At 71.2% G+C, this 112,169-nt stretch carries 107 protein-coding genes and 4 tRNA genes (1 of these 111 running past the window's edge); 45 read left to right on the top strand and 66 right to left on the bottom strand.

The genetic code is table 11. The features are described 5' to 3' along the window. Positions 1 to 1,283: the 5' portion of a peptide ABC transporter substrate-binding protein gene (locus ACIPEQ_RS14485; RefSeq protein WP_402715708.1), read on the bottom strand. Its footprint begins 514 nt before the window's first position; 1,283 of the gene's 1,797 nt are visible here — the first part of the coding sequence; its start codon is at positions 1,281 to 1,283; its stop codon lies off the left edge, out of view. Between the two features lie 214 nt (positions 1,284 to 1,497). On the opposite strand from ACIPEQ_RS14485, the gene ACIPEQ_RS14480 reads away from it, so the two are divergent. Genes ACIPEQ_RS14480 through ACIPEQ_RS14470 form a run of 3 tightly spaced genes read left to right on the top strand, consistent with a single transcriptional unit; the run spans position 1,498 to position 4,947 of the window. Further along, entirely contained in the window at positions 1,498 to 2,682 is a 1,185-nt protein-coding gene (locus tag ACIPEQ_RS14480; protein ID WP_126891165.1) for an ROK family protein, read from the top strand. Beyond that, positions 2,675 to 4,198, top strand: a complete 1,524-nt coding sequence (locus tag ACIPEQ_RS14475) for a M81 family metallopeptidase (RefSeq protein WP_402715707.1) — start codon at positions 2,675 to 2,677, stop codon at positions 4,196 to 4,198. Before ACIPEQ_RS14480 ends, ACIPEQ_RS14475 begins: the two co-directional genes overlap by 8 nt. Continuing rightward, positions 4,195 to 4,947 (top strand): copper homeostasis protein CutC, encoded by a 753-nt coding sequence (locus tag ACIPEQ_RS14470; protein ID WP_402715706.1) that lies wholly within the window; start codon positions 4,195 to 4,197, stop codon positions 4,945 to 4,947. Before ACIPEQ_RS14475 ends, ACIPEQ_RS14470 begins: the two co-directional genes overlap by 4 nt. A gap of 24 nt (positions 4,948 to 4,971) precedes the next feature. Here the strand turns inward: ACIPEQ_RS14470 and ACIPEQ_RS14465 are convergent, their stop codons facing one another. Beyond that, positions 4,972 to 6,030: a Fic family protein gene (locus ACIPEQ_RS14465; RefSeq protein ID WP_402715705.1), complete on the bottom strand. Its 1,059-nt coding sequence runs from the start codon at positions 6,028 to 6,030 to the stop codon at positions 4,972 to 4,974. Between the two features lie 214 nt (positions 6,031 to 6,244). Continuing rightward, positions 6,245 to 6,871: an ATP-binding cassette domain-containing protein gene (locus ACIPEQ_RS14460; RefSeq protein ID WP_402715704.1), complete on the bottom strand. Its 627-nt coding sequence runs from the start codon at positions 6,869 to 6,871 to the stop codon at positions 6,245 to 6,247. Between the two features lie 50 nt (positions 6,872 to 6,921). On the opposite strand from ACIPEQ_RS14460, the gene aztB reads away from it, so the two are divergent. From aztB to ACIPEQ_RS14440, 4 genes are read left to right on the top strand one after another with little or no spacing between them, the layout of a single operon-like run. Next, positions 6,922 to 7,797 (top strand): zinc ABC transporter permease AztB, encoded by an 876-nt coding sequence (gene aztB, locus ACIPEQ_RS14455; RefSeq protein WP_402715703.1) that lies wholly within the window; start codon positions 6,922 to 6,924, stop codon positions 7,795 to 7,797. Then, a complete protein-coding gene (locus ACIPEQ_RS14450) occupies positions 7,794 to 9,005 on the top strand; it encodes an ABC transporter (protein WP_402715702.1) in 1,212 nt (403 codons plus the stop codon). The genes aztB and ACIPEQ_RS14450 overlap by 4 nt, the downstream gene beginning before the upstream one ends. Then, positions 9,005 to 9,904, top strand: coding sequence for a metal ABC transporter solute-binding protein, Zn/Mn family (locus ACIPEQ_RS14445; protein ID WP_402715701.1), 900 nt, complete (start codon positions 9,005 to 9,007; stop codon positions 9,902 to 9,904). Before ACIPEQ_RS14450 ends, ACIPEQ_RS14445 begins: the two co-directional genes overlap by 1 nt. Positions 9,905 to 9,933: 29 nt before the next feature. Beyond that, positions 9,934 to 11,118 carry a hypothetical protein gene (locus ACIPEQ_RS14440; RefSeq protein WP_402715700.1) on the top strand — a complete coding sequence of 395 codons (1,185 nt, stop codon included), beginning with the start codon at positions 9,934 to 9,936 and terminating at the stop codon, positions 11,116 to 11,118. 79 nt (positions 11,119 to 11,197) lie between these two features. On the opposite strand, the gene ACIPEQ_RS14435 is transcribed toward ACIPEQ_RS14440, so the two are convergent. Continuing rightward, positions 11,198 to 11,812 carry a GNAT family N-acetyltransferase gene (locus ACIPEQ_RS14435; RefSeq protein WP_402715699.1) on the bottom strand — a complete coding sequence of 205 codons (615 nt, stop codon included), beginning with the start codon at positions 11,810 to 11,812 and terminating at the stop codon, positions 11,198 to 11,200. Between the two features lie 78 nt (positions 11,813 to 11,890). Between ACIPEQ_RS14435 and ACIPEQ_RS14430 the strand changes: the two genes are divergently transcribed. Further along, positions 11,891 to 12,499 (top strand): TetR family transcriptional regulator, encoded by a 609-nt coding sequence (locus ACIPEQ_RS14430; RefSeq protein ID WP_402715698.1) that lies wholly within the window; start codon positions 11,891 to 11,893, stop codon positions 12,497 to 12,499. A 46-nt stretch (positions 12,500 to 12,545) separates the two neighbouring features. Here ACIPEQ_RS14430 and ACIPEQ_RS14425 read toward each other — a convergent pair whose 3' ends face one another. Next, positions 12,546 to 12,806: a hypothetical protein gene (locus tag ACIPEQ_RS14425; protein ID WP_402715697.1), complete on the bottom strand. Its 261-nt coding sequence runs from the start codon at positions 12,804 to 12,806 to the stop codon at positions 12,546 to 12,548. A 232-nt stretch (positions 12,807 to 13,038) separates the two neighbouring features. Here ACIPEQ_RS14425 and msrA point away from each other — a divergent pair, with 232 nt between their 5' ends. Both msrA and glgX read left to right on the top strand, forming a co-directional pair. Next, the gene (msrA, locus tag ACIPEQ_RS14420) at positions 13,039 to 13,560 is read left to right on the top strand and encodes a peptide-methionine (S)-S-oxide reductase MsrA (protein WP_402715696.1); all 522 of its coding nucleotides are present in this window, start codon (positions 13,039 to 13,041) and stop codon (positions 13,558 to 13,560) included. A gap of 143 nt (positions 13,561 to 13,703) precedes the next feature. Then, on the top strand, positions 13,704 to 15,722 hold the full coding sequence (gene glgX / locus ACIPEQ_RS14415; RefSeq protein WP_402715695.1) for a glycogen debranching protein GlgX: 2,019 nt from the start codon (positions 13,704 to 13,706) through the stop codon (positions 15,720 to 15,722). 258 nt (positions 15,723 to 15,980) lie between these two features. Here the strand turns inward: glgX and ACIPEQ_RS14410 are convergent, their stop codons facing one another. After that, positions 15,981 to 16,886 carry a carbohydrate kinase gene (locus ACIPEQ_RS14410; RefSeq protein ID WP_402715694.1) on the bottom strand — a complete coding sequence of 302 codons (906 nt, stop codon included), beginning with the start codon at positions 16,884 to 16,886 and terminating at the stop codon, positions 15,981 to 15,983. A gap of 129 nt (positions 16,887 to 17,015) precedes the next feature. Between ACIPEQ_RS14410 and ACIPEQ_RS14405 the strand changes: the two genes are divergently transcribed. Beyond that, positions 17,016 to 17,435 (top strand): BLUF domain-containing protein, encoded by a 420-nt coding sequence (locus ACIPEQ_RS14405; protein ID WP_402715693.1) that lies wholly within the window; start codon positions 17,016 to 17,018, stop codon positions 17,433 to 17,435. Between the two features lie 71 nt (positions 17,436 to 17,506). On the opposite strand, the gene ACIPEQ_RS14400 is transcribed toward ACIPEQ_RS14405, so the two are convergent. The 6 genes from ACIPEQ_RS14400 to ACIPEQ_RS14375 form a co-directional block, all read right to left on the bottom strand. After that, positions 17,507 to 19,267 carry a hypothetical protein gene (locus ACIPEQ_RS14400; protein ID WP_402715692.1) on the bottom strand — a complete coding sequence of 587 codons (1,761 nt, stop codon included), beginning with the start codon at positions 19,265 to 19,267 and terminating at the stop codon, positions 17,507 to 17,509. Positions 19,268 to 19,314: 47 nt separating this feature from the next. After that, a complete protein-coding gene (locus ACIPEQ_RS14395; protein WP_402715691.1) occupies positions 19,315 to 19,536 on the bottom strand; it encodes a LacI family DNA-binding transcriptional regulator in 222 nt (73 codons plus the stop codon). A gap of 110 nt (positions 19,537 to 19,646) precedes the next feature. Continuing rightward, positions 19,647 to 21,551, bottom strand: a complete 1,905-nt coding sequence (locus ACIPEQ_RS14390; RefSeq protein WP_402715690.1) for a glycoside hydrolase family 127 protein — start codon at positions 21,549 to 21,551, stop codon at positions 19,647 to 19,649. A gap of 33 nt (positions 21,552 to 21,584) precedes the next feature. After that, positions 21,585 to 22,475 carry a carbohydrate ABC transporter permease gene (locus ACIPEQ_RS14385; protein ID WP_402715689.1) on the bottom strand — a complete coding sequence of 297 codons (891 nt, stop codon included), beginning with the start codon at positions 22,473 to 22,475 and terminating at the stop codon, positions 21,585 to 21,587. Between the two features lies 1 nt (position 22,476). Continuing rightward, entirely contained in the window at positions 22,477 to 23,448 is a 972-nt protein-coding gene (locus ACIPEQ_RS14380; RefSeq protein ID WP_402715688.1) for a carbohydrate ABC transporter permease, read from the bottom strand. Between the two features lie 59 nt (positions 23,449 to 23,507). Continuing rightward, positions 23,508 to 24,758 (bottom strand): extracellular solute-binding protein, encoded by a 1,251-nt coding sequence (locus ACIPEQ_RS14375; RefSeq protein ID WP_402715687.1) that lies wholly within the window; start codon positions 24,756 to 24,758, stop codon positions 23,508 to 23,510. 184 nt (positions 24,759 to 24,942) lie between these two features. On the opposite strand from ACIPEQ_RS14375, the gene ACIPEQ_RS14370 reads away from it, so the two are divergent. Together ACIPEQ_RS14370 and ACIPEQ_RS14365 are read left to right on the top strand one after the other, a co-directional pair. Then, complete coding sequence (locus ACIPEQ_RS14370) at positions 24,943 to 25,986, top strand: LacI family DNA-binding transcriptional regulator (protein WP_402715686.1); 1,044 nt, start codon at positions 24,943 to 24,945, stop codon at positions 25,984 to 25,986. A gap of 2,109 nt (positions 25,987 to 28,095) precedes the next feature. Continuing rightward, positions 28,096 to 28,254: a hypothetical protein gene (locus tag ACIPEQ_RS14365; RefSeq protein WP_402715685.1), complete on the top strand. Its 159-nt coding sequence runs from the start codon at positions 28,096 to 28,098 to the stop codon at positions 28,252 to 28,254. 96 nt (positions 28,255 to 28,350) lie between these two features. On the opposite strand, the gene ACIPEQ_RS14360 is transcribed toward ACIPEQ_RS14365, so the two are convergent. Both ACIPEQ_RS14360 and ACIPEQ_RS14355 read right to left on the bottom strand, forming a co-directional pair. After that, positions 28,351 to 29,466 (bottom strand): N-acetylglucosamine-6-phosphate deacetylase, encoded by a 1,116-nt coding sequence (locus ACIPEQ_RS14360; RefSeq protein WP_402715684.1) that lies wholly within the window; start codon positions 29,464 to 29,466, stop codon positions 28,351 to 28,353. After that, on the bottom strand, positions 29,463 to 30,488 hold the full coding sequence (locus ACIPEQ_RS14355; protein WP_402715683.1) for an ROK family protein: 1,026 nt from the start codon (positions 30,486 to 30,488) through the stop codon (positions 29,463 to 29,465). Before ACIPEQ_RS14355 ends, ACIPEQ_RS14360 begins: the two co-directional genes overlap by 4 nt. A gap of 131 nt (positions 30,489 to 30,619) precedes the next feature. On the opposite strand from ACIPEQ_RS14355, the gene ACIPEQ_RS14350 reads away from it, so the two are divergent. The 5 genes from ACIPEQ_RS14350 (at position 30,620) to ACIPEQ_RS14330 (ending at position 36,126) form a co-directional block, all read left to right on the top strand. Further along, positions 30,620 to 31,408 (top strand): DeoR/GlpR family DNA-binding transcription regulator, encoded by a 789-nt coding sequence (locus ACIPEQ_RS14350; protein ID WP_126890492.1) that lies wholly within the window; start codon positions 30,620 to 30,622, stop codon positions 31,406 to 31,408. Between the two features lie 203 nt (positions 31,409 to 31,611). After that, positions 31,612 to 32,853, top strand: coding sequence for a Gfo/Idh/MocA family protein (locus ACIPEQ_RS14345; RefSeq protein WP_402715682.1), 1,242 nt, complete (start codon positions 31,612 to 31,614; stop codon positions 32,851 to 32,853). After that, positions 32,850 to 34,163, top strand: a complete 1,314-nt coding sequence (locus ACIPEQ_RS14340; protein ID WP_402715681.1) for an ABC transporter substrate-binding protein — start codon at positions 32,850 to 32,852, stop codon at positions 34,161 to 34,163. Before ACIPEQ_RS14345 ends, ACIPEQ_RS14340 begins: the two co-directional genes overlap by 4 nt. A 98-nt stretch (positions 34,164 to 34,261) precedes the next feature. After that, entirely contained in the window at positions 34,262 to 35,221 is a 960-nt protein-coding gene (locus ACIPEQ_RS14335) for a carbohydrate ABC transporter permease (protein WP_402715680.1), read from the top strand. Beyond that, positions 35,218 to 36,126, top strand: a complete 909-nt coding sequence (locus ACIPEQ_RS14330) for a carbohydrate ABC transporter permease (RefSeq protein WP_250368231.1) — start codon at positions 35,218 to 35,220, stop codon at positions 36,124 to 36,126. The genes ACIPEQ_RS14335 and ACIPEQ_RS14330 overlap by 4 nt, the downstream gene beginning before the upstream one ends. Positions 36,127 to 36,311: 185 nt before the next feature. Here the strand turns inward: ACIPEQ_RS14330 and ACIPEQ_RS14325 are convergent, their stop codons facing one another. The 5 genes from ACIPEQ_RS14325 to ACIPEQ_RS14305 all read right to left on the bottom strand — a co-directional run bounded on the left by ACIPEQ_RS14325 (position 36,312) and on the right by ACIPEQ_RS14305 (position 41,893). After that, the gene (locus ACIPEQ_RS14325) at positions 36,312 to 37,214 is read right to left on the bottom strand and encodes a carbohydrate ABC transporter permease (RefSeq protein ID WP_126890489.1); all 903 of its coding nucleotides are present in this window, start codon (positions 37,212 to 37,214) and stop codon (positions 36,312 to 36,314) included. After that, entirely contained in the window at positions 37,211 to 38,161 is a 951-nt protein-coding gene (locus tag ACIPEQ_RS14320; protein WP_126890488.1) for a carbohydrate ABC transporter permease, read from the bottom strand. The genes ACIPEQ_RS14325 and ACIPEQ_RS14320 overlap by 4 nt, the downstream gene beginning before the upstream one ends. 9 nt (positions 38,162 to 38,170) lie before the next feature. Next, positions 38,171 to 39,514: an ABC transporter substrate-binding protein gene (locus tag ACIPEQ_RS14315; RefSeq protein ID WP_402715679.1), complete on the bottom strand. Its 1,344-nt coding sequence runs from the start codon at positions 39,512 to 39,514 to the stop codon at positions 38,171 to 38,173. Positions 39,515 to 39,555: 41 nt separating this feature from the next. After that, positions 39,556 to 40,872, bottom strand: a complete 1,317-nt coding sequence (gene melA, locus ACIPEQ_RS14310) for an alpha-galactosidase (protein WP_402715678.1) — start codon at positions 40,870 to 40,872, stop codon at positions 39,556 to 39,558. Between the two features lie 232 nt (positions 40,873 to 41,104). Then, positions 41,105 to 41,893: a DeoR/GlpR family DNA-binding transcription regulator gene (locus tag ACIPEQ_RS14305; RefSeq protein WP_209676039.1), complete on the bottom strand. Its 789-nt coding sequence runs from the start codon at positions 41,891 to 41,893 to the stop codon at positions 41,105 to 41,107. A gap of 158 nt (positions 41,894 to 42,051) precedes the next feature. Here ACIPEQ_RS14305 and ACIPEQ_RS14300 point away from each other — a divergent pair, with 158 nt between their 5' ends. The 4 genes from ACIPEQ_RS14300 to ACIPEQ_RS14285 are packed head-to-tail and all read left to right on the top strand — an operon-like array spanning position 42,052 to position 47,052. Beyond that, the gene (locus ACIPEQ_RS14300) at positions 42,052 to 43,383 is read left to right on the top strand and encodes a D-tagatose-bisphosphate aldolase, class II, non-catalytic subunit (RefSeq protein WP_250368228.1); all 1,332 of its coding nucleotides are present in this window, start codon (positions 42,052 to 42,054) and stop codon (positions 43,381 to 43,383) included. Beyond that, positions 43,380 to 44,513, top strand: a complete 1,134-nt coding sequence (locus ACIPEQ_RS14295) for an SIS domain-containing protein (protein WP_402715677.1) — start codon at positions 43,380 to 43,382, stop codon at positions 44,511 to 44,513. Before ACIPEQ_RS14300 ends, ACIPEQ_RS14295 begins: the two co-directional genes overlap by 4 nt. Then, entirely contained in the window at positions 44,510 to 45,499 is a 990-nt protein-coding gene (locus tag ACIPEQ_RS14290; protein WP_402715676.1) for an N-acetylglucosamine kinase, read from the top strand. Before ACIPEQ_RS14295 ends, ACIPEQ_RS14290 begins: the two co-directional genes overlap by 4 nt. A 47-nt stretch (positions 45,500 to 45,546) precedes the next feature. Beyond that, positions 45,547 to 47,052, top strand: a complete 1,506-nt coding sequence (locus ACIPEQ_RS14285; RefSeq protein WP_402715675.1) for a glycoside hydrolase family 36 protein — start codon at positions 45,547 to 45,549, stop codon at positions 47,050 to 47,052. Positions 47,053 to 47,073: 21 nt separating this feature from the next. Here the strand turns inward: ACIPEQ_RS14285 and ACIPEQ_RS14280 are convergent, their stop codons facing one another. Continuing rightward, positions 47,074 to 48,003 carry an NADP-dependent oxidoreductase gene (locus ACIPEQ_RS14280; protein ID WP_402715778.1) on the bottom strand — a complete coding sequence of 310 codons (930 nt, stop codon included), beginning with the start codon at positions 48,001 to 48,003 and terminating at the stop codon, positions 47,074 to 47,076. Positions 48,004 to 48,108: 105 nt separating this feature from the next. Here ACIPEQ_RS14280 and ACIPEQ_RS14275 point away from each other — a divergent pair, with 105 nt between their 5' ends. Next, complete coding sequence (locus ACIPEQ_RS14275; RefSeq protein WP_402715674.1) at positions 48,109 to 48,621, top strand: MarR family winged helix-turn-helix transcriptional regulator; 513 nt, start codon at positions 48,109 to 48,111, stop codon at positions 48,619 to 48,621. Between the two features lie 287 nt (positions 48,622 to 48,908). Here ACIPEQ_RS14275 and ACIPEQ_RS14270 read toward each other — a convergent pair whose 3' ends face one another. Beyond that, positions 48,909 to 49,757: a helix-turn-helix transcriptional regulator gene (locus tag ACIPEQ_RS14270; RefSeq protein WP_402715673.1), complete on the bottom strand. Its 849-nt coding sequence runs from the start codon at positions 49,755 to 49,757 to the stop codon at positions 48,909 to 48,911. Between the two features lie 86 nt (positions 49,758 to 49,843). Between ACIPEQ_RS14270 and ACIPEQ_RS14265 the strand changes: the two genes are divergently transcribed. Then, the gene (locus tag ACIPEQ_RS14265) at positions 49,844 to 50,626 is read left to right on the top strand and encodes an SDR family NAD(P)-dependent oxidoreductase (protein WP_402715672.1); all 783 of its coding nucleotides are present in this window, start codon (positions 49,844 to 49,846) and stop codon (positions 50,624 to 50,626) included. Between the two features lie 133 nt (positions 50,627 to 50,759). On the opposite strand, the gene ACIPEQ_RS14260 is transcribed toward ACIPEQ_RS14265, so the two are convergent. The 12 genes from ACIPEQ_RS14260 to ACIPEQ_RS14205 all read right to left on the bottom strand — a co-directional run bounded on the left by ACIPEQ_RS14260 (position 50,760) and on the right by ACIPEQ_RS14205 (position 62,528). Beyond that, positions 50,760 to 51,146, bottom strand: coding sequence for a transcriptional regulator (locus ACIPEQ_RS14260; RefSeq protein WP_402715671.1), 387 nt, complete (start codon positions 51,144 to 51,146; stop codon positions 50,760 to 50,762). Beyond that, positions 51,143 to 51,787, bottom strand: a complete 645-nt coding sequence (locus ACIPEQ_RS14255; protein WP_402715670.1) for a nitroreductase family protein — start codon at positions 51,785 to 51,787, stop codon at positions 51,143 to 51,145. Before ACIPEQ_RS14255 ends, ACIPEQ_RS14260 begins: the two co-directional genes overlap by 4 nt. Continuing rightward, positions 51,784 to 53,379 carry a hypothetical protein gene (locus ACIPEQ_RS14250; protein WP_209824352.1) on the bottom strand — a complete coding sequence of 532 codons (1,596 nt, stop codon included), beginning with the start codon at positions 53,377 to 53,379 and terminating at the stop codon, positions 51,784 to 51,786. Before ACIPEQ_RS14250 ends, ACIPEQ_RS14255 begins: the two co-directional genes overlap by 4 nt. Then, on the bottom strand, positions 53,376 to 54,113 hold the full coding sequence (locus ACIPEQ_RS14245; RefSeq protein WP_402715669.1) for a thiopeptide-type bacteriocin biosynthesis protein: 738 nt from the start codon (positions 54,111 to 54,113) through the stop codon (positions 53,376 to 53,378). The genes ACIPEQ_RS14250 and ACIPEQ_RS14245 overlap by 4 nt, the downstream gene beginning before the upstream one ends. Further along, positions 54,110 to 56,473, bottom strand: coding sequence for a hypothetical protein (locus ACIPEQ_RS14240; RefSeq protein ID WP_402715668.1), 2,364 nt, complete (start codon positions 56,471 to 56,473; stop codon positions 54,110 to 54,112). The genes ACIPEQ_RS14245 and ACIPEQ_RS14240 overlap by 4 nt, the downstream gene beginning before the upstream one ends. Next, positions 56,470 to 57,588: a site-2 protease family protein gene (locus ACIPEQ_RS14235; protein WP_402715667.1), complete on the bottom strand. Its 1,119-nt coding sequence runs from the start codon at positions 57,586 to 57,588 to the stop codon at positions 56,470 to 56,472. The genes ACIPEQ_RS14240 and ACIPEQ_RS14235 overlap by 4 nt, the downstream gene beginning before the upstream one ends. A 67-nt stretch (positions 57,589 to 57,655) precedes the next feature. Continuing rightward, complete coding sequence (locus tag ACIPEQ_RS14230) at positions 57,656 to 57,856, bottom strand: thiocillin family RiPP (RefSeq protein ID WP_402715666.1); 201 nt, start codon at positions 57,854 to 57,856, stop codon at positions 57,656 to 57,658. Positions 57,857 to 58,049: 193 nt separating this feature from the next. Beyond that, complete coding sequence (locus ACIPEQ_RS14225; protein WP_402715665.1) at positions 58,050 to 58,655, bottom strand: TOMM precursor leader peptide-binding protein; 606 nt, start codon at positions 58,653 to 58,655, stop codon at positions 58,050 to 58,052. Positions 58,656 to 58,668: 13 nt separating this feature from the next. Continuing rightward, positions 58,669 to 60,003, bottom strand: a complete 1,335-nt coding sequence (locus ACIPEQ_RS14220; protein ID WP_402715664.1) for a YcaO-like family protein — start codon at positions 60,001 to 60,003, stop codon at positions 58,669 to 58,671. A gap of 41 nt (positions 60,004 to 60,044) precedes the next feature. Further along, positions 60,045 to 61,079 (bottom strand): ABC transporter permease, encoded by a 1,035-nt coding sequence (locus ACIPEQ_RS14215; protein WP_402715663.1) that lies wholly within the window; start codon positions 61,077 to 61,079, stop codon positions 60,045 to 60,047. After that, complete coding sequence (locus ACIPEQ_RS14210) at positions 61,076 to 62,062, bottom strand: ABC transporter ATP-binding protein (RefSeq protein WP_402715662.1); 987 nt, start codon at positions 62,060 to 62,062, stop codon at positions 61,076 to 61,078. The genes ACIPEQ_RS14215 and ACIPEQ_RS14210 overlap by 4 nt, the downstream gene beginning before the upstream one ends. Before the next feature lie 376 nt (positions 62,063 to 62,438). Beyond that, positions 62,439 to 62,528: transfer RNA gene (locus ACIPEQ_RS14205), tRNA-Ser, on the bottom strand. Between the two features lie 141 nt (positions 62,529 to 62,669). On the opposite strand from ACIPEQ_RS14205, the gene ACIPEQ_RS14200 reads away from it, so the two are divergent. Further along, entirely contained in the window at positions 62,670 to 63,710 is a 1,041-nt protein-coding gene (locus ACIPEQ_RS14200; RefSeq protein ID WP_402715661.1) for an SGNH/GDSL hydrolase family protein, read from the top strand. Between the two features lie 9 nt (positions 63,711 to 63,719). Further along, positions 63,720 to 65,081, top strand: coding sequence for a DNA repair protein RadA (gene radA, locus ACIPEQ_RS14195; RefSeq protein WP_402715660.1), 1,362 nt, complete (start codon positions 63,720 to 63,722; stop codon positions 65,079 to 65,081). A gap of 110 nt (positions 65,082 to 65,191) precedes the next feature. Here the strand turns inward: radA and ACIPEQ_RS14190 are convergent, their stop codons facing one another. Continuing rightward, positions 65,192 to 65,575 (bottom strand): SseB family protein, encoded by a 384-nt coding sequence (locus tag ACIPEQ_RS14190; protein ID WP_126890465.1) that lies wholly within the window; start codon positions 65,573 to 65,575, stop codon positions 65,192 to 65,194. A 343-nt stretch (positions 65,576 to 65,918) separates the two neighbouring features. On the opposite strand from ACIPEQ_RS14190, the gene ACIPEQ_RS14185 reads away from it, so the two are divergent. Continuing rightward, positions 65,919 to 66,125: a cold-shock protein gene (locus ACIPEQ_RS14185; protein ID WP_022904520.1), complete on the top strand. Its 207-nt coding sequence runs from the start codon at positions 65,919 to 65,921 to the stop codon at positions 66,123 to 66,125. A gap of 302 nt (positions 66,126 to 66,427) precedes the next feature. Here ACIPEQ_RS14185 and ACIPEQ_RS14180 read toward each other — a convergent pair whose 3' ends face one another. The 3 genes from ACIPEQ_RS14180 to ACIPEQ_RS14170 all read right to left on the bottom strand — a co-directional run bounded on the left by ACIPEQ_RS14180 (position 66,428) and on the right by ACIPEQ_RS14170 (position 68,069). Continuing rightward, positions 66,428 to 66,589: a hypothetical protein gene (locus ACIPEQ_RS14180; RefSeq protein WP_153257424.1), complete on the bottom strand. Its 162-nt coding sequence runs from the start codon at positions 66,587 to 66,589 to the stop codon at positions 66,428 to 66,430. Between the two features lie 92 nt (positions 66,590 to 66,681). Next, positions 66,682 to 67,359 carry a hypothetical protein gene (locus tag ACIPEQ_RS14175; RefSeq protein ID WP_402715659.1) on the bottom strand — a complete coding sequence of 226 codons (678 nt, stop codon included), beginning with the start codon at positions 67,357 to 67,359 and terminating at the stop codon, positions 66,682 to 66,684. A 167-nt stretch (positions 67,360 to 67,526) separates the two neighbouring features. Next, on the bottom strand, positions 67,527 to 68,069 hold the full coding sequence (locus ACIPEQ_RS14170; protein ID WP_402715658.1) for an amino-acid N-acetyltransferase: 543 nt from the start codon (positions 68,067 to 68,069) through the stop codon (positions 67,527 to 67,529). 157 nt (positions 68,070 to 68,226) lie between these two features. Here ACIPEQ_RS14170 and ACIPEQ_RS14165 point away from each other — a divergent pair, with 157 nt between their 5' ends. Next, on the top strand, positions 68,227 to 68,679 hold the full coding sequence (locus ACIPEQ_RS14165) for an SRPBCC family protein (RefSeq protein WP_402715657.1): 453 nt from the start codon (positions 68,227 to 68,229) through the stop codon (positions 68,677 to 68,679). Positions 68,680 to 68,815: 136 nt separating this feature from the next. Beyond that, positions 68,816 to 69,625 (top strand): hypothetical protein, encoded by an 810-nt coding sequence (locus tag ACIPEQ_RS14160; RefSeq protein WP_402715656.1) that lies wholly within the window; start codon positions 68,816 to 68,818, stop codon positions 69,623 to 69,625. A gap of 260 nt (positions 69,626 to 69,885) precedes the next feature. On the opposite strand, the gene ACIPEQ_RS14155 is transcribed toward ACIPEQ_RS14160, so the two are convergent. After that, on the bottom strand, positions 69,886 to 72,402 hold the full coding sequence (locus tag ACIPEQ_RS14155; RefSeq protein WP_402715655.1) for an ATP-dependent Clp protease ATP-binding subunit: 2,517 nt from the start codon (positions 72,400 to 72,402) through the stop codon (positions 69,886 to 69,888). A 166-nt stretch (positions 72,403 to 72,568) separates the two neighbouring features. Between ACIPEQ_RS14155 and ACIPEQ_RS14150 the strand changes: the two genes are divergently transcribed. Beyond that, the gene (locus ACIPEQ_RS14150) at positions 72,569 to 73,501 is read left to right on the top strand and encodes an NAD(+)/NADH kinase (RefSeq protein WP_402715654.1); all 933 of its coding nucleotides are present in this window, start codon (positions 72,569 to 72,571) and stop codon (positions 73,499 to 73,501) included. 194 nt (positions 73,502 to 73,695) lie between these two features. On the opposite strand, the gene ACIPEQ_RS14145 is transcribed toward ACIPEQ_RS14150, so the two are convergent. The 15 genes from ACIPEQ_RS14145 to tilS form a co-directional block, all read right to left on the bottom strand. After that, entirely contained in the window at positions 73,696 to 74,769 is a 1,074-nt protein-coding gene (locus ACIPEQ_RS14145; protein WP_402715653.1) for a sigma-70 family RNA polymerase sigma factor, read from the bottom strand. 347 nt (positions 74,770 to 75,116) lie between these two features. After that, entirely contained in the window at positions 75,117 to 75,248 is a 132-nt protein-coding gene (locus ACIPEQ_RS14140; protein ID WP_274542761.1) for a hypothetical protein, read from the bottom strand. Between the two features lie 90 nt (positions 75,249 to 75,338). Continuing rightward, positions 75,339 to 75,512 (bottom strand): hypothetical protein, encoded by a 174-nt coding sequence (locus ACIPEQ_RS14135; RefSeq protein WP_402715652.1) that lies wholly within the window; start codon positions 75,510 to 75,512, stop codon positions 75,339 to 75,341. 69 nt (positions 75,513 to 75,581) lie between these two features. After that, positions 75,582 to 75,785: a hypothetical protein gene (locus tag ACIPEQ_RS14130; RefSeq protein WP_402715651.1), complete on the bottom strand. Its 204-nt coding sequence runs from the start codon at positions 75,783 to 75,785 to the stop codon at positions 75,582 to 75,584. A 113-nt stretch (positions 75,786 to 75,898) separates the two neighbouring features. Next, complete coding sequence (lysS, locus tag ACIPEQ_RS14125) at positions 75,899 to 77,434, bottom strand: lysine--tRNA ligase (RefSeq protein ID WP_402715650.1); 1,536 nt, start codon at positions 77,432 to 77,434, stop codon at positions 75,899 to 75,901. A 79-nt stretch (positions 77,435 to 77,513) separates the two neighbouring features. Continuing rightward, complete coding sequence (locus ACIPEQ_RS14120) at positions 77,514 to 78,206, bottom strand: Rossmann-like and DUF2520 domain-containing protein (protein WP_402715649.1); 693 nt, start codon at positions 78,204 to 78,206, stop codon at positions 77,514 to 77,516. Then, complete coding sequence (locus ACIPEQ_RS14115) at positions 78,203 to 79,966, bottom strand: PH domain-containing protein (protein WP_402715648.1); 1,764 nt, start codon at positions 79,964 to 79,966, stop codon at positions 78,203 to 78,205. Before ACIPEQ_RS14115 ends, ACIPEQ_RS14120 begins: the two co-directional genes overlap by 4 nt. Before the next feature lie 8 nt (positions 79,967 to 79,974). Continuing rightward, the gene (locus ACIPEQ_RS14110) at positions 79,975 to 80,496 is read right to left on the bottom strand and encodes a PH domain-containing protein (protein WP_126892698.1); all 522 of its coding nucleotides are present in this window, start codon (positions 80,494 to 80,496) and stop codon (positions 79,975 to 79,977) included. A 22-nt stretch (positions 80,497 to 80,518) separates the two neighbouring features. Next, positions 80,519 to 81,004: a DUF3180 domain-containing protein gene (locus ACIPEQ_RS14105; protein ID WP_402715647.1), complete on the bottom strand. Its 486-nt coding sequence runs from the start codon at positions 81,002 to 81,004 to the stop codon at positions 80,519 to 80,521. Beyond that, a complete protein-coding gene (gene folK, locus ACIPEQ_RS14100; protein ID WP_402715646.1) occupies positions 81,001 to 81,588 on the bottom strand; it encodes a 2-amino-4-hydroxy-6-hydroxymethyldihydropteridine diphosphokinase in 588 nt (195 codons plus the stop codon). The genes ACIPEQ_RS14105 and folK overlap by 4 nt, the downstream gene beginning before the upstream one ends. After that, positions 81,585 to 81,974, bottom strand: a complete 390-nt coding sequence (gene folB, locus ACIPEQ_RS14095; RefSeq protein ID WP_402715645.1) for a dihydroneopterin aldolase — start codon at positions 81,972 to 81,974, stop codon at positions 81,585 to 81,587. Before folB ends, folK begins: the two co-directional genes overlap by 4 nt. After that, a complete protein-coding gene (folP, locus tag ACIPEQ_RS14090) occupies positions 81,971 to 82,975 on the bottom strand; it encodes a dihydropteroate synthase (protein WP_402715644.1) in 1,005 nt (334 codons plus the stop codon). The genes folB and folP overlap by 4 nt, the downstream gene beginning before the upstream one ends. A gap of 6 nt (positions 82,976 to 82,981) precedes the next feature. After that, positions 82,982 to 84,970, bottom strand: a complete 1,989-nt coding sequence (ftsH, locus tag ACIPEQ_RS14085; protein ID WP_402715643.1) for an ATP-dependent zinc metalloprotease FtsH — start codon at positions 84,968 to 84,970, stop codon at positions 82,982 to 82,984. A 166-nt stretch (positions 84,971 to 85,136) separates the two neighbouring features. Then, a complete protein-coding gene (gene hpt, locus ACIPEQ_RS14080) occupies positions 85,137 to 85,688 on the bottom strand; it encodes a hypoxanthine phosphoribosyltransferase (protein WP_031272831.1) in 552 nt (183 codons plus the stop codon). A 16-nt stretch (positions 85,689 to 85,704) separates the two neighbouring features. Next, complete coding sequence (tilS, locus tag ACIPEQ_RS14075) at positions 85,705 to 86,727, bottom strand: tRNA lysidine(34) synthetase TilS (RefSeq protein WP_402715642.1); 1,023 nt, start codon at positions 86,725 to 86,727, stop codon at positions 85,705 to 85,707. A 51-nt stretch (positions 86,728 to 86,778) separates the two neighbouring features. Between tilS and ACIPEQ_RS14070 the strand changes: the two genes are divergently transcribed. After that, complete coding sequence (locus ACIPEQ_RS14070) at positions 86,779 to 87,270, top strand: inorganic diphosphatase (RefSeq protein WP_126891758.1); 492 nt, start codon at positions 86,779 to 86,781, stop codon at positions 87,268 to 87,270. Positions 87,271 to 87,409: 139 nt separating this feature from the next. Here ACIPEQ_RS14070 and ACIPEQ_RS14065 read toward each other — a convergent pair whose 3' ends face one another. Together ACIPEQ_RS14065 and ACIPEQ_RS14060 are read right to left on the bottom strand one after the other, a co-directional pair. Continuing rightward, on the bottom strand, positions 87,410 to 88,840 hold the full coding sequence (locus ACIPEQ_RS14065) for an NlpC/P60 family protein (RefSeq protein ID WP_402715641.1): 1,431 nt from the start codon (positions 88,838 to 88,840) through the stop codon (positions 87,410 to 87,412). Positions 88,841 to 88,873: 33 nt separating this feature from the next. Then, positions 88,874 to 90,151 carry a peptidoglycan DD-metalloendopeptidase family protein gene (locus ACIPEQ_RS14060; protein ID WP_402715640.1) on the bottom strand — a complete coding sequence of 426 codons (1,278 nt, stop codon included), beginning with the start codon at positions 90,149 to 90,151 and terminating at the stop codon, positions 88,874 to 88,876. A gap of 255 nt (positions 90,152 to 90,406) precedes the next feature. Between ACIPEQ_RS14060 and ACIPEQ_RS14055 the strand changes: the two genes are divergently transcribed. From ACIPEQ_RS14055 to ACIPEQ_RS14045, 3 genes are all read left to right on the top strand, one after another. Then, a tRNA-Glu gene (locus tag ACIPEQ_RS14055) sits at positions 90,407 to 90,479 on the top strand. Between the two features lie 50 nt (positions 90,480 to 90,529). Further along, a tRNA-Asp gene (locus ACIPEQ_RS14050) sits at positions 90,530 to 90,606 on the top strand. A 1-nt stretch (position 90,607) separates the two neighbouring features. Then, positions 90,608 to 90,680, top strand: a tRNA-Phe gene (locus ACIPEQ_RS14045). A gap of 209 nt (positions 90,681 to 90,889) precedes the next feature. Here ACIPEQ_RS14045 and ACIPEQ_RS14040 read toward each other — a convergent pair. Further along, complete coding sequence (locus ACIPEQ_RS14040) at positions 90,890 to 91,900, bottom strand: aldo/keto reductase family protein (protein WP_402715639.1); 1,011 nt, start codon at positions 91,898 to 91,900, stop codon at positions 90,890 to 90,892. A gap of 177 nt (positions 91,901 to 92,077) precedes the next feature. On the opposite strand from ACIPEQ_RS14040, the gene ACIPEQ_RS14035 reads away from it, so the two are divergent. Then, a complete protein-coding gene (locus ACIPEQ_RS14035) occupies positions 92,078 to 92,764 on the top strand; it encodes a hypothetical protein (protein ID WP_402715638.1) in 687 nt (228 codons plus the stop codon). Positions 92,765 to 92,822: 58 nt separating this feature from the next. Next, positions 92,823 to 93,818 (top strand): SDR family oxidoreductase, encoded by a 996-nt coding sequence (locus ACIPEQ_RS14030; protein ID WP_402715637.1) that lies wholly within the window; start codon positions 92,823 to 92,825, stop codon positions 93,816 to 93,818. Between the two features lie 227 nt (positions 93,819 to 94,045). On the opposite strand, the gene rocD is transcribed toward ACIPEQ_RS14030, so the two are convergent. Beyond that, a complete protein-coding gene (rocD, locus tag ACIPEQ_RS14025) occupies positions 94,046 to 95,323 on the bottom strand; it encodes an ornithine--oxo-acid transaminase (RefSeq protein WP_402715636.1) in 1,278 nt (425 codons plus the stop codon). A gap of 2 nt (positions 95,324 to 95,325) precedes the next feature. Continuing rightward, complete coding sequence (ddaH, locus tag ACIPEQ_RS14020; protein WP_402715635.1) at positions 95,326 to 96,213, bottom strand: dimethylargininase; 888 nt, start codon at positions 96,211 to 96,213, stop codon at positions 95,326 to 95,328. 235 nt (positions 96,214 to 96,448) lie between these two features. Between ddaH and ACIPEQ_RS14015 the strand changes: the two genes are divergently transcribed. The 8 genes from ACIPEQ_RS14015 to ACIPEQ_RS13980 all read left to right on the top strand — a co-directional run bounded on the left by ACIPEQ_RS14015 (position 96,449) and on the right by ACIPEQ_RS13980 (position 103,506). Continuing rightward, positions 96,449 to 96,886 carry an Lrp/AsnC family transcriptional regulator gene (locus tag ACIPEQ_RS14015; protein ID WP_058729711.1) on the top strand — a complete coding sequence of 146 codons (438 nt, stop codon included), beginning with the start codon at positions 96,449 to 96,451 and terminating at the stop codon, positions 96,884 to 96,886. Between the two features lie 23 nt (positions 96,887 to 96,909). Beyond that, the gene (locus ACIPEQ_RS14010; RefSeq protein WP_402715634.1) at positions 96,910 to 97,269 is read left to right on the top strand and encodes a hypothetical protein; all 360 of its coding nucleotides are present in this window, start codon (positions 96,910 to 96,912) and stop codon (positions 97,267 to 97,269) included. Positions 97,270 to 97,297: 28 nt separating this feature from the next. Beyond that, positions 97,298 to 98,128 (top strand): nitroreductase family protein, encoded by an 831-nt coding sequence (locus ACIPEQ_RS14005; RefSeq protein ID WP_402715633.1) that lies wholly within the window; start codon positions 97,298 to 97,300, stop codon positions 98,126 to 98,128. Next, positions 98,125 to 98,907: a YqjF family protein gene (locus ACIPEQ_RS14000; protein WP_402715632.1), complete on the top strand. Its 783-nt coding sequence runs from the start codon at positions 98,125 to 98,127 to the stop codon at positions 98,905 to 98,907. The genes ACIPEQ_RS14005 and ACIPEQ_RS14000 overlap by 4 nt, the downstream gene beginning before the upstream one ends. Positions 98,908 to 98,991: 84 nt before the next feature. After that, on the top strand, positions 98,992 to 100,686 hold the full coding sequence (locus ACIPEQ_RS13995; protein ID WP_402715631.1) for a hypothetical protein: 1,695 nt from the start codon (positions 98,992 to 98,994) through the stop codon (positions 100,684 to 100,686). Between the two features lie 103 nt (positions 100,687 to 100,789). Next, on the top strand, positions 100,790 to 102,061 hold the full coding sequence (locus ACIPEQ_RS13990; RefSeq protein ID WP_402715630.1) for a phosphatidylserine decarboxylase family protein: 1,272 nt from the start codon (positions 100,790 to 100,792) through the stop codon (positions 102,059 to 102,061). A gap of 87 nt (positions 102,062 to 102,148) precedes the next feature. After that, entirely contained in the window at positions 102,149 to 103,144 is a 996-nt protein-coding gene (locus ACIPEQ_RS13985; RefSeq protein WP_402715629.1) for an SDR family oxidoreductase, read from the top strand. Beyond that, positions 103,141 to 103,506: a hypothetical protein gene (locus tag ACIPEQ_RS13980; RefSeq protein WP_402715628.1), complete on the top strand. Its 366-nt coding sequence runs from the start codon at positions 103,141 to 103,143 to the stop codon at positions 103,504 to 103,506. Before ACIPEQ_RS13985 ends, ACIPEQ_RS13980 begins: the two co-directional genes overlap by 4 nt. A 10-nt stretch (positions 103,507 to 103,516) precedes the next feature. Here the strand turns inward: ACIPEQ_RS13980 and ACIPEQ_RS13975 are convergent, their stop codons facing one another. Together ACIPEQ_RS13975 and ACIPEQ_RS13970 are read right to left on the bottom strand one after the other, a co-directional pair. Further along, positions 103,517 to 103,729 carry a hypothetical protein gene (locus tag ACIPEQ_RS13975; RefSeq protein ID WP_402715627.1) on the bottom strand — a complete coding sequence of 71 codons (213 nt, stop codon included), beginning with the start codon at positions 103,727 to 103,729 and terminating at the stop codon, positions 103,517 to 103,519. Positions 103,730 to 103,764: 35 nt separating this feature from the next. Further along, positions 103,765 to 107,367, bottom strand: coding sequence for a proline dehydrogenase family protein (locus ACIPEQ_RS13970; RefSeq protein ID WP_402715626.1), 3,603 nt, complete (start codon positions 107,365 to 107,367; stop codon positions 103,765 to 103,767). Between the two features lie 118 nt (positions 107,368 to 107,485). On the opposite strand from ACIPEQ_RS13970, the gene ACIPEQ_RS13965 reads away from it, so the two are divergent. Then, positions 107,486 to 107,950, top strand: coding sequence for a MarR family winged helix-turn-helix transcriptional regulator (locus ACIPEQ_RS13965; protein ID WP_402715625.1), 465 nt, complete (start codon positions 107,486 to 107,488; stop codon positions 107,948 to 107,950). Positions 107,951 to 107,996: 46 nt separating this feature from the next. Here the strand turns inward: ACIPEQ_RS13965 and ACIPEQ_RS13960 are convergent, their stop codons facing one another. The 6 genes from ACIPEQ_RS13960 to ACIPEQ_RS13935 form a co-directional block, all read right to left on the bottom strand. Next, entirely contained in the window at positions 107,997 to 108,179 is a 183-nt protein-coding gene (locus ACIPEQ_RS13960) for a hypothetical protein (RefSeq protein WP_402715624.1), read from the bottom strand. A gap of 54 nt (positions 108,180 to 108,233) precedes the next feature. Next, a complete protein-coding gene (locus ACIPEQ_RS13955; RefSeq protein WP_402715623.1) occupies positions 108,234 to 108,974 on the bottom strand; it encodes a M23 family metallopeptidase in 741 nt (246 codons plus the stop codon). Between the two features lie 138 nt (positions 108,975 to 109,112). Then, a complete protein-coding gene (locus tag ACIPEQ_RS13950; RefSeq protein WP_402715622.1) occupies positions 109,113 to 109,988 on the bottom strand; it encodes a serine hydrolase domain-containing protein in 876 nt (291 codons plus the stop codon). Positions 109,989 to 109,995: 7 nt separating this feature from the next. Continuing rightward, positions 109,996 to 110,751, bottom strand: coding sequence for an anti-sigma factor family protein (locus ACIPEQ_RS13945; protein WP_402715621.1), 756 nt, complete (start codon positions 110,749 to 110,751; stop codon positions 109,996 to 109,998). Then, entirely contained in the window at positions 110,748 to 111,263 is a 516-nt protein-coding gene (locus ACIPEQ_RS13940; protein ID WP_402715620.1) for a sigma-70 family RNA polymerase sigma factor, read from the bottom strand. Before ACIPEQ_RS13940 ends, ACIPEQ_RS13945 begins: the two co-directional genes overlap by 4 nt. Beyond that, positions 111,260 to 111,958 carry a YceI family protein gene (locus tag ACIPEQ_RS13935; protein ID WP_402715619.1) on the bottom strand — a complete coding sequence of 233 codons (699 nt, stop codon included), beginning with the start codon at positions 111,956 to 111,958 and terminating at the stop codon, positions 111,260 to 111,262. Before ACIPEQ_RS13935 ends, ACIPEQ_RS13940 begins: the two co-directional genes overlap by 4 nt. Positions 111,959 to 112,169: the final 211 nt, after the last annotated feature.

Below are 112,169 nucleotides of genomic sequence, written 5' to 3'. Positions count from 1 at the left end.
TCGCCGCACTGGCTGTCGGAGGTGCCCGGATCCGTGCAGACCATGGTGTCGCCCTGCTTCGTCCAGCCGTGGCTGGTGAGCAGTTCCTTCGCCTTCGCGGTGCTGAACGGGTACGGATTCTCCTTCTGCACCTCGGACACGAAGTCGGACTCCTGCGCCTGCGGGACGGGACCGTAGGTCGAGGTGGCGGTGCCGTTGAAGACGACCTTCGACAGCGCGGTCTGGTCGATCGACATCTGCACGGCCTGACGGGCGTACAGCTGCTTGAAGACGGCACCCATGTCCGGGTTGTTGAAGTTGTACGGCATGTACGTGATCGCCCAACCGGTCCACGGCTCGACCTCGTAGCCCTTGCCCGTGAACGAGTCCTTCTGGTCCATGTCGGTGGCGTTGATGTAGCCGTAGTCGACCTCGCCCGACCGGACCGCGTTGACCTCGGCGTCGGCGGTCGTGAACGGCAGCAGGTTGACCGTGGCGATGTTCGCCTTCTCGCCGCCGTCGTACTTCGTGTTCGCCGTCAGGGTGACCTTGCCCGCCGTGGTGAACGACTCGACGCCGTAGGGGCCGGAGATGGTCTTCCAGGGGTCGTCGGTCGCGTAGTCGGCGATCTTGCCCGCGGCGGTGTTGAGGTACTTCCAGACCTGCTTCGCGCCGTCCGTGCTCTCGTCGGCGTCGCTCACCTCCGCGTCCGCGCTCGTCTTGTCCCAGGCGTGCTGCGGGAGCGGGATGATGTGGCTCAGCTGGTTCGCGAGCATCCAGTCCGGGTTGTACGCCTTGTCGAAGGTGATCCTGAAGTGGGTGTCGTCGATGGTCTCGAACGACGTCCAGTTGTCCGGCGCCTTGCCCGCGGAGTACGAGCCCCACTGGTCCTTGTTCGCCTTGATCAGGTTGAACCAGAACGCGACGTCGCGGCTCGTGATCGGCTTGCCGTCCGACCAGTGCCGGTCGCCGAGCGTCACGGTGACGCTCGTGCCGTCCTTCGCGAAGTCCGCCGCGGTCGCCACCGAGCCGGCCTTGTTCCAGGCGATCTTGCCCGTGGAACCGTCGTAGGCGACGAGGGGTTCGTACAGCGACTGCGCGATCGAGCCGTTGTTGGTGTTGAGGTGCGCCGCGGTGCCGATCGGCAGGATCCAGTTCGGCGTGAAGTTGGCGGGGAGCGCGTAGTTGATCTCGTCGGATCCGGAACCGGTGGAGGCGTTGCCGCCGCCGGAGCATCCGGCGAGCAGGGCGCTCACGGCGATCGCGGCTCCGGTGAGGAGCGCCCAGCGACGGGGCTTGGACATGCGGTGTCTCCTTGTGTGTGGAACGTCGGGAGGGTGGAGCACGGGTGCCGGCGGCACGGGGACAGTCAAGGTCCAGGCGCATTGGAAAAACAAACATCTCCGTGTAAATAGTGTGTTTCTGCCGAATGCACGAAAGCGTTCTGCGCATCGAGCGCCCGTATCGTCGCGGTGGACGGGGGCTGGCTGCCGCTTCCCGTCGGGATTGGAGGAAGTCGTGCCGGACCTGAGCGCTCGCGTCCTCGAGCTCGTGGCCACCGGGCAGGCGTCGAGCCGTACCGAGATCGCCGAGCTCCTCGCTGCCGCACCCTCGACGGTGTCGCACGTCGTCGGTCAACTGCTGCGGCACGGGCTCCTCGCGGAGGAGGGCACCGACGTCTCCACGGGCGGGCGCCCGCGCAAGGTGCTCCGCATCGGGGGTGCCGACGAGTACGCCGTCGCCGCGGACGTCGGCGGCGAGCACGTGCGCATCGGCGTGGTGCTGCCGGGAGGCGCACTCGAGTCCGTCGCGACGGTCCCCTTCGCACTCGCCGACGGCCCGACCGCCGGCCTCGGCCGCCTGGCCGGTCTGCTCGAGCAGCTCGCGGACGACCGCGGCCGCGACGGCCTCCGCGGCGTCGGTGTCAGCCTCCCCGGCCCGGTGGACGTCGAGGCCGGTGTCGTCGACCTGCCGAGCCGGATGCCCGGCTGGAACGGGTTCCCGGTGGTCGACTGGCTCTCCGAGCGCTTCGGTCTGGCCGCCGTCGTGGACAACGACGCGAACTGCATGGCGGCTGGCGAGCAGACCGTGCGGGACCCGGCCCGCAGGCAGACCATCACCATCAAGGCCGGGTCCGCCATCGGTGCGGGCATCGTGATCGACGGCCGCCTCTACCGCGGGTCGACCGGGTCCGCGGGGGACATCACGCACGTCCGGATCGACGCTGCCGGCGACACCCCGTGCTCGTGCGGCAACACCGGGTGCCTGGAGACCGTCGCGTCCGGCGCCGCCCTGGTCCGGGTCCTGTCGTCGGCGGGGGTCGACGTGGCCTCGACCGCGGACGTCGTCCGACTCGCCTCGGACGCGCACCCGGAGACGACCCGTGCGGTGCGGATGGCCGGCCGCCACCTGGGTGAGGTCCTGGCTGCCAACGTCAACTTCTTCAACCCGGACGCCGTGTACCTCGGCGGCATCCTGTCGACCCTCGACCCGTTCATCGCCGCCGTGCGGAGCCAGCTGTACGAGAGCTGTCACCCGCTCATGACCCAGCACCTCGCCATCGAGCCGGTGTCGCTCGGTGCGGACGCCGGACTCGTCGGGGCGGGGCAGTTCGCCCTGCAACGCGGGCTCGCGGCCTCGCTCGAGGCGCTGTCCACCCCCATCCCGCAGTCCGCCGCCAGGAACAGGAGCACCCGTGTCTGAGACCCCCGCCCGCCGTCGTCCGGTGATCGCGATCGCCGGACTCGCGATCGAGACGTCGACGTTCACACCGACCCGCACCCTCGCGCCCGCCTTCCACCCGGACCGCGGCGACGAGGTCGTGGCGCGGTACCCGTTCCTGGCGTCGTTCGGGGACTCGGCCGACTTCCGCGGGGCGCTGATCGGCCACGCGCTGCCCGGCGGGGTCGTCGCCCGGCAGGCGTACGAGGAACTCGCCGACGAGATCGTCGCGCGCCTGACGGAGATCGGACCCGTCGACGGCCTCTGGTACGACATCCACGGCGCGATGGTGGTCGAGGGGCTCGACGACGCGGAGACCGACCTGCTGCACCGCATCCGTGCGGTGGTCGGCCCGGACGTGATCGTCTCGGCATCGATGGACCTGCACGGCAACGTCACGCGGGAGCTCGCGCACCAGGTCGACCTGGTCACCTGCTACCGGATGGCCCCGCACGAGGACGCCCTCGAGACGAAGGAGCGCGCGGTCCGGAACCTGGTCGACGTGCTCACCACGAGGCCGGTCGGGTCGCAGCGCCCGGTCAAGGCGTGGATCCCGATCCCGGTCCTGCTGCCGGGCGAGCAGACGTCGACCCGCATCGAACCCGCGGCGTCGATCTACGCGCAGGTGCCGGAGGTCGAGGAGGAGCACGGCGTGCTCGACGCCGCGATCTGGGTCGGGTACGCCTGGGCCGACCAGCCCCGCGACCGGGCGGTCACCGTCGTCACGGGATGGGACGCCGACGCCGTCGCCGCCGGGGCCGAACGACTCGCCCGCGCGTTCTGGGACGCCCGCGAGGACTTCGCCTTCGTCGCACCGACGGGGACCTTCGACGAGTGCCTCGCCGCCGCGCTCGCACCCGGTGCTGCCCGTCCGTTCTTCGTGTCGGACTCCGGTGACAACCCCACCGCCGGCGGCTCCGGTGACATGACCTGGGGCCTCACGCAGGTGCTCGCGCACCCGGCGTTCGCCGCTCCCGACGGCCCCACCGTCATCTACGCGAGCGTCCCCGGCCCGGCCGCCGTCGCTGCGGCGGTCGCAGCCGGGATCGGCGCGACCGTGACGGTGACGGCCGGCGCCGAGGTCGACGACGTCCACGCCGGGTCGATCACGATGACCGGCCGGGTGCACGCGATCAAGCACGGCGACCGCGACGCCGGCACCGAGGTCGTGCTGCAGGTCGGCAGCGTCTTCGCGATCCTCACGACACTCCGCAAGCCGTACCACCACGAGCACGACTTCACCGATCTCGACCTCGACCCCCGTCGGGCCGACGTCGTCGCCGTGAAGATCGGCTACCTCGAGCCGGAGCTCTTCGACATGGCGGCCGACTGGATGCTGGCGCTCACCCCGGGAGGGGTCGACCAGGACCTGCTCCGCCTCGGGCACCACCGGATCAAGCGGCCGCTCTTCCCCTACGATCGGGAGTTCGCGACGCCGCCGGACCTGTCCGCGCGCATCGTGCCGCCGTCGGACGAGCCACTCGGAGCCACCCCGTGACCCCTGCACCTGCGATGCCCGTCGCGCTCGAGATCGCCGTGACCTCCCCGGCCGGAGCGATCGTCGCCCGTGACGCCGGGGCCGACCGCGTCGAGCTCTGCGTCGGTCTGGAGCTGGGTGGACTCACCCCCTCGCAGGCGCTCGTCGAGGCGACGCACGAGACCGGGATCCCCGCACACGCCCTGGTGCGCTGCCGTCCCGGGGGCTTCACGTACGACGACGACGAGCTCGCGCTGATGGAACGCGAGGTCCGCACCGTCCTGCGCTCCGGGGCAGCGGGCGTCGTGGTCGGTGCCCTGCGCCCGGACCGGTCCCTCGACGAGGACGCCCTGCGCCGCTTCGTGGACGCAGCCCGCTCCGTCGCCGCGCACGCCGAGGTCACCCTCCACCGCGCGGTCGACCACGCCGCCGACCCGGTCGCGACGGCCGCGCGGCTCGCCGACCTCGGCGTCACGCGGGTGCTGACCTCCGGCGGCGCCGCGAGCGCTCCGGCGGGTGCGGCGACGATCGCGCGCATGGTCGACGCCGCCGGGCCAGTGCAGGTGATGGCGGGGGCGGGGGTCACTCCCGCGGACGTCCCGGGGCTGCTCGCGACCAGGGTCGCGGCGGTGCACCTCTCCGCCAAGCGCTCGGTCGCGGGCGGTCACGCGGGTGTGTCGATGGGCAGCGGGGACGACGGCTCCGGACACACCGTCACGGACGCGGCCGTCGTGGCTGCGGCGCGGGCAGCCCTCGATCAGTCGGCTTGACCCGGCCAGACCAACGGTGAGGCGTCAGCCGCGCTTCCCCGCTCGCGCTGCAAAAGCGTCCAGCGCCTGCAGGATCTCGTCGTTCCGGTAGAGCACGCCGTGGCGGTACTCGTTCTTCGACACCAGGATGCCGGCCTCCACCAGCTTTTGGATGTGCGGGTAGGCGTTCCGCGGCTCGACACCCATCTCCGCGGCCAGCACCGTGGCGTTGAGCACCGGCTGTCGCACGACGACGTCCAGAGCGCTCCAGACTCCCGAGTCCCGGCGCGCCGTGACCCGCCCGGACCAGCCCCGCCTGATCTCCTCGATGTCGTCGACCAGTCGGCGCGCGTTGGCCACAGCGACGAAGACCGCGTCACAGACCCCACGGATGATCGGCGCGATGTCACCCCGTCGGTACGCCGTGAGTGCTGCGACGTAGCCGTCCGTGTCGGTGAGCAAGCCCGCGGACACCGGGACGGTCACGTTCTGCGTGAGTTCGTTCGAGCGGAGCATCGCCTGCAGCAGCGCCCGCCCGGTCCGGCCGTTGCCGTCCGTGAACGGGTGGACCGTCTCGAACTGCGCGTGCGCGACGGCGACCTGCGCGAGTCTCGGGATGTCCACTCGTCGCGCGAAGCTCATCACGTCCTCGACGAGCACCGGTACACGCTCCCATGCCGGGGCCACGAAGTCCGCTCCCACCGGACTCCTGGCACTCGTTCCGACCCAGACGGCCTCCTGCCGGAAGCGGCCCGCTTCGTGGTGCGGATCGTCTGCCATGAGAACACGGTGCATCGCGAGGACAGTGTCCGTCGTCAGCGCGTCCGACAACTCGACCGCGGTGCGCATCGCACGGGTGTTCGAGACGATCTCCCGTGCGTTGCGTTTCCCCGGTGCACCGATCTCCGCGGTGAACACCTGGCGCGCACTCGCCGTCAGGTGCTCGATCTGCGACGACGCTGCGGCCTCGGATCGCAGCAGCAGCGAGGAGAACGGCGCTACGCGAGCACCCAGCTCTCCGTCGAACCGGACGAGCGCTGTGGCTGCTTCGTCGACCAGGATGCCGAGTTCGTCATCCAGGACGAGCGGGAGCGCGGCGATCATCGGCGGGACTGCCGCTCTGTACCGCTCCGAGAGCGCAGCACGGCGCGCCGCGCGAACGCCGACTTCGGCGTACCGGGTGGTCCACTCCAGCTCCTCGTGACCGAGTGCAGGCCAGGTCGTCACGTGCAGTCCTCCGAACGGACGTCAGAACATCATCAGCAGATTTTCTGAGATAAGCCATCATCTCAGAAAAAGAGACTCCGGTCTTCTGAGATCACGTCAGCGTCACCACCCGGTCCGCAGCAGCGATCGCGACCGGGTCGTGTGCCGCGTGGACGACGACGACCCCTTCAGCGGCCTCCTCGGCGAGCGCCGCCGTCACGAGGGCGGCGGACGCCGCGTCGACCCCCGCCGTCGGCTCGTCGACGAGCAGCACGGGAGCACGCTGCGCGAGTCCGAGGGCCACGAACGCCCGCTGGCGCTGCCCGCCGGACAGCTCGTCGAGCGGCCGGTCCGCAAGCTCCGCGATCCGCATGCGCTCGAGCTGCTCGCTCACGACGGCACGGTCGGCGCGCCCGAGCGGGCGCCACCACGATCGGCCCCGCCAGCGCCCCATGACGACCGTCGACCGGACGGTGAGCGGGAGCGCGGTGGGCGGCACCGCCTGCGTCACGTAGGCGACACCACCGGCCGGGAGGCCCGTCACCGCCCCGCCGTGCAGGGTCACCACCCCGGCGAGCGCGTCGAGCAGCGTCGACTTGCCGGACCCGTTCGGTCCGGTGAGCGCCGTCACGACCCCGGCGGGGAAGTCCGCGTCGAACCCGTCGAGCACGGTGCGGTCGCCCCGGCGGAGGACGAGACCGGTGACCTGCAGGGCGCGCGGATCGGCGGTGGTGAGCACCTGTGCACGCTATCAGTATCGATACTCGTTTTCATGTAGCGTCTCCCAGCGTGACCTGGCTGACCGACCCGTTCTCCGTCGACTTCATGCTGCGTGCCCTCGGTGGCGGCACCCTGGCGGCGGTGCTCTGCGCGGTCGTCGGCACGTGGGTCCTCGTGCGCGGCATGGCGTTCCTGGGCGAAGCGCTCGCGCACGGCATGCTCCCCGGCGTCGCGGTCGCCACGCTCACCGGGATCCCCGCCGTGCTCGGCGCCGCGGTCAGCGCGGGCGTCATGGTGGTCGGCGTCGGAGCACTCCGCCGTCGCGCCCGGCTGTCGTACGACACCTCGATCGGGCTGCTGTTCGTCGGCATGCTCGCCCTCGGGGTCATCATCGTGTCGTCGTCCCGGTCCTTCGCGACCGACGTCACCGCGATCCTGTTCGGGGACGTCCTCGCCGTGACCCGGAGCGACCTCGTCGGGCTCACGGTCGCCGTCGTCGTCGCCCTCGCGCTCGCCGCGGCCTTCCACCGGCCCTTCACCGCCGCCGCGTTCGACGCCCGGAAGGCCGCGACGCTCGGCCTGCGCCCCCGACTGGCCGAGGTCGTGCTCGTCGGGCTCGTGACCCTCGCCGTCGTCGCCTCCTACCGGGCCGTCGGGACGCTCCTGGTCGTCGGGCTCCTGCTCGCCCCCGCCGCCGCGGCCCGGGCCTGGACCCGGCAGGTCGGCTCGACCATGCTCCTCGCCGCCGTGATCGGCAGTGCCGCCGTCACCACCGGCCTGCTCGTCTCCTGGCACGCCGGGACCGCCGCAGGAGCGAGCATCGCAGCCGTCGCCGTCGCAGGGGTCGTCGTCTCCCGCGGCCTCGCAGCCCTGCTGCCGCACCGGGGGCGGCGGACGACCACGACCACACCAGCACCAGCACCAGCACCACGAGAGGGAGCATGACGAACCCCACCACGACCACCACGACCACCACGAAGCGTCGCGCCGCGGCGCGACGCCTGACCATCGCGGCCGTGACCACCGGCCTCGCGCTCGGCCTGACCGCCTGCTCGACCGGGGACACCACCGAGCCGGCGGCCGACGACACGACCGCCACCGCGAAGCCCCACGGCTACGTCGAGGGGGCGAGCGAAGCGCAGGAGCCGCAGGTGCGCCTCCTGGCCGTGTCCGCCACCGGCGCGACGACGGTGCACGACCTGCTGAGCGGTGGGACCACCGCACTCGACGACGTCGACGCGCCGGAGCACTCCGCGACCGACGGGAGGTTCCTCGTCAGCAGCACGCAGGACCGCACCACGATCGTCGACGGCGGTTCGTGGACCGTCGACCACGGCGACCACACGCACTACTACGCAGCCGAACCGCGCGTGGTGGGCTCGATCGACGGCGGCGGACCGGTCGAGGTGCACTCGTCGGAGACGATGACGACGATCACCTGGCCGGAGCGCGGCGAGGGCGTGGTCCTCGACCGGGCCGCACTCGGACAGGGCGACGTGGAGGAGACCGCCCGGATCGACGCCACCGTGCTGCTGCCGTTCGGCGAGCAGCTCGTCGCCGGCACCGCCGACGGCGTCCGTGTGCTCGACGCCGACGGCGAGTCGACCGGTACCGAGGCCGCGTGCGCCGACCCGGCGGGCGGTATCGTCACCCGTGCCGGTGCCGTGGTCGGCTGCGCGGACGGCGCGGTCGTGGTCAGCGAGACCGGCGACACCACCGCGGTCGCCCTGCCCGACGGAGCCGAGCGCCCGACGGCGTTCTCCGCCCGGTCGGGCCGCCCGACGGTCGCCGGGCTCGCCGGGGACCGCGGTGCCTGGCTGCTCGACAGCCGCGAGGGCAGCTGGCGGCTGGTGGAGACCGAGCGCCCCCTGCGCGCCGTGACGGCCGTCGACGACGAGGCCGAGCACGTCGTCGGCGTCGACGACCAGGGACGCGTGGTCGTGATCACCGCATCGACGGGAGCGGTCGCCACGAGCGAGGCGCTGCTCGACCCCGACGAGCAGCCGCTGCTGCAGCTCGACGCCCAGCGGGCCTACGTCGCCGATGCCTCCGGGCAGCAGGTGCACGAGATCGACTTCGCGGACGGCGCGCGCGTCGCGCGGTCGATCGACCTGCCCGCAGCACCCGTCGCGTTCGCCGAGGTCGGACTGTGATGCGCCCGGCGCGGCTCGGGGTCGCACTGGCCCTCGCCGCAGGGCTCGTCGGGACCACGGCGGGGTGCTCGTCCGCCGGGTCGGACCGCCCGGTCGTCGCGGTGACGACGAACATCCTCGGCGACGTCGTCACCGAGGTGGTCGGGGACGCTGCCGACGTGATGGTCCTCATGCCGCCGGGCGCCGACCCGCACTCGTTCGAGGTCTCCGCACAGGAGGCCGCACGACTCCGGAGCGCCGACCTCGTCGTCGAGAACGGGCTCGGGCTCGAGGAGGGCGTCGCCCGGCACGTCGAGGCCGCAGCGTCGGACGGCGTCCCGGTGATCACGGCCGGCGAGCACGTCGACGCACTCGAGTGGACGACGGAGGACGACAGCGGCCCTGACCCACACCTCTGGACCGATCCCGCGCGCATGGTCGACGTCGTCGAGGCCCTGGACGACGCGCTGCGCGCGAACGGCATCGAGCCGAGCGGGACCGACGCGTACCTCGACGAGCTGACCACGCTCGACACGGAGATGTCCGAGGCGTTCGCGGGCATCCCGGACGAGCGCCGGGCCCTCGTGACGAACCACCACGTGTTCGGGTACCTGGCGGACCGGTACGACTTCCGGGTCGTCGGCGCCGTCATCCCGAGCGGGACGACCCTGGCGTCCCCGAGCGCCGCCGACCTGCGCGACCTCGCTGCGGCGATCGACGAGGCCGGGGTGCCGACGATCTTCGCCGACCTCTCCCAGCCCGCCCGCCTGGCCGAGGTGCTCGCCGACGAGGTCGACGTGCACGTGGAGATCCGTTCCCTGGCCACCGAGTCCCTGACCGACCAGGGCCCGGCGTCGACCTACCTGGGGATGATGCGGTCCAACACGGATGCGATCGTCGCGGGCCTGTCGGTTTCTTGATGAGAATGAGAATCAGTACAGTGAACGTCATGACATCCCTGCGCACCACGCTCGCGCCCGCAGCCCTGCTCGGCGCCGCAGCCCTCGTCCTCACCGGCTGCTCGACCACGCCCGCCGACGCAGAGGCCGAGGGCACCCGCACCGCGAAGGCGGCCGCCGCCGAGGGCGACCGCATCGTCCTCACCTACGACGGCGGCCTGCTGACCCTCGACCAGGACCTGCGGGTCGTGGCCGACGACGCGATCGACGGCTTCACCCGCGTGAACCCCGCCGGCGACGGCCGCCACGTCCTCGTCACCGTGCCCGAGGGCTTCCAGGTCCTCGACACCGCCGCCGACCCGGCCCTGACCGATGCGGTCTTCCCGGCCGACACCGGCGGTCACGCGGTCGTGCACGGCGACACGACCGCGCTCTTCGCCGACGGCACCGGCGACGTCACGGTCTTCGAGCACGACGACCTCGACGGCGCCGCACTGCCCGAGGTCGAGACGACGGAGTCCGAGGCCGCCCACCACGGCGTCGCGATCGTGCTCGAGGACGGCACGCTCCTCACCACGATCGGCACCGAGGAGTCGCGCTCCGGCGTCCGCGCCCTCGACGAGGACGGCAAGGAGCTCACCCGCTCCGAGGACTGCCCGAGCGTGCACGGCGAGGGCGCGGTCGAGGACGAGGTCGCCGTCTTCGGCTGCGCGGACGGCGCCCTGGTCTACCAGGACGGTGCGTTCACGAAGATCGACGCCCCGACCGAGTACGGCCGCACGGGCAACCTGTTCACCACCGAGGACTCGTCCGTGGCCGTCGGTGACTACAACGACGACCCGGACAGCGAGGGCTACCTCCTCGACCAGGTCGCGCTCATCGACGCCGCGTCGGGCGAGTACCGCGTCGCCGACATGCCCGAGGGTGTCGGCTTCACCTTCCGCGACATCGCGCGCGGCCCCGCCGACGAGGCCGTGGTCCTCGGCTCCGACGGCGCCCTGCACACGTTCGACGTCGAGACCGGCGAGCCGATCGACACGTTCGACGTCATCGACGGCTGGGAGGGCCCGGCCGAGTGGCAGGACGCCCACCCCGCGCTGAAGGTCTCCGGTGACGTCGCGTACGTGACCGACCCTGCGGAGCGGAAGATCCTCGCGGTCGACCTCACCACCGGCGAGGTCGTCGCCTCGAGCGACGAGCTGCCGGGCGTCCCGAACGAGATCGCGGTCGCCTGACCGACGACGGCACCACCTGTCGGACGGGAGGCGCGGTACCAGCTGGTACCGCGCCTCCCGTCCGTCCGTCGGTCGCGACTCAACCGACCGCCGGTCGCCACATCGAGACCGGTGCGGCCGCCCGGAAGCCGGTGATCGGCGCCCCCTCGCCGAAGCCGTGGCGACGGTAGAGCCGACGGTTCTGCGGCGTCGAGGACTCGAGGTAGGCATGCGCGCCGAGCACATCGAGCCGGCCGAGTGCGTGGTCGAGCAGGAGTCCACCGACGCCCTGACCGCGAGCCTCGGCCGCGACGCCGATCTCGGCGAGGTACCAGTGCGGCGCGTCCGGCCGAGCGCGGTCCATCCGGCGCAGGTGCCGCAGGGCGCGGACGGCACCGCCGACCCCGAGGACCCGGAGGAGCTCCGGCACCTGCCGGAGGAACGCGACCACGCCACCCGCGTGCGGTCGTGGCGCCTGCCAGAACGCCGCGCCGAGGACCCGGTCGCCGTCGACCGCGACGTCGCGCGCACGGGCGTGCTCGGGGACCGCGCGGACCAGCGCCGCGAAGAGGTCACCGAGGACGAGCACACGATCCTCGTCGGGCCGCGCCGGGCGGATCTCCTCGAGGACGGGATCGACGGCGAAGGCCTCGGCGAGCACTGCCGCGGCGGCGGGCACCTCGGATCGGGACGCGGGACGGACGGTGATCGACATCGGTACTCCTCCACTTTCGGCCAACTGGCCAGATCAGCTTGCCGACGGCTCCTGCGCACGGCCCGTACGCTTCCTGTGATGACGCAGGACCAGCAGACGCGGGCGTACCGCAGCCGCGGAGAACGGCACGACGAGCTCCTCGACGCCGCCGCCCTCGTCGTCCGCGACGCCGGACTGCCGGGCCTCACCACGCGGGCGGTCGCCGAGCGGGCCGGGGTCGCACACGGAGTCGTGCACTACGTCTTCGGTGCGCGGCGGAACCTGGTGGTCGCGCTCCTCGAACGGCAGGCTCGGGACGTCCTCCCCCGCGTGCTCGCCGCTGCGGACGCGCACGACGACCTGTACGCCGCACTCGACGCGGGAATCGGCGCCTGGCTCGACCTGGTGCGGCAGGAGCCCGAGCGGTTCCGGCTGCTCGAGGCGGTGAGCGGTACCGCCCTCGAGGGCGACGACGGACTCGTAGCGGCGGAACGCACACTCTGGCACGACGGGGTCGCAGCCGGGATCAGCCGGTGGGCCGTGCGACACGGTGTCGAGCTCGCCGAGCCGACCGCTGTGGCGGCGGACGCCGTGCTCGCCCTGGTCGACGGCCTCGGCCGGGCGGCGTGGAGCGACCCCGACGGCGGCGCGACCGAGCGCGCCCGCCGACTGCTCGTCCGTGGCCTCGCGCACGCGCTCACGCGCTGAGCCGCTCCGCATCGAACCGCCCCACCGCCCGCGACGCAGCCCACCGTCAGCGCCAGGTGCGCGCGACCACCCAGCCGTCACCCTCGGGCACGATGTCGACGACGACCGCGTCGCCCTCGTTGCTCACCTGGAAGCGCCACCCCACCGTGCGCTCCGGCGCGTGGGTCATCGCCGACGGCAGGAACTCCGCCGTCGCGGTCAGCCGCGTCGGGCTGTCGCTCACCCGCCAGCGCCGGTCACGCCACACCATCCGGTCCGGCACGCCGCGCTCCCACCACACCGTGGCGACCTCGTGCGTCAACATCATCTCGACCTCCCGATTCGAACGTGTGTTCGAATGGTAGACCACGGCCGGGACACCGGCGAGGGCCTCCGGCGTGGCGGCGGTCCGCGGACACCGACCGCTCCGGGGTCGCCTCCGGACAGGCGGCACCCGGGTCGACGCGGCACGATGGAAGCCCCGGGAACACCTGCGCCCACACGCGGGTTGCACCCGGTGATGCCGCAGCCAGCGGCGCCACGACCCCCAGGAGGCCACCATGACCACGACCGAGACCGCCATCCTCGCCGGCGGCTGCTTCTGGGGAGCGCAGCAGCTCCTCCGTCGCCGTCCGGGTGTCATCAGCACGCGCGTCGGCTACTCGGGCGGTGACACCCCGAACGCCACCTACCGCAACCACGGCGACCACGCCGAGGCCGTCGAGATCGTCTTCGACCCGTCGCAGATCTCGTACCGCGACCTGCTCGAGTTCTTCTTCCAGATCCACGACCCGTCCACGAAGGACCGGCAGGGCAACGACGTCGGCCGCAGCTACCGCTCGGCGATCTACTTCACGAACGACGAGCAGCGCCAGGTCGCGCTCGACACCATCGCCGACGTCGACGCCTCGGGCATCTGGCCGGGCAAGGTCGTCACCGAGGTCGAGCCCGCCGGCGACTTCTGGGAGGCCGAGGAGGAGCACCAGGACTACCTCGAGAAGTACCCCGCCGGGTACACCTGCCACTTCGTGCGCCCGGGCTGGAAGCTCCCGCACCGAGACGAGGCGACCGCGAACGCCTGATCGCGGCGGTCACGTGACGGCGTGACCACACGACGAACGGGAGGCTCTCCACCGGTCCGGTGGGGAGCCTCCCGTCCGCCCGTCGGGTGCCGGGGTACGCGCCCGTCCCGAGGACACAGCCACAGACCACTACAAGTGGCATCATGACCTCTTCCTCCCGCACGCCCCTCGGTGTCACCCTCGTCGAGGGCGGCGCCAACGTCGCCCTCTTCTCCAGCACCGCCGAGCGCGTGGAGTTCTGCCGCTTCGACGAGGACGGCACCGAGCACCGCACCGAGCTCCGCAACCGCACGGGCTACACGTTCCACGACGTCGTGCCGGACGTGACCGTCGGCACCCGCTACGGCTTCCGCGTGCACGGCGAGTGGGACCCGGCGAACGGTCTCCGCCACAACGCCGCGAAGCTCCTGCTCGACCCCTACGCCACCGCCGTCGACGGCTCCTACGAGTGGGGCCAGGCGCTGTTCGGGCACGACATGGAGGACCCCGAGCAGATCGACGAGACCGACTCGGCGAGCGCCATGCCGAAGTCCGTCGTCGCCGACCGCGAGTTCGACTGGGACGGGGACACCCTGCTCCGCACCCCGTACCGCGACACCGTCGTCTACGAGGTGCACGTCAAGGGCTTCACGAAGCAGCACCCGGACGTGCCCGAGGAGATCCGCGGCACGTACGCGGGCCTGGCGCACCCTGCGGCGATCAAGCACCTGACCGACCTGGGCGTCACGGCCGTCGAACTGCTGCCGACGCACCAGTTCGTGCAGGACTCGACCCTGGCCGACAAGGGCCTCCGCAACTACTGGGGCTACAACAGCATCGGCTTCTTCGCCCCGCACGACGAGTACTCGTCCTCGGGCACGGCCGGCCAGCAGGTCACCGAGTTCAAGGAGATGGTCAAGGCCCTGCACGCCGCGGGGCTCGAGGTCATCATGGACGTGGTCTACAACCACACCGCCGAGGGCAACCACATGGGCCCGACGCTGTCCTTCAAGGGCATCGACAACCAGTCGTACTACCGCCTGGTCGAGGGCGACGAGGCGAACTACTTCGACACGACCGGCACGGGCAACTCGCTCAACGTGTCGCACCCGTCCGCGCTCGGGCTCATCACGGACTCGCTCCGCTACTGGGTCGAGGAGATGCACGTCGACGGCTTCCGCTTCGACCTGGCGACGACCCTGACCCGCCAGGACGGCGAGGCCGAGAAGCACTCCGCGTTCCTCGACATCATCCACCAGGACCCGGTGCTCCGCGAGGTCAAGATGATCGCCGAGCCGTGGGACACCGCGGGCTACCAGGTCGGCGGCTTCCCGGCCGACTGGTCGGAGTGGAACGGCAAGTACCGCGACGACCTCCGCGGGTTCTGGCGCGGCGACGAGGGCACGCTCGGCGACGCGGTCCAGCGCACGCTCGGTTCCCCCGACGTGTACGAGGGCTCCCGCCGTTCGCCCCTGTGCTCGGTGAACTTCGTCACGGCGCACGACGGCTTCACCCTGGCCGACCTGACGATGTACGCCGAGAAGCACAACGAGGCGAACGGCGAGGACAACAACGACGGCGAGAGCAACAACACGTCGTTCAACGGCGGCATCGAGGGTCCGACCGACGACGGCGCGGTGAACGACTACCGCGACCGCCAGCGCCGGAACTTCCTCGGCACGCTCATGCTCTCGGCGGGCATCCCGATGATGCTCGGTGGCGACGAGATCGCCCGCTCGCAGGGCGGCAACAACAACGCGTACTGCCAGGACGACGAGATCTCGTGGTTCGACTGGCAGGCCGCCGACCGGGACCTGCTCGCCTTCACCACGGCGGCGATCGCGTTCCGCAAGGAGCACGAGGCGCTCCGCCCGGAGTGGTACCGCACGGCCCCCGGTGACTCGGAGTCGACGGTCCAGGTGCTCCGCGCCGACGCGCAGGGCTTCGAGGACGGTGACTGGGCCGACGGCGGCAACCGCGCGGTGATCCTCGTGCTGCAGCGCGGGGACGACACCGTCGCGGCGCTGCTGAACGCGTCCAACACCACGGTGGAGTTCACCCTGCCGGAGAAGCCGGGCGGCGGCAGCTGGTCGCTCGGGCTGTCGAGCGACCCGGACCAGGCCGTCGAGGGCGACGCGACGACGCTGCTCGTGCGCGACGCGTCCTTCACGGCGCTGGTCTAGCGGGGACGGTCCGCAGGACGGTCCGGACGGGAGGGACGGTGCCAGCTGGCACCGTCCCTCCCGTCCGTCGTGCGGTCGCCTGGTCCACCGGGCCGGACCGGCTCGCGGTCGACCGCCTGTGCGACGTGCTCGCGCACAGCCGCGAGCACCTCGCGCCACGCGGATCCGCGGCGCCATGTGCTCCCCGTTGTGCGGGCGATGCGACGACCTCCGGCGGTTCGCTCCGGACGCGGCTCGTCCGGGCCGGGCGACGAGCGGTCAGTCCCCCAGGACCCCGGCGGCGTCCGCGGGGAGCTCCGCCCGGGTGGGCGGGTCCGCGCCCGGCCGGGACACCGTCACCGCGGCACAGGCCAACGCGAGCGACGCCAGACGGCCGAGCTCGTCCGCGTCGAGTCCGGCTGGAGCCGATCTCCGGGCGAGCACGCCGGCGAGCAGCCCCGCCATGAACGAGTCGCCCGCGCCGATCGTGTCCGCGACCTCGACGCGCGGCGCCGGCATCGTGGTACGTGCACGAGCGGACGCGATCGCGCAGCCCGAACCGCCGAGCGTCACCGCGGCGAGCGCCGTCCCGGACGCCAGCAGGCCGTCGAGGACCTGGTCCACGCTGCGGTCCGGCCAGAGCCACGCGGCGTCCTCGTCGCTGAGCTTGACCACGTCGGCCTCGGCGAACAGCGGTTCGAGCGTGGCGAGCACGGCGTCCCGGTCGGGCGTGATCGACGGTCGGACGTTGGGGTCGACGGAGACGAGCGCGTCGGTCGGTCGGATCCGCAGTGCCTCGAGGACGGCGCGTGCCCCGGGTTCGAGGACGGCACCGATGGAGCCGACGTGCACGAGCGGCGTCACGTCCGGCACGTGCACCGGGTCGAGCCGCCAGTCGAGGTCGAACTCGTAGGACGCGCCGCCGTCGTCGCCGATCGTCGCGACCGCGGTGGAGGTCCGCTCGATCGGCGTCGCGTCGACCTCGACGTCGCTCGCGCCGACGTGGGCCCGGATCGAGGCCCCGCGGTCGTCGTCGCCGAGCGCGCAGACGAGTCGTGCCGACCGGCCGAGCCGGGCGAGTCCGACGGCGACGTTCATCGGGCTGCCGCCCGGGTGCTCGACGCGACCCTCGGGGCGGTCGACCACGTCGACCAGGGCTTCTCCGATGACGATGACGGTGTCCACGGGTCCAGGGTGGCAGACCCGGCGCCCGTGCGACGGCGCACTGTCCGGTCGTCCCCCGGTGGTCTGCGGACGCACGGGTGCGACGGAGTTGACTGACGGACCCGGCACGACCCCCACCAAGGAGACCCGATGCTGTCCCTCATCTACTCGAGCGTCGCCACCCGACCGCTCGGCGACGACGACCTCGCCGCACTGCTCGCGCAGAGCCGACGGGCGAACGCGGAGAACGACATCACCGGTGTGCTGCTCTTCCGGAACGGCTACTTCCTGCAGCTGCTCGAGGGGCCGGACCAGGCGGTGCGCACGAAGATGGCGACGATCAAGCACGACGACCGGCACACCAAGGTGACGGTGCTGACCGAGGAGCTCATCGAGGAGCGGCAGTTCCCGGAGTGGACGATGGGGTACCCGGCCGAGGACACCGACGTCGAGCAGGCTCCCGGGTACCGGACGACCTTCGACGACCTCGACGCTGCGGACGGCACGCAGATCAGCTCCCTGCCGGCGCTCCGCGAACTCATCCGCTGGTTCCGTCCCGCGTCCAGCTGACCACGGGCACCGCCGCCCGCGCCGACGACGGGCCCGCGCAGTGGTGCGCGAGCCCGTCCCGTGGGTGGCGTCTACTGCAGGCGGATGCTGTCGAGTTCGGCGTACCCGGTCCCGCCGCCGAAGTTCGGCGAGCCCTTCGCGAGTCGGATCACGTTGTACCCGGCCTTCAGCTGCACCGTGACGTCGACGCTGCCGGTGGGGTTGCCCCAGCCGGACGTGGTCGGCGGGTAGCTCACCGTCGAGAACGCGCCCCCGTTGTAGGCGAGCCCCTGCGTGGCGGTCGCACCGGTCCCGTTCGCGTACCTGACCGTCATCGTGTACGACCTCGCGGTCGGCACGTCGACGAGGAAGTCCACGAAGCTGTCGGTCCGGACGTCACCGGAGTTGTCGATGCGGCCGACGTAGCCGCCGTTCGACGCGGTGGACGAGGACAGGCGGCTGGCGTTGACGACGGTCGCGTTCTCCGCCTCGTACGTCTGCTGGTAGGTGGGTACACCGGTCGTCGGCGTGATCAGCAGCTGGTAGGCGGCGACCGCGTCCATGTTCGACACCGGGACGCTGATCGAACCGTTGACGACGCTGTAGGTCGTGGTCGAGACGAGGTTCGGCGCTGCCTGGTTCGTCTTCCGGCCCGTCGTGTTCGTCGACGAGAGCCGCACCGAGACCTGGCTGCCGAGGCCGGCGAGCCCGTTCACCCGGACGGTGTTCGTGCCGCTGTCACCGCCGAAGACGACGTTCACCTGCTTGCGGCTGGCGTCGTACGAGGCGACGCCGTCGAGGTAGGACTGCGGCACGGTCTGGACGACGTTGCCCGACTGGTCGCCGTACCACTTGTAGGCCCAGTAGGACGCGGTGGGCTGGTCGTCGTACAGCAGCCCGTCCATCGTCCCGGCCTCGTACCAGTACGCGCGCTCGGCGTCGTGGATGCCCGCCCGCTCGAACGCGGCCATGTAGTGCACGCCGATGCTCGGCTGGTCGACCTGGCCCGGCGAGGCGTACTCGTTGATCGAGATCGGGATGTGCGGCAGCCCGAGGGAGTCCTCGATGCCGCGGAAGTCGGCGACGTGTGCCTGCACGTCCTGGTAGCTGAAGTCCCCGAGCTCGTGCCAGACCGCGACCGACGGCAGCGTGTTCGTGTTCTTCGCGTTCGTCATGAACCCGACCATGAAGTCGTGGCTGTACGCGCTGGCGCCGGGTCCGATGATCGGCGTCAGGGTGTCGATCGCGCGGATGTCCCGGTACGTCCGCGTCCATGCGTTGAGGTACGTGCCGGCGTTCGGATCGTTCTTCGTGCTCTCGGCCCAGTTGGCGTCGGGCTCGTTCCAGATCTCGTACCCGGCGATGTTCGTGGTGTTCGTCGCGTTCACCCGGGCGGTGATCATCGTCCGGATCTTCGACTCCCAGTCGGGCCAGCTGACCCAGTTGTACGGGAAGGTGCTGAAGACGTCGGGGAGCCGGAGGTACTGCTGGCCGCCGGCCGCGGTGATCTTGTCGGCGACCTGCAGGCCGTCGCAGCAGGGGCTGGTCGCGCCGTTGCCGAGCTGCTGGGTACCGGGCGGCGGTTGGGTGAAGGTGTTGACGTGCAGCGGGTACAGCTGGCTGAGCGGTGGTGTGCTGCCGGTGTCGACGCCGTACAGGCCGCCGGCGGCGACGTGCGTGACCGGGCGGACGGTGGTGCCGACGTTGACCGTCAGGGTGTTGCCGGCGGCGAAGGCGGGGGTGCCGAGGCCGAGGACCGCGGTCCCGGCGACGACCGCGGCGAGGACCGCTGCGGTCCGGCGCGATCGGCTCCGAGGCTGCTCGGTCCGGACTGGTGGGCGAAGATGCGTCATTGCTTCCTCCTCGTGGCGCTCCGGGTGGTCCCGGAGCGGTGGTGTGGTCACTCCGCGGTGCCCGCGGTGTGCTTGTGGAGCCGACCGAGGCGTTCCGCCTCGGTGTTCCGCTCGTAGCCCAGGTAGGCGATGACCGCGAGGACGCGGTGCCGGTTCACCGGTCGCACCGTCTCCGGGCAGTTCAGGACGCGGGACACGGTCTGGTGGGAGACCCCGGCGACGAGCGCCACGTCGTAGATCGTCGGCTTCTCGGAGCCGTCGAGCGCCATCGCTCCTCCTCTCGTGGCCGATCCGGCCGGAACGCGTCGCGCTGGTCGCGCTGGTCGCGCTGGCGCGGGGGCGGACGGGAGGCGCGGTGCGGCTCCCGTCCGCGGCTCGCCTACCCGACGGGCAGGAAGACCCGCATCGTGGACGGACCGCGGTTGCCCCACGTCGCGTACGGCACCAGGCGCACCTCGCGGGGACCGTCGACCGACAGCAGGTCCTGCCCGGCGCCGTAGGGCAGTCCGTCGGGCTCCGGGAGCGAGCGCGTCCGGACGGGCAGACGGACGTCGTCCGCACCGTGGTCGACCGGTCCGATCCCGGCCGGCACCACGACGTCGCGCACGTCGACCCCGGCCTCGAGGGACTCGAGGGCGTAGACCAGCGGACCGCGCTCGATCGCGACGGTGCCGCGGACGGCGTCGATGCGGGGGTCGGGGACCGTGACGCGGGCCTGCACCGGCACGTCGAGCACGATGCGGTCCCCGGCGGCGAACACCCGCCGTACCGTGACGGTGTCGCCGCCCACGGGCACCGCCTGGTCCACCACGTCGAGCGTGGTGCCGGACGCCCAGGACGGCACCCGCAGGCGGAGGGCGACCGGGCCGCCGGAGTCGGCGGTCGCGACGACCTCGACCCGTCCGGAGCTCGGCCAGGCCGACCGCACGGAGAACGCCGCACGGGCGCCGTCGCCCACCACGGTGTCGACCTCGTAGTCGCCGTACTGGTGCAGCTGCAGGCCGTCGTCGCTGACGGTGGCGAACACGGTCTGCACACTCGCGAGCGTCCGGGACAGGTTCGTCGGGCAGCAGGACACCTCGAACCACGGGGCACGCAGGCTCGACAGCGCGCGACGGCTCACCTCGTCCTCGGGCGGTACGGTGCCCGCGACCCGCTGGTGCATCGTGTTGGCGTAGAAGAACGCCCGGCCGTCCTCGCGCGGGGCGACCATGACCGCGTTGTAGAGCGTCCGCTCGATCAGGTCGGCGTACTTCGACTCCCCGGTCTCGAGCAGCAGGCGCCACGACAGCATGTTCGACGCGATCGCCGCGCACGTCTCGCCGTACTCGCGGTCCGGCGGCAGCTCGTGGTCGGCGCCGAACGCCTCGTCCTGGTGGTGCGCCCCCATCGCACCGGTCAGGTAGGTGCGCTTGGCGACCGTGTTCGCCCACTGGGTCTCGACCGCGCGGAGCAGCTCGGCGTCGCCGGTCTCGACGGCGACGTCGACCGCACCCGCGGCCAGGTAGAGCGCCCGGACGGCGTGCCCCCGCAGGACCTCGGCGTCCCGGACGGGGACGTCGTCCTGGAAGTACTCCTGGCCGTACTCGATCGGCGCGAGCAGACCGTGACCGCGACGTTCGACGAACGTCCGCGCCAGCTCGACGTACCGGTGGTCGCCGGTCGCCCGGCCGAGCTCCACGAGGGCCGGCTCGATCTCCGGGTGCCCGCACACCGCCTCCCGTCCGCCCGTCCCGAACACGTCGACGAGGTGGTCGGCGAGGCGGACCGCCACGTCGACGAGCCGCCCGCCACCGGCGGTGCGCAACCGGGCGACCGCAGCCTGCAGCAGGTGCCCCATCGAGTAGAGCTCGTGGCCCCACTCCATGTCGGACCACCGGGGCCGCTGCCACGGACGACCGAAGGCGGTGTGCAGGTACCCGTCGGCGTCCTGCGCCCCGGCGACCCGCTCGACCAGGCGGTCGTACCGCTCGGCGAGGTCGTCGTCGGGCTGCGCGCCGAGCTGCCACGCCATGGCCTCGAGCAGCTTGTACACCTCGGAGTCGACGAACTCGATGCCGGCGTGGTCGAACGGCTGCCCGGTGGCGGCGGCGTCGAAGTTGCCGGTCCAGCCGATGCGCTCCATCCAGGTCTCGCAGTGCCGGATCACGGTGTCGGCGTTGCGCTGCTGCCAGTCGGCCCAGTAGCCGCCGGTCAGGCGCAGGTCACCGAGCGGCAGGGGGCGGAGCGCGCCGGTCGACGGCACGACCGGACCGGCCGCGACGGTGGTGTGGGTGATGGTCACGATGTCCTCCTGGGACGTGCGGGTACGGGTGCGTCAGTCCTTCACGGCGCCGGCGGTGACACCGGCGGCGACGTAGCGCTGGGCGAGGACGAGGAGCACCGCTGCGGGGATCGACGCGACCACGGCGGTGGCCATGATCGAGTTCCACTCCTGGTTGTTGTTGCCGATGTAGGCGTAGATGCCGAGGGTGATGGGCTTCGCGTCCCCGCCGCCGTCGAGCGTGTTGGCGAACAGGAAGTCCGACCACGCCCACAGGAAGCTGAAGAGCGAGACCGTCACCACCGAGTTGCGGCTGACGGGCATGACGACCGCGGTGAACGTGCGCCACGTGCTCGCGCCGTCGATGCGGGCCGCGTTGAGCAGCTCGTCGGGGATGCCGCGCATGAACGCCGTGAAGATGAGGACGCCGAACGGGACCGCGATCGTCGAGTCGGCGAGGATGAGTCCCCAGACCGTGTCGAGGATCCCGAGCTGCACGTAGATCGTGTAGAAGCCCATCGCCATGATGATCGCGGGGATCATCTGCGCGATGAGGAGCACGAAGCTCATCGCACCGCCGCCGCGCGGGCCCAGCTTGGCGAGCGAGTACGCGGCCGGGGCGGACAGCGCGAGCGTGAGCACCACCGTGCCGAGGCCGACGAGCAGGCTCGTGCCGAGGAACGGCAGCTGCTGGCCGAGCACCGTGGTGTAGCCGTGCAGGGTCCCGTCGATCGGGATCAGGTTCGGCGGGCTCTTCCGCATGTCCTGGTCGCGGGTCAGCGAGACGTTCACCATCCAGTAGACGGGGAACAGCATCACGGCGGTGAGGACGATCCCGAGTGCGGTCCGCCACCAGCGCTTCGCCGCGGGCGGTGTCCCGGTGGTGCGTCCTCGACCGCTCGTCGTGCGGGTCGTGACGGCTCGGGTGACGGTCGTGGTGGCCATCTCACACCTCCAGGCGGCGCTGGACGCGCGCGTAGACCAGGCCGACGACCAGGGCGATGACGATGAGCACGTTGCCCACGGTCGCGGCGGAGCTGAAGTCGGGCAGGAGCGATCCGAAGCCCAGTTGGTAGGACCAGATGGCGAGCGTGGTGGACGACCCGGAGGGGCCGCCCTTCGTCATGATCCAGATGATGTCGAAGACCTTGAGCGTGTAGACGAAGCCGAGCAGCAGGGTGATCGCGGTGACCGGGCGGAGCAGCGGGAACGTGATCCGCCAGAAGCGCTGCCAGCCGTTCGCTCCGTCCAGGGACGCCGCCTCGTAGAGCTCCCCCGGGATGCCCTGCAGGCCGGAGTACATGATCACGAGGTTGAACGGGATGCCGATCCAGATGTTCGCGACCAGGACCGCGACGAGCGACCAGTCGGGCGAGGTCAGCCAGTTGATCTGCCCGATGCCGACCGCCTCGAGGAACGCGTTCACGATGCCCGAGTCGCTGTTCATCATCCACGACCACGTGCTGGCGGACACCAGCAGCGGCAGGAGCCACGGCACGAGGAACAGTGCGCGCAGCAGCCCCGACAGCGGGAAGTGGGCGTGGAAGAACACCGCGAGGGCCAGCCCGAGGGCGAACTGCACGACGATCGACACGAGCACGAAGACCGTGGTGTGCCAGATCGCCGGGCCGAAGGTGGCGTTCGAGAACACGTCGACGAAGTTCTGCAGGCCGACGAAGGGGGCGTTGCCGGAGACGAAGGACGCCACCGTGTAGTGCTTGAGGCTCAGCTCGATGTTCTTCCAGAGCGGGTACGCGTAGAAGAGCACGAGGTACAGGGCCACCGGGGCGAGGAACGCCCAGGCCGTGAGCTGCGCTCTCCGCTGCGCGTGTGCGCGGCGGCTCCGGGCAGAAGAGGTGGTGTCCTCGGCCCGGGGACGCGCAGCCGACGGTCGCAGTGACGTCGTGTCGGTCGTCATGGTCGTGTCGGCTTCCGTTCGGTGGTGCGGGTGGTGTCGGTGCTGGACGTCGCCGTCGGCTACTTCTGCAGCTTCGAGTCGACGGCCTGCTGGGCGGCCTGCAGGGCATCGGACGTCGACGCCGAACCGGACTCGGCCTTCTGCACCGCGGTCCAGAGCTGCTCGGAGATCACCGGGTACTTCACGCCGAGGTCGTCCCCGGTCCGAGCGCGGGCGACACCGACGGCCTCGACCCAGGTCTTCAGGTCGGCGTTGCCGGACAGCTGCTGCTGCTGGAGGTCCTTCGACGCGGCGATGTAGTTGAGCGTGTTGTCGGTCTTCACCACGTCGTCACCGGACGACAGGCACTCGACGATCTTCTTCGTCGTCGCGTACCGGGCGTCGTCCTTCTGCACCGGGATGGTGAAGAACTCGCCGCCGGTCGGCACCGGAGCGGCGCCGCCGTCCTTCGCCGGGATGGTGATGACGCCGGCGCCCATCTCCTTGGCCGCGTCCTTCTGCCAGGTGCCGTTCTCGCCGAAGGCGAAGTCGCCCGACTGGAACTCCTGCCAGCTGGTCGTCTGGGTGTTCTGGATGACCGAGTTCGGCGCGTAGCCCTCGTCGATCCAGCCCTTCCAGAGGTCCAGCGCTTCTTCCGCCTTGGCGGAGTCGAGCTTGGTCAGGTCGGCGTCGGCGCCCCAGAACCACGGCAGGAACTGGAACGAGCCCTCCTCGGTGTTGATGCCCGAGAAGGTGATGCCCTTCTTCCCGGCCGCCTTCACCTTGGCGAGTGCCGCGGTCAGCGAGTCCCAGTCCTTCACGGACGCGGGGTCGACGCCGGCGGCCTCGAGCACCTTGGGGTTGTAGTAGAGCGCCAGGGTGTTCGCGCCGATCGGCACGCCGTAGGTCTTGCCGTCGATGACGCCGGCGCCGAGGATGTTCTCCGCGATGTCGCCGGTCTTCAGGCCGTTCGTGCCGGTGTCGGTGACGATCCCGGCCTGCGCCAGCGTCGAGACGACCGGGTTGTCGACGAGCAGGACGTCGGGCGACTTGCCCTGCTGCCCGGCGAGCAGTGCCTTGTTCGTCAGGTCCGACGTGTCGTACCCGGTCCGCTTGACGGTGACGCCGGCGTCCTTGCCGCACTGGGTGACGAGCTTGCCCCACGCCGACGAGGCGTCGTACTGGGGGTACGGGTCCCAGAAGGTGTAGGTGCCCTTCGCGGCGTCCGACGAACCGGAGCCGGAGGACTGGGCAGAACATCCGGTCAGACCGGCGACGACGCTGGCTGCTGCCACCAGCGCGCCGATGCGGACAACAGTCTTGGTGCGCATGATCACGGGTTCCTCTCTGAATGCGACGTGATCGCCGTTCGGGTCCGGCTGCGACCGTCCCGACGAGGGCACCTCGTGAGGAGGGACTCTTCGTCGAGCGGAACCGAAACCGGTTTCGGGAGCAATGTACGAGCACGCTTGCCGCAGTGTCAAGAACTTTCGTAAACTGGTTTCGGAGGGGCTGATGGACGACGAGGATCACCGCACCGCGACGACGGTCGAGACCGTGACGCTGGCCGACGTCGCCCGCGCCGCCGGCGTCTCGGTCGCCACCGCGTCGAAGGCACTCAACGGTCGCGCGCACGTGAGCGCCCGCTCGCGCGAGGCCGTGCTCGCCGCCGCCGCCGCCCTGTCCTTCACCCCGAACCCGTTCGCACGCGCCCTGAACCGTGCGTCGACCAACACCATCGGCATGCTCACGAGCGACCTCGACAACCGCTTCGTGCTGCCGATCCTGCTCGGGGCCGAGGACGCCTTCGGCGCCGGCTCGCTCAGCGTCCTGCTCGCCGACGCCCGCGACAGCGCGATGCGCGAGCAGCTGCAGCTGCAGTCCCTGCTCACTCGCCGGGTCGACGGCGTGCTCATCGTGGGGCGCACGACGAACCCGCGACCCCCGCTCCAGGCGAAGCCCGACGTCCCGGTCGTCTACGTGTACGCCCCGTCGACCGACGAGCAGGACCTGTCCTTCGAGCCGGACAACGAGCTCGCCGGGCGGATCGCCGTCGACCACCTGGTGGCGACCGGTCGGCAACGCATCGCGATCGTCAACGGCGAGGACACCTACGCCGCGGCGCGGGATCGTCTCCGCGGCGCCGCGACGGCACTCGACGAGCACGGGCTCGAGCTCGTCGGCAGCCCGGGCCGTGTTTTCGGCGAGTGGAACGAGACGTGGGGGCGTCGGGCCACCGAGCGCCTGCTCGAACGCCACCCGGACCTCGACGCGATCGTGGCCGGCAGCGACCACATCGCCCGTGGGGTCATGGACGCGGTGCGGGAGTCCGGGCGGCGGATCCCCGAGGACGTCGCCGTCGTCGGGTTCGACAACTGGGACATCCTGGTCGAGGGTGCCCGACCGCAGCTCACCAGCGTCGACATGGACCTGCAGCAGCTCGGGCGGTTGGCCGCCGGAGCACTCGTCGACACGATCGAGGGCAAGGTGCAGCGGGGGCGCGTGCGGAACCCGGTGTCCCTGGTGGTCCGGGGGTCGACCGTCGCCGGAACTCACTGAGCCCAATGGGGGCAGGGGCGCCAGACTGGCAGCAGCAAGCTCAGCGGGGCCAACAATCTGCACCAGGAGGACGCGCCGGCAGCACATTGCCGACGTCGGCACGGTCGTCTTTTAGTGTTGCGTCGACGCTTGTTCTCTTCGCTGCTCGGTGGGCACGTCGGCGTCGTGGTTACTTCCGGGATGGATCGGCATCGAGGGACGTCACTTCTGTCTCGCCAGTGGGAGTCCGCCCGAGGTTGTCGCCTAAAACCGCCAGCACTGATCCCACCATCCCGCCCCCCGCCCGTTGGGCTGCGACCCAAAATGACATCATCCATCGCCGACGCTTTCGGGATCCTCGTGCATGAGAATCCGCTCTAGTCAGCCTATGAGCTACGCAGGGCGACACCCCCGAGCCGAGCAGATCCTTCGCTGCGGCGCCTCCGAGGAGGAACAACGCAAAGCACGCAAGAGGAGAGCTCCGATCCGCCCGAGGCCTGCTCCGCTTCGCAGAATTCCTATGCCGCCGCCAGAACATGCACGTAGATTGCAACTGGTTCGCTTCACCATTGCGGTCGAGGTCACTATGATCACGAGCGAGAGGTGGGGGAGATTGAAACAGAATCCAAAGAACACTCGTCGGCTTCGTCGGCTTCGACGTGCATGGGTAGCGGCATGCACTGCGTGGAGAAGTCAGTCTCCGACAGCGATTCAGCAATCAGAGGCCAACAGCTCGAAGTTAAGGTTCCCGTACGTCCTTTCAGCTAGCGCAATTGCATTCTCGCTAATCACGGGCGCATCAGCAGTGGGCATCTGGCTCGGCTACAGTTACTCACAACCGACGGCGCCCGTAACACCGGCCACCGGGAGCATTCGAGTGTATTTTGATCGCCCTGGCGTGTTCGCCTTTATTCGAGTGCGAGTAAAGCCTCAGGGCCCTGAGTCAGGTTACGGCGAAAAATACGAGCTATATATTCGGACCGTCGGCTCAGAAGGCAATTTGCCTTCGTATCAAATATTGCTGGGAGGGTCCGCGCGGCCGGCTACAAGATACGGCGCAGGGGCAAATTTAGAGCGCGACCAGCATGGGTGCCTCCCCACTATCTCAGGAGTATACGAGGATGTGACCTGTGAGGAAATTCGCGGCCAGCCCGACTCGCTCTCGGCAAGCGACGAAGCGGGCGAACCGCTGACTGTGATCAGCGGACAACTCTCGAATGTGGCGGAAGGCGATGGGCACGCAATAGTGGATGTACAGTCGCGTCTGTCAGCCGAGAAGGCAAAGGGGTCCAACACAACATTTCAGCTGCCTTCAATCGGCACCACAAGCCTCCCGGACGACTTGCGCGACAAGCTTCCCATTCCAACCGGCAAGCGAACAAAGGGATACAGCCCCAATCTGAGCACATACGTGGAGTACATTCCCTTGAGTGCGACAGAGGATCTCACTGTCGTGTCACCGGAGCCCGACGCGCGTGTACCGCTTTCGTGGAGCAGTGTAGATAACGGTGCGATTGAGCCTGCGGGGACGATCACTGATTTGAGACGTCAGCGCAACGCCGAACGTACGACCTTTCTTTTGGGCGCTCTAGCTGGGGTGGTTGGCGGACTCCTAGTACCGTTGTCATCCGTTTGGTACACCACTGTCCGACAGGTTCGATCATGGAAGAGGAACACAAGCTGAGGGATAGCCATACAAGAGGATGAGCCCGCCGTCCCGTGGCGTCAGCGCTCCTGAAGGCCGTAGCTGTGCGGAGATCAGCGCGTGGCGTGGGGAACATTGCAGCTCCTTGGAGCCGGACAACGGGTCGGAAGTGCATCGCGAGCCTCAACGCGAGGACACCTAGGCCGACGCAGATAGCCGGGCCCCTGGCGCTGTAGCGGCGCCAGGCGACCACGGGCTCGCTGCCGGACTTGGGCTCGGGCTCGGTGCCGGACTCGGACTCGGACTCGGACTCGTCGGGAACTTCGGGCGTGTCTTGGGTGAGTGTGACGAGACTCAGGCGCTACTGACCGCCGAGCGGCTACTCAACCGCCTCCCGAAGCTCTTGACGCTGTCGTGACGGGCAGCGAGCACATCGCTCGCGTGGTGACACGCGCGTCGCCGTCACCGTTCGGCCCGAGGTCAACATGATCATGCTCGAGGCGGCCGTGCGGTCCGCACGTCCGATCGACGACGCGGCGTACCGGCACGTGCTGCTCGGCGACGGCGGCGAGTACTCCGACGAGCTCGACGGCAACCGGTGCCCGGTCGTGGGGGCGGCGTGCGGCCCGCCGTCGCGCCGCTGATCCGGCCGGGAGGCACGTGGCGGGCCCGCACCGCGCCTCCCGTCCGACGGCGCCGGCTCCGCGTCACGGATCGCCCGAGCAGGCGGCCGCCCTCGGTCAGGCGGTCGGGCCGAGCGGCAGCGGGTGGATCCGCCCGTCGCGACCGGCGACCACGACGTCGGCGGGAGCCCCGACACTGAGCGGCGGACGCAGACCGATCAGCGACGCCGCTCGTGCGGACGACGCGCGGACGGCAGTCGGCAGCCGGTCCGGACGACCGTCGACGAAGCGCGCGACGGCGTCCGCCACCGTGATCGTGCTCCCCGCCAGGGACGAGCCGTCCGCCAACCGGGCGACTCCGTCGGCGACGACGACCTCAGAGCCCGCGATCCGGTAGCGGCCGTCGGCGCAGCCGGTCGCGGCCATCGCGTCCGAGACGAGCACGAGACGGTCACCCGCGGCTCCGCGCACGAGGTCGACGGTCACGGGGTCGAGGTGGTGGCCGTCGACGATGCACTCCACGGTGAGCCGCTCGTCCGACAGCGCGACGCCGATCGGGCCCGGCGCACGGTGGTGCAGCGGCGGCATCCCGTTGAACAGGTGCGTGACGAGGGTCGCCCCGGCGTCCGTCGCCGCCCGGACCTGGTCGCCGTCGGCGTCGGTGTGCCCGATCGCGACGACGATGCCCGACGCGACCAGCCGCCGGACCGCGTCGAGCGCGCCCGGGAGCTCGGGCGCGAGGGTGACGATCCGGAGCGCTGCGCCGCCGGCGTCCACGAACAGGTCGACCTCGTCAGGGGTCGGCGGGTGCAGCAGCCCGACGGCGTGCGCACCCCGGCGGGCGGGAGCGAGCCAGGGCCCCTCGAGGTGCAGTCCGGCGAGCGTGCCGTCGTCGACGAGCGGTCGGAGGCGGTGCAGCGCCGCGACCGTGTCGGGGACGGTGCCCGTCGCGATCGACGCCACCAGGTGGGCGGTCCCCCGCGCGGCGTGGTGGGCGGCCGCTGCACGGGCCTCGTCGACCGAGCACGAGGCGAAGTCGTGCCCGAGTGCGCCGTGCGCGTGCAGGTCGACGAAGGCCGGCAGGACGGTGCCCGTCACCTGGGTCATGTGGTCGTGCGCGGGTGCCGGACCGGTGCCGACCGCGGCGACCCGGCCGTCGTCGACGGCGAGCCAGGCATCGGCCAGGTCGACGGCCGCGGTGACGATCCGTTGGGCCCGGACGAGGACCGTCACGCGGTCACCGTCACGGCTTCAGTCGAGCCGGCGCGTGTCGAGCCGGACCGCGCGGAGCCGGACCGCGCCGGGTCGACCAGCACCCGGCGGGCGAGCAGCACCGCACCGATGGCGCCGGCCGCATCGCCGTGCCGCGCACCCACCAGCTCGGGGATCCTGACCCCGGTGAGTCGGTCGGCCACCGCGGAACGCAACGGGTCGAAGAGGATCGGTCCGGACTGGGCGAGGCCGCCGCCGACGATCAGGGTGTGGCAGCCGGCGACCGCCGTCAACCAGGCCAGGGTGTCGGCGAGCACGTCGACGCAGTCGTCCCACGCCCGGCGGGCCACCGCGTCGCCGTCGAGGACCCGGAGCATCGAGTCGTGGGCACTCGGAGCACCACTGCGGCGCGCGACCGCTCCGGCCGAGGCGACCTCCTCGACCCGGAGGCCCGCGTGCGCGCCGTCCCGGATCCGCACCTGGCCGATCTCCCCGGCCCAGCCACCGCCGGACACGACCCGGCCGTCGACGACCAGGGCGCTCGCCAGACCGGTCCCGACGGGGACGAAGGCGACGGTGCCACGACCCAGCGCGGTGGCAGGATCGGTGGCGAGCGGACCGCCCGAGGTCCCTGCGGGAGTGGCGGCGTGGACCTCGGCGAGCGCGCCGGCCCGGACGTCGTGGCCGAAGGCGAGCGGGACCGCGTCGACGCCTGTCGCACGCAGGGCCCCCTCCACCCGGGCCCGGACCGGCACGTCCCGCCAGCCGAGGTTCACCGAGAGCACCGAACGGCCCGTGTCCTCGTCGACGACCCCGGGGACGACCAGTCCGATCGCCCCGAGGTCGGTCCCGTGCTGCCGTGCGACCGTCCGCGCCCGCTGCCCCAGCGTCGCGACGAGTCCGGCCAGTGCGACGGCGTGGAGGTCGTCGCGCGGGGTCGGGACGCGCTGCTCCTCGAGCACCCGCCCGTCGTCGGCGACCAGGCGCACCTTGATGCTCGTGCCCCCGACGTCGATCCCGAGCACTGCGCCGTCAGCGGTCATCCCGGGCCCTCCGATCACGCCGACCAGCGCTGATCGGACGCCGTCAGCCTGCCGACCGATCATGATCAGTGCAAACAACGCGCATCATTTCCGCTCACATCGCACGGCAGGCTCGCCCGTAGGATGACGCCATGACCCCGCAGCAGAGGCTCAACGCGCTCCTCGAGCTCGTGAGCGACCGCGGGAACGTCTCGATCGCCGAGATCGGCGAGGCCCTCGGCATCTCCGCTGCGACCGCACGCCGCGACCTCGCGACACTGGCGGACCAGCGGCTCGTCACGCGCACCCACGGAGGGGCCGCAGCACTGGGGGCCGGGTACGAGCTGCCGCTGCAGTACAAGATCGCACGGCAGGCCGAGGCGAAGACCGCCATCGCCCGGGCGACCGCGGCGCTCGTCTCGCCCGGCGACACGGTCGGCCTGAACGGCGGGACGACGACGACCGAGGTCGCGCGGGAGCTCGGCAAGAGCGAGCGCTTCCTCCGCGCCGACGGCGAGTGCGGCATCACCATCGTCACGAACGCGCTGAACATCGGGTACGAGCTGTCCGTCCGCGCCAACGTCAAGATCATGGTCACGGGCGGCGTGGCGCGGCGGCAGTCCTACGAGCTCATCGGGCCGACCGTGCGGGACACGCTCGACGGCTTCGCACTCGACGTCGTCGTGCTCGGCGTCGACGGTCTGACCGGCCAGTACGGCGCGACGACCATGCACGAGGGCGAGGCCGAGGTCAGCAGGCACTTCGCGTCCGTCGGCCGCCGGGTCGTGGTGGTCGCCGACTCGACGAAGATCGAGCGCGCCACCTTCGCGCGCATCTGCCCGCTCGAGCGCATCGACGTGCTCGTCACGGACCAGCCGGTCCCGGCTCCGTTCGCCGCGGAACTGGCGTCGGCCGGCGTGGAGCTCGTCGTCGCGAGCTGACCCGACCGATCCGGCCCGCCCGGATGCACGGCCGCTCGGACGCGTCCACCGCGGCCCACACCCCTGCCGCACGCGTCGCCTGCCGGACGTTGCCGACATGTAACAAGGTCGGACGCACGCTTCCGTGATCGCGCCGTGCGTGCTTATTGTGCACTCATGATCGATTTGGCATCATTGCCGTCACAATCACGCAAGGGAGCGAGATGACCACCACGAGCACACGCCTGCTCCGGGTCGGCGTCGTCGGCATCGGACAGCGCGCAGCCATCGCCGACCACGTGGCCACCGCGGGCCTGGACGCCGACGGCGTGGACGCGCGGGTCACGGCCGCCGCCGACACGACGCCCGCCGGGCGGGACCGTGCCGCCGCACACTGGCCCGAGGCCGAGGTGGTGGCCGACCACCGGGCCCTGATCGGCACGGACGGCGCACCGAACCTCGTGGACGCGGCGATCGTCACCACCCCGGACTGGACCCACGCCGAGATCGCGACCGACCTGCTCCGCGCCGGCATCGCCGTCTACCTCGAGAAGCCCCTGGCGATCACCGTGGAGGACGCCGACGCCGTCCTGGACACCGCCGCCGAGACCGGCACGCCCCTGTACGTCGGCCACAACTTCCGGCACGCAGCCGTCGTCCGCCTCATGCGCGAGGTCATCGCCCGGGGCGAGATCGGCGAGGTCAAGGCGGTGTGGGTCCGCCACTTCGTCGGCAACGGTGGGGACTACTACTTCAAGGACTGGCACGCCGACCGCAGCCGTGTGAACTCGCTCCTGCTGCAGAAGGCGAGCCACGACCTCGACGTCGTGCACGCCCTCGCCGGTGCGTACACCAGCCGGGTCGTCGGGATGGGGTCGCTCTCGGTGTACGGCGACGTCACCGACCGGCGGGACCGCAGCGACGAGCTCGTGACCGACTGGTTCTCGTTCGACAACTGGCCGCCGACCGAGCAGACCGGGCTCAACCCCGTCGTCGACGTCGAGGACGTCTCGATGGTGATGATGACGCTCGAGAACGGTGTGCAGGCGAGCTACGAGCAGTGCCACTTCACGCCCGACTACTGGCGGAACTACACCGTGATCGGAACCCACGGGCGACTCGAGAACGTCGGGGACACCGGCGGCGGGGCCGTCAAGGTGTGGAACCACCGCCGTGGATGGGACGTCGCCGGTGACGTGGAGTACCCGATCGACGGCGTCGAGGACGGCCACGCCGACGCCGACCTCCTCACCATGACCGAGTTCCTCCGCTCCGTCGCGCTCGGTGAGCCGACGACCCTGTCACCGATCGCGGCGCGCATGGCGGTCGCCGCCGGCGCACTCGCCACCCGCTCGCTCCGCAACGGCTCCGTCCCGCTCGACGTGCCGCCCCTCCCCGAAGCCACCATCCGTCACTTCACGGCCGCAGCCGGCCACGACGACCCCTCCGGAAGGAACACCCGATGACCCTCCCCTCCCCCCGTCACGGCCGCGGTCGCCGCCGTGCCCTGCTCGGTCTCGCTGCCGCGGTCAGCGCCGTCGCCCTCCTCGCGGGGTGCAGCAGCGCGTCCTCCGCCGGCTCCGACTCCGGGACGGGCACGGTCGCGAAGGACACGAAGGCCGACCTGACCTACGCCGTGTGGGACCAGAACCAGGTCGACGCGATCAAGGCGAACATCAAGGGCTTCAACGAGGAGTACCCGGACATCACGGTCAACGTGGACGTCACGCCGTACGCCAACTACTTCACGAAGCTGCAGACGCAGGGTTCCAGCAACACGCTCCCCGACCTGTTCTGGATGAACGGTCCGAACTTCCAGCTCTACGCGGGCAACGGCAAGCTCGCGCCGATCACCGGCGCGGTGGAGTCGGGCGCGATCGACCCGTCGAAGTACTCGAAGGCGCTCGACGACCTCTACACCTACGACGGGAAGCAGTACGGCGTCCCGAAGGACTTCGACACGATCGGCGTCTGGGTGAACAAGGCCCTGTTCGAGAAGGCCGGCGTGCCGCTGCCGTCGAAGGACTGGACGTGGCAGGACTTCCAGGACACCGCCGCCGAGCTGTCGCAGAAGCTCAAGGGCGACGGCGCGTACGGCGCCGCCGGCGGCATGGACGGACAGACCACCTACTACGACACGATCTTCCAGGCCGGCGGGTCCGTCGTCGACGACGGGAAGTCGGAGTACGACACGAAGGCTGCTCAGGAGGGCATCCGCTTCTGGACGGACCTGATCGCCTCCGGCGCCTCGCCGACGATCAAGCAGTTGACCGACACCACGGCGGACCAGTGGTTCACCGCCGGCAAGCTCGCGATGTACCAGGGCGGCAGCTGGTTCCGGTCGGCGCTGATCGGCACCGACATGGAGCAGGACGTCGTCGTCTACCCGCTGCCGAAGGGCAAGGAGCAGGCGACCGTCATCCACGGCGTCTCGAACGTCGTCGCCGAGGGGTCGAAGAACAAGGCGGCCGCCCAGGCACTGCAGGCGTACCTGGCGAGCAAGCCGGCCCAGCAGCAGCAGGGGGACATGGGCGCGGTGATCCCGGCCTACGAGGGCACGCAGGACGCCTTCACGAAGACGATGCCCGACGCGGACCTGCAGGTCTTCCTCGACGCGGTCGACTACGCGAAGCCGCTGCCGGTGTCGAAGAACACCGCCGCGTGGAACACCCTCGAGACGAACCTGCTGCCGAGCGCCTTCGACGGCTCGCGACCCGTCGACCAGGTGACGGCCGAGCTCGCGAAGGAGATGGACGCCGCGCTCGCGAAGGAGTGACGGAGACGCCGATCGGCGTCGTCCGTCCCACCGGACCCACCTCCCCGCACCCACACCCGCACCCCCTGATCCGCCCGCCCCGGCGTAGGAGCGATCCGATGACGACCATCACCCGGCAGACGACGGCGACCCGGCCGTCGCCGCCGTCCCGACCCCAGCACGACGATCGGCCCCGATCGACCCGTGCCTCCCGCACCGACGGCATCTGGCCGTGGCTGTTCGTGCTCCCGCTGCTGATCGGCGTCGGCACGTTCTTCATCTGGCCGATCCTGCAGACCTTCTGGTACTCGTTCACGAGCTGGGGTGTCTTCGGCGGCGCCACCTTCACCGGGCTCGCGAACTACGGCCGCCTGCTGACCGACCCGCAGCTGTACCAGTCGCTCGTCAACACGATCGTCTACACGGTGATCGTCCTGCTCGGCATCCCGATCGCGGTCTGGCTCGCGAGCCTGCTCAACACCCCGGGCCTGCGGTTCGCACAGTTCTACCGGGTGCTCTTCTTCCTGCCCTACGTGGCGATGCCGGCCGCGATCGCCCTGGTCTGGCGCATCATGTTCAACGGCGACTTCGGCATCGTGAACTGGTTCCTCGGCCGCTTCGGGATCGACGGCCCGTACTGGATCTCCACCCCGGGCTTCGCGCTCGTCGCGGTGTCCCTCGTCGGCCTGTGGTCGTCGTTGGGGTTCTCGATGATCATCCTCGGCGCCGGACTGAAGGACATACCGCCCGAGCTGTACGAGGCCGCCGAGCTCGACGGTGCGAGCCGCTGGCGTCAGTTCCGCTCGCTCACCGTGCCGCTGCTGACGCCGAGCATCTTCTTCGTGCTGGTGGTCACCACGATCTCGAGCTTCCAGCTCTTCGACCTGCTCTACGCCATCCTCGGCTCCACCAACCCGGTCATCCCGGAGACGATGTCCCTCGTCTTCTACTTCTACAACGCCGGGTTCATCGACAACGACAAGGGCTTCGCGGCTGCCATCGCGATGGTGATCTTCGTGCTCATCGGCATCATCACCGTCGTGCAGTTCCGGGTCCAGCGGAAGTGGGTCCAGTCATGACCGGCATCATCGACGCGCGCGGCAGCAAGGTCGCGGCGGCCACGAGGGCCGCGGGTCGCACCCGCGCACAGGCCGCGTCGCGGCCCGGTCGCCGCGGTGGCAGCCACTGGTGGATCCACGTGGTGCTCGGCATCGGCGGGTTCGTCATGGCGTTCCCGTTCCTCTGGCAGATCGTCATGGCGCTGTCCACGAACGCGCAGGTGACCTCGCCGACACCGACCTTCTGGCCGGGCGAGCTGCAGTGGGGCAACTTCGCCCGGGTCTTCGAGCGGCTCCCCTTCCTCGACCAGCTCGCGACCTCCATCTGGGTGACCCTGATCCGCACCCTGGCGCAGATCGTGCTGTGCACGCTCGCCGGCTACGCCTTCGCCCGCATGCGCTTCCGCGGACGCGCGGTCATCCTCGGCATCGTGCTCTCGATCCTGCTGGTGCCGTCGCAGGTCTACCTCATCTCGCAGTACCAGATCGTGCAGGGCCTCGGGTGGCTGGACACCCTGGCCGGCATCGTTGCACCCGGCCTGTTCAGCGCCTTCGGCACGTTCCTCATGCGCACCGCCTTCCTCAACATGCCCGCCGAGCTCGAGGAGGCGGCGCGCATGGACGGCGCGAACCCGTTCCAGACCTTCTGGCGGATCATGCTGCCGCTCGCACGTCCGTCGATCAGCGTGCTCGCGATCACGACGGTGCTGTGGTCGTGGAACGAGCTGCTCTGGCCGCTGGTGGTCTCCACCCGCGCCGAGGACATGCCGCTCGCCGCCGGGCTCGCGACCCTGTCCAGCGACCGGACGATCGACTACCCCCTGCTCATGGCGGCGAGCCTGATGGCGATGGCCCCGGTGCTGGTCCTGTTCATCGTGCTGCAGCGGCGGGTGATCGACGGGCTCGCGTCCTCCGGCCTGAAGTGAGCGGTGGCCGACGCGGCCGCACGACGACGAAGCGCCCCTCGGGATCCGAGGGGCGCTTCGTCGTGCCCGGTGGGACCGCCGGACGGGAGGGACGGTGCCGGGCCGACACGCGCCTCCAGGCCGGCTGCAGGAACGACGGGAGGCACGGTGCCCGTGGGCACCGTGCCTCCCGTCGATCGCGCCGCTCAGCCCTTCAGACCGGCCGAGGCCATCGTCGCGACGAACTGCTTCTGCGCCACCAGGAAGAGCAGGATCAGCGGCAGCGTCGCGACCACGTTCCCCGCCATCAGCAGCGACCAGTCGGTCCGCCGCGCGCCCTGGAAGTTCGTCAGACCGAGCTGCAGCGTGAACGAGTCCGCGTCGTTGATCGCGACGAGCGGCCAGACCAGGTCGTTCCAGGACCCGAGCAGGGTGAAGATCGCGAGCGTCGCGAGCGCCGGACGGGCGAGGGGCAGGACGATCCGGAAGAACACCTGCAGGCGGGAGCACCCGTCGATCTGGCCGGCCTCCTCGAGCTCGGCGGGCAGGGAGAGGAAGAACTGCCGCATCAGGAAGATGCCGAACGCCGACGCGAGCCACGGCACGATCGCGGCGCCGAGGCTGTCCACGAGGTGCAGCCGCGCGAACATGACGTAGGTCGGGATCATGAGGAGCTGCGACGGGATCATGATCGTCGCGAGGATCGCCAGGAACCCGAACGTCCGCCCCGGGAACCGCAGTCGTGCGAACCCGTAGCCGGCCAGCGAGCACAGCACCAGGTGCGAGACGATCGCGGACGCCGACACGATCACCGTGTTGAGGAGCCAGTGCAGGATGTCCGACTCGGCGAACAGGCGCGTGTAGCCCGACAGGGTGAACTGCGTCGGGAGGAACGACGGCGGGAACTTGTTGATCTCCGACGCCGGTTCGAGCGAGGTGAGGAACATCTCGACGAACGGCAGCAGGAACAGGAGTGCCACCGGTGCGAGCAGGAGGTGCCACGGGCTGAACGGCAGGCGACGTCGACGGCGGGGCGCGGGGCGTCCCGTCGGTGCCGCGACGGCGGACCGCCGGTTCGGGGTCTCGAGGACTCGGGTCTCGACGGTCATCGTGCCGCGTTCCTTCCGGCTCGGCGCTGCACGACCGTGACGATCACGGTCGCGGTGAGGGTGACGAAGAACATGCCGTAGGCGATGGCGGACCCGTAGCCGAACTGCAGGTTCTGGAAGGCCGTCTTCCACAGGTAGTAGACGATCGTCTGGGTGGCGTCGAGGGGTCCGCCGCGGGTGGTCGCGTAGACGAGGTCGAAGAGCTGCACGGCCTGCAGGGTCTGGTAGATCCCGACGAACGCGGTGACCGGCGCCAGCTGCGGCCAGACCACGCGCCAGAAGGTCTGCCAGGTGTTCGCGCCGTCGATCCGCGCTGCCTCGAGCACGTCGCCGGGGACGTCCTGCAGTGCGGCGAGGTAGATGACGGTCGTGAAGGCCGCCTGCCCCCACAGGGACATGATGACGATCACCACCATCGCCTCGGAGCGGTCCTCGAGCCAGCCCTGCGGCGGCACGTGCAGTACGCGCAGCACGGTGTTGACGATGCCGAACTGCGGGCTGAACAGGTAGGTGGTCAGGATGCCCGTCGCCGCGGCCGAGGCCACGAACGGCACGAAGATCGCCGTGCGGTACAGGCCGATGAACCGGATGCGCCGGTTCAGGGCGACGGCCAGGGCGAGCCCGAGCAGCAGGGACGCGGGGACGAACAGGACCGTGTACAGCAGGGTGTGCACGGCGGCCGCGAGCGCGCTCGCGTCGGTGGCCAGGTCCTGGTAGTTCTCGATGCCGGCGAACGACGGCGGGCTGAAGCCGTCCCAGCGCTGGAAGGAGAGGACGAGCGCCCAGACCCCGGGGAAGATCGTGAGGCCGAGCACGACCGCCAGGGCCGGGCCGACGAAGCCCCAGCCGGCGAGGCCCTCGCGGGCGGCGGCCGATCGTCGTCGACGCGGCTCCGGGGCGCCGGCAGCGCCGGTGGTCGGACGGGTGCGGAGTGCGGGAGTGGTCACGGGGGCCTCCTAGCCCTGACGGAGTGCCTTGTCGGCGGCGACGGTCGCCTGCCGGAGTGCCTCGGCCGGTTCGCCCTCGCCCTGCAGCACGCGGGACACCGCGTCGCCGAAGGCCTCGGACAGGCCGTTGTAGCCGGGCAGGGTCGGACGGACCTGCTTCGCGTTCGCGGAGTTCGCCTGGATGACGTCGAGTCCGGGCAGGGCTGCGACCTGCTTCCGGAAGGCCGGGCTGTCGGCCTCGCTCGACCGCAGCGGCAGGTTGCCGACCGCGACGTTGAACCGTTCGTCCTGCGCGGGCGAGGTCAGCCACTTCGTGAAGTCCTTCGCCCAGTACGCGCGGTTCACGTCGTGGTTGTCGAACAGGGTCCAGAGGTCGGGTCCGGACACCGTCTGGTGGTCGCCGTCCGTCCCCGGGAGCCGCACCACGCCGTACGACGTCCCGGCGGTCTTCAGGGCGGAGAGCTCCCACGGACCGGAGGTGATCATGCCGACGCGGTCGCTCTCGAACAGCTGCGCGAACTTGGTGTCCGTCTGGTCGAGGTACACGCTGCGGTCGGTCACGGCCATGGACCGCATGAACGACAGGGCGTCGACGCCGGCCTTCGAGTCGAACGCGGCGTGCTCGCCGTCCTCGGACAGGATCGAGCCGCCGTTCTGCCAGAGGTGCGGCCACATCTGCCAGGTGGTCTCCTCGCTGCCGGACACCGAGTAGCCGTAGCCGAAGGTCTGGCTGTCCCGGTCCGTCAACGCCTTCGCGGTGCGACGGAAGTCCGACCAGTCCCAGTCCGCCGTCGGGTACGGCTCGCCGGCGGCGTCGAAGACCGTCTTGTTGTAGAAGAGCGAGATGTTGTCGACGACCGCGGGGAAGCCGATCACCTTCCGCCCGGTCGGCTGCGCGGTCCCGCGGGCCGCCGGGGAGAACTCGTCCCAGTGCGTGTCCGGGTCCTCGGCCTCGGCGCGCAGGTCGAGCGTCCGCCCGGACCGTTCGAGCTGGCTCGCCCACGACCCGAAGGTGTACGAGATGTCGGGTGAGTCGTTCCCGGCGAAGGACGCCGCGAGCTTCTGCAGCAGCTCGTCCGTCGACGAGGCCCCGGAGGACATGTCGATCGTCACGTTCGGGTGCGCGTCCTCGTACTCGTCGACGAGCCCCTGCAGGAGCTTCGCCGCCTCGTCGCTCTGCCCCGACCACATGGTCAGGTGGACCGGTGCGGTGGTGTCGAGCACGGTGGCGCCCTGCGGTGCGCAGCCCGTGAGGACCGACGCGGCGACCGCGATCGCGACGGCGAGTGCCGTGCGTGCGGTGCGACGTCGTGCGGTGCGGCGGCGGGCGGAGCTGGTCCTGGTGCGTGTCACTGCGGACTCCTTCGTCGTCAGTGGTGCGTCGGCCCGCGAGCTCAGATCCCGCGAGCCGGGATCGTCGCGCGCAGCGGTTCCGGCAGCAGGTCACCGTGGGCGACCACGAGGTCGTTGCACAGCTCCCAGATCTGCTCGGGTGTCAGCGTCGACGACGCGTTCGGGTCCATGAGCACCGCCTGCCGGATCGCGACGGGATCGCCCGTCCGCGCGGCGTGCACCGTGAGCTCGTTCACGGAGACGTACGGCCGGTTCAGCGCCGCCGCCTGCACGGGGAGCGCCCCCATCGGGATCGGCGCGATGCCACCGGCGCCGACGGTGGTCGGGACCTCGACGACGCAGCCCGCCGGCAGGTTGTCGATCAGGCCCGCGTTCGGGACGTTCGCGTGGATCTCGCGCTCGGTGCCGGTGACCAGCGAGTGGATGACCTGCGGGGCGTACTCCGACGCGCCCTCCTCGAGCTGCACGGGCCGGCGGGCCGCCAGGTCGCGCTCGGCTGCCTCGAACTCCGCGACGTTGTCCTCGGAGATGCCGACGTACTCGAGCGGCCGCAGGCGGAAGCGGTCCACCTGCTCCGGCGAGCGGAGGAACCACGACAAGTACTCCGAGGAGTGCTCGCTCGTCTCGGTCGGGTAGAAGCCGATCCGCGTGAAGACCTCGACCCGCACGCGGCGTTCGAGCTCCGGGTCCTGCCGGATGCGCTCACGGAGACGGGGGTAGAGGTCCTCGCCGTCGTGCGTCCACTCGAGCAACCACGACTGGTGGTTGACGCCCGCTGCGCGGAAGCGGGTCTGCTCGACGTCGAGGCCGAGGAGTCCGGCGAGGTCGTGTGCCGTCCAGTAGACGCTGTGGCAGAGCCCGAGCGCGGTGATGTCCGGCGCGACGGCGTTCGCCCACCAGATGTTCATCGCCATCGGGTTCGTGTAGTTGAGCAGGACCGCGTCCGGGGCGACCTCGCGCATGTCCGCGGTCAACTCCGTGAGGAACGGGAAGGTGCGGAGGGCACGGAAGACCCCGCCGACCCCCGTCGTGTCGCCGATCGTCTGGTGCAGGCCGTACCGCTCCGGGATCTCGAGGTCGGTCCGGGTCGCCGCGATCCCGCCGATCTGCACCATGTCGACGACGAAGTCGGCGTCGGCGAGGGCGCGACGGCGGTCGGTCGTCGCCGTGACGGTGACCGGACGCCCGAGGCGCTCGCTCACCTGGCGGGCGGTGGCTTCGGCGACGGCGAGGCGGCGCTCGTCGACGTCGAACAGCCGGAGGTCCAGCTCGGGGAGGTCGTCGTAGCGGAGGAGGTCGGCGAGCAGCTGTCGGGTGAAGACGACGCTGCCGGCGCCGACGAACACGATGCGGGACACGGGAAGCCCTTCGTTCGGGGTACCGCCGAGGGACGGCGGTCGGAACCACCTGCGGTGGCAGAAGGCACGGAGGGGTGGGAGGGCGCGCTTCCCGACACGGGCTCCTGCGGTGTCCGGGTGCGCGGCCTCGACGAGGTTCGCCGGCCGGGCCCCACGGTAGGGGGCGTCGGACGCGACCACCACGCAGCGTCGTGAAACGCGCAGGACGAGTGCGCGTTCGGGTGCGCAGCGCTCAGGCGATGAGGACCTCGACGCCCGCCGCGGCGATCTGCTCGAGCGCCTCGCGCGGGGCGTGCTCGTCGGTCACCAGGACGGACACGTCACCGATGTCGGCCATCCGTGCCATCGTCTGCCGTCCGACCTTCGACCCGTCGCAGACCACGACCACCCGGTCGGCGTGCGTGACCATCACGCCGTTCGTCCGCGCCTCGGTGTCGTCGTGCGTGGTGACGCCGCCGGCAGCGCTGATGCCGTCCGTGCCGAGGAACGCCGTCGTCACCTTGAAGGCGGAGAACGCCGCCTCGGCCAGGGGGCCGACCGCCTCGAGCGAGGTGGCGCGGAGGGTCCCGCCGGTCAGGATCGTCTTCACCCGGGGACTGCGCGAGACCTCCAGCGCGATGGTCACGGCGTTCGTGATGACGGTCAGGCCGTTCCGGTCGCCGAGCGCCCGCACGACCTCCTGCGTGGTGGTCCCGCCGCTGACCGCGACGGCCTGCCGCCCCGGGGGCAGGAGCCGGGCCGCGAGCCGACCGACCGCGCGCTTGGCGGCGTCGGCCTCGGAGGCCCGCATCACGACGGGCAGCTCCGGGAGCGCACCCACGGCCTCGACCCGGCCGTAGCTGCGCTGGACGAGCCCGCGTGCCTCGAGCTCGCTGAGGTCGCGGCGGACCGTGGCCGCGGAGACCCCGCAGGCGCGGATCAGCTCGTCCGTGCTCGTCGACCCCTGCTCGCGCACCCGCTCGAGGATGTCCCGCATCCGGTCCCGCCGCTTGCGGCCGACGTCCGGGGTGTCGTTGTCCATGGCCCCATCATGCGCCAGAACGATCACTGCGAATGACCGGAGTGATCGTTACGGCAGCGGAACTGATCGGTCGTTGCCGACACTGAGACCGGACGCGACGCCGGACGGTGCCGCGTCGGCAGCGCCGCCGACCGCGGCGCACGCACCAGGAGAACCACGTGAACCCCATCACTGCGCTCGTCGCTCGCCACCGTGCCGGATCCGGTGAGGGCATCACCTCGGTCTGCTCGGCGAACCCCTACGTCCTGCGGGCCGCTATGCGCCAGGCGCTCGAGGACGACGCACCCCTGCTCGTCGAGGCGACCTCGAACCAGGTCGACCAGTTCGGCGGCTACACGGGCATGACCCCCGCGGACTTCCGCGCCGCGGTGCTCGAGCTCGCCGAGGCCGAGGGCTTCCCGGCCGACCGGCTCGTCCTCGGCGGCGACCACCTCGGCCCGAACACGTGGCAGGACCGCCCGGCCGACGAGGCCATGCCGCTCGCCGTCGACCTCGTCCGCGCCTACGTCGCCGCCGGGTACACGAAGATCCACCTCGACTGCAGCATGCCGCTGCAGGGCGAGACCGCTCCGCTGACCGACGCGGTCGTCGCCGAGCGGGCCGCGGTGCTGCTCGCCGCCGCGGAGTCCGCCGCCACCGACGCCGGGATCGACCGCGACGGCATCGTCTACGTCATCGGCACCGAGGTCCCGACCCCCGGCGGGGCGAAGGAGACGCTCCACGACCTCGTGCCGACCCCGGCGACGGCAGCGGTCGGCACGTTGGACGTGCACCGCGCCGCGTTCGAGCGCGCCGGGCTCGCCGACGTGTGGCCGCGCGTCGTCGCCCTCGTCGTGCAGCCCGCGGTCGAGTTCGACCACCTGCAGGTGATCGACTACGTCCCCGAGGCCACGGCCGCCCTGCAGGAGGTCATCGAGGCGACGCCCGGACTCGTGTACGAGGCGCACTCGACCGACTACCAGACGCCCGAGGCGCTCCGCGCCCTGGTCGACGACCACTGGGCGGTGCTCAAGGTCGGCCCCGGTCTGACCTTCGGGCTCCGCGAGGCGCTGTTCGCCCTCGACGCCCTCGAGTCGGAGCTCGTGCCGGACGGCTCCGCCACCGACCTGCGCGGCGTCGTCGAGCGCCGCATGCTCGCCGAGCCGGGCCGGTGGGAGCGCTACTACGAGGGCGACGAGGACGAGCGGCGCATCGCCCGCACCTACAGCTACAGCGACCGCATGCGCTACTACTGGCCGGACCCGGAGATCACCGCCGCGACCGAGGCGCTCCTGCACAGCCTCGACGAGGTCGGCATCCCGCTCCCGCTGCTCAGCCAGTACCTGCCGGTGCAGTACGAGCGGGTCCGCGAGGGCCTGCTGCCGAACCGCGCCGAGGACATCGTGCTCGACCGGGTCCGCGACGTCCTGCGCCCGTACGCCGCCGCCGTCGCCCCGCGCGAGCGTCTCGCCGACGCGGTCGCCACCACCACCAGCAAGGAGTCCCTGTGACCACGACCGCCCCCGTCCGCGCCGACGAGACCGCGACCCACCGCGAGATCCTGCAGCAGCCCGACAGCTGGCAGCGCCTCGTCGCGTCGCTCGACGACCGCCGTGCCGCGCTCGACGCCTTCCTGCAGCCGCTGCTCGCCGACCCGGACCTGCGCATCGTGCTCACCGGGGCCGGCACCTCGGCCTTCGTCGGGGACATCGCGAGCGTCGACCTCCGCCGCCACCTCGGCCGTCGCGTCGAGTCGATCGCCACGACCGACGTCGTCGCCGACCCGCACGGCTCGCTCGGCGACCCGGGCCGGGTGCTCCTGGTCTCCTTCGCCCGCTCCGGCAACAGCCCGGAGAGCGTCGCAGCGACCCGCGTCGTCGACGACGTCGCGCCCGGTGCGCACCACCTGGTCGTCACCTGCGACCCCGCGGGCTCCCTCGCCCGCGAGCACCGCGGGCAGGACCGGTCCTTCGTCCTCGACATGCCGGCCGAGACGAACGACACCGGCTTCGCGATGACGTCGAGCTTCTCCACGATGCTCCTCGCCGTCCTCCTGGCCTTCCGGCCGGAGCTCGTGGCGGGCACCGGCGCGCTGGTCGCGGCGGCGCGAACGATCGCCGGCCTGGAGGCACGGATCGCCTCGCTCGCCGAGGGCACCGAACGCGTCGTCTACCTGGGCAGCGGCGCGCTGCAGGGCCTGGCACGCGAGTCCGCGCTGAAGCTGCTCGAGCTCACCGCGGGCGGGGTCGTGTCGTTCTTCGACACCCCGCTCGGCTTCCGGCACGGCCCGAAGGCCGTCGCGGGTGCACACACCCTGGTGGTCGTCTACGGCTCGGCCGACCCGTACACGGCGCGGTACGACGCGGACATCCTCCGCGAGCTGCGCGGGGACGGGACCGTGCGGGTCGTCTCGGTCGGCGGAGACGCGGACGACGAGCGTTCCTTCCCGCTCGACGACCTGGCGGGCCTCGACGACGCGTTCCGCAGCGTCGCCCTGGTCGGCTTCGCGCAGCTCCTCGCCCTCGCGACGTCGGTCGCGCACGGCTGCACGCCGGACAACCCGTTCCCGGGCGGCACGGTCAACCGCGTCGTGCAGGGCGTGACGATCCACGACCACCGCGCGGGAGTCGCGCGGCCATGACCGTCTTCCTCGGCATGGACGGCGGCGGAACCAAGACCGCGTTCCTGCTCACCGACGGCGAGGGCACCACGCTCGCCGAGTCGCGGCAGCCGACCTCCTCCTGGTTCGACGCGGGGACCGGACTCGTCGGCGACGTCGTCCGTGCGGGCGTCGACGCGGTGACGTCGGCGGCCGGCATCACCCCGGCGGACATCACGTCCGCGCACTTCGGCATCCCCGGACACGGGGAGTCGAGTCGGGACACTCCCGTGCTCGACGCCCTCCCCGCCGCGGTGCTCGGACACGACCGGTACTCCTGCGGCAACGACATGGTCGGCGGTTGGGCCGGTTCCCTGGCCGGGCGGGACGGCGTGAACGTGATCGCGGGCACCGGGTCGATGGCCTACGGCGAGCGCGACGGCACCGCACACCGCGTCGGCGGCTGGAGCGAGGTGTTCGGCGACGAGGGGTCCGCGTACTGGGTCGCCGTCCAGGGGCTCAACGCCTTCTCCCGGATGGCCGACGGCCGACTGTCCCGGGGTCCGCTGCACGCACTCGTCCGCGAGCGTGTCGGGGTGACCGAGGACCTCGACCTGATCGGCGTCGTCATGGACGAGTGGGGGGCGGACCGCGGGACCGTCGCCGACCTGGCGAAGGTGGTCGTCGCGGCCGCCGACGCCGGCGACGACGCGGCTGCCGAGATCCTGCACCGCGCCGCTGCCGAGCTCACGACCCTGGTCGGCACGACGGTCCGCGCGCTCGGCTTCCCCGCCGGCGAGACCGTTCCGGTGTCGTACTCCGGCGGGCTCTTCCGGGCGCCGCGCTTCCGCGAGGCGTTCGCCAGCGCCCTGTCCGCCGAGGACACGGCCCTCGAGCTCGTCGAGCCCCGCCACGATCCGACCGTCGGCAGCGTCCTGGTCGCGATGCGTCGGGCCGGGGCACCCATCCCCGAGCGGTTCGCAGCGGACACGAGCCCGACGGTCACCGCGGTCGCCGCCGCGTCCTGACACAGCACGCCGACACCGCGCACACCGACACCACGAGGAGCCCGCAGTTGCAGTTCACGTTCGAGTTCGACGGCCTCCGGGTCCCCGCGATCGTCTCCGGAACACCCCGTCGAACGGCGGACGGGTGGGTCGTCCCGGCGGGTCCCGTCGCGCTGCTCCACCCGTTCGGTGCCGCAGCCGAGTTCTACCGGCACGGCTGGAACTCGTGGAGCCCGAGCGGGTGGACACGTGTCGACGGCAACACCATCGGCATCAAGGACAGCCCCGAACGGCTGCTCACCGCCGACGACGCCGCGAACGAGACCCCGCACGCGCACTCCGGCAGCGCCGTGGGCGCGGTGACCGGTCCCGACGGCGGGACGTTGCTCGTCGGGGCGCTCGGCCTCGGCACCCCGCGGGTCGGCGCCGACCGCAACGTCCTGTGGGCGAGGAGCGAGCACGACGACGCGGAGTGGTTCGTCGCGTACGGCGCCGAGCAGGACGTCTTCGCCGCCTACGCCGACCGCGTCACCGAGCGGCTCGGTCGTCGGAGCGCCCGCGCGGGCACCGTGTGGAGCAGCTGGTACTCGTACTACGAGGACATCACCGAGGACCGGATCGCGCGTGCGGCCGCGGACCTCGAGGGGTACCCGGTCGACGTCTTCCAGATGGACGACGGGTGGGAGCCGATCGTCGGCGACTGGACGGCCGGACCAGACTTCCCGAGCGGGATGGCCGCGACGGCGCGGACCATCGCGCGCCACGGCTTCCGCCCGGGCATCTGGCTCGCGCCGCTGATCGCCCTGCCCGGATCGACGATCGCCACCGAGCGCCCCGACCTGCTCGTGGCCGGTGACGACGGCCGTCCGCTCGTCTCCGGGTACAACTGGGGGTCGCACTACCACTCGCTCGACACGACGAACCCGGAGGTGCTCGACCACCTCCGCGGGGTGTTCGACCGGATCACGGCGGACGGTTACGGCTACCTGAAGCTCGACTTCATGTACGCCGGGGCGATCGCCGGCCACCGCCACGTCGACCTGCCCCGCGAACAGGCCTACCGACGGGCGATCGAGCACATCCGGGGCACCGTCGGCGACGACGTCTACCTGCTCGGCTGCGGAGTACCGATGATCCCCTCGGTCGGGGTGTTCGACGGAGCCCGTGTCGGACCGGACGTCGCGCCGTTCTGGGACAACGCCGAGCGGGTGGGCGATCCCTCCGGCGAGGGCGCCCGCAACGCGCTGGTGGCCTCGGTCAACCGGGTGTGGATGCGGCGGCTGTACGAGGTGGACCCCGACTCGGTCTACTTCCGCAGCGAACGCAACCTGCTCGGCGCGGACGAGCGTCGAGCCCTGCAGGACACCGCGGCCGTCCTCGGGTTCCGGTCGACGTCCGACCCGGTCGACTGGCTCCGACCGGAGGAGCGTGCCGAGGCCGCCGACTGGCTCGGCGGCAGCGCGGTGGTCGAGCAGGTCGACCGGTACGTCTTCCGCATCGACGACCGGGTGGTCGACCTCACCCCGTACGTGTCCGGCGGACACGCGGTCGACGCGGCGTCCTCCATCGGCTGACGGACGGGCGGCCGTCGTCCCTCAGACCGTGACGACGACCTTGCCGGCGATCCGCCCGGCCGCGCCCTCGGCGTGGAGCGCCGGCAGCTCCGCCAGCGGGATGCGCCGGGTGACCTCGACGGTGAGCTGCCCGGCGTCGACGAGCGCGACGAGCTCGGCCAGTCGCTCGCGGTCCGGCAGGACGAACACCGTCGCGGCGCGGACGCCGCGGGACTCGTCGTCCGGCGTCGCCATGAACGCGGTCGTGCTGACCACGGCCCCGCCGTCACGCACGGCGGCGACGAGCGCCCGGAACCGCTCCGGCTCGATCGGCGCGAGGTTGAGCAGCACGTCCACCTGCTGGTCGAGCGCCGCGAGGACGTCCGTCGTGGTGTGGTCGATCACCTGCTGCGCCCCCGCGGCGCGGACCGCGTCGGCGCTCCGCGGGCTCGCGGTGGCGACCACGTGCACACCGGCACGGACGGCGAGCTGGATCGCGTACTTCCCGACCACGCCACCGGCGCCGTTGATCAGCACGCGCTGGCCCGCCTCGAGGCGCCCCTCGTCGAACAGTGCCTGCCAGGCCGTCAGCGCCACGGAGGGAAGCGCCGCGGCGTCCACCAGCGGGACGCTCGTCGGGGCGGCGACCAGTGCCTCCGCGGGTGTCACGACGTACTCGGCGGCACCGCCGTCGCGCTCCATCGGGAGGAACCCGACCACCGCGTCGCCGACGGCGAGGCCCTCGACACCCTCGCCCAGCGCGACGACCGTTCCGGAGACGTCGTACCCGGGCACGTGCGGCAGCTGGACCGGGATCGGCAGGAACCCGCCGCGCATGCCGTTGTCGGCGGCGTTGTAGGCGGAGGCGGCGACCTGCACCAGCACCTCGCCTGCGCCCGGCTCGGGGCGCTCGACGTCCTCGATCCGCAGCACCTCCGGACCGCCGACCTCGTGGAACCGGACTGCCCGCATGGTGTTCTCGTTCATGGTCTTCCCCTTCGTCGTTTGCTTCGAATTCGAAGCGATGGGTCGACCGTACACTTGCTTCGAGTTCGAAGCAACAGGTAGGATCGAGAGATGGCCTCTCCCCCGTCGGCACTCACTCCGACCCAGCTCGGCGCGTACCTGTCGTTCACCGAGGTCGCGGCCCTGCTGCGGCCGGCGGTCGAGCAGCAGCTCCGCGACGCCGGTGAACTCAGTTACGTGCAGTTCCAGCTGCTCGCCCGACTGGGCGACGCGCCGGACGGGCGGCTGCGGATGACGGACCTGGCGGACGGGGTCGTCTACAGCCGCAGCGGGCTGACCTACCAGGCGCAGGTGCTCGAGCAGCGCGGGCTCGTCACGCGGGGGCCGTCACCCGACGACGAGCGGAGCACCGTGGTCTCGCTGACCGACGCCGGGCGAGACGCCCTCGCGACCGTGCTGCCCGGGCACATCGCGACGGTGCACGAGCTGCTGTTCGCGCACGTCAGCGACGAGGACGCAGCGCAGCTGGCAGACGTGCTGGGGCGGATCAGCGGGCACCTGCGACAGCACCCGCCGCGGTCGGCGGGGCGGGCGCGGCGGAAGGGGGCGGGCAGCGCGGCGTGACCATGGCCGGACGGGAGGCGCGGGGCGGGCCGGTACCGCGCCTCCGGTCCGGCTGTGGCGAGTGGTCATCTCGTTCCTCCGCACATCCGTCCTCGGCTCGGGCTACGCGCCGAGCAGGTGGAGCGCGCCCGCAGCGATCAGCCCGACGCCGCCGAGCACCCCCACGAGGCTCCCGACGATCACGGCCAGACGTCGGTCCCGGTTCATCCCCATGCCCCGAGCGTAGGAGACGTTGCGTCGGTCCACGGCGGCGGCGCGGTGGTCCGCGCCGCACGGGCTGCCCGTGGTCAGCGTGCGCGCTGTCCGTCGAGCATCCCGATCAGGGCCAGGGCGTCCGCACCCGCTGACCCGGGCGCCGCGGTGTAGAGCACCAGGAACTGGTCGGCGTCGGTGAGCGCGAGCGTGTCGCAGTCCACCGTCACCGGTCCGACGGCCGGGTGGCGGAAGGTCTTCGTCAGCATCGGTGCCGGCTGCACGTCATGGCGGTCCCAGAGTCGGGCGAAGTCGGGGTTCCCCGACCGGAGCTCGTCGACGAGCGCGACGACCTGTTCGTCCGCAGGGTGCTCCGCCAGGGTCGTCCGCAGGCGCATCACGACGTGGCGCTGGAACTCGGCGCCGTCCGAGATGCCGTACGGCGGGTCCGTGGGCTGGTCCGAGCCGGTGGTCGGGAAGGCCTGACGCGCCAGGTTCCGTCCGGCACGGTCGCGCAGGGCGAAGTCCTCCATCAGTGCAGCGGCGAGCGGGTTCCACGCGAGGACCTCGAAGTCCGCGGCGAGCACGATCGCGGCCGTCTGCGGCAGCCGCTCGATCACGGCCAGGATGCTCGGTCGGACCTCGCGTCGGAGCGTCCCGGTCCGTGCCCGGGCGGTCCCGGCGAGCAGGTGCAGGTGGTCGGTCTCGGCGTCCGTGAGCCGGAGGGCGCCGGCAATGCCGGACAGGACCTCCGCCGACGGCCGCGGAGCGCGGCCCTGCTCGAGCCGCACGTAGTACTCCGTGGAGATGTGGGCGAGGACCGCCACCTCCTCACGGCGGAGCCCCGGCGTCCGCCGACGCGTACCCGACGGCAGCCCGACGTCCTCCGGCCGCAACCGCTCCCGGCGGGAGCGGAGGAACGCGGCGAGCTCCTGCTTGTCCATGCCCCGATCCTCCCCCGCCCGTACGACGACGTCCTGGTACCGGCTGTACCTGGATCGGGCGCTCCCGTCGGACCGACGCTGATGCCATGACCGAACTCACCGCACCCCGTTCCCTCGACCTGCTCGCCGGCAAGGTCGTCCTCGTCACCGGCGCCAGCCGCGGCATCGGTGCCGCCGCCGCGAGGCTCTTCGCCCGCGAGGGCGCCGCGGTCGTCCTCGCCGCCCGCAGCACCGACGCCCTCGACACCCTCGTCACCGACATCCGCAGCACCGGCGGTACCGCGGACGCCGTCGCCCTCGACCTCGCGGATCCCGCCAGCATCCGGTCGGCCGTCGACCACGTCGACACCCTGCACGGACGACTCGACGGCGCCTTCAACAACGGCGCAGCGATCCAGCAGCCCGGCCCGCTCGACACCACGAGCGACGAGGACGTCGAGACCCAGTTCGCGGTCAACTTCCGCGGCCACTGGATCGCGATGAACGCCGAGGCAGCGCTGATGCGCCGGTCCGGTGGCGGATCGATCGTGAACACCTCGAGCATCGGCAGTCGCCGCGCGAACCCCGCACTCCCCGCCTACGGCGCCATGAAGCGCGCGCTGAACAGCATCACCGAGACGGCCGCCGTGACCTGGGCGCCCGAGGGCATCCGGGTGAACGGCATCACGCCGGGCGGCACCGAGACCGAGATGATCGAGGAGTGGGAGGTCGCGACGCCGGGCATCACCGAGCAGATCAACGCGTCGGTCCCCCTCGGCAGGATGGCGCGTCCAGAGGAGGTCGCCGAGGTCGCCGCCTGGTTGCTCAGTGACCGTGCGTCGATGGTGACCGGGGCGAGCATCCCGGTGGACGGCGGAGCCGGCGCGTGAGACCGCCCGGCGCCGGAGCGCAGGCTACCGCCGGACCGCGTTGCGGCGAGACGAAGCGGCCGGCCCTTCCGACGTCCGCGCCGGTGCCGATCAGGATCGAGCTGGTGTTCGTGCCTCGCTCGTCCGAGCCACGTCAGGAGCGAGCGCGCCGATGCTGATGCGGCGCTGCGTCGTCGGCAGGGGCGTCGTCGCCAGCCGGCTCCGATGCCGAGAGCGGTCCGGTGTCCACGCCGATCAGCTCGCAGAACGCAGTTCGATGCGACTGCCACCGGACCTCACCGTCCGTCGTCATGCTCAACCGGGTCCGCGCGGTCTTCCCGATGAAGGTCTTCGTCACGCTCACCAGACCTGCGGCCTCGAGGTTCGAGCAGTGCCGGCTCAGTGCCGCGTCCGACACACCCAGATCGTCCCGCAGCTCCCGGAAGGTGATGCTGTGCGTTCCGACGATCTTCGCCACGATGGAGAGCCGCAACGGGTGCAACAGCTCCGGGACCAACCGCTCCCGCGGGTGGGCGCTCATGCCGCAGCGCCGATCGCCAGTGCGAGGAGTTGCAGGTCAGAACTGCCGTCGATGCCGGTGCGCTGGCGGAGCGCGCCGGGGAGGAACCCGGCGAAGATGCTCCCGACGAGTCCGAACTCGACCGCGGTGAGCCATGCTGCTTCGCACGCGGCCCCTCCTCTGCTCAGCAGCATCCTGTGACCGTGGGCGCCGAAGCGGCTCGTCATCCCTGCGAGGTTCCCGACGGCCAGGAGGATGGCGCCTGCCTCAGCGAACTCGGGCTGCAACACCATCTCGCGCATCCGGAGCGGTTCGGCGTCCCCGTCGAGGCGGAGCAGCCCCCCGTCGACGTACTCGTACAGACCAGGCTGCACGCCCACGACCCGTCGGCAGGCGACCAGGACGCGGAGGGGCGAGCTGTGCGCTGCGTCGCCCCACAGACCGGCGTCCATCGTGGTCATGGCGGCTGCCGAGGCGTCGACGTGGCGCCGTTCGACGGGCTGGTCGACGAACTGCGTCGTGGCCGACCGGTACCGCATGGCCCGGCCGAGCTCCTGGGAGCCCGGGACTGCCGACACCTGCTGCGGTGGAGATCCGACGCGCTGTGCGCTGGCGTCGGCCGCGGTGCGGAGGTCGCTGACGATGCTGATGCGGTCGGTCATCGGAGGCCTCCGATGGTGAGCTTCCCGGTCACCATCTGCTCGCTGTCGTCGAGGTCGTAGCGGGACTGCAGTTCGGCTGCCACCCATCCGAGGTGGTTGGTCGTCGGCAGCCCGAGACCTGTCGCCGCGACGGCGACGTGGGCCATCGCGACGCCGGCGTCGAGCGCGACGATGCGGTAGGAGAAGGTGTTGTACTTCTTCCACACGCGGTACATCTCGCTCACCACGACGAGCTCGACGCCGGGATCGCCGTCGTCAGCGTCACCGAGGCGACACGCGGCGTAGGCGTCCCCGCGGTACATCCATCGTCCGTCGGGGACGTCGGGGACGTCGCGAGTGGTGAAGTACGCCTGCGGGGAGCCGAGGTTACCGCCCGTCGGAGCCCACCGGCGCACCTTGCCTGCTTCTGCGAGGTGAGGTGGCTTCAGCGCGAAGCCGGAAGCGAGGACGTGCGCGAGCGATGCGGCGGCCCCGTTCGGTCGGTCGACCTCGAGATCGACCGGGAGCGGGAACCACTCGCCTTCGGCAGGCCGTTGCTCGAGGCTCAACGCGATGTTCGCGGGTTCGAAGTGCTGCTGGTGCGTCCGTGGCTTCGTCAGACGCGCGGGAGGGAACGCCACGGACTCCTCGAAGGCGAAGGCGATCCCGCCGTCGGAGTCCGACTCGCCCGTTCCACAGGTCCGACACCCCGGCCGCCGGACGACGAACTCGAAGCGCGTGCTGAGCGGATCGCCGCCGATGACGATCGCTTCAGAGACCGTCCGGGCGGTGCCGACCCCAGCGAGCAGGAGGACTGCCTCCTGGACGATGCAGGCCGGGAGCAGTCCGCGCAGCGGAACGTGCTCGCCGGGGACGTCTCGGTGTGCTCCGAGGCCCTGCAGCCCGGCTTCCGTGCAGTCCGGGCACGGATTGTGGTCGGGGTAGCTGACGGGGCCGATGCCCACGTCCGCTCCGCGGAGCGTGACGGGCAGCACGGGGACACCGCGAGCGCGGAGCGAAGCGCAGATCTGCGCGTCAGGTCGGACACCGTCGAGGTCCACCGTGATGGCGAGGCTCGGCGAGGTGTCCTGCAACTCGTCGACCGGGATGACCTGCACGTGACTCGATCGCAGCGCAGCCACGACCTCCGACGCGAAGTCCTGGTCGTCGACGACGACCCCGACGGTCGCTGCGTCGAGTGCCGCCCGCGCGGCTGAGCCGGACTGGTGATGCCGAGTCGCGTCGAAGGTCCTGCTGAGGAAGTCGTGGAGCGCCTGGTCGCCGGTCGGCCTCGGTGCGTCACCCTCCTCCAGGAGTCCCGCCGAGTACAGGATCCCGAGTACCTGACGGATGGTGGGCTCGGCCACTCCGGCGTCCGCTGCGAGTTCGCCCCACGTCCGCGTCCCGTCGAGGAGCGGAAGGAGATCCGGGAGGAGACGCTGCACCGTCCGGCCCTGGAGCACCCGCCGTGAGACGACCCCTTCGATCACGTACCGGTCCTGCAACCACGTCGTCGGGACGGCCGCGACCACGCGTGGCATCGTCGGGATCGTGAACTGCGCGTCGTTCTGGGTGGCCACGTCGAGCGCTGCTGCTGTGAGCGAGGTGTTCATGCTTGTTCGATGCCTGCCCTTTCGAGACGGATCAGTTCGTTGAGGGCCGCAGTGGCTTCTCGCTGCGGCGAGAGCCCGAGGCGGTTCATCGTGAGGTGCACGTGCTGGTGGAGGTGGTACACGGGTGGATGCCCCGGTCCGGCATGACGCATCGCGTCCGCGAGGCCGTCGACGAAGCGCCCCAGCAGTCGGTGGCTGCACGGGTCGCCGTCCTGGACGTTCGGCGGGGGCTCGTCGCGGAGCGCTGCGAGGCTCGACTCGACCGCTCCGCCGTCCGACGACTGCTCTCCCAGCCACCACGCCGCGTGGGTGCGGAGGACAGCAAGGCGGGTCCGCTGGTCGGGCACGAGGACGGACACGGTGTGTCGCACGAGCAGGTCTGCGACGTCCATCCGCTCCCTGATGGCGTGGACCGCGAGGAGCGTCGACGTCGTGAACAGCTCCTCGGCTCGCCGGACGCCGTTCGTTCCCCACTTGTCGACCTCCGGCTCGTACAGGTCGAGGCGGACCGGGTGCCCCACCTCGTGCCGGGAGGCATGGACGGCGTCCGCGCTCGCCGGCGAGGTGAACGCTCTGAAGCGGAGGTGCGGGCCGGAGTGATCCGCGTAGCGGAGGACGTGCCAGGAGGTCGCGGCACCGGCGATGCGCTCGACGAGGTCAGCGAGTTCGAGGACGACCCGATCCATCTCCGCCGTCGGCGCGTACACCTTCCAGTACGTCCACGTGCCGCTCATCTCCTCGACTCCACTGCGATCTCGTGGCGGGCCCGGAGCGGACCAGGCGTCGGCCGCGGCCATCCGAGCGTGATGACGTGCTCCACTGCGCGTTCCGCGCCGGAGCGGACCGGGAGGCTCTCCTGGACTTCGAGGGTGTGACGCCCCGGCAGCAACGCCCACACCGCACTGACCGTGTACCAGCTGCTGAAGCGCATCCAGATCGGCTTCCGCGTGTCCGCGTCGAACGGGTCGTCGCCGTGGATCCGCACGAACACTTCGTCCGGCATGCCGTTCGCGGTCCGCCACCCGTGCAGGGCCGTGAGGAAGTCGCCAGGTGTCGAGTTCCCCTGGACCGGGATGCTGTCGACGGGCAACCGCCAGGTCTGGCGCCGGGTGACGAGGGAACGGTCGGTGCGCCGAGGATGCCGTTCCACGCGTTCCGTGCGGCCTGCCCGCCGGATCGGGTTCGACTCACGGGTGATGTGGGAACCGTCGATCCACGGGTCGACGAGCGCGAGCAGCAGTCCGACCGGCCCTTCGAACGTCCACGCCGGGACGATGCCGAGTGGGACCGGCGCGACGAGGGCACCGTCGTTCCGGACGAACTCGAGCACGTCGGTCTCCGGGTCGTGGGCGAGCGCGATGCCGAGCAGCGCTTCTTCCAGGTCCGCACCTCGGAGCGGTGGGACGGCAGCGGCCGCGGCGCGTTGCAAGGGGTTGACGTCGACCCCGGGCAGCACCGAGCGCACGTCGTCGGCATCCGGGTAGAGCTGCTCCACCCACCCGGTGATCATCGGGACCAGCGTCGACGGCGCGTCTCCGAGCGCACAGAAGCGGGCCACCACGCCGCCCACCCCCGGCATGAGTTGGTTCACGACCGCTGTCCGGTCGTCGTGGGCGTGCGCGGTCTGCACGAACGCGGAGATCGTGGGAGGCGCCGTGGTGGCCCCGACGGGCAGCCCGGTGCGCCCGACATGTGCGTCCGCGGTGCGGTCTGCCGTGCGAGCGGCCTGGAGCGCTCCGCGGAACGGTCTGGACAACGAGCACTCGGTGAGGAAGCCCAGCACGTCGTGTGTCGCACCGCCGGCACCGTGCGCGGCGACGAACGCGTCCTTGATGACGTCGTAGACCCGAGAGCGGAAGAGGGTGGGGCGGACCAGGGCGGCCAGCGATCGAGGCAGGTCGCTCGACGAGGTCGTGGGTCGTGACACGGCACCCGCGTCCTCGTTGACGAGGCGTTGTCGGGGGAGATCGATGTCGAGCTCGGAGGCGAGCTGCTGGAGTCCGTCCTGGATCGACCGGAGGACGGCGCTCCGAGACGGTCCCGACGTCGACGCGAGCGTCTGTGCGTCGCGACCGACCTGCAGGAGGAGCGCCCCGGCAGCGGCCACCTCCGTGCATGCGCTGCGCAGCATCAGCTCGCCGAGCGCCGACTCCGGACGGCGGGAGTCGTGTGTCCACGGGGGTACGGCGGAGACGGCCCCGGAGGCGATCCACCGTGCTGCGCGCGCCCAACCTCCGCCGTCAGCGAGGCGGAGCAACTCGTCTGCTGTACCACCGACCCAGGTGCTGAGGAGCGCGGCATCGCTGTCCGCGTCGTGCAGCCGTTTCGGATGTCTCCCGAAGACGACCGCGCCGTGCGTCATCTCCGCCGTCTCGACGCTCGCGACGAGACGCTCCCCCGTCGCGCGTACGGCGGACCGGTACTGCAGCGTCGGGAGGGCGTGACGGCGGGTGGCCAGCTCCCGGAGGACGGTCGAGGCGACCACCGGCGACAGTGTGGAGACGCGGTCGTCGAGGTTCGCTCCGTCGACGGCCACACGGGTCAGTGTCGACAGCGGGCTCGGCTTGAGGGCGGCTCTCGACGTGAAGGCCAGAGCGGACCTTCCCCGCTTGCTCCCCGCTGGTGCGGGCTTCCCGAGCGCTTCGAAGAAACCAGGGCTGAGGAGCCGGAGCGCATCCGCGACGTCCGGGGTGCGGAGCGCTTCCCGGACCCGCTCTTCAGCCCGCGTGCCGTCCTCGTCCGCGAGCTTCGCGATCAGCGCCCGGCTCACCGCGACGGCGGCTCGGCGCTGCACCAGCTCCTCGAGGTCCAACCCGTGTCGCTCCGCTGCCTCCAGTCCGACGGTCGTCAACGGCCGGCGGTTGTGCAGGTCTCTCCGGAGACCCAGGAGCGCTCGGCGATCACCCTCCGAGCACGTCGGGACCAGGACGTGCACTGCGTCTGCGACCTGTCGGCTGATCGAGTCGACCTGCTCCTGGAGCCGGTGTCCCTCCTCGAGGAGGTCCGTGGTCAGCTGCTGGTCGAAGTGCAGTGCATCCCCCGGCAGCGATGCGATCCGGGACATGGTGAAGGGCGCCACGGCGTACTGCGTCATGACGGAGTTCCGAACACGGTCAGCAGGATGGTGTGCGAGAGGTTCCAGAGCATCAGCACCAGGTAGAGCACGCTTCCGAGCGCGTAGGACACGAGGCCGACCCGGTGCACTCGGGCCATGGTGAGGACGTGGGCAGGCTGCGGTCGCCGGAGCAGGGCGTTGGTGACGATCGTGAAGGCGCGCGCCCGCATGTTCAGCGCCCCGAAGGCGGCTTCGATCGCGTGGTAGCCGTCGGAGCGGAACAACGGGTTGCAGTTCGCGAGGAGGAGGAACAGCTCGGCGGTGAGGTAGAGGACCACGGCCTCGTGGGCTCCACCCGTCACGTTCAGCGCGAGGACGGCCGCGACACCGATGAACGCAGCGTCGACGAGGGGACCAGCGAGGGCGATGAGCACGAGCCCTGGCCGGGACCGGACCGCGTACGCCTCGGTGCGGTCGACGTAGGCGACGGGGACGAAGTAGTACAGCAGCCCGACACCGATCTCACGGACACGCGCTCCTTGCGTGCGCATGGCGATGGCGTGACAGGTCTCGTGCACTGCGAGCTGGATGACCACGAGGACGGCGACGATGACGATGGCCTCGATCGACGGCTGAGCCAGTTCGCTCGTGTTCGCGAGGACCGTTGCGAGTCCACCTGCGACCGCCGTGGCTGCCGCGATCCCGGCGACGACGAGGAGCGTGGGCGCGGAGAACCTGTGCAACGGGCGCGCGACCGCTGCGGCGAACCCGTCGATGTTCACCGGCAGCGGGAGTCGAGCGAAGAAGTCGGCCCCGGCGCGGGCGAGGAAGCGATCCGTACGGGAGTGCTCCCCGGACTGCCCCTCGATGAAACCCGACTTCCGCAGCGCATCGAGGAACTTGCGCACACCGTCGGTGGCAGCCGTTCCGGCCTCGTCGACGGCATCCGTCCGGCGGATGAGCTGTACGAGTTCGTCGTGGTCGCAACCCGCTTCGAGTCGCGCGATGAGCGGCTCGACGCCCGCCGGCACCGCCGCGAAGTGTCCGGCCGGGCTCCTGAGGAGGAGACGGCCGTCTGCTGCGACGCCACGCGTCACACCACTGGCCAGCCGGAGCACCCCGTCGGGCTCGGTCTCGCTCGTGAGTTGCGTCATCTGTGCCTCGGTCGGGAGATGGGAGAGGAGAAGGGGCGGACGGCCTCCGGCCGTCCGCCCTCGCAGGTCAGTGGTTGCTGTACGAGCTGACGCTGCTGAGCGTGCCGGCGCAGCTACCCGCGCTCGACACACAGCCGACGGTTCCGGCGCTGCTCGCACCGGGGGCGACTGCCTGGGGCAGGTCCTCCACGGAGAGCTCTTCCACCGACACCAGATCGATTGCCTTGTCCATTTTTTCCCCTTTTTTCGATTGTTGTTGAATGGACACCGTTCCCCGCTCCCCCACATTCGCGAGGTCCGTGGACTCGAGGATCTTCGATGTCTGGAAAGGACGCTATCGACGGTTTCTCAATTGCCGCAAGGATCGGACTCCGTGAATTCTCTGACAAACAATTGCCGCTTTTGTTGCACGCAGAACGGGCCGCTGACAGCGAGCGGCTGAGCGACGATCCGGTCCGCCTTTAACGCGGGAAGTACTGCGAAAGCTGCACGGAGCGCTCTCTTTCGCCGTGATCCCGGTCACATCGTCGGCAACCACTTACCGGAATCACAAGTGCTTGCTTCACGGAGAGGTCCGAGTAGCCGAAGCGCCAGAGCGACGAAGCTGCTGCCCGGAGTCGCTCGTCGGAGGACGTGATCCGCTCGATCACCGCGAACACCATGTCGACGTGCGCCGGGGTGAAGCCGTTCGCGGGCGAACCGCCGTCGTGGGCAGCCTCGAGCTCGACGTCCGTGCGGTTCCGCCGACCGTGCTGTTCCTGCCGTCGGTCGAAGCAGTCCATGCAGACCGCTCGCCGGGGTCCGATCACCGGACCGACGCGCAGGCTGCGCGCTTCGAGTTGCACGGGGATCCAGGTCTGTCCCGCGCCTCGGGTCGCTGCATCGAGGTGCTCCTCGGCAGCTCTGTCCCGGGCGGAGGTGACGAGGACACGGGCTCGTGCTGATGGCCAGTTCGTCGAGTCGAAGACGGCTCGACGGTCGGGCGACGTGGTGAACGGGTCGGCACGCGCTCGCCCTCGGAGCGCAGCGAAGAACGTCCCGTCACCCATGAGGTGCGCTTGCAGCATCGGAGGTCCTGTCTCAGGCGAAGGGCTGGGGGTACGGGTTGAGGTCCCGTTCTCCGAGCACGGCCTGATCGAAGTGGGTCGGGACGTCGTAGAGCCGCGGATGGGCCAAATACCTCGCGCGGTGAGCGAAGGACAACGGCATGAGCGTGGGGATGATGACCCGCACCACGGTCAGGTCGACCGCTCGGGCCTCCGGAGTGCTCAGGTCGACACTGAGCACCTCGCAGCCTGCATCGTGGAGTTTCCGCACGACGGCGTTCAGGGAGCTCTGCGGGTCACCAGCGTCGAGGTTCTGCAACTCGGAGAACCGCCGCGTCGGGCGGCCGTTCTCCAGGAGGAAGGAGAACTCGTCCGCGCGGTCCGGGTGCCCCATGAAGCGCGCACCGTCGGTGACGCTGGTGAAGTCGTCGATCGAGTCGGGGACCGGGCCGGCGTGCTCGAGCGCGATGCGGGAGGACGCGATCTCGCGGACGATCTTCACGATGGCTCGTGCAGGGTCCAGTTCGGTCGAGCACATCACCACGTGGCGCAGCGTCTCCGACGACGGGTCGGTGTCGACGCAGTAGACCGTGGGCACGCCGAGGTCCGTGGTCGCGTCGAAGAAGCGGTGGACGCGTCCGGTCGAGTTCGCCGCAGCGACAGCGGCCTTCACGGCCCGGGGCGCGTCAGCGAGGTCGATCTCGGGCAGTTGCAGCCTCTGCAGCCACGTGAGGGCGATCGAGTCCCGTTCGACGACTTCGCACACCGCGTTCAGCAGTGCCTGCGCGGCATCCGTGTGGGCTGCGCACCCGGTGGAGATCGGGACGGTCAGGCGCTCGCTGGACGTGAGCGCCTCGAGGTGCATCCACACGAGTGTCGCCGGTACCCAGACGAGCTGCTGCCGCGTCGACGACCATGCTGTCGTCCATCGGACACGTTCTTCCGGATCGGCCTCGCGGACCGGACAGCGAACATCGGAGAGCTCGTGAGCGCTGCACCGAGGCAGGACGGTCAGGTCGACGGCCGAGTCACCGAGTTCGCGGGGGCTGGCCCAGCGGAGCCGGTCCGGGGGCACGCAGCTGGAGTAGCGCTCGACCGCTTCGACGATCGCGATGGCGCGAGCGAGTCGTTCGTCGGTCCCGCCGCCGCTCCCGGCCAGCTCGATCCCCGCTTCCGACCCGGGCGCAACACGGATGTTCTCCTGCAGGCGGTCCAGTGCGCCGAGCGTCGCAGTGTAGACGGCGAAGGGCTCTTCGTCGCTCGTGAGCTTCTGGACGGCATGGACGAGACCTCCCTCGTCGGACACCAGGTCGTCGAGCGCTCGCAACTCCGCGCTGAGCGGCTCGGCCGTGATCGTGTGTGATGCCATTGTTCCCCCCAATGGTTCCCCCCGATGGTTCCCCGACCTCGCTAGAGGTCGCCTTGATCCCACTTGAAGAGTCGCGCGGCGAGCAACGCCGCAGCGACTCCGACCCCGGCCATCATCAACCACAGCCAGTAGACGGGTACGAACGGATCCGTGCCCGCGATGTCCGCCCCGATGGCCTGCATGAACCACGTACTCGGGAACGCGTAGGTGATGTACCGGACCACGTCGGGGAAGATGTCGATCGGCAGGACCGTGCCCGAGGTGAGGATGACGATGACCGGAAGGAACCCGGTCACCTGCGTGATCACGTCAGGATGAGCGGACCTGCTCGCCAGGAGGTACGCGAAGGCGAAGAGCATCGCAAGCCCGAGGATGAGGGTGACGAAGAGTCGGAGGACGTTGAACGACTCGACGTACCCCTGACTCGCAGCGACGAGGACGACGACGAGCGCTTCACCGATGCCGAGGGCGAACCGGATCGGACTCTGCGCGACGATGAAGGACAGCCGCTTCACCGGCGTCGTCCCGAGCAGTCTCAGGGTCCCTCGCTGCCGCAGCGTGACGAGCGGTACCGATGTGCCCATGAACGCGATCGCCATGAAACCGGTCACCAGGACGGTCGCGAGGTTGATCCGGAGGATGTCGGTCTCCGGCGCCCCTGAGGCGTCCGTCACGACGATCTTCGCGGACGGGACACCGGTCGAGTGGACGGCGGCGACGAGTTCCTTCCACGCGGGCTTGTCCTTGGCGGGGAGCACGATCTGCGCGCGGTCTCCGTCCACCGTGATCTCGGCCGTGGCGGAGCTGTCCGCGCGGACCGTGATGCCTCGCTCCTGCAGAGCGTCGACGACCTGAGCGCTGCGCGGGCCGTCTGCCACCGAGGCGACGGGAGCAGGGCGGCCTCCGTTGATGACGAAGTCGATCCCCGCCATCAGGATGAGGAAGAAGAAGAACATGAACATCAGGGCGATGACCGTCTTGATGTTGCGGAGCAGTTCGCGGGTGCTGAGCAACGTCAGCTGCTTGAACGCCTCGCGCGATCGAGATCGCGAGGCGGTTGCGGAGTCCGTGGTCACGAGCGGTTCCCTTCGGCCGTGGTGTCGCGCCGGCGTCGTTCGTCCGGGAGCTCGGCGAGTCGGAGGAAGATGTCCTCGAGGCTGCCCTGGCGGACGTTGAGTTCGCGGGCACGCAGGGCTCTCGCGAAGGTCACCCGGCGGATGAGTTCGTCGGGATCGTCGGTGGTCACTCGGACCCTCGTCCCGCCGGGCACGGGGTCGGATGTGAACGGTACTTCCAGCGCCGACGCCAGATCCGCGTCCGAGACCGTTGTCGCGACGGTGAAGGCCACGTCGCTCGTGCTCGCATGCTGCCGGACGAGCTCGTCCGGGCTGTCCAGCGCGGCCAGTCGGCCGCCCACCATGATGGCCACCCTGTCGCAGACAGAGGTCGCCTCGTCCATGTGGTGCGTGGAGAGGATGATCGTCGTCCCACGATCCCGCAGTCCGTAGATGACCTTCCACAGCGCCTGTCGCGCCGCGGGGTCGAGCCCTGCCGACGGCTCGTCGAGGACGAGCACCTCGGGATCCGCGACCAACGCCACCCCCAGCAGGAGCCTTCGGGTCTGCCCGCCGGAGAGCGCCTTGGAACGTTCTGACGCTTGTTCCTGGAGACCGATCTCGGCCAGGACTTCCTCGAGGGCGCGGGGCTGCTCGTGGAACGACGAGAAGAGCTCGAGCGTCTCCCGGACGGTGAGTGTGTCGAAGAGGCTCGCCGATTGCGGCTGCACGGCGACGCGGCGGGTGATCTCGCCGCGGTCCCGCGACGGATCGAGTCCGAGGACCCGGATGGAACCGCCCGTCGGCCGTTGCAGCCCCACGATGCACTCGATCGTCGTCGTCTTACCGGCGCCGTTCGGTCCCAGGAAACCGAAGACTTCGCCTCTTCGGATTCCGAGCGACAGATCGCGGACCGCTTCGAATTCGTCGAACGACTTCGTGAAACCGTGGAGCTCGACGACTTCGTCGCCGGTTCCTCGCCCTGTGCCTGCTTCGCGTCGCATGTGCCCCTGATTCACCGCAGCGGATGACAGCTTCTCGGGTGAACGCAACGATGCGCCGACTAGCGGTCTGACCGCTAGCCCCCCAAGAACCCGGTCGCTCGTACGGTAGCGGAACTAATTGCGATCTCGCAACCCCTTGCTGCATTGCACCGCTCGGGCGAGGGCTGGTGGCCTGCGTCTGCAGGAATGCTTCACCGAACAATTCCGAGGGGAATACTGACGGCATTCCGGGGGACACGACGGGGGACGTTCAGGGCCGGAACGCGCGGACGAGGAAGCGTCACGGATCGATGCTGCCGAGTCGGTGCGTGCCGCGCGCTGCTCGCGGAGTCATCCGCCGGAAACGAAGAGAACCCCGCCGAGGCGGGGTTCTCTGTGGCGGTACCGGTGGGATTTGAACCCACGGTGGAGTTGCCCCCACACATGTTTTCGAGACATGATCCTTCGGCCGCTCGGACACGGTACCGGGAGAGAGTTTACACGATCGCGGCAGTGCTCACGACCACCGCGGGTCGGCTCCCCTGCACAGCCGACGTCGTCCTGCCCGTCGTCCACGGGTCGGTGTCGGCAGAGCCCGGCGGCAGCGAGCGCGCGTACGGTCTCCGGCATGAAGACCCGCACCCTCGTCGCCCTGCTCACCTCCGTCATCGGCGGGCTCGCCGTCGTGGGTGGCGGCGCGTTCGGTGCTCGCGCAGGGATCCGGGGCCAGCGCGCGGCGTCCCAGCGCGTGGTCGACATGCTGCCCGTCCACGCCGACTGGTGGCGCGAGCGCCTGCAGCACGAGGGCCAGCTGACGTACCTCGCGATCGGCGACTCCGCTGCCCAGGGCGTCGGCGCGACCGCTCCGGGGCGCGGCTACGTCGGACTCCTGGCTCGTCGCGTCCGGCACCGCTCGCGCATGTCGGTGCGCGTCGTGAACCTCAGCGTCTCGGGGGCGACGACGTGGGGTGCGAAGCAGGACCAGCTCCCGAAGCTGCGGCAGTACGCGCCGGACATCTGCACGGTCTCGATCGGCGCGAACGACATCGCAGACTTCCACCCGGACAAGTTCGAACGGAACATCCGAGCGATCTACAGCGCCGTGCCGTCGCACGCGATCGTCGCCGAGCTGCCCTGCATGTTCGTGCCCGATCGGGAGCGCAAGGTCGCTGTGGCGAACGAGATCGTGCACCGCGTCGCCGCCGAGCTCGGATTGACGGTGGCGCCGCTCCACGTCATCACGAAGCGTGTCGGGCTCCGTCGGACCTTCTTCAACAGCTACGGCGACCTGTTCCACCCGAACGACCGCGGGTACGAGATCTGGGCGAGCGCGTTCGAGCCGGCAGTGGATGCGCGGGTCGACACGGTCGCAGCGATCCGGCACTACCTGTCCGCACGCGAGGCCGAGGACCTCGGGCGTGAGGCCGGCGCCGTCGCGACCGCCCGTGCCGAGCAGGACGTGGAGCACGCAGCCGAGCTCCACCACGGCGACCGCCCGGGTCGTGTGGAGCGGCTGCGCCAGCGGATGACGGGCGGGATCCCGCTGCCGGAGCAGGCTCGCAGCCAGGACCGGACACCCGAGCACGACGAGGACAACGAACAGCACGCGGAGCACGACGCACGAGACGGGCACGCGCCGCGGCACCGCGGTGTCGGCGGAGCGCTCTAGCCTCGAGCCATGGCGCGCACCCAGTCCCTCTACCGCTGCACCGAGTGCGGGTGGACCAGCATCAAGTGGGTCGGCCGCTGCGGTGAGTGCCAGGCGTGGGGCACGGTCGAGGACACGACGGCGGCCGCGGCGAGCTCGCGCGGCACCGCGGCGGTCTCGGTCGCCGGCACCAGGGTCGCCCGGCCGATCACCGAGGCGCGTGGGACCGGGGTGCAGCGGTGGACGTCCGGCATCGGCGAGTTCGACCGCGTCCTCGGCGGCGGCATCGTCCCCGGGGCCGCCGTGCTGCTGTCGGGCGAGCCGGGCGTGGGCAAGTCGACGCTGCTGCTCGAGGTCGCCTCGCGAGCGGCAGCGACCGGCAAGCGTGTCCTCTACGTCAGCGCCGAGGAATCCGTGGACCAGGTCCGACTCCGCGCCGAGCGCACGAACGCCATGCACGACCAGCTCTACCTGGCGAGCGAGGTCGACCTCGGGGTCATCCTCGGGCAGATCGACCAGGTGCAGCCCGACCTGGTGATCGCCGACTCCGTGCAGACGATCTCGTCGAGCACGGTGGACGGCATCGCCGGCGGCACGTCGCAGGTGCGCGAGGTCGCCTCCACCCTGATCCGGGTGGCGAAGGAGCGCTCGCTGCCGGTCCTCATCGTCGGCCACGTCACGAAGGACGGCACGATCGCCGGTCCGCGACTGCTCGAGCACCTGGTCGACGTCGTGTGCCACTTCGAGGGCGACCGGCAGACCGCGCTGCGCTTCGTCCGCGCCCTCAAGAACCGCTTCGGCCCGACGGACGAGGTCGGCTGCTTCGACATGGCCGGTGACGGCATCCACGAGGTCCCGGACCCGAGCGGCCTCTTCATGTCGCGGAACGGCACCCCGGTGTCCGGCACGTGCGTGACGGTCGCGCTCGAGGGACGCCGCGCGCTCCCGATCGAGGTGCAGGCGCTCGTCGTGCCGAGCTCGGCGCCGCAGCCGCGCCGCGTGGTGAACGGCGTCGACGCGTCACGCGTGGCGATGCTGCTCGCCGTGCTCGAACGCCGCGCCGGCCTGAAGCTCTCCGACGCGGACGTCTACGTCTCGACGGTCGGCGGGATGAAGCTCACCGAGCCGGGCGCCGACCTGGCGATCGCGCTGGCCCTGGCGAGCGCTGCACGCGACCGTCCGTACCCGCACACGCTCGCGGCGGTGGGCGAGATCAGCCTGGCGGGCGAGATCCGTCCCGCGACGGGCGCGAAGCAGCGGGCGAACGAGGCCTCCCGGCTGGGGTTCACGACGGTGCTCGGCGCCGACGCCGAACACCTGCGCGAGGCGCTGCGCGTCGCGTTCTCGCTGACGCAGTCGGTCCGCGAGCGTGAGCTCGACCGCGCGTTCTGATCGCGACCACGAACCACGAACCACGACCACCGGTGACGGTGCGCGGCACGGCGGAGGCGACCAGCGCCTCCAGGCCGGAGCAGCGGGCGGACGACCGTGACCGAGCGTGCCTACGCGCGGAGCGCGGCCAGCAGGTCCGACGGTGCCGCCTGCATCGTGTGGGGCCCGGCGATGTCGAAGAACACACCCTCGAGCGAGTCGAGGTGTGCCGCCAGGAACTCTTCGAGCCGCGGCCCGTCGTAGACCATGACCTGCCGGATCTTCTCGTCCGGCACCATCGCCGTGTAGGCGTCCGCGGACGAGAAGAGCAGCAGGATGCGCTTGTCGGAGCCCTCGCGGCCGAAGACGCGGACCTGCATGTCCTTCTTGCCGGTGACGAGCCGGGGGACGATCACGATGTCGTTGCGCAGGGCGAACGCGACCGCGGCCACGTCCTGCTTCGCGAGGGCCTCCTCGAGCTGCTCGCTCCGGAAGCGCTGTTCCTTGTCTGCCATCGCCCCTAGTCCACCAGATCAGCACGCGCTCGGCGAACAGGAAGGGCTGCGAGGCGGAGATCATCCACAGAAGTGGGCGCTGCCTCTTCCATTGCGGCCACAGCACGGTAGGTTGGTCTCAACCGCTTCGGCGGGAGTCCATCGTTCTTCCGGTGCTCTGCACCTTCGAGCGCCATCGGTCACTGATCTTCCCAGGTCGCCTGGCCCCGAACCCGTCCCACCGGCCCATGCCCGCGGGACGCACTGATCTGACGACAACCGTCGGTGGATCGGCGGCAGCAAGAGCCGTCTCGCAAGACAGGCAACGAACGTGGCCTGGCAAGAAAGTTAAGGAAACGCCATCATGGCAACTGGCACCGTCAAGTGGTTCAACAACGAAAAGGGCTTCGGCTTCATCGCTCCGGACGACGGCAGCGCCGACGTCTTCGCGCACTTCTCCGCGATCGCTGGCAACGGCTACAAGTCGCTCGAGGAGAACCAGAAGGTGGAGTTCGAGATCACCGAGGGCCGCAAGGGCCCGCAGGCCGAGAACATCTCGGTCATCGGCTGACCTCAGCTGCTCGGAACGGGCTCGTCGTCTTCGGACGGCGGGCCCGTTCGCATGTCCGGGTCGTGCCGCTCGCGGAACACGCCAGGAGCGGAACCGCCGCTTCTGGACAACTCGCTAGACAACCTAGCGATGTGACGTACCGTTGACGCATGACTTCCACGCACCACGGACCGGAAGACAGCGCGCGGCCGTTCGACATGCAGACGTTCCTCGACGACTTCATGACCGGACTCGAACCGGGTCCGGCCGAGGAACAGGCCTAGCAACGGCCCAGGCGTCGGAGCACACCGACGCCCCGCCTGTCACTCGCTGCGGACGCCGTCCGACCAGATGGTGTCGCCGGCGGGCTCGAACAGCCCGCGCTTGGCGCGCTTCCGCAGCCCCTTCAGCGTCGCGATCCTCACCGGCTCGACGCCGCGGTCGCGCTCGTAGGCCGACTCCTGCACGATTCCCTGATCCGACACTCTGTCAGCATGACGCAGAGTGGACCGATCCCACAGCGGAGTGCGGTGGACGGATGACCGCCCGGCGCGCCACGCCGCTCATCGGAAGGCGCTCAGTTCAACACGAACTGCGCCGACTCCTTCGACTCCAGGTCCCCCACGGCCACCTGCAGGTGGTAGCTCGCGCCACCACCGGGAACGGACGGCCGCGCGCTGTCGCACGTGGTGGTCGACGAGCGCGTGCGGTCCCAGGCGATCGCCGGCGTGGTGAGCTGCTGCCCGGCCTTGATCGTGACGTCCTGGTTCGTCCCGCCGGTCTGGCAGTCCTTCGACGACCAGTACTGCTCCTCGCCGGAGCTGATCGTCAGAGCCTGCTGCGCCGAACCGAGGTCCATGTGGCACGCGTCGGAGCCGGTGTTCTTGATCGACATCGCGATCTGGGGGTCCTCGGTCGGCCCGTAGGTGCTCTTGTCGACGACCGGTGTGAGCTCGATCTGGTCCTTCGAGCAGGTCGTCGCGTCGCCGGATGCCGCAGCGGGCGCCGACGGGGCTGGCGAGGACCCGTCACCAGCGGGAGCAGATGCAGCCCCGGACGCGGCCTCGGCCCCACCACCGGTGGACGCCGACGGCGAGGCTCCCGGCGCGGACGCCGACGACGCCCCGCTCCCCCGGCCGACCACGATCAGCACGACCACCACGACGACGAGCAGCAGCACGCCGGCGACGAGCGCACGACGACGCCAGTAGACGCGGGACGACTCGGGGCCGACGGGGTGGCGGAACGACGACATGCGCACAGGGTAGGGCGAACCCCGCGCTGCGCGGCGGAGCGACGCCGCGGCACCCGCCAAAGCGCCAGACGATCCCCAGCTGACCCGCGGTCAGCCGATCCCCAGCCACCCGCGGTCAGACGGTCCCCAGCTGACCCGCGGGCAGACGATCCCCAGCCGCCCCGCGGTCAGAGGAGCTTCAACATGCGGGTGTTGCCGAGCGTGTTCGGCTTCACCCGGGCGAGGTCGAGGAACTCCGCGACCCCCTCGTCCGACGACCGCACGAGTTCGGCGTAGACGTCGGGCGGTACGACCTGCTCGCCGATCTCCAGGTACCCGTGCTTCGCGAAGAACTCGACCTCGAACGTCAGGCAGAAGATGCGCGCGACCCCGAGTTCGCGGGCGTCGTGCTCGAGCGCCTCGAGCATCCGGTGCCCGACCCGCTTGTGGATCCAGTCGGCGTCGAGCGCGAGGGTCCGGACCTCGGCGATGTCGTCCCAGAACACGGCGAGGGCGCCGCAGCCGATCGGCACGCCGTCGGGCCCCTCGGCGATCCGGAACTGCTGGATCGAGCCGTAGAGCGCGACGTTCTCCTTGCCGAGCAGGATGCGCCGGTCGACGTACGGCGCGATGAGTCGCTGGATGTGCGGCACGTCCGAGGCCAGGGCCGGACGTACCCGGATGCCGTGCTCGTCCCGCTCGTCGAACGCGTGCTTGCCGTGACCAGTCATCCCGTCGAGCATACGGCGCAGCAGGGGGACACCGCCCCTGGAGGGCCTCCAGCCGGACCGGCCTAGCGTCGGTGTCGAACACGAAGCGTCACGAACACAGAGCGTCACGAAGACGACGAGCCCGAACACGAACAGCACGACGAACGAAGGAGCGACCATGCCCCAGATCATCGAGACCGTCGACGTCAACGTCCCCGTCCGCCAGGCCTACGACCAGTGGACCCGCTTCGAGGAGTTCCCGCACTTCCTCGACGAGGTCGAGAAGATCGTCCAGGTCGATGACAAGACCACCGACTGGACCGTCAAGGTCGCCGGTCAGGAGCGCGAGTTCCGCGCCGTCATCACCGAGCAGCACCCGGACGAGCGCGTCGCGTGGACCGTCAAGGACGGCGACGTCGACCACGCCGGCGTGGTGACCTTCCACAAGCTGTCCGACAACGAGACCCGCGTGACCGCGCAGATCGACTGGGAGCCGACCGGCCTCCTCGAGAAGCTCGGCTCCGCCGTCGGTGTCGGCGGTCACGCCGTCAAGAAGGACCTGCAGAACTACAAGGAGCGCGTCGAGAACGCCCCGACCGAGCCGGGCTGGCGCGGCGACGTCCAGGCCTAGGACACCGAGCACGCTCTGACGGGAGGCGCGGTGCCAGCTGGCACCGCGCCTCCCGTCCGTCCGTCCGTCCGTCCGTCCTCCCGTCCGTCCGTGCGCACCCGACGCACGCACACGTCGCGCTGGCAGGGTGGACACCATGCAGCTCGTCCGCACCGCCGTCACCGGCACCGTGATCGCCACCGCCGGGAGCGTCGCCCTCGGGGCCGCCGCCGCACGCCGACTCCTCCGCCCCGCACCGTTCGTACCGCCGGAGTCCGAGCTGGTGTGGACCGACGAGCGAGACGTCCCGGGTGAGGAACCCGACGGCGTCGTCGGGCGCACCCACGTCGTGCACGTCCACGGGCAGTCGCTCGGCCCGCAGCAGGTCCTGCGCGGCCTGCGGGTCTGGCGGGAGCTCGGCGCCTCGAACCAGGTGGTCGACACCTCCGGGCTGCCGCTGCGCTCCCTCGACCCCGCGGCGGTCGACCGCGTCGCCGCCGCCGCACACGCCGCCCGAGCCCGTGGGGCCGAACGGGTGGTGCTCCAGGGCTGGTCCGCCGGCGCCCTCGCCGCGTCGGCCGCCGCCGCACGCACGCCGGTCGACGGCATCGTCGGGGTCGCGCCGCTCCTCGACGTCCGGTCCGCGCTCCGCGGAGCCGTCACGACGGCACGCTTCCCCGCGGCCGTCGGCGTCGTCGCCGGACGCATCGCGAGCACGCCGGGCCTCAGCCGCCTCGCTGGCGTGCCCTACCCGCTGTCGGTCACGCGCTGGCAGGACGACCGCACCCCGACGCTCCTGCTGCACTCGACGGCCGATCCCCTGGTCGCTGCCGCCGACGTCGCGGCGCACCGCGCTCGAGGCGCGCGGGTCGAAACGTTCACGCAGGCCCGGCACACGCTCGAGTGGAACGAGGACCCGGAGCGCTGGGAACGAGCCGTCCGCGACTTCGCCGCGACGCTCGGCTGACGCGGCAGGGTCCGGAACGTGAAGTGGCCCCGGTCGGGGGGAGACCGGGGCCACTGACGTCCGACCCGTTGGGGGAACCAGCCGGACGTCGGTCGCGAGGTGTTGGGGGGAACCCTCGCACGAACAACGGTACCCCCCGCCCGGGGGTCGTGTCCGCCGCGCACGCCGGAACCCGCACATCGCTTCGTCGCCGCGGACGGACGGACGGGAGGCGGGGTGCCAGCTGGCACCGCGCCTCCCGTCCGTCGTGTCGAGGAGTCCTAGGACTCGATCTCGCCCTGCGGGGTCTCCGCGGACTCGACCGCGGGCGCCCCGGCGAGGACCTCCTCGCGACCCGGCTGACGCCCGGTCTCGAACTGGAACGCACCCTCGGCGAAGTCGACCTTCACGTGGTCGCCCGCGTTGAGCTCACCCTGCAGGATGTGCTCGGACAGCTGGTCCTCGACCTCGTGCTGCATCGCGCGGCGCAGCGGTCGGGCACCGAGTGCCGGGTCGAAGCCGACCTTGATGAGCTGCTCCTTGGCGGCGAGCGTGAGCTCCACCGTCATGTCGCGGTCCAGCAGGCGGTCCGACAGGCGCTTCACGAACAGGTCCACGATCTGCAGCAGCTCGGACTGCGAGAGCTGCGGGAACACGATCGTGTCGTCGACGCGGTTCAGGAACTCCGGCTTGAAGTGCTTCTTCAGCTCCTCGTTCACCTTCGAGCGCATGCGGTCGTAGCCGACGGCCGAGTCACCCTCGACCTGGAAGCCCACCGGACCACCCGCGATGCCCTGCGAACCGAGGTTCGTGGTCATGATGATGACAGTGTTCTTGAAGTCGACCACGCGGCCCTGACCATCGGTCAGGCGACCCTCTTCGAGGACCTGCAGCAGCGAGTTGAAGATGTCCGGGTGAGCCTTCTCGATCTCGTCGAACAGGACCACGGAGAACGGCTTGCGACGCACCTTCTCGGTGAGCTGGCCGCCCTCCTCGAACCCGACGAACCCGGGAGGGGCACCGAAGAGTCGCGAGACCGTGTGCTTCTCACCGAACTCCGACATGTCGAGGGAGATCAGCGCGCCCTCGTCGTCGAACAGGAACTCGGCGAGCGCCTTGGCGAGCTCGGTCTTCCCGACGCCCGTGGGGCCGGCGAAGATGAACGAGCCCGAGGGGCGGTTCGGGTCCTTCAGACCGGCACGGGTGCGGCGGATCGTCTTCGAGAGGGCCGAGATGGCCTCTTCCTGTCCGATGACGCGCTCGTGCAGGGCCTTCTCCATGAAGACGAGACGCGAGGTCTCCTCTTCCGTGAGCTTGAAGACCGGGATGCCCGTGGCCTGGGCCAGGACCTCCGCGATGATGCCCTCGTCGACGGTGCCGGACGCGGCGACGTCACCTGCACGCCACTGCTTCTCGAGGCGGAGACGCTCGCCGAGGAGCTTCTTCTCCTCGTCGCGCAGGCTCGCGGCCTTCTCGAAGTCCTGCTCCTCGATCGCGGCTTCCTTCTGCCCGCGGACCGTCGAGATCTTCTCGTCGAACTCGCGGAGCTCCGGCGGCGCGGACAGGATCGACAGGCGGAGACGTGCGCCGGCCTCGTCGATCAGGTCGATGGCCTTGTCCGGCAGGAAGCGGTCCTGCACGTAGCGGTCCGCCAGGTTCGCCGCGGCGACGATCGCGCCGTCGGTGATGGACACCTTGTGGAACGCCTCGTACTTGTCGCGGAGACCCTTGAGGATGTTGATCGCGTGGGGCAGCGACGGCTCGTTGACCTGCACCGGCTGGAAGCGGCGCTCGAGTGCGGCGTCCTTCTCGAAGTGCTTGCGGTACTCGTCGAGCGTGGTCGCGCCGACCGTCTGCAGCTCACCGCGGGCGAGGAGCGGCTTGAGGATCGACGCGGCGTCGATCGCGCCCTCGGCAGCACCGGCACCGACGAGCGTGTGGATCTCGTCGATGAAGACGATGATGTCGCCGCGGGTGCGGATCTCCTTCGTGACCTTCTTGAGGCGCTCCTCGAAGTCACCGCGGTAGCGGGACCCGGCGATGAGCGAGCCGAGGTCGAGCGAGTAGAGCTGCTTGTCCTTCAGCGTCTCCGGGACGTCGCCCTTGACGATCGCCTGGGCGAGGCCCTCGACGACCGCGGTCTTGCCGACGCCCGGCTCACCGATCAGGACGGGGTTGTTCTTGGAGCGGCGGGAGAGGATCTGCATGACCCGCTCCATCTCCTTCTCGCGCCCGATGACCGGGTCGAGCTTGCCGTCGCGCGCGGCCTGGGTGAGGTTCCGACCGAACTGGTCGAGGACCTGCGAACCCTGCTGGGCGTTCTGCTGCTGCTCGCCGCCGACGGCGACCGCTTCCTTGCCCTGGTACCCGGACAGGAGCTGGATGACCTGCTGACGGACGCGGTTGAGGTCCGCACCGAGCTTGACGAGGACCTGGGCGGCGACGCCCTCGCCCTCGCGGATGAGGCCGAGCAGGATGTGCTCGGTCCCGATGTAGTTGTGGCCGAGCTGCAGCGCCTCGCGCAGGGACAGCTCGAGCACCTTCTTGGCGCGCGGCGTGAACGGGATGTGCCCGGTCGGCTGCTGCTGGCCCTGCCCGATGATGTCCTGGACCTGCTCGCGGACGGCATCGAGCGAGATGCCGAGCGACTCCAGCGCCTTGGCGGCGACGCCCTCGCCCTCGTGGATGAGGCCGAGGAGGATGTGCTCGGTGCCGATGTAGTTGTGGTTGAGCATCTTCGCTTCTTCTTGAGCGAGGACGACAACACGACGGGCTCGGTCGGTGAATCTCTCGAACATGTGCTCTCCCTTGCCGGGCTCGTGGGAGCTCGGTGACGTACATCGAGACTAACCAGCGGACCCCCGCAGGGCTGCCCCTGTTCGCCGTGGGCGTGACCTCTCTTCGCACGGTGGCCCAGGGCCTCCGCACCTGCCGGCGACCGGCCCGGGCGGCTACGATCTGGGCATGGAGCAGCCCGTCGTCGGCCTCGTCGTCCACCCCACCAAGAACGTGCGGGAGTCGATCACGACCCTGCAGCGGTGGAACGCGTCCGGCGCCGGACGGCTCGTGGCCCGGCGGGCGGACGCGCAGCGCATCGGCGGCGACGTCGAGGTGATCGGCGACGACGACTTCACGGACCAGGTCGACCTCGTCGTCGCACTCGGCGGGGACGGCACGATGCTCGGCGCGATGCGACTCGTGGCGAAGCGCCCGGTGCCGGTGCTCGGCGTGAACTACGGCAACGTCGGGTTCCTGGTGGAGATCGAGCCGCCCGAGCTCGAGAACGCGCTCGACCGGTTGTCCGCCGGCGAGTACCAGCTCGAACCGCACCACGCCCTCGAGGCCCGGCTGTCGTGGAGCGGCGCCCGCACGGACTACCTGGCGTTCAACGACCTGACGATCGTGCGACGCCCGGGAGCTGGTCAGGTCTCCGCCGACCTCAGCGTCAACGGCCTCGGCTACGGCTACTACCGCGCGGACGCCATCGTCGCCGCGACCCCCGCCGGGTCCACCGCCTACAACTACGCGGCCGGCGGACCCGTGCTCTCCCCCGCGCTGTCGGGCTCGGTCGTGACGCCGGTCGCCCCGATGGCGGGCATCGACCGCGCCGTGGTCCTGGCCGCACGGGAGCGCTACCGCTTCGACATCGCCGAGGGCACCAGGAGCGCCGCCCTCGAGGTCGACGGGCTCGTCGTGGGCGAGGTCGCGACGGGAGCGCAGATCGACGTCCGGCTGCGGAAGGACGCCGGGAGCGTCGTGCGCCTCGACGCCGAGCGGCACGGGCGCACCGGCCGGGTGAAGCTCAGCCTGCTCGACCTGCCGGTCCGCCCCGACCAGCTCATCGAACTCATCCCGCAGGACCTGCGCCAGAAGCTCGGCCGCGAGCTCGAGGACTAGCCCGCGGGGCCGAGGGCGGGCGGGACAGCAGCGCGCTGGGCAGCCGTGCCCCGGACGGCCGTGCCCCGGACAGCGAAGTGGCCCGCCCAGGCAGTGCCTGGACGGGCCGTCCCATCACCCCACCGGACCGCCTTCCCACAGGACGGCCCGGTTCCCCGTGCCGAGGTCGAGACCCCGGCCGAAGCCTGCTGACCTCAGTCGGTCAGGTACAGCTGCATGTCCTGGCTCACGGCCTTCGCGAACAAGCGCAGCTTGGCACGCGACTCGACGCGGCTGACCGCCTGGCGCGTGGTGTGCACGATCTTCGAGATCTCGTCGAGCGTCATCGGCTTGTCGTCGTCCAGGCCGTAGCGCATGCGGATGACGTTGGCCTCGTCGCTCGGCAGCTCGGAGACGATCGAACGGATGTCGCGGTGCAGGAGCGTCGTCTCGGTGAGCTCGTTCGGGCTCGCGGCGTCCTCGTCCTCGATGAAGTCGCCGAGCTCGCTGTCGTCGGAGTCACCGACGACGGTGTGGATCGACACCGGCTCGTGCGAGCGACCCTTGAGGTCGAGGAGCTCCTCGGTGCTCATGCTGAGCTCGGCGGCGACCTCGTCGGCCATCGGCGCGCGGCCGAGGTCGACGGTGAGGTCCCGCTCGGTGCGCGAGATCTTGTTGATCAGCTCGACGGTGTGCACCGGGATGCGGATGGTGCGCGCCTTGTCGGCGAGGCCACGCGAGATCGCCTGGCGGATCCACCAGGTGGCGTAGGTCGAGAACTTGTAGCCCTGGGTGAAGTCGAACTTCTCGACCGCACGGACCAGGCCGAGGTTGCCCTCCTGGATGACGTCCATGAACGGCAGGCCGCGCTGCGAGTAGCGCTTCGCGATGCTCACGACGAGTCGGAGGTTCGAGGTGATCATGCGCTCCTTGGCGCGCTCACCGTCGCGGACGAGCCAGCGCAGCTCGCGCTGCAGCGTCTTGTCGATGCCGGACTCGGTGTTGAGCTTCTCCTCGGCGAAGAGGCCGACCTCGATGCGGCGGGCGATGTCCGCCTCTTCCTCCGCGGTCAGGAGCGAGAGGCGCCCGATGTGGCGCAGGTAGTCGCCGACCTGGTCGACCGAGGCGCCGCGGACACCCGCGAGCTGCTCGTCGGCCTCGACCTCGACGGCGTCGAGCGTGGTGGTCTCCACCGCGGCGTCCGCGGTCTTCGCGGCTGCTGCCTTCTTGCTGCGGCGCGCGGTGGTGCCAGTGGTCGTCGTCTTCGGTGCTGCTGTCGCGATCGTCATGGTGACTCTCCCTGCGGTTCGACGGTGATGGCCTCGTTGGGGGGTGCTGATGAGTAAAGCGGTCGCGAGGTGTACCCCACAAACCGATCGGATCGATTCCCAGGGAACGTCGTGCTTCACCCGAGTAGCTGTCCCCCGCGGGGTACAGGCCAGACGTCAGCATGGACCCGGCCGATGCCCGCGCACAAGGGGATGTCGCCGTGTTTCCGGTGTTGCAGGGATGTTTCATCGACGATCGCAAGCGTGTACCCCGGAGCGCTGCGCCGAGCGGACACGGAAAAGGGGTACGGCGATCCGGATCGTCGTGATCCGGGTGCCGTACCCCGAAGAGCGTCAGGAGCGGGATGTCACCAGGAGGGTTCGAGCCACCCGTCCCGTCGCTGGGAGGACTCGAGGTCGGCGTCGAGGTCGAACTCGTCGTACTCGCTCTCGATGTCGCCGACGAGGCTTCGGCCGGTGAAGGCGTGCGTGATGGACATGCGGACGATGCTCACCCTCGCGAGCGAAGGCCGGGCGACGTCGGGATGAACGATCGGTGACCGACGGCGGACGTCCTGGAACCCGCAGGCTCAGACGTCGACGTCGTCCTCGTCGCCGTCCGCCCACACGGCGTCACGGGTCGCGTCCGGCAGCACGGAGTGCCCGAAGGCGTCCTCGGGGTCGAGGTCCGCAGGGTCCGAGGCCAGGGACGACGGGGCCAGCGTCGACGGGGCCGGAGACGACGGGGCGGGACGTGCGGTCACCCCGTCACTGCACCACCCGTCGGTGAACGGCCGGTGACGGACTGCGCTGCGCGCGCAGGAGGGTCGGGACTACTCCGCCGAGCTCGGAGCGGGAGCGGGACGGCCGTGCTCGCGCTCGTAGCGCGCGCGCTCCTCCGCCTCGACCTTGGCGTACGCGGACCGCTCGGTGCGGTCGGCGCGCATGATCGCGCGCATCACGAACCAGAAGATGAGGCCGACGACGACGGTCGGCGTCACGGCGAAGATGATCCCGGTCACGACTCCCTCTGGCACCGGAGCATCGTACCTCGCCCCGGTGAGCGCCACGTGCCCGGGACGGTGCCGGGACGGACGGGAGGCGCGGTGCCAGCCGGCACCGCGCCTCCCGTCCGACATCCGCTCGCGTCCTACTTGACCAGCGGGAACAGGATCGTCTCGCGGATGCCCAGGCCGGTGATCGCCATGAGCAGGCGGTCGACGCCCATGCCCATGCCGCCCGACGGCGGCATCGCGTGCTCGAGGGCACGCAGGAAGTCCTCGTCGACGCGCATCGCCTCGGGGTCACCGCCCGCGGCGAGCTTCGCCTGCTCGACGAAGCGCTCGCGCTGCACGACGGGGTCGACGAGCTCGGAGTACGCCGTCGCGAGCTCGAAGCCGCGGACGTACAGGTCCCACTTCTCGACGACGCCCGGGCGGCTGCGGTGCTCGCGGGTCAGCGGTGAGGTGTCGACGGGGAAGTTCATCACGAACGTCGGCACGTGCAGGTCGTCCCCGTGGAAGTGCTCCCACAGCTCCTCGACGTACTTGCCGTGCGTGGCGTGCGCGACCTCGACGCCCTCGGCCTCGGCGAGCGCCACCAGCTCGGACAGCGGGGTCTCCGGGGTGATCTCGCGCCCGGCTGCCTCGGACAGCGAGCCGTACATGTCCATGCGCGCCCAGTCGCCACCGAGGTCGTACTCGGAGCCGTCGGCGAGCGTGACGACGAGGGACCCGCCGGTCACGGCCTTCGCCGCGTTCTGCACGAGCTCCTGCGTCAGGTCGGCCATCTGCTCGTAGTTGCCGTACGCCTGGTACGCCTCGACCATCGCGAACTCGGGCGAGTGCGACGAGTCGGCACCCTCGTTCCGGAAGTTCCGGTTGATCTCGAAGACCCGGTCGATGCCGCCCACCACGGCCCGCTTGAGGAAGAGCTCCGGCGCGATGCGCAGGTACAGCTCGGTGTCGAAGGCGTTCGAGTGCGTGACGAAGGGTCGGGCCGAGGCGCCACCGTGCTGGGTCTGCAGCATCGGGGTCTCGACCTCGAGGTAGTCGTGTCCGGTGAAGGTCTGCCGCAGCGAGGACATCACGGCCGCGCGGGCACGGACGGTCTCGCGGGCCTGGTTGCGGACGATCAGGTCGAGGTACCGCTGGCGGACCCGGGTCTCCTCGTTGAGCTCGTTGTGCAGGTTCGGCAGCGGCAGGATCGCCTTCGCCGCGATCGCCCACTCGTCCACCATGATGCTCAGTTCGCCACGACGCGAGGAGATCACCCGACCGTGCACGAAGACGTGGTCGCCGAGGTCGACGAACTCCTTCCACCGGGCCAGGGACTCGTCCCCGACCTCTGCCAGGGAGACCATCGCCTGCACGCGGGCGCCGTCACCGGACTGCAGCGTCGCGAAGCAGAGCTTGCCGGTGTTGCGGGAGAACACGATGCGGCCGGCGAGCCCGACGACGTCCTGCGTCTCCTCGCCCGTCTCGAGGTGCGCGTACTGCTCGCGCACGGCCGGGATGGTCGTGGTGATCGGCAGCTCGGCCGGGTAGGCCTCGATGCCGGCGTCCAGGAGCTTCGCCCGCTTGTCGAGCCGCACCTGTCGCTGTTCGCTGGTCTCGGCGGCGGCGAGCTCCTCGGCGGAGGGGCCGTCGCCCGAGGGCTCGGTGGCGGATGCGGTCTCGTCGGTCATGCTGTGCGGCTCCGATGGGGTCGTGGGGATGCACCGATGGTACCGGCCGCACCGCTCCCGCCCGGAACCGCAGGGACGGCTACAGGCTCGCTTGGCCGTCGGCTGCGGCGAGCGCGTTGTCGACGGCGGAGCGCACGAGGGCGCCCAGCACGCGACCGGGGTGCTCGACACCGATGCCGGACAGCGTCCCGGCCGACTGGTCCACGATCGCGGTCGAGAACGACACCGCGGCCCGCACGGCGTCGGCGTACGCGGGCCGGTCCTGCTCGGTCACGACGAACGGTTCCGCGCCCATCTCGACGACGAGCGCCTGGGCGATCGGCAGCACGGGCGCCGGGGCGGTCACCGCGCAGTAGGCGTCGCGGAGTCGCGCGAGGTCGACGCTCGTGCCCGTGAACGCCATCGCGGGGTGGATCGCGAGCGGGATCGCGCCGGCGGCCAGGGCGGGCCGCAGGACCTCGACGCCGTGGTCGGGGCTGGTGTGCACGACGAGCTGCCCGGGCTGCCAGATCCCGGCGTCCGCCAGACCCTGCACGAGCCCGGCGAGCTGGTCGTCCGGCACGGCGAGCAGCACGAGCTCGCTCCGCTCGACCAGGTCGGGGGTCGCGAGGACGGGAGCACCGGGGAGCATCGCCTCGGCGCGGTCGCGGCCCGCGTCGGACACCGCCGTCACGCCGACGACGGCGTGCTCGGCGTTCGCCAGGGCCGCACCGAGCACGGGCCCGACCCTCCCCGCGCCGACGATGCCGACGCCGAGTCGTCCGGCCCTCACCGCACCGCTCCGGGCGGCGGCACGTCGGACCACCGGCCGGGAGGCGCTGCCTGCGTCCCCCCGTCGGCCCGCCACGTTCCCGTGGGAGCTGCGTCGGCGGCGGTCGCCACCACCTGTCCGTGCGGAGCGTGCACGGCGGGGGCGCGGCGGGCCTCCCGGGCGCGCCAGCGGTGCGTGGTGTCGGCCGCGGCTGCCTCCACGGCGCGGTGCGCGCTCTCCGACCAGAGACGCTGGGCGTCGAGCGCGTCCAGCGCGCCGATCCGAGCGGACACCGGACCGGCCACGGTGTGCACGTGTGCGGTGGCGAGCCGGAGCAGCCGCTCGAGCGGCCCCTGCTCGACCTTCACGCTCTGCACGCGCGGCAGCGGCACGATCACGAGCGAGCGCCAGACGGCGCCGAGCCGGAGCAACACCGCGCCCTGCACGAACCGGTAGCCGTTGCGGCGGAACGAGAGCGGACGGAGCCAGGCGCCGCGCCGCGGGGAGTGCACGAAGCCGCCGCGGTCCCCGGTGGTCGTGAGGCTGTCGTCGATCACGTTGACGGCCTCGGACGATCCCTCGCGGAGTTCCTCGCGTGACGCCGCAGGCCCGGCCACCGCGGTGCCGACGAGCCCCGGCAGGATGATGTCGAGCACCTGGCGGACGTCCTCGGCGCGACCGACCGGCAGCACGATCGACGAGACCTGCTGGTTGGTCGATGCCCCGTTGCCGGCGTTCGTCGCCCGGTTGATGCGGACGTCCCACCAGCCGAAGGGACGCCAGAGCAGCGGCTGCGCGACGCTCACGGCGTGGATGCGGCCCGGCGGCAGGGTCTCGTTCGAGGTCGAGACGAGCCCGAAGCCGATGCGGATGCCGTCACGGGTCTCCGCGATCGTGTACTGCAGCGATCGCGAGAACTTCCGGACGGTGTAGCCGCCGGCGCCGATGACCACGGGGAACAGACCGATCAGGATGCCGTACTCACCGGTGATCGCGATGCTGACGATCATCGCCACGATCACCACGACGAAGAAGACCGTCGTCCCCGAGAGCAGCATCGACGCGATGAGTCGGCCGGGGTGCACCTTCACGACCCGCGTCGCGTGCACGGCGGCCTGGTCGAGCTCGGGCGAGAACAGTTCGTCCACGCGGTCCTGCAGCACGCCGTTCGACGCCCGCACGTCGGTCCGTTCGTCGTCCTGCGCACCCGAGGCGAGCACGAGGATGCGCTGCCGGAGGTCGTCGGCTGCCCGTGCCCCGAGGTACGCGAGCTGCACGTTGGCGTCGTTGCCGGCCTGCGCGATCTCGAGCTTCGCCGTCCCGAGGATGCGCGGGACCACCGGCCGCGAGATGTTGATGCCCTGGATGCGGTCGAGCCGAGCCTTGCGGTGGCTGCGGAACAGCACGCCGGAGCGGACCTCGACCACGTCGCCGGTCACGCGGAACTCGTGCATCCGCCACGAGACGTAGAACAGTCCGATCAACACGACCAGGACCACCACCACCCCGAGCAGCACCCAGCCCACCGCCCCGTGCTCGTACACGTAGCGGACGGGGTCGCCGTCCTCCTGCGGAGCCGGGCCCGGGACGAAGAACTCGAGCAGCTGGTCGCGCAGGTTGCTCAGCGTGTAGCCGAGCACGACGATGAGGAAGATGCCGCCCTTGAGCAGCGGTGTCAGCGGGTGCAGACGGTGCCACTCGCCGTCGGTCAGCGGGGCCGCGGCGGCGGCGTTGCCCTGCCGGGGCGGCGCGGGCGGAGGCGGTCCGGGTCGGAACGTCACGGCGCCCCCTAGAGCCCGGCGCGCCGGGACTCGGCGAGCTCCACGAGCCGGTCGCGCAGTTCGTCGGCGTCGGTGGCGGGGATGCCCGGGATGCGGACGTTCGTCGCGGCGGCCGCGGTGACGAACTTCAGCTCGCTGAGCCCGAGGACCCGGTCGAGCGGGCCGCGGTTCACGTCGACCAGTTGCATGCGGCCGTACGGCACCGCGGTGAAGCGCTGCCACATCAGCCCGCGGCGCAGCACGAGGTCGTCGTCACGCAGGGCGTACCCGATGGCGCGGACCCGGCGGGGCGTCAGGACGGCGGTGACCAGCGCGACGAGGGCGACCACGATGGCGACGCAGCTCCACACCGTGCCGGCCGCACCCCCGAAGCCGCCGAAGAGCACCGCGAAGAGCACGCACCCGGCCGTCACGACCACCCCGACCACGATCGTGCTGACGAGTTCCGTCCAGACGAGCTTCGGCGACACCCGCGTCCACGTGGTCCCGGTCAGGCCGAGGCCCGGCTCGTCGAGTCGTTCGAGCGGCATCACGGCCTCCTGCGGTCGTCGGTCAGTTCGCCGTCGTCCCACCCCGCGGCAGGTCGTCGTCGTCCTCCGGTGGCGGCGCCATGCACATGCGCTCGGCCACCAGGGCACACACCACGAGCACGAGACCGCCCCCGACCGCGACGGCGTTCGGCAGGACCGAGCCTAGCGGCGGCAGGGCGGAGCGGGTCAGGAGGTACAGCAGCAGCCCGGCCGCGAACGCCCCGAAGAGCGCACCGGCCAGGCTCGAGGCCTTCGCGAGGACGACCACGCGGGTGGCGTAGAGGGGGTCGACGGGGTGCTGCCGGCCGGCACCGTCGCGCGCGTGGCGGCGGACGGGTCGGGCCATCGCGACGACCGCGACGCCGATCAGCGCGAGGGTGATGCCGAGGGGGGTCGACAGCAGCAGGGTCGGTTCCTGCCGCGAGGCCAGGACGGCGTCGAGGGCGAACCCGGCGACGGCGGCGACGAGCGCGACGCTGATCAGGGTGGAGGCGCGGGTGGGCTTCACGCGGCGGACTCCGCTCCGGCGTCGGGCTCGGTCGCGGCGTCGGGCTCGGTCGCGGCGTCGGGCTCGGTCCGGGTCGCCGCGTCGAACAGCCGCGGCTCGTCGACGCGCTCGGTGTCGTCGCCGACCGCGTCGAGCAGGTCCGCGACGCGTCCGACCCCGGGCAGGACGGCGTCCGGGTCGGCGTCGAGCCAGGGGGCGAGCACGAACGCCCGCTCCCCCGCTCGCGGGTGCGGGACGGTGAGCGTGTCCGTGTCGATCCGCAGGTCGTCGACCGCGATCACGTCCAGGTCGAGCGTGCGGTCGCCCCAGCGGACCTCGCGGGTGCGCCCGTGGTCGTCCTCGATCCGGTGCAGGGCGTCGAGGAGTTCCTGCGGCGCCAGGTCGGTGTCGACGACGACCACACCGTTGCGGTACCGGGGCTTCGTGTCGTCGAGTCCGTCGAGCGTCAGGGCGACGGACTCCACCTCGTGGCTCGACGCCACCGGGCGGATGCCCGGAGCCGCGGCGATCGCCTGCGCAGCGGCCCGCAGGGCGCTCCCGCGGTCGCCGAGGTTCGCACCGAGGGCGACGACCGCCCGGCTCACTCTTCTTCCTCGGCGATCACCGAGCCGCCGCGGGTGCGGCGGATGGTGATCGAGACGTCGGTGAACGGCACCGTGATCGGCGCCTGGGGCTTGTGCACCGTGACCTCGACCGCGAGCGCCGCGCGGTGGGTGAGCACCGCGGCGGCGATGCGCTCGGCGAGGGTCTCGATGAGGTCGACCGGCCCGCCCTCGATCTCGGCGACGACCTGCTCGGCGACGACCCCGTAGTGCACGGTGTCCGCCAGGTCGTCGGACCCGGACGACACCCGGGCGTCGACCTCGACCGCGACGTCGACGACGAAGTCCTGGCCGTCGGCGCGCTCGTGGTCGAACACGCCGTGGTTCCCCCGGGCACGGACCCCGGTCAGTCGGATGGTGTCCCTCACGATCGTGCTGCCCTCCAGGCATCCCAGACGTCGAGCACCGCACGGGTCGGTGCGGGGTCGTGCACGCGCACCCCCCACGCGCCGCGTTCGGCGGCGAGCAGGCTGATGGCGGCGGTGGCGAGGTCGCGGTCACGCGGCGGTGCGCCGGCAGCGCTGCCGACCCCGTCGAGGAACCGCTTGCGGGAGGCGGCGACGAGCACCGGCAGCCCGATCGAGGCGAAGCGTTCGTAGCCGGCCAGGATCTCCCAGTTCTGCGCGCCCTGCTTGGCGAAGCCGAGGCCGGGGTCGATGACCACCTGCTCCTCGCGCACCCCCAGGACGATCAGCTCGGCGACCCGGAGCTCGACCTCGCGGCGGACCTCGTCCACGGCGTGCGCGTAGACGGCGTTCCGGTGCATCCGGTCGCTGTGCCCGCGCCAGTGCATCACGACGAAGCCGGCCCCGGTGTCGCGGACGACCCGGGCCATGTCGTCGTCGGCGAGACCGCCCGACACGTCGTTCACGATCGCGGCCCCGGCCTCGACCGCACGCTCGGCCGTCGACGCGTTCATGGTGTCGACGCTCACCGCGATGCCCTCGGACACGAGCTGCCGGACGACCGGCAGGACGCGCTGCTGCTCGACCTCGACGGGCACCCGGTCGGCACCGGGGCGGGTGGACTCCCCGCCGACGTCGACCAGGTCGGCACCCGCAGCGACGAGGTCCCGGGCGTGGGTGACCGCCGCGTCGACCGCCAGGTGCAGACCGCCGTCGCTGAACGAGTCCGGCGTGACGTTGAGGATGCCCATCACGCGGGTGCGGTCGTCGGACCCGCCAGCGGCACCGCTCGGGGTGCGGTCGCGCCGACGACCGGTCACGATCTCCGGCACCGGAGCCGGTGCACGGAGGTCGATCGCGACGGTCGGCGGTTCCGCCGCGGCAGCGCGCGCCGCCTGTTGGGCGGCGCGCGCGTGGTCCGCCTCGGCGAGGCGACGCGAGCGTCTCGTCGGCAGGTCGGTCATGCCGGCCTACGCGGGGGCGATACCGGGGTTGCCGAACGGGCGGCGACGGGGCTTCGACGACGACTCGGTGTCGCCCTGCTCCGCCGCGGTCGACGCGGCCTTGCCCGGGAACTCGATCGCGGGCAGGTTCGACACCGGCCGACGGTCGCTCGAGAGCCACTGCGGGCGCTCCGGGAGCTTGCGGACGTCCTTGAAGATCTCGACGAGCTCCGGCGCGTCCAGCGTCTCCTTCTCGAGGAGCTCGCCGGCCAGGCGGTCGAGGATGTCGCGGTTGTCGTTGAGCACCTGGTAGGCCTCGTCGTGCGCGGCCTCGAGCAGGGCACGGGTCTCGGCGTCGACCGTCTCGGCGATGTTCTCCGAGTAGTCGCGACCGCTGCTGCCGCCCATCTCGCGACCGACGAACGGCTCGCTGGAACCCGAACCGAGCTTGACGGAACCGACCGCACGGCTCATGCCGTACTCGGTCACCATCTTGCGTGCGGTCGACGTTGCCTTCTCGATGTCGTTCGACGCTCCCGTGGTCGGGTCGTGGAACACGATCTCCTCGGCGACACGGCCACCCATGGCGTAGGTGAGCTGGTCGAGGAGCTCGTTGCGGGTCACGGAGTACTTGTCCTCGAGCGGGAGCACCATGGTGTAGCCGAGGGCACGACCGCGCGGCAGGATCGTGATCTTCGTGACCGGGTCGGTGTGGCGCATCGCGGCGGCGGCGAGGGCGTGACCACCCTCGTGGTACGCCGTGATCAGCTTCTCCTGGTCGGACATGATGCGCGTGCGGCGCTGCGGACCGGCCATGACGCGGTCGACGGCCTCGTCCAGCGCACGGTTGTCGATGAGCTGCGCGTTCGAGCGGGCGGTCAGCAGGGCGGCCTCGTTGAGGACGTTCGCCAGGTCGGCCCCCGTGAAGCCGGGCGTCTTGCGGGCGAGGAGCTCGAGGTCGACGCTCGCGGCGAGCGGCTTGCCCTTCGCGTGCACCTCGAGGATCTGCTTGCGGCCACCGAGCGACGGGGCATCGACGCCGATCTGGCGGTCGAAGCGGCCCGGACGCAGGAGCGCGGGGTCGAGGACGTCGGGACGGTTCGTCGCGGCGATCAGGATGACGTTCGTCTTGCCGTCGAAGCCGTCCATCTCGACGAGGAGCTGGTTCAGCGTCTGCTCGCGCTCGTCGTTGCCGCCGCCGATGCCGGCACCACGGTGGCGACCCACGGCGTCGATCTCGTCGATGAAGACGATCGCGGGGGCGTTCTGCTTGGCCTGCTCGAAGAGGTCGCGGACACGGCTCGCACCGACACCGACGAACATCTCGACGAAGTCCGAACCGGAGATCGAGTAGAACGGCACGCCGGCCTCGCCCGCGACGGCACGTGCGAGCAGGGTCTTGCCGGTACCGGGAGGGCCGTACAGCAGCACGCCCTTCGGGATCTTCGCGCCGACGGCCTGGAACTTCGCGGGCTCCTGCAGGAACTCCTTGATCTCGTGGAGCTCCTCGATCGCCTCGTCCGAGCCGGCGACGTCGGCGAAGGAGACCTGCGGGTTCTCCTTGTTGTTCATCTTCGCGCGGGACTTGCCGAACTGCATGACCTTCGAGCCGCCGCCCTGGGCGCTCGAGAGCAGGAACCAGAACAGGGCACCGATGATCAGGAACGGCAGGATGATGCCGAGGAGCGACAGGAACCAGTTGCCCTGCTGCACGGTGTCGTTGTACCCGTCGGGCAGGTTGGCGTCGTTGACGGCCTTGATGACCTCTTCGCCGCGCGGTGTGGAGTAGTAGAACTGCTCCTTCGCGTTGCCGTCCTTCAGCGTGAGGTCGACGCGCTGTTCGGTCGAGTTGACGACCACGGACGAGACCTTGCCGTCGGCGAGCTGCTCGAGACCCTTCTGGGTGTCGATCTGCTGCGTGCCGGACTGCGCGATGACGCTCCAGCCGATGAAGATGCCGACCAGCGCGATGAGCACGTAGAGGTACGGGCCGCGGAAGATGCGCTTGAAGTTCATGTGATCCGGGCGCGAGGGCCCGACACCTTTCTCTGCCGGAGTTGCGTGGAGGTCAGCATACGGCGGTGACTCTGTGGCGAGAATGGGTGTCCTCTGCGGGCGAACTCCACCCGTGCCCGGAGGGAGCCGTACGGGCCGTCCGGCTGTCGGGACGGCCCGGCGGACCTCAGGAGTAGACGTGCGGCGCGAGCACGCCGATGCCCCGCAAGTTGCGGTAGCGCTCGTCGAAGTCCAGGCCGTAGCCGACCACGAAGGCGTCGGGGATCTCGAAGCCGGCGTACTTCACGTCGACCTCGACCTTGGCGGCCTCGGGCTTGCGGAGCAGCGCGACGATCTCGACGCTCGCGGCGCCGCGGGACTCGAGGTTCTGCTTGAGCCAGGACAGCGTCAGGCCGGAGTCGATGATGTCCTCGACGATGATGACGTCGCGGCCGTGCAGGTCGGTGTCGAGGTCCTTGAGGATCCGCACGACGCCGGACGACTTCGTGCCGGAGCCGTACGACGAGACCGCCATCCAGTCCATGCGGGCCTGCATCTTCAGGTGCCGCGAGAAGTCCGCCATGACCATGACGGCGCCCTTCAGCACGCCGACGAGCAGCGGGTCCTTGCCCGCGTAGTCACGGTCGACCACCGCGGCGAGTTCGGCGAGCTTCTCGTCGATCTGCTCGGGGGTGAAGAGCACTTCGGACAGGTCTGCCTGGACGTCGGAGAGTTCCACCGGTCCAGGGTAACCGTCAGGACGGGGCGCTGAACGCCAGCCGGTCGCCGTCCCGAGCGGCACGCACACCCGGCAGGTCGATCGGTCCCTGCCCCCGCCAGTCGGTGACCAGTCGGCAGACCTCGAGGGTCTGCGTCCGCGACAGCGTCACCCCGAACTCCCCCTCGACGGCCAGCCGCACGAGTCGCTGCCGGAGCGCCGGCGGGTTCGCCTGCAGCTCGGGCACGGACAGCGAGATGCCCGCCTCGGAGTGCTCGGCGAGGTCCTCCGCCATCTCCTCGGCGAAGTGGTCGAGCGCCGCGGCGTCCTCGCGGAGCTGCTCGGCCGTCCGGGCGAGCGCCTCGGGGATCCCGGCGCCGAGCTCGCGCTCCAGCACGGGCATGAGTGCGGTCCGCACCCGCACGCGGGCGTACGCGGGGTCGTCGTTCTGCGGGTCGTCCCACGGCACGAGTCCGGCGGCGACGGTCGCCTGCCGCGTGGTGTGCCGTCGGACGCCGAGGAGCGGACGGCCGTAGGCCGGTCCGGCGGTCCGCCGCACCAGCGGTGGCATGCCGGACAGCGCGTCCGGCCCGCTGCCGCGCAGCAGGCCGAGCAGCACCGTCTCCGCCTGGTCGTCGAGCGTGTGCCCGAACAGCACCAGGGGCGAGCCCGTGTCGGCGGCGACCTGCGCGATCGCGGTGTGCCGTGCCTCCCGGGCGGCGCCCTCCGGACCGCCGTCGGAGCCGACCGCGACCCGGCGGACCGTCACCGGGTCGAGACCCAGCGACGCAGCCGTCCTGGAGGCGCGGCTCGCCACCGCCTCGCTGCCCGCCTGGAGCGCGTGGTCGACCACGACCGCGCCGGCCCGGAGATCGTGCTTCGGCGCCTCGAACGCGGTGGCCGCGGCGAGCGCGAGCGAGTCCGCTCCGCCGCTCAGCGCGACGGTGACCAGGTCGCCCGGGTGCAGCAGTCCCTCGTCACGCGCCCGGGACAGCAGCGTGCGGACCGCCAGCCGGGTCGCGGCGACGGCCGGGTCCAACCGGGGACGCGGAGTGTTCACCCGGTAACGTTAGCCGCGCTTTCTTCCCGCACATGAGACCAGGAGCGCACCATGACCGCGTACGACGTCGTCGTCGAGATCCCCAAGGGCAGCCGCAACAAGTACGAGGTCGACCACGAGACCGGTCGTGTGTACCTCGATCGCGTGCTGTTCACCTCGTTCGTGTACCCGACCGACTACGGGTTCTTCGAGAAGACCCTGGCCGACGACGGCGACCCCGTGGACGCGCTGCTGCTGCTCGAGTTCCCGACGTTCCCGGGTGTCGGCGTGAAGGTCCGCCCGGTCGGCGTCTTCAAGATGAGCGACGAGGCCGGCAACGACGAGAAGGTCCTCGTCGTCCCCGCCAAGGACCCGCGCTGGGCACACATCCAGGACATCTCGGACGTTCCGGAGCAGACCAAGGCCGAGATCGCGCACTTCTTCGAGCGCTACAAGGACCTCGAGCCGAACAAGTGGGTCAAGGCCGAGGGCTGGGGCGACGCCGCCGAGGCCGAGCGCATCGTGCAGGCCGGCCAGGCCGCGTACGTGCCCGCCGGTCACTGACGCTCGCACACACGACGACGGCGCCCGCGCTCCCCTCGGGGAGTGCGGGCGCCGTCGTTCGTGCTGGGTCGGGGTCCCGATCGAGGGTTGCGGGTCGCTCGTTGCGAGTCGGCGGGTCGCTCGTTGCGGGTCGCTCGGGCTAGACCGAGCCGCTCGGGCGGCCGACGTACGGCAGGAGCTGGTTCGGCAGCCAGATGCCGCGCTCGACCACGCCGACGCCGGGGCGGGCGGCCTCGACCATCGTGCCGTAGCTCGTGACGATGCTGTCGTGGTAGGCGCCGGAGACGCTGCCGTTCGACGAGTAGAAGAGGATGTCGCCGGGCTGCCGCTGCGACAGCGGGACGAGCCGCCCGACCGACTTGAAGTGGTTGTACTGCCAGACGACGTTGTGGCCGCCGGTCGCGATGCCCTGCGAGTTGTACGCCATCATCACGAGGCCGGAGCAGTCCCAGGTGTTCGGGCCCGCGCCGCCCAGCAGGTACGCCTTGCCGAGCTGGTTCCGCGCGTACGCGATGGCGCCGGCGGCCTTCGACGGGCTCGAGACCGGCTTGGGGGCAGGCGCCGGGGCGGGTGCGGGAGCCGGCGCCGGAGCAGGCGCGGGCGCCGGCGCAGGAGCAGGGCGTGACGGGGTCGTGTTCGGCTGCGTGGTGCTCGGGCGCGACGGGCTCGTGTTCGGCTGCGTCGTGCTGGGCTGGCTCGTGCTCGGCTGGCTCGTGCTCGGGCGGGACGGCACGGACGGCGACGCGGGGTCGGTGCTGCCGGCGGACGCGGTGTCCCGGGACGCTGCGGCGGTCCGGGCGGCGAGCTGCTGCTCAGCGCGTGCCGCCTGCTGCTCGTTCCAGTACGCCGTCTCGGTCGCCTTGCTCGTGCCCTTGAGGAACGCCAGCTGGTCGAGCACCTCGGACTGCTTGTCCTGCTGCTGCTGCACGCTGGCCCGGGCCGAGGCCGAGGCGTCGTTGGCCTCGTCGAGCGCCCGCTCGGACTTCGACGTCGCCGCGGCGAGGGCCTTCGTCGCCGCCGACTGCTGTGCGGCGATCGACTCGACGGTGTTCTGGTCGGTCTGCGCCTGGGCGAGCACCCGGGCCGACCGCTCGGAGAGGTGCGAGACCGTCCCCACGCGGTACAGCAGGTCCTTCGCATCCGAGGCATCGACGAGCATCGAGGTCGACAGGTCGCCGCCACCGGTGCGGGAGAGCTCCACGACGAGCCCCGCGACCTGGGCCGCCGACTCGTCCGCCCGCTGCTCGGCGCGCTTCGCCTGTGCCGTCAGGTCGTCGAGGGACGCCTGCGCCTCCTGCTGCTGCGACACCGCCATCGCGTAGTCCTGCGCCGCCTGGAGCTCCGAGACCTCGGCGCTGTCCGCGGCGTCCTGCAGCGTCTGCAGTCGAGCGCTCAGTTCGTCCACGGTCGACTGGGCCTGCGCGGTGTCGGCCTTCGCCTGGCGCACGTCGTCCCAGCTCGGGGCGGACGGGGCTGCCTGCGCGGGTCCGGCGACGACGACCGACAGGCCGATGCCGAGGACGGCGACGACCGCGGTGCAGCCGGACAGGGTGCGGGAGGAGGGCTTCATGTCTGGCTCAGGGCCTCTCGACGGCGCTGTTGCTCATACCGAGATCCCCCGCGCTGCCATGAAGGGGACCGGGTCGACGGCGGAACCGTTCACCCGGGTCTCGAAGTGGAGGTGGCACCCCGTCGACCAGCCGGTGGAGCCGATCTTCGCGATCTGCTGCCCGGCCTCGACGTGCTGCCCGACGGAGACGAGGATGCCGCCGTCGACGATGTGCCCGTAGGCGGTGGAGATGCCGCCGCCGTTGTCCAGCACGACCTCGTTGCCGTAGCCGCCGCCGTTCGCGGCGAACGTCACCGTGCCCGAGTGGGCGGCGTAGATCGGGGCGTAGCAGGCGGGCGCGAGGTCGACACCGGCGTGCAGTGCCCGGTTGTGCGTGTACGGGTCGACGCGGTAGCCGTAGGGGCTCGTCTGGTACCCGCCGGCGGGACGGACCCAGCCGGAGGAGTTCGGCGCACCGCCACCCGTGCCGCCCTGGCTCGTCGCCCCGGCCTGCGCTGCTGCCTGCGCCGCCGCAGCTGCCCGGGCGGCCTCCTGCGCCTTCGCCTCGGCGACGCCCTTGTCGTACGCCGCCTCGACGTCCTGCGCGTTCGTGGTCAAGAGGGTGAGCTGGGCCTCGAGCCGGGACTTGTTGTCCGCCTGCGCGTCGACGGCGGTCTGCGCGCGATCAGCGGCGTCCTGGGCGGCCTGCATCTTCGCCTGGGCCGCGTCGGCGAGGGCGCCGAGGGCCTCCTTGGCCTGCTCGGAGCGGTCGGCGAGGCCCTGCGCGACCCCGCGGTCCTGCGAGGCCTGCGAGTAGATGCCGTCGGCCTGCTCGGTGAGCTTCGACATCGCGCCGAGCTCGTAGAGCAGGTCGCCGGAGTCGGACGGGTGCGTGAGGATGTCGGTCGTCACGTCGTTCGCGCTGGCGCGACCGAGCTGCGCGGCGAGCTGCCCGGCCTGCTCCTCCGAGCGCTTCGCCGTGCGGTCTGCTGCATCCGCCTGCTGCTGCAGCGTCTGCTGCTCGAGGGTCGCGGCGTCGTACTTCGTCTGCGCCGTCTGGTACGCCGTGCCGGCCGCCTCGGACTCCTGCTGCGCGGCCGATGCCTTCGCGGTCAGGTCCTGGAGGAGCGCCTTGATCTCGGTGACCTTGGCCTGCTGGGCGTCCTTCGATGCCTTCGCCTGCTCGACGTCCGACCAGCTGGGGTAGCTCGTGGCCGAGGCCGCGGCGACCGGGCCGACCGCGGCGAGGGCCCCGGCGGAGAGCACAACGGCGACCGCGGCGGCGAGGACGCGGCGGCGGGAGCTGGGGATGCGGTGGGGTGCAGGCGACATGGTCTCGATCTCGTAACGGTGCGGCGAGGCTCGGACACGCCACACTGTCAACAGACGCAACAGTAACAACACGGGTCACGGCAGGGACACCCCCGAGCGAGGGTCCAGGCCGCCCACGATGGTCGCACCGGACCATGGCCCGAGCAGCATCGGCAGGGCGCGACACGCCGGGGATGCACGCTCGGGGGCGTTCGATTTGTGCATCACGCGGACCGTCCGTATGCTTGACTCCCGGTAGCGCACGGCGCAGCTTGCGGCCCTATCGTTTAGTGGCCTAGGACACCGCCCTTTCACGGCGGCAGCACGGGTTCGAATCCCGTTGGGGTCACTCCACGTGAGTGAGCAAGCAGCAGTACGACACCGAACACAACACAATATGGCCCTGTAGCGCAGTTGGTTAGCGTGCCGCCCTGTCACGGCGGAGGTCGCGGGTTCAAGTCCCGTCAGGGTCGCCACGGCTGGATAGCTCAGTTGGTAGAGCGTTCGACTGAAAATCGAAAGGTCCACGGATCGATGCCGTGTCCAGCCACGGTGAAGAGCCCCTCACGAGAGTGAGGGGCTCTTTTGCGTTCCCGGCCGGTGCGCCCGTCGCTCGTCGCACTTCGGTGGCTCGACCTGCTCGCGCACAACCGGGAGCACGTCGCGCCACGGACTTCCCTGGCGCGACGTGCTTCCCATTGTGCTGACCGCGAGCCGTCCGAGCGCCGGCGCCGCCGGCGCCGCCGGCGCTTCGCGGCCTCAGGCCTCGCGGGTCTTCGGGCTGCTGTCGTTCGTCTTCGCCGGGTCACGCTCGACGACCGACCCGAGAGCGTCGTCGATGCGGGACATCAGCTCGGCAGGGATCTGCACCCCGGCCGCGCCGGCGTTGTCGTGCACCTGCTCCGGACGCGAGGCGCCGATGATCGCCGACGCCACGTTCTCGTTCCGCAGCACCCAGGCCACCGCGAGCTGCGCCATCGACAGGCTGAGCTCGTCCGCGATCGGCTTCAGCTCCTGCACCGCCGACAGCGTCTCGTCGTTCATGAACCGCTCGATCATCTTCGCGCCGCCCTTGTCGTCGGTGGCACGCGAGCCCTCCGGCAGCGGCTGGCCGGGCTGGTACTTGCCGGTCAGGACCCCCTGGGCGATCGGCGACCAGACGATCTGCGAGATCCCGAGCTCCTTCGACGCGGGGACGACCTCGCCCTCGATGACCCGCCAGAGCGCCGAGTACTGCGGCTGGTTCGAGATGAGCTGGAAACCGAGGTCCTTCGCCAGTGCCGCGCCGGCCCGGAGCTGGTCCGCGGTCCACTCCGAGACGCCGACGTACAGGACCTTGCCCTGCCGAACGACGTCGGCAAAGGCCTGCATCGTCTCCTCGAGCGGGGTCTCGTGGTCGAAGCGGTGTGCCTGGTACAGGTCGACGTAGTCGGTCTGCAGCCGCTCGAGCGACCCGTCGATCGACTCGAGGATGTGCTTCCGGCTCAGCCCGGTGTCGTTGTGCCCCTTCGGGCCGGTGGGACCGAAGACCTTCGTGGCGATCTCGAGGGACTGACGACGCTCCCCCTTGAGTGCTTCGCCGAGGACGGTCTCGGCGCCGGTGTTCGCGTAGACGTCGGCGGTGTCGAAGGTCGAGATGCCGACGTCGAGCGCGGCCCGGACGCAGGCGATCGCCGCGTCGTTCTCGACCTGGGATGCGTGGGTGAGCCAGTTGCCGTAGGTGATCTCGGACACCTTGAGGCCCGAGTTGCCGAGGTAGCGGTACTCCATGTGCGTGTCACTCCTGTCGTGGAGCGCGTCGGTGCGCCCCGACCGTGACGGTAGTCCGCGACGCCCGGGCCCCTTCCACCGTTCGCCTCGCATGGGATACGGTGAAGTATCAGTTGTCCGGTGACGAGACGAAACCCCGGCGATGTGGCCTGAGCCAGGGATCGTTCCGGGGTCTTCGTGGACAAGTGTACAGGGGAGGCAGGTCTGGGGGAAGGAGCAGAAGAACGGGATGCCGTCATCGTCGAGCTGCTGACCGAGGCGAGGCTGGCTTCCTACCTGCGTGCGACTCGGACCCGATCCGGCGCGATGCGGTTGTACGAGTGGAACGTCCGCGTCGCGGCGGGCGTGATGGAACTGACCGCGGCTGTCGAAGTCGTCAGTCGGAACGCGATGGATCGCGAGCTCACATCGTGGGCGAACCGCAGGCGCGCAGGCGATTGGCTCGACGCGGCACCGCTCGACCCGCGGGGAAGGCACGACGTCGACAAGGCGAAGGAACGCGCGGCACGCGGCGGAGCCAGCGGACGGCATGATCGGGTCCTGGCCGAGCTGAGCTTCGGCTTCTGGAGGTACCTCCTCAGCTCCCGGTACCATGCGTCGCTCTGGGTTCCCGATCTGCACCGGGCGTTCCCGCGCGGTCCGGTCGACCTGCGTTCCCGGCGTCGCGAGGTGGAAGGACGCATGCACCGGTTGCACCTGGCCCGGAACCGCGCCGCCCACCACGAGCCGATCCACCAGCGGGACCTCCGCCGCGGCCTCGACGACGCACTCGACCTGCTCGGCTGGGTCCACCCCATGGCCGCCGAGTGGGCGGCGGACGTGACGTCGCTCGGCGCGGTACTCGATGCCCGACCCAGCGGCTGAGGGGCAGGATCGCAGGGGCGCGGTGCACAGCGGCACCGCCGGGAGCGAAGGAGCATCCATGTCGGGACCGAGCGTGCTGTTCATCGGCGGCAGCGGCATCATCAGCGCCGCGTGCGTCCGCGAAGCCGTCGAGCAGGGGTTCGACGTCACCGTGCTCAACCGGGGCGCGACGGACAAGCGGCCGATCCCGGATGCCGTGACGCGCCTCCAGGCCGACGTGTCGGACCGCACCGCGCTGGAAGCCGCGATCGGCGACCAGCACTGGGACGTCGTCATCGACTTCGTGGCGTTCACGCCCGACCAGGTGCAACGGGACATCGAGGTGTTCACCGGTCGGACGAACCAGTACGTCTTCATCTCGTCGGCCTCGGCGTACCAGACGCCCGCGACGCACCTGCCGATCACCGAGTCGACACCGTTGAAGAACCCGTTCTGGCAGTACTCGCGCGACAAGATCGCGTGCGAGGACCTGCTCGTGGAGGCGTACCGCGAGGACGACTTCCCGATGACGATCATCCGGCCGTCGCACACCTACGACGAGACGCTCGTGCCGTTCTCCGGCGGGTGGACGGTGCTCGGGCGGATGCGCGCGGGGAAGCCGGTCGTGGTGTGCGGGGACGGCAGCTCGCTGTGGACGATCACGCACGCGCGCGATTTCGCGGTCGGCTTCGTGGGGCTGCTCGACCGGGCCGAGGCGATCGGCGAGGCCTTCCACATCACCGGCGACGAGGCACCGACCTGGGACCGCATCGCGCACGAGCTCGCGGCGGCGGCGGTGGTCGACGACCTGCAGATCGTGCACGTGCCGAGCGATGCGATCGACGCGCTCGACGCCGACTGGGGTGCGAGCCTGCTCGGGGACAAGGCGAACACGTCGGTCTTCGACAACACGAAGGTGCAGACGCTCGTGCCGGAGTTCGCACAGACGACCTCGATCCGGCAGGGCGCGCGGGAGATCGTCGCGTGGTTCGACGCCGACCCGTCGCGCCAGGTGACGGACGAGCGGCTCGACGGGCTGATGGACCAGCTCGTGGAGCGGTGGCAGGTGCGCTGACGCGACGGCGCGCTCTGCGACCGCGTGCGCGTGACGCGCGGCGCGGCACGCGGCACGACGTGCCGGTGCACAACCGGAAGCACGTCGCGCCGCGGAACCGCGTGGCGCGACGTGCTTCCCGTTGTGCCGAACGGCGCGACGGCCGGCACGGGCGCGACCCGGGCGCAGACGGACGGGAGGCGCGTGGCGGACCCGCCACGCGCCTCCCGTCCGACAGGTGGTCGCGTCTAGCGCGCGGCCAGCACCTCGCCGAGGGTCCCGATCGCCAGGCGCACCTCGTCGTCGGTGACGACGAGCGGCGGCGCGAAGCGGATGGTCGACCCGTGCGTGTCCTTCACGAGCACGCCCCGGTCGGCCAGGTCGTGCGCGATCTCCTTGCCGGTGCCGAGCGCGGGGTCGATGTCGATCCCCGCCCACAGGCCGGCGACGCGGTGCGAGACCACGCCGTGTCCCACGAGCTCGTCGAGCAGCCCGCGGAGCAGCGGTTCCCCGTCGAGCGCGCGCTGCTGGAAGGTGCCCTCGCCGAGCATGGCGACGACCTCGGACCCGACGGCGGCCGCGAGCGGGTTCCCGCCGAACGTCGACCCGTGCTCGCCCGGACGCAGGACGCCGAGCACCTCGCGGGAGCCGACGACCGCGGAGACCGGGACGATCCCGCCGCCGAGGGCCTTGCCGAGCGTGACGAGGTCGGGGCGGACGTCGACGCGCTGGACGGCGAGGGTGTGCCCGGTCCGCCCGAGGCCGGACTGGATCTCGTCGGCGACGAACAGCGCGCCGAACTCGTCGCAGATCCCGCGCACGGCCGGCAGGTAGTCGGAGGGCGGGATGACGACCCCGCCCTCGCCCTGGATCGGCTCGAGCAGCACGGCGACGACGGTCTCGTCCATCGCCTCCCTGAGCGCGAGAGCGTCGCCGTACGGCACCGTCCGGAAGCCGGGCGTGTACGGCCCGAAGTCCTCGCGGGCCGAGGGGTCGTCCGAGAACGAGACGATCGTCGTGGTGCGGCCGTGGAAGTTCCCGGACGCGACGACGATCGTGGCCTGCCCCGCCGGCACGCCCTTGACCCGGTAGCCCCAGGCGCGGGAGACCTTGATCGCCGACTCGACGGCCTCGGCACCGGTGTTCATCGGGAGCACGAGTTCGGTGTCGGTCAACGACGCCAGAGCGGCGGCGAACGGGCCGAGGCGGTCGTTCACGAACGCGCGGCTCGTCAGGGTCACCCGGTCGAGCTGGGCCCGGGCGGCGTCGAGCAGCCGGGGGTTGCCGTGGCCGAAGTTCACCGCGGAGTACGCGGCGAGTCCGTCCAGGTAGCGCTTGCCGTCGACGTCGGTCACCCACGCTCCCTGGCCGGACGCGATGACGACCGGCAGCGGGCTGTAGTTGTGGGCGAGGGAGCGGTCCTCGACGGCGAGCGCAGCGGCGGTGGCACCACCGCGTGCGGCGGTGGCGGCGTCGCCGGACGCGCCGGCACCCGTGTGGGTACCGGCTCCGGTCGCGGTGCTCACGGCTACCGCGCGACCGAGGTGCCGGTGCCGACGGGGTGCAGGTCGAGCGTGCAGCACTTCACGCCGCCGCCGCCGAGCAGGAGCTCGGACAGGTCGACGCCGATCGGGTTGTAGCCCTTCTCGCGCAGCTGCTCGGCGAACCGGACAGCGCGCGAGGCGATCACGACGTTGTAGCCGTCGGAGTACGAGTTGAGGCCGAGGATCGCGGCGTCCTCCTCGGTCGCGATGATCGCGTCCGGGAAGCGCTCGCGCAGGATCACCAGCGAGGCCTCGTCGAAGGCGCTCTCGAGGTAGGCGATGTTCGAACGGCCGGACGCGTCGGGCTCCGGGTCGAGCACGGCGATGGCGGTGTCGAGGTGGTAGAAGCTCGGGTTGATGAGCTTCAGGGTGACGACCTCGCGGCCGTAGATGCGGGCGAGCTCCTCGTGCGAGGTGCTGTCCGAGCGGAAGCCGGTACCGGCGAAGATGGTGTCGCCGATGAGCAGGAAGTCACCCTCGCCCTCGTTGGTCTCCTCGGGCTCGGCGACGGTCAGGCCGGCGCTGCGGAACCAGTCCATGTACGCGGGGCCCTCGGGCTGGCGCTCGGGGTACTGGAACTTCGCGCCGTACGCGACGCCGTCGAGCACGAAGCCGCCGTTGGCCGCGTAGACCATGTCCGGCAGGCCCTCGATCGGCTCGATGTACGAGATGTCGAAGCCGAGCTGCTCGTAGACGTCGACGAGCGACTGCCACTGCTCGACGGCCTTCGACGTGTCGGTCGGCTCCTCGGGGTGCATCCACGGGTTGATCCGGTAGCTGACCGTGTAGTGCGTCGGCTTGCACATCAGGATCGTGCGCTTCGTGGCGACACGGGCCGGTGCGGCCTGCGGTTCGGTTGCGGTGTTCGACATCAGTCCTCCTGGGACTTCTGGCCCGAGCCTGCCAGGAACCACCACGGGAGAGCTCCGACGAGACGCAGGCTCACTCGCCGGAGGCGGACCAGGTCGACGCCTGCCCAGAGTCTTGCACGAACGGTCCGGTCGGTGCAGTACCCCGTCCACGAGCGCGTGGCACCCGTTCGGGTGACGCACGATTCCTGCGTCGGACGCACCCGGCTCGCAAGAACCCCGCGTACGATTGACGAACATGGACACGCTCGACCACCGCATCCTGGACCAGCTCCGGGAGAACGCCCGAGCCGGCTACGGCGACATCGGGTCGGTGGTCGGACTCTCCGCGTCCGCGGTCAAGCGTCGGGTGGATCGCCTGGTCGCCGACGGGGTCATCCAGGGCTTCACGATCAAGGTCGACCCCGCGGTCGAGGACCGCGGCACCGAGGCCTGGGTCGAGCTGTACTGCCGCGGCACGGTCTCACCCGACGAGCTCCGCACGCTGCTCGACACCGTCCCCGAGGTCGTCGACGCGGGCACGGTCACGGGCAGCGCCGACGCCGTGGTGCACATGCGGTCGCGGGACCTGCCGGCGCTCGAGCTGGCGCTCGACCGGGTGCGCCTGGCCCCGCAGGTGGACCACACCCGCAGCGCGATCGTCCTGTCCAAGCTGGTCAGCCGCGAGTCCGCCTGAGGGTCGCGGTCGTGGGGATCGGGATGACGGCCTGGAGGCGCGGCGCGGCCCCCGCACGTCGGCCGGCGGCCCGCCGCCTGGTCACCGCGGCCGCCGTCGCGTACGTCGCGAACTGCCTCTGGGGCACCGCCGTCGCGGTCCGGATCATCCGGACGAAGAAGCTCCGCGTCGTGCACCACGGCCTCTTCGTCGTCACCGCGACCCTGACCGGCGTCGCCGCGACCACCCCCGTCTGGACCCGCGACCGCTCGGCACTCTTCCTGCTGCCGGCCCTGGTGCCCCTCGCACTCGCTCCACGCACGAACCCCCGCTCCGGAGCACACTGGAGAGTCGCGGTCGTCGCCGCACCGTCCTACCTGGGGGCGTTGCTCGCTCGGCGCTGACCACGACCACGAGACACGAGGGACGCACGTGGAGCTCTTCGAGGCCATCCGACGCCGACGCACGACCAACGGGGCGTTCCTGCCCGACCCGGTGTCCGAGGAACACCAGCGGCTGCTCATGGAGCTCGCCGGACGGGCACCCTCGCAGCTCAACAGCCAGCCGTGGCGGTTCGTCCTGGTCGAGGAGCGCCCGACGATCGACCGCGTCGCCGAGATCAGCGGTCGCTCGATGACCCGGACGATGGCGGCGGGCACGTTCTTCGAGCGGTACAAGCCGTACTTCCGGTTCTCGCAGGCCGAGATGGACGAGCGGCGCGACGGGATGCTGTTCGACAAGCTCCCCGGGCCGCTCAAGCCCTTCACGAAGCAGGTGTTCACGAAGCGCGGGCAGCTGCTCATGAACACGCTCCGGGTGCCGCAGACCCTCGGCGAGGAGAACCGGAAGCTCGTCGCCGGGTCGCCGCTGCTGCTCGGCGTGCTGCTCGACCGGCACGAGTACCGGAAGGAGGAGCTCTCGGGCTTCTACTCGGTGTTCAGCATGGGCGCTGCGATGGAGAACGTCTGGCTCGCCACGACCGAGCTCGGCCTCGGGATCCAGTTCGTGTCCTTCCCGATGGAGACTCCCGGCGCGTGGGAGGAGATCGAGGGGCTGCTGCGGGTCCCGCCGGAGTTCGAGCTGATGGCCGTGTACCGGATCGGGTACCTGCCGCCGGAGCGTCGACGGCCCGCGATCGACTGGACGTCGAGCGAGCGGAAGCGCCCGTCGCAGTACGTGTTCCGCGGGACCTGCGACACCCCGCAGCAGGGGTGGGACGACGTGCCGGACGCTGCGCGCGCGACCGACGGGACCGTCTCGTGACCGCCGGACGGCCTGACGGGGGCGAGCGGGGCCTCCCGGCCGTCTCGCCGGAGGCGCCGCCCCTGCGCGGTGTGCCGTGGATCTCGCAGGACTGGCTCGACGTGGTGTTCGTGCACTGGCGCGTCGACGTGTCGGCGGTGGCACCGCTGCTGCCCGACGGGGCCTTCCCGGACACGATGGCGCTCGACGGGACGGACGACGGGGTCACCACGTGGGTGGGCCTCATCGGGTTCCGGTTCACGGACACGCGCTTCCCGCCGCTCGGTCGGCTCGGCCGAGCCGGCAGCGTCGGCGACTTCGTCGAGGTCAACGTGCGGGTCTACACGCGCGACGACCAGGGCCGGCGGGGTGTCGCGTTCCTGTCGCTCGACGCAGGGAAGCTGCTGCCGACGGTCGGCGCGCGGGTGGCGACGGGTCTGCCGTACTGGTGGGCGCACGCGGCGATCCGGAGGACCGACGACCGGGTCGGGTACGCGATGCGGCGGCACGGGACGCACCTGCGATCAGCCTTCGACGTGCGCGTGGGGGACGTCGTCGAGGAGCCGACACCACTCGAGACGTTCCTGACGGCGCGGTGGGGCATGCACGTGCGGCGGGTGGGCGCGACGCGGTACTGGCCGAACGAGCACGAGGCGTGGCCGCTGCACCGGGCGTCCCTCGTGTCGCTGCGGGACGACCTGGTGGCGGCTGCGGGGCTGCCCTTCGGGCTGTCCGGGCTGGAACCGGACTCGGTGCTGTACTCGCCGGGGGTGACCACGCGGTTCGGGCGAGGGCGTTGAGCATCGCATTCGGCAGGTCAACAGAATTGTGTATTCTACATACGTAACCTTCTGGGGTCCGTTGGATCTCTGAAAGGGAACAGCATGAACCTCCGCCCACTGACCGTCGGGTCCGCCGTGGTCCTCGCGAGCTGCATCGTCGTCGGCGCTGCGAGCTCCGGCGCGTTCGCCGCGCCCGAGCACCACGCTCGTCAGGTCGCATCGTCTGCGAAGAAGACCAGTACCGCCATCACCGACGTCCAGCAGGCGCCTCAGCGGGTCGGTGCCCTGCAGTGGGTCGAGGTGCGCGTCACCGTCGACGCGCCGACGGTCGTGCGCCTGCTGGACCCGTCGGGCGAGGCCGTCGACGCGAAGAGCGGCGATCCGCAGAAGCCGATTGTCTTCCAGGTGAAGCCGAACGGTCAGGACACCGCGCGGTACGCGGTGGACACCGGGCAGTCGTCGACGGTCCGCGTGGTCGATCTCGACTTCCGCGAGCTCCCCCTGTCCGCGCCGCTCGACCTCAGCTCGGAGCGGCGCCTCGAGGAGATCGCCCGTGCGGTCGCACACGGCCAGTTCGTCCACGAGATGCGGTACGAAGCGCTCCCGGGCGCCGAGGTGACGGTCGTCTCGAACGGCCGGTCGGAGGTCGTCACGGCCTCGGGTGACGGTGTCGCCACGGTCCCCGTCGAGTTCCGCGCGGGTGACAACCAGGTGCGGGCGAAGCAGGTGCTCGGTGCGAAGGAATCGCTCGAGTCCGACGACCACTACACGTTCGGAGCCACCGACAGCGGCTCCGGCGAAGGCTCCGGCGGCGGTAAGCCCGGTGACGGGAACGGCGGCGGCGACAAGCCCGGCGACGGGAACGGCGGCGGCGAGCAGGCCGACCCCGCATCGCTGCGCCTCGACCAGCAGCAGGGCGCCGAACTCACCCCGAAGGACGGCAAGGTCACCCTCTCCGGTCGCGCCTCCAGTGGCTGGGTCACCATTCGCGGGGGCAACGAGCAGATCCTCGCCACCGCCCAGGTCCAGAACGGCCGCTGGAGCGTCGACATCCCCGCCGCCACCGGCCCCCAGTACGCGCTCATCGCCCTCTCCAACACCGAACAGGGTGCCCCCCTCGCCCGCACCGTCCTGCGCTACGTCGTCCGCGACGACAGCGACGAGCCCGGCGACGGGAACGGCGGCGGCGAGCAGGTCGACCCCGCATCGCTGCGCCTCGACCAGCAGCAGGGCGCCGAACTCACCCCGAAGGACGGCAAGGTCACCCTCTCCGGCCGCGCCTCCAGCGGCTGGATCACCGTCCGCGACCTCGAGCACGGCTCCGACACCACCACCGAGGTCCACGACGGCCACTGGTCCGTCGACGTCCCAGCCACCACCCCCGGCTGGCAGATCGCGTCCATCGCCCTCTCCACCACCGAACACGGCGCACCCGTCACCCAGACCACCCTCCGCTACGTCGTCCGTGACAGCGGCGACAAGCCCGGCGGCGGCGGCGAGCAGCCCGGCGACGGCAACGGCGAGACCTCGCCCGTCGAGCTCGCGGTCGACCAGTCGGGTTCGCTGCGGCTCGACTCGGAGGGCTTCGTCACGTACACGGGTACGGCCCCGGGCGAGTCCGTCCTGGTCTTCGTCAACGGGAAGCGGGCCGGTGAGTACGCCGTGCATGACGGCCACTTCGCCGCGAAGGTCTACCAGGCACCCGGCCGGTACAAGCTGACGTTCCTTGCCAAGACGAATCCGCACGCGAGCGTGTGGGACAAGGTCGCGACGACCGAGGTCACCGTCGAACGCTGACCAGTTCACGATCCCACGGAACCCCGCCGATCCTCGGATCGGCGGGGTTCCGTCGTCCTCGGAGCTGCGACGGCATCCTCGGTGCGTGAGTACCGTCTGAGACGTGACCGGTGCATCGCAGCAGCAGGACGTCCGACGCCGCGCGGGATGGCTCCCGCAGGACCAGAGCGGGCTCGAGGCCTGGCTCCGCGGCCGCCGCGAGCGCCACCAGGAGCGCGACCCCGACCGGGCGCTGCACCCGGCGGTCTCGGCCCTCCGTGACCTCGTCGAGGGCGACCCCGTCCTGCGCATGCACGCACACCAGATGATCGAGCAGGTCCCCGCCGGTCGTGCGTACCAGGACCGGCACCTCGAGTCGTTCGCGGAACTGCTCGAACTCGTCGACGAGGTCGTCACGACGGCGCCCGAGTACAGCGACGAGCAGATGGTGATGACCCCGCTCGACGGCGTACTCGACTGGACGAAGGCCACCCCGGCGGGCTTCGCCTTCTACCGGGACCCGCGCGTGAACGACGCGCTCCGGACGATCCTGCAGGGGTGGTGCGACTTCCTGTCGAGTGACAAGTCCCTCGAGGTGCTCGTCGACGCGCCCTCCGGGTGGTGCAGCGACGCCGCTCGGCGGGCGGTCGGCATGGACCGGTTCGAGCACGACGCCGATGCCGAGCACTGGGGCTTCGGGTCGTGGAACGACTTCTTCACGCGGCGCTTCAGGGACGGTGAGCGGCCGGTGGCATCACCAGACGACGACGCCGTGGTGGTCAGCCCGTGCGAGGCCACCCCGTACCGGATCGCGAGCCGCGTCCACCGGCTCGACGAGTTCTGGGCGAAGGCCGAGCCGTACTCGGTCGAGGAGCTGCTCGCCGGCGACGAGACGGCCGACCTGTTCGTCGACGGCACCGTCTGGCAGGCCTTCCTCAGTGCGCTCGAGTACCACCGCTGGCACAGCCCGGTGGCCGGGACGGTCCTGCGCGCCTGGGTCGAGCCGGGCACATACTACTCCGAGGCGTCCTCGCAGGGCGCCGATGCCGCCGAGCCCCAGCTGTCGCAGGGGTACCTGGCTCACGTCGCCACCCGGGCAATCGTGCTCATCGACGCCGACGATCCGACCATCGGGACGATCGCGGTCGTGTTCGTCGGGATGTCCGACGTGTCGTCGTGCGTGATCGGCGAGGGGATCGAGGCCGGTACACGGGTCGGCAAGGGCGACGAGCTCGGGTACTTCCAGTTCGGCGGATCGTCGGTGTGCGTGCTGTTCGGGCCGGACGTGGTCGAGTCCTTCTCGCTCGGGGCGCTGCCGCAGGCGCCGGAGGAGGAGCCGTCGGTGCTGCCCGTGCGGTCGCACCTGGCGACGGCACGGCGGCGGTCCGTGGGCTGAGCCCGCTGCGCGAGCCCGGCGGCAGGACAGCACCCGGGGGACACCGTCTGGACCAGCGTGCACGCGGACCTGCGTACAACGGACAGCATGACGCGCGTGGCAGTGGTGACCGGTGGTTCGGCAGGACTCGGGCGGGCGACCGTCCGCGAACTCGCGGCCCGGGGGTGGGACGTCGCCGTCCTCGCCCGTGGACGTGACGGTGTCGACGCCGCGGTCGCCGAGGTCGAGGCCGTCGGTCGCCGGGGGCTCGCGCTGATCGCCGACGTGGCCGACCGCCAGGCCGTCGAAGCCGCCGCCGACCGCACCGAGCAGGAGCTCGGGCCGATCGACCTCTGGGTGAACTGCGTGATGGTCGGGGTCTTCGGGCGCTTCACGGACACCGGGCCCGACGACTTCGAGCGCGCCGTCGACGTCAACTTCCTCGGCTTCGTGAACGGCACCCGCGCGGCGCTCGCGCGCATGGTCCCCCGTGACCGCGGGCACGTCATCCAGGTCGGCTCGGCGCTGGGCTTCCGGGGCATCCCCCTGCAGGCCGCCTACTGCAGCGCGAAGCACGCCATCGTCGGGTTCACCGAGTCGGTGGTCTCCGAGCTCACGGAGCAGGGCAGCAGGGTGGCCGTGAGCCGCGTCGACATGCCGGCACTCAACACCGTGCAGTTCAACTGGGTGAAGTCGCTGCTGCCGCACCACCCGCAGCCCGTCGCACCGATCTACCAGCCCGAGGTCGGCGCCCGGGCGATCGCCGTCACTGCCGAACGGCCGCGCCGTCGCACGTGGGTGGGCGAGTCGACCGTCTACACGATCCTGGGCAACCGGATAAACGGCCGCTTCGCCGACTGGTACGCGGCGAAGACCCTGGTGAGCGGGCAGCAGGCCGAGCAGAAGGACGGGCAGTCGCTGCCGACGAACCTGCACGAGCCCGTCCCCGGCGACCACGGCGCGCACGGCGTCTTCGACGACTCGGCGCACGCCTGGTCGCCGCAGACCTGGTGGGTGGAGCACCGCCGGCTCGGCAACGGCATCATCGGCGCCGCCGTCGGTGTCGCGGGCGCGATCGCCCTGGCCGCGGGGAAGCGCCGATGAGCCGCCGCATCCGCAGGGACCGGCGGCAGCGAGCCCGGTGGGTGGAGGGACTCCGCGCCGCCATCGGTGTCGCCCACCTGCTCGCCTCGCGCGGGTCGACGGGCCGGGTCGCCGTGTTCGGTCGGATGCTCGGTGTGCGTCAGCTCGTGCAGGCCGCGCTGCTCACCCGTGCGGCCGCACCGGAGGCACACGTGCTCGGTGCAGTGGTCGACGCCACGCACGGTGTCTCGATGGTGCCGCTCATCGCCCTCGACCGGCAGACTCGCGGGTTCGCCGCTCGCCAGCTCGTGGTCGCGGTGGTGCTGACCGCGCTCGAGATCGGCCTCGTCGGCACGGGACGCGGACGCCCGCGCCGACGCTGACAGGGAGGGACTACTCGACCTCGTCGTTCGGGTGCTCCTCCTCGACGCCCGTCTCGTCCATGCGGTCGCGCAGGTGGTCGGCCATCGCGCCGCCACCCTCGTCGCCGTGGTCGTGCTCGACCTGCTCGACCAGGCCGTGCAGCTTCTCGTCGTTGGTGGCCTCGGTGGCGCCGTCCATCACGGGGGCGGTCTGGACCTCGTCGTCGTTCGCTCGTGCGTTCATGCTCCGGACGCTACGCCCGCGTCCGGTCCGGTCGCTCAGAGCCGCAGTCGACTGAAGGCTCGGGAGACGTCGCCGTGCCGGTGCGCGGTGACGGACACCGTCTGCTCCCGCAGGAAGTGCAGCATCTCGACGATGCCGGACTCCACCACGGGGTCGTCGTGGATGGTCGTGTCGGTGCCGGCGCCCAGGGCCTCCTCGAGGGCGCGAGCGTCGCCGCCGAGCAGCCGCACGCGCGACCCCGGACCGCCGAAGGCCACGTTGCGCCGCGGCTCCGCGCCCTGCGCGAGCACCATGTCGATCGGGTCGAGCTCGGGCTCCGTCCCGTCCGACCAGCCGTCCTGCAGCAGGGTGCCCGCGGCCGCACGGCCGAGGAACGTGGCGTCGTCCTCGACGACCTGGTCGACCACGTCGAGGGGAGACCGGGCCCTGGAGAACAGCGGCAGGAGTTCGGCGGGCAGGGGCCGGGCGGTGCTGAGGAGCACGTGCGCGCGGGCTGCGGTCGCGGCGACGAGCACGCGGACGAGCTCGCCGGCTCCTACGCCGGAGGACTGCCGGACCACGACCGACTGCGGGCGGAAGCGGATGACGTTCCGCTCGACCACCAGGTCCGCCGTGTCCCGCGACCGGCCGTACAGGGACGCCCGGGCCGCGGCGTCGCTCTCGGCCCCGGCGCGGACGCGGTCGAACTCCTCGAAGGACAGTCCGGCCCGTGCTGCCTCGATGACCGCGGTGACCCGGTTCCCGAGGCCCTGCAGCTGGATGCTCCGGTGCGGTTGTCGTCGGGTCGGGTCCCAGCGGTCCGCGCCGATCACGGCCAGCGGGCCGCCGCGGTGCACGGTCGGTCCCACCGCGGTCCCCCGCCACCCGCCGACGGGCTGGCGTCCGGGACGGGCTCCGGTCGTCGGCCGGTCGACGACGAGCACGCCGGCGCGGGTGCGGTCGGACCACGTCGCGACCTCGTCGGGGTCCAGCGTGTGGAGTGCCGCGACGGAGCCACCGTCGACGGAGTGCTGCAGCGCGATCGCCTCGTCGAGGGTCTCCACGCGCACGACGTCGAGCACGGGTGCGGGCACCGCGGAGCGCGACAGGTCGGCGGTGGCACGGACCCCGTCGCGCACACCGGGCGACCAGAGCCGACCGGTGCCGTCGAGCGCGACCGGTTCGACGAGCCAGGACTCCCCCGGGCGCAGCTCGGTGAGCGCGGTCCGGACGGCGCCGGTCGGCTCGGCGACGAGCGGGCCGACCTGGGCGGTCGGGTCCGTCGGCCACGCGGTGCGCAGGCCCCGGACGGCATCGGCGAGCTGCTCGCGGAAGCGCGGGCTCTCCCCCACGGAGCCCACGAGCACGAGCAGCGACACCGCCGACGCCGCCTGTCCGGCTCGGGCGAAGGCGGAGGTCACGACGTCCCGCACCGCCTGGTCGAGGTCGGCCGAGGGGGTGACGACCGCGGTGACGACCCCGGTGGTCTCCGCCACGAGGGGCAGGTCCGCGCGCCACCAGCGGTAGGAGCGGGCGGTCTCGGGGGTACCGGTGAGCACGACGCGGTCGACGGCGGGGTGCGCCACGAGGTCGCGGGAGAGGTCGCTGCCGTCGAGGTCGACGAGCTGGAGCAGGGAGTGCGGAACCCCGGCGTCCCAGAGCACGTCGGCGAAGACGGCCCCGGTGCGTCGGGCGGCGGTGGCGGGCTGGAGCACGACCCCGCTCCCCGCGGCGAGCGCGGTGAGCACGCCGTCGGCGGCGTCGAGGAGCGGCGCGTTCCACGACGGCACGACGACCGTCAGGCGCGGCGGCACCGGGACGGCGCCGGTGATGTCCTCCAGGTGCCGCGTCCGGTCGGCGGCGTGCGAGGCGGCATCGACGGCTCGGCTGACCTCACCGTCGGCCTCGCTCAGGGTGAGGCCGACCTCGGCGATCATCGTCTCGACGAGTGCGCCGCGGTGGGTCTCGAGCGCGTGGCCGATCAGGTCGAACAGCTCGGCACGGTCCTCCGGGTCCTGCCGGCCCCAGTTGACGCCGGCCTGTGCGGTGCGGGCGACGAGTCGTTCGAGGTGTCCGCGGTCGGTGATCCGGGCGGCGCGGATGGTCCGGACGCCCCGCTGCGACTCCGGCACCCGCCCGAGCAGCTCGGCCGCCCAAGCGCGGTTGCCCGACGTCGAGGGGTCGGTGTCCGGGGTGTTCTCGGCGGCCGAGCGCAGCACCGGGTCACCCGGCGGTCGGCGGCGGTCCTGGGTGCGACGGGTGGGCGGCGCGGGACGGACGAGGGCGGCCACGGCGTCGACGTGCTCGGCTGCGGCACGCTCGACGGCGGCGTCGTCCTCCGAGCCGGGAGCGCCCGCCCCGACCGCAGCGGTCGTCGCCGCGCGAGCCGGCCCCGCAGCCCCGGCCGCGGTCACCACGGACCGGGGGTCGGCGACCTCGCGCAGGCGGCGGGCGAGGTACGGGACGGCGGCGTCGAACTCGTCGGGTCGCACGAGCGGGACGCCGAGGACCACGCGGCCGAACGCCCTGCGCAGCACCTCGGCGTACCGGGTCGTCCCGAGGAGCACCTCGGGTTCGACGGCGTCGAGCACGCCGCGGCGCTCCGCGAGCACGTGCGCGGTCGCGAGGGCGAACGGGTCGTGGGTGGCGACGCCGACGTGCACGGCGTCCGTCCGCTCGGGATCGATCGCCGTGTCGAGCAGGCGCAGGTACGCGGTGTCCGTCGTGCGGGTGTCCGCGGTCACGGCGAGCGGTCGGCTCCCGAGCACGGCGTCGACCCGGTCGGTGGCGAGGAGCGTGCCCTTGGTGAACCGGACGCGCACGGGCGCCCCGCCGGCTGCCCGTCGCTCCCGCCCCGCCGCCGTCACCCGGTCGAGCAGGTCGAGCGACTCGGGCAGCTCGGCGGGCAGGGTGACCCCGAGGGTGAGCGTGGCGGTGGCGTCCCGACCGAGCAGTGCCAGCAGCACCGCGACGGTGCGCTCGACGTCCTGTGCCCGCCCCGTCTGCAGGGTGATCACGGACGGGGTCGGTCGGCTCGCCGCGGTGTGCAGGAGCGGTGTGAGGTGCTCGACCGCGTCGGCGACGGCGGCGTCGAGGTCCCACGGGGACACCGGCGGCAGCACGGCGTCGAGGTCGACGGTCACGGCGGCGACGTCCTGGCGCAGGAGCTCGTCGATCGCCGCGAGCCGTCGGTCACGTCCGGCCGGTCCGAGCACGGCGGGACCGAGCAGGTCGACGTCGACGCGGGTGTCCGGACCTCCGACCTTCGCCAACGCCGCGGGGGTCCGCGCCGGTGTGGCGTCGACGACGAGGTGTCCCGCGAGCCGCCGGAGCACCTTCCGCGCCGAGGGGACGACCGCCCACGGTGCCATGGTCGCGAAGCCACCGCCGACCGTCACCGCGCCGCGGAGGTACCAGGCGAGGTCGTCCGGCACCGCCCGGCTCGCACGCTCGAGGTTCCGGGCGACGACCTTCGGGTCCTCCGGCCGGACCACGACGTCGACGAACGTCCGCGCGAACTCCGCGCCGCGATCGTCGGCCAGCAGCTCTGCCAGACGCGCGGCGGCGGGCTCCGGCTTCACGCCGCGGGCCGTCTCGATCCACCCCTGTGCCAGCGTGACCACGTCGTCGGTGCAGTCTCGGAGGTGCGGGGTCGGCATGGAGTGATCGTATGCCGGGCGTCCGACGTGACCTCTGAGCGCGCCGAGTGCCGCCCCGGAGTCAGCCGAACGGATGATCCTCGTGCCCGTGGCACCACCGCTGGTTACGCTGGCCGACATGGCGGAGCAGGGCGGCGAGGGGCACGACTGGGCGACCTGGGACGCTTTCCACGACGTCTGGCGTCGGCTCGACCGGGCGCTCGACCAGGCCGTCCAGCAGGGCGCGGGCATCTCGATCCCGGAGTTCGAGATCCTGATCGGCCTGCAGCGCGCTCCCGACCACCGGTTGCGGGTCCGCGACGTCGCGGCGGGCATCGGGTGGGAGAAGTCGCGCGTGAGCCACCAGGTCACCCGGATGGTCGGGCGCGGGCTCGTCGAGCGAGCGGACTGCCCCACGGACGGGCGCGGCAGCTGGGTGACGATGACGACCGAGGGTCGCCGGGCGGTGCTCGCCGGCATCCGCGCGCACACCGCGGCACTCGAGGAGCTGTTCTGGAGGCCCGTGGCAGCCGACGCGGACACCCTGCGGTCCGTCTCTCACCGCGTCCTCGAGGCGCTCGGCCCGGTCGAACCACAGGACTGAGGCCCGTCGGTACGGAGCGTCCCGACGGGCCTCGTGCGCGACCGGATCAGCCGGCGGTCGTGCCCTGCAGCGCGATCGCCTTCCAGACGTCGAACTGCCGGTCGTTGCCGATGGTCGGGTTGCCCCAGAGGTTGACGGCCTGGGTGACCTCTTCGCCGGCACTCAGGCCCTTGAAGTAGCCGGGGCCGATGATCGCGATGCCGCGGTTGGTGGACTGGATGAGCTTCATGGTGTCGTTCCTTCGTCAGGGCGTGTCTGCGTACAGGGGGCCAGGAAGGGCCGGTCAGGCCTTGGTGCCACCGATGGCGGTGGCCTTCCAGAGGTCGAACTGCCGGTCGTTCCCGTCGACCGGGTCGCCGAACAGAGCGATCGCGCACTGCTCGAACTCGGCCGTCGGCAGGCTGCGGAAGTACCCCGCGCCGAGGACGGCTGCGCCGCGTCCGGGTGACCGGATGATCGTGAAGTCGTCGTCGAGCTGCTGCGGAGGCGCGGAGTCCCCGGGGAGCGGAGCGTTCACGATGAGCGGCGCCGGATCGATGAAGGTGCCGTTCAGCGTGATACCGAGGTGCAGGTGCGCCCCGGTCGAGTTCCCGGTACTCCCGACCCGCCCGATCTTCTGACCGGACGAGACCTTGGCGCCCTTGCTGACCTGGAACGCACTCTGGTGGCCGTACCAGCTGACGTACCCGTCACCGTGCTGGATCTTCGTCAGCCAGCCGTAGCCCGTCGTCGTCGACTGGTCGATCACCGTCCCCGCGGCGATCGCGTAGATCTGTGTTCCGGTACCGGCGGCGAAGTCGATCCCCTGGTGGTTCGTGCTGCCGACCCCGCCCGGCGACACGCGCGGCCCGAACCCCGACGAGACCACGTGTCGCTCGCGGAACGGGTACCGCCACGCCACCGCCGCGAAGGCCGGGGCACCGGAGAACCCGATCCCGCCCAGCGCTGCAGCCCCTGCTGCTGCACCGGCGAGTGTGAGGAGCTGGCGCCTGGTCGGCGAGCCCTCGTTCGGTGTGGTGTCCACATCTCCCCTCTCCGGAGGACGACCCCTTCGTCCCCCTGGACGACCGTACGAGCACCGGGCTCGCGGTTGTAGTCGGCAACTCAACCGACCGTTCCGTCCCCCGTTCGAGGGGTGCCGAACGACCTCGACCGGGTCGGCTCAGCGGACGGCTGCGAGCACCTCCGCGACCGCTGCGGCCGTCACGTCGGCTCGCTCGTGGTCGTCCGCGGTGAGGGTCACGACGGCGTCGGCGACCGGGTCCAGGAGCACGAGCTGCCCGTACGCCCCGTGCAGCCGCCAGGTCCGGCCCGGGCCGCCCCAACCCGCGAGGGCGTAGCGGTCGTACGACGGTGACGACCCCGCCACGACCCAGTCGGTGTGCATCGCGTCGACGACCGCCGCGGGGACGAGCTGCCGACCGTCCGCCGCGCCGCGGTCGCGCAGCAACCGGCCGATGCGTGCGACCTCGGCGGTGCGGAGCCACAGCCCACCGCCGGCGACGACGTGGCCGAGTGGGCAGCGGTCCCACCGGACGTCCTCGATGCCGAGCGGACCGAGGAGACGCTCCTGCACGAAGGAGCCGACGTCACCGACCCGGGCGGCGAGGGCTCGTGCGGCCGTGTAGGTGCTCGCGTTCGCGTACTGGAACGACCGTCCGGCGGTCGGGCGCCCGAGGAACTCCCGGGCGAGGTCGGGCCAGTCGCTCGTCTCGGTCGGCGACCACGGCATGTCGATGCCGCTCGTCATCGTCAGCAGGTGCCGGAGCGTGACGTCCTGCACGCCCGGTCCGAGCACGACGTCGGGCAGCAGCGCGCCGACCCGTTCGTCGAGCGAGAGCGCTCCGTCGTCCGCGGCGATGCCGGCCGCAAGGACGACCACGCCCTTCGCGACGGAGTGCACGTCGCGGCGGACGTCGGCGGACCAGTGGTGGTGGGCGGTGTCGTCGCCGACCAGGACGTGCAGGCCGTGGGCGCGGAAGCCCGCCCGCTCGACCTGACGGACGACGTCGTGGAGCACGGGTACGGCGCGGTTCACCCGTCGATCATCCCGCGTGCTCGGCGAGGTCGGTGCTCGCCAGGGACCCGCGTTCCCCGCGCAGCCGGACCTGGACCTCGGCGATCTCGTCGCGCGGCACGTCCGTCGACGCCGACAGCCCGCGGGCCTCGGCTCCGGCGGCCGACCACGACGCGACGGTCTGCACGGAGCCGTCCTTCCGGACCACCACGAGGTCGTACATCACCGAGCCGTCCGCCGACCACTGCTTGCCGCCGTAGGAGCAGCCCCAGTCGAAGCGCGTGCCCCACTGCTCGCCACGCACGGCCAGGTCGACGTCGAGGCCCTGCGCCCCGGTCATCGTGTAGCGGGCGCCTGCTCCCGAGGTCGTCGGTGCGGAGGTCGTCGGCGCGCCACCGGCCTGCACCGTGCCACCGCGGTCACCGGCGGTGCCCACGGCGAGCCCGCCGAGCACGGCGGCGACGACCGCCAGCCCCGCGGTGGCGGCGACCCAGACCCGGCGACGACGCCGACGGTGCCGGACGCGGTGCGCGACGGCGGCGAGGGAGCTCTCGGAACGCGTGTCGGGCCTCCCGTCCGGTTCCGCGATCTCGACCGCCTGGTCGGCCGGCAGCTTCGCGAGCAGCCCGGGCAGGCCGACGAGCTCGGCGACGGCCGCCCTGCAGCGGTCGCACGTCTCGAGGTGCCGCTCGTACTCGAGTCGTTCGTCGGGCGGCAGCGAACCGAGGACGTACGCGGCGTCCCACTCGGCGTACCGGTCGTGCGCGGTCGGGTCCACGCTCATCGGGTCACTCCTCGTTCCTGCAGTGCGAGCCGGACTGCCCGCAGTCCGTAGTGCAACCGCGACTTCGCGGTGCCCTCGGGGATGTCGTGTCGTCGTGCGATCTCCGGCACGGTGTGGCCGAGCCAGTAGGCGTCGACCACCACGCGGCGGTGGTCCGGGCTGAGCGAGGCGAGCGCGTCCGCGACGACGATGCGGTCGAGCACCGCGTCCGTCCGGTCGGCCTCGGCACGGTCGACCGGGTGCTCGGAGCCCTGCTCGCGGCGGTTGCGTGCGGAGCGGGCGTCGTCGACGACCAGGTTCCGGGCGACCGTGAAGAGCCAGGCGCGGGCGCTGTCGGGTGCCCGTTCGAGCACGGCCGGCCGCTGCCAGGCGCGCACCATCGTCTCCTGCACGACGTCCTCGACGATCGAGCCGTCCCGCGTCAGGTGCCGGACGTACCGGGTGAGCGCGTCGCCGTGCTCGCGGTACAGCGTCGCCAGCAGCTCGTCCGCGGAACGGCTCGTCACGGTCACTTCGCCAGGTCGAGGGAGAACTCGACGGAGCCCTTCCCGTCCACGGTGACGAAGCCGAGCGACGGGGCCTCGACCCCGTAGTCGGCGAAGGCGATCGGGACCGAACCGACGACCTGGACGCCGCCGTCCTTCGTCACCGCGACCTGTGCGTCGGCCGTGACGGGCTTCTCGACGCCGTGCAGGTCCATCGTGCCGTTGAGGGTGACGTCCTGCGTGCTGCCGTCGAGCGCGCCGGAGACGTCGACGGGCTCGGTGAGCGCGAACGTCGCCGTCGGGTAGCGGTCGGTCTGCAGGGCCTTCGTGCGGAAGTACTCGTCGCGGGCGGACTCGGGCGTGGTGATCTTCGCGACCTGCACCGTGACCGTCGCCTTCGTCAGGGAACCGCCGTCGACCGTCGCGGTGCCCTGCACGTCCTTCGTCCGTCCGACCACGTTCACATCATTGCCCTGCAGGACCTCGTGCACGCGGTACCCGGCGTACGAACTGCTCGTGCTCGTCCAGGTGCCGTCGGCCTGCGCCACCTCGAGCGTTCCGCCGGAGCCGGACGGAGCGGCGCTCAGCGAGGGGGCTGCTGCGGCCTGGCCGTTGACCGTGTTCGCGTAGATGACCGGGCCGGCGATGACGGCGGCTGCGCCGATGACGACGACACCGGTGGCGATGCCGATGATGACCTTCGTGCGTGTGCGGAGTCCCATGCCCTGACGACGAGACAGGGGGCCGGATCGTTCACCCGGGTACGGCGGAAGGCGCCGTCCCCTGGTCGGGGGCGGCGCCTTCGCGTCGTGGGGTGCGGTGGTGTGCCGCGAGGGTGTTACTTGATCTGGGCGGTGATGGTCGCGGTGCCGACCAGGAGGCCGCCCTTGACGGCGTCGGTCTTGAAGGTCTGGTTCAGCAGGCCCGCAGCGT

Source organism: Curtobacterium sp. NPDC087080 (assembly GCF_044745105.1).
Lineage (GTDB): Bacteria > Actinomycetota > Actinomycetes > Actinomycetales > Microbacteriaceae > Curtobacterium.
This window is presented reverse-complemented; position numbering and strand designations above follow the sequence as displayed.

Coding starts and splice junctions, on each gene's coding strand:
- ACIPEQ_RS14270 (WP_402715673.1), bottom strand. CDS start 49,757: ATGGACAAGCAGGAGCTCGCCGCGTTCCTCCGCTCCCGCCGGGAGCGG.
- ACIPEQ_RS14405 (WP_402715693.1), top strand. CDS start 17,016: ATGCTGTCCCTCATCTACTCGAGCGTCGCCACCCGACCGCTCGGCGAC.
- ACIPEQ_RS14330 (WP_250368231.1), top strand. CDS start 35,218: ATGACCGGCATCATCGACGCGCGCGGCAGCAAGGTCGCGGCGGCCACG.
- ACIPEQ_RS14150 (WP_402715654.1), top strand. CDS start 72,569: ATGGAGCAGCCCGTCGTCGGCCTCGTCGTCCACCCCACCAAGAACGTG.
- ACIPEQ_RS14425 (WP_402715697.1), bottom strand. CDS start 12,806: ATGATGTTGACGCACGAGGTCGCCACGGTGTGGTGGGAGCGCGGCGTG.
- ACIPEQ_RS14030 (WP_402715637.1), top strand. CDS start 92,823: ATGTCGGGACCGAGCGTGCTGTTCATCGGCGGCAGCGGCATCATCAGC.
- ACIPEQ_RS14140 (WP_274542761.1), bottom strand. CDS start 75,248: ATGTCCATCACGCACGCCTTCACCGGCCGAAGCCTCGTCGGCGACATC.
- ACIPEQ_RS14200 (WP_402715661.1), top strand. CDS start 62,670: ATGAAGACCCGCACCCTCGTCGCCCTGCTCACCTCCGTCATCGGCGGG.
- ACIPEQ_RS14240 (WP_402715668.1), bottom strand. CDS start 56,473: ATGACGCAGTACGCCGTGGCGCCCTTCACCATGTCCCGGATCGCATCG.
- ACIPEQ_RS14400 (WP_402715692.1), bottom strand. CDS start 19,267: ATGACGCATCTTCGCCCACCAGTCCGGACCGAGCAGCCTCGGAGCCGA.
- ACIPEQ_RS14395 (WP_402715691.1), bottom strand. CDS start 19,536: ATGGCGCTCGACGGCTCCGAGAAGCCGACGATCTACGACGTGGCGCTC.
- ACIPEQ_RS14345 (WP_402715682.1), top strand. CDS start 31,612: ATGACCACCACGAGCACACGCCTGCTCCGGGTCGGCGTCGTCGGCATC.
- ACIPEQ_RS14040 (WP_402715639.1), bottom strand. CDS start 91,900: ATGGAGTACCGCTACCTCGGCAACTCGGGCCTCAAGGTGTCCGAGATC.
- ACIPEQ_RS14015 (WP_058729711.1), top strand. CDS start 96,449: ATGGACACGCTCGACCACCGCATCCTGGACCAGCTCCGGGAGAACGCC.
- folP (WP_402715644.1), bottom strand. CDS start 82,975: ATGACCGACCTGCCGACGAGACGCTCGCGTCGCCTCGCCGAGGCGGAC.
- ACIPEQ_RS13935 (WP_402715619.1), bottom strand. CDS start 111,958: ATGGGACTCCGCACACGCACGAAGGTCATCATCGGCATCGCCACCGGT.
- ACIPEQ_RS14145 (WP_402715653.1), bottom strand. CDS start 74,769: ATGACGATCGCGACAGCAGCACCGAAGACGACGACCACTGGCACCACC.
- ACIPEQ_RS14160 (WP_402715656.1), top strand. CDS start 68,816: ATGCAGCTCGTCCGCACCGCCGTCACCGGCACCGTGATCGCCACCGCC.
- ACIPEQ_RS14350 (WP_126890492.1), top strand. CDS start 30,620: ATGACCCCGCAGCAGAGGCTCAACGCGCTCCTCGAGCTCGTGAGCGAC.
- ACIPEQ_RS14250 (WP_209824352.1), bottom strand. CDS start 53,379: ATGAACACCTCGCTCACAGCAGCAGCGCTCGACGTGGCCACCCAGAAC.
- ACIPEQ_RS14365 (WP_402715685.1), top strand. CDS start 28,096: ATGATCATGCTCGAGGCGGCCGTGCGGTCCGCACGTCCGATCGACGAC.
- ACIPEQ_RS14450 (WP_402715702.1), top strand. CDS start 7,794: ATGACGAACCCCACCACGACCACCACGACCACCACGAAGCGTCGCGCC.
- ACIPEQ_RS13980 (WP_402715628.1), top strand. CDS start 103,141: ATGAGCCGCCGCATCCGCAGGGACCGGCGGCAGCGAGCCCGGTGGGTG.
- ACIPEQ_RS14265 (WP_402715672.1), top strand. CDS start 49,844: ATGACCGAACTCACCGCACCCCGTTCCCTCGACCTGCTCGCCGGCAAG.
- ACIPEQ_RS13945 (WP_402715621.1), bottom strand. CDS start 110,751: ATGAGCGTGGACCCGACCGCGCACGACCGGTACGCCGAGTGGGACGCC.
- ACIPEQ_RS14385 (WP_402715689.1), bottom strand. CDS start 22,475: ATGGCCACCACGACCGTCACCCGAGCCGTCACGACCCGCACGACGAGC.
- ddaH (WP_402715635.1), bottom strand. CDS start 96,213: ATGTCGAACACCGCAACCGAACCGCAGGCCGCACCGGCCCGTGTCGCC.
- ACIPEQ_RS14465 (WP_402715705.1), bottom strand. CDS start 6,030: ATGATCGCCGCGCTCCCGCTCGTCCTGGATGACGAACTCGGCATCCTG.
- ACIPEQ_RS14380 (WP_402715688.1), bottom strand. CDS start 23,448: ATGACGACCGACACGACGTCACTGCGACCGTCGGCTGCGCGTCCCCGG.
- ACIPEQ_RS13995 (WP_402715631.1), top strand. CDS start 98,992: ATGAACCTCCGCCCACTGACCGTCGGGTCCGCCGTGGTCCTCGCGAGC.
- ACIPEQ_RS14190 (WP_126890465.1), bottom strand. CDS start 65,575: ATGGCAGACAAGGAACAGCGCTTCCGGAGCGAGCAGCTCGAGGAGGCC.
- ftsH (WP_402715643.1), bottom strand. CDS start 84,970: ATGAACTTCAAGCGCATCTTCCGCGGCCCGTACCTCTACGTGCTCATC.
- ACIPEQ_RS13985 (WP_402715629.1), top strand. CDS start 102,149: ATGACGCGCGTGGCAGTGGTGACCGGTGGTTCGGCAGGACTCGGGCGG.
- ACIPEQ_RS14110 (WP_126892698.1), bottom strand. CDS start 80,496: ATGCCGCTCGAACGACTCGACGAGCCGGGCCTCGGCCTGACCGGGACC.
- ACIPEQ_RS14010 (WP_402715634.1), top strand. CDS start 96,910: ATGACGGCCTGGAGGCGCGGCGCGGCCCCCGCACGTCGGCCGGCGGCC.
- ACIPEQ_RS14355 (WP_402715683.1), bottom strand. CDS start 30,488: ATGACCGCTGACGGCGCAGTGCTCGGGATCGACGTCGGGGGCACGAGC.
- ACIPEQ_RS13975 (WP_402715627.1), bottom strand. CDS start 103,729: ATGAACGCACGAGCGAACGACGACGAGGTCCAGACCGCCCCCGTGATG.
- ACIPEQ_RS13960 (WP_402715624.1), bottom strand. CDS start 108,179: ATGAAGCTCATCCAGTCCACCAACCGCGGCATCGCGATCATCGGCCCC.
- glgX (WP_402715695.1), top strand. CDS start 13,704: ATGACCTCTTCCTCCCGCACGCCCCTCGGTGTCACCCTCGTCGAGGGC.
- ACIPEQ_RS14245 (WP_402715669.1), bottom strand. CDS start 54,113: ATGAGCGGCACGTGGACGTACTGGAAGGTGTACGCGCCGACGGCGGAG.
- msrA (WP_402715696.1), top strand. CDS start 13,039: ATGACCACGACCGAGACCGCCATCCTCGCCGGCGGCTGCTTCTGGGGA.
- ACIPEQ_RS14370 (WP_402715686.1), top strand. CDS start 24,943: ATGGACGACGAGGATCACCGCACCGCGACGACGGTCGAGACCGTGACG.
- ACIPEQ_RS14435 (WP_402715699.1), bottom strand. CDS start 11,812: ATGTCGATCACCGTCCGTCCCGCGTCCCGATCCGAGGTGCCCGCCGCC.
- ACIPEQ_RS14260 (WP_402715671.1), bottom strand. CDS start 51,146: ATGAGCGCCCACCCGCGGGAGCGGTTGGTCCCGGAGCTGTTGCACCCG.
- ACIPEQ_RS14305 (WP_209676039.1), bottom strand. CDS start 41,893: ATGGACAACGACACCCCGGACGTCGGCCGCAAGCGGCGGGACCGGATG.
- radA (WP_402715660.1), top strand. CDS start 63,720: ATGGCGCGCACCCAGTCCCTCTACCGCTGCACCGAGTGCGGGTGGACC.
- ACIPEQ_RS14445 (WP_402715701.1), top strand. CDS start 9,005: ATGCGCCCGGCGCGGCTCGGGGTCGCACTGGCCCTCGCCGCAGGGCTC.
- ACIPEQ_RS14155 (WP_402715655.1), bottom strand. CDS start 72,402: ATGTTCGAGAGATTCACCGACCGAGCCCGTCGTGTTGTCGTCCTCGCT.
- ACIPEQ_RS14290 (WP_402715676.1), top strand. CDS start 44,510: ATGACCGTCTTCCTCGGCATGGACGGCGGCGGAACCAAGACCGCGTTC.
- ACIPEQ_RS14375 (WP_402715687.1), bottom strand. CDS start 24,758: ATGCGCACCAAGACTGTTGTCCGCATCGGCGCGCTGGTGGCAGCAGCC.
- ACIPEQ_RS14255 (WP_402715670.1), bottom strand. CDS start 51,787: ATGACCGACCGCATCAGCATCGTCAGCGACCTCCGCACCGCGGCCGAC.
- ACIPEQ_RS14275 (WP_402715674.1), top strand. CDS start 48,109: ATGGCCTCTCCCCCGTCGGCACTCACTCCGACCCAGCTCGGCGCGTAC.
- ACIPEQ_RS14175 (WP_402715659.1), bottom strand. CDS start 67,359: ATGTCGTCGTTCCGCCACCCCGTCGGCCCCGAGTCGTCCCGCGTCTAC.
- ACIPEQ_RS14170 (WP_402715658.1), bottom strand. CDS start 68,069: ATGACTGGTCACGGCAAGCACGCGTTCGACGAGCGGGACGAGCACGGC.
- ACIPEQ_RS14225 (WP_402715665.1), bottom strand. CDS start 58,655: ATGCTGCAAGCGCACCTCATGGGTGACGGGACGTTCTTCGCTGCGCTC.
- ACIPEQ_RS14185 (WP_022904520.1), top strand. CDS start 65,919: ATGGCAACTGGCACCGTCAAGTGGTTCAACAACGAAAAGGGCTTCGGC.
- lysS (WP_402715650.1), bottom strand. CDS start 77,434: ATGACCGACGAGACCGCATCCGCCACCGAGCCCTCGGGCGACGGCCCC.
- ACIPEQ_RS14335 (WP_402715680.1), top strand. CDS start 34,262: ATGACGACCATCACCCGGCAGACGACGGCGACCCGGCCGTCGCCGCCG.
- ACIPEQ_RS14220 (WP_402715664.1), bottom strand. CDS start 60,003: ATGGCATCACACACGATCACGGCCGAGCCGCTCAGCGCGGAGTTGCGA.
- ACIPEQ_RS14165 (WP_402715657.1), top strand. CDS start 68,227: ATGCCCCAGATCATCGAGACCGTCGACGTCAACGTCCCCGTCCGCCAG.
- ACIPEQ_RS13970 (WP_402715626.1), bottom strand. CDS start 107,367: ATGCCGACCCCGCACCTCCGAGACTGCACCGACGACGTGGTCACGCTG.
- ACIPEQ_RS14440 (WP_402715700.1), top strand. CDS start 9,934: ATGACATCCCTGCGCACCACGCTCGCGCCCGCAGCCCTGCTCGGCGCC.
- ACIPEQ_RS14340 (WP_402715681.1), top strand. CDS start 32,850: ATGACCCTCCCCTCCCCCCGTCACGGCCGCGGTCGCCGCCGTGCCCTG.
- ACIPEQ_RS14210 (WP_402715662.1), bottom strand. CDS start 62,062: ATGCGACGCGAAGCAGGCACAGGGCGAGGAACCGGCGACGAAGTCGTC.
- ACIPEQ_RS14325 (WP_126890489.1), bottom strand. CDS start 37,214: ATGACCGTCGAGACCCGAGTCCTCGAGACCCCGAACCGGCGGTCCGCC.
- ACIPEQ_RS14235 (WP_402715667.1), bottom strand. CDS start 57,588: ATGACGCAACTCACGAGCGAGACCGAGCCCGACGGGGTGCTCCGGCTG.
- ACIPEQ_RS14065 (WP_402715641.1), bottom strand. CDS start 88,840: ATGAAGCCCTCCTCCCGCACCCTGTCCGGCTGCACCGCGGTCGTCGCC.
- ACIPEQ_RS14070 (WP_126891758.1), top strand. CDS start 86,779: ATGACCGCGTACGACGTCGTCGTCGAGATCCCCAAGGGCAGCCGCAAC.
- ACIPEQ_RS14060 (WP_402715640.1), bottom strand. CDS start 90,151: ATGTCGCCTGCACCCCACCGCATCCCCAGCTCCCGCCGCCGCGTCCTC.
- ACIPEQ_RS14430 (WP_402715698.1), top strand. CDS start 11,891: ATGACGCAGGACCAGCAGACGCGGGCGTACCGCAGCCGCGGAGAACGG.
- ACIPEQ_RS14280 (WP_402715778.1), bottom strand. CDS start 48,003: ATGCGGGCAGTCCGGTTCCACGAGGTCGGCGGTCCGGAGGTGCTGCGG.
- ACIPEQ_RS13965 (WP_402715625.1), top strand. CDS start 107,486: ATGGCGGAGCAGGGCGGCGAGGGGCACGACTGGGCGACCTGGGACGCT.